Source organism: Trinickia sp. LjRoot230, assembly GCF_964253315.1.
In the GTDB taxonomy this organism is placed as follows: Bacteria; Pseudomonadota; Gammaproteobacteria; order Burkholderiales; family Burkholderiaceae; genus Trinickia.
In genome coordinates this window covers 3,703,127-3,818,469 of record NZ_CAXUQX020000001.1, presented here as the reverse complement: position 1 = coordinate 3,818,469, position 115,343 = coordinate 3,703,127, and the positions used below count along the sequence as shown (strand labels likewise).

The following is a 115,343-nucleotide window of genomic DNA, read 5'->3' as shown; positions in this document are numbered from 1 at the left end:
GCCTCGTGCGACTCGCTGCCGACATGCGCGAGCGCGGTGCGCGCGTGCTGCTCGCGGCACCCGCCGACGTACCCGAGGCCAACCTGCCGCTCGCCACGACGGGGCATGTCGCGCTCGATCCGATTGCGGCAGTGCAGTCGTTCTACATGATGGCTGCGGCGCTTGCCGCGGCGCGCGGGCGCGACCCCGATCAACCGCGCTACTTGAACAAGATCACCGAAACCCACTGAGCGAGAATTCGGATGGAACGTGCTGAGAAGTCCCGATTGATGGGCCCAACCCAGGACCCGGACGCAATCGTCTTGCTGGCGCCGCTGAGCGGCCCGGTTGTGCTGCTTGCCGAGGTGCCGGACCCCGTTTTCTCGAGCGGCATGTTCGGCGACGGCATCGGCATCGACCCGCTCGAGGGCAGGCTCGTTGCCCCGTGCGACGGTGTCGTGACGCACCTTGCACGCACGAGCCATGCGCTGACGCTGCAAACAGCGGGCGGCGCGGAGATTTTGCTTCATATCGGCATCGATACCGTCGAGTTGAACGGCCAGGGTTTTACGGCAAAAGTCGCGCAAGGCGCGCAGGTGAAGGCTGGCGATCTGCTGATCGAATTCGATCAGGACTTCGTCGCGATGCAGGCGCCGAGCCTCGTGTCCGTCATCGCGGTGGCGAACTCGGATGTGTTCGATGTCGTCGAGCGGGCGAGCACCGCAGGCCGTCCGATGATCAAGGTGGGCGACAGGCTGCTCGTCTTGCGCCGCAAAGCCGGTTCGGACGCGAAGACGCCTGCTGCGCACGATAGCGAAACCAAAACCGAAACCGCCGCGACGGCTCAGCCTTCGGCACATGAGGTCTCGCGCGAGATCACGCTGGCACTGGCGGGCGGCTTGCATGCACGACCGGCGGCACGCGCGCGCGAAGCGGCGCGCGGGCTCGACGCTCGCGTCGAGCTGCGGCACGGCGCGCGTCATGCGAGCGTCGACAGTGTCGTCGGGCTGATGGGGCTCGGAGCCGGTGAGGGCGCGACAGTGGAAGTGCGCGGCGTTGGCGCCGATGCGGCGCGGGCAGTCGATGCCGTCGTGCGCGAGTTGCTGCGCGAGGTGCATGGAGAGCTCGAGGAAACGCCAGCACGCGTGGCCTCGCCCGCGCCTCGTCAGCCGGTGCGCGCGGCCGGCGTGCCGCTCGATCCGAACACGCTGGCCGGCGTGTGCGCGGCACCGGGCATCGCGGTCGGCACGCTCGTGCGCTGGGACGATGCGCAAATCGAGCCGCCCGAGTTGCCGAGCGGTACGCCCGCAGCGGAAAGCCGCCTGCTCGACCGCGCGCTGGCCGCTGTCGATGCGCAACTGAACACGACGGTTCGCGATGCGTCGCGGCGCGGCGCGGTCGGCGAAGCCGGCATTTTTGCCGTGCATCGCGTGCTGCTCGAAGACCCGACGCTGATCGATACCGCACGCGATCTGATCAGTCTCGGCAAGAGCGCCGGCTTTGCATGGCGCGAGGCGATTCGCGCACAAATCGGTGTGTTGGCGAACGTCGAAGACCTGCTGCTCGCCGAGCGGGCGGCCGATTTGCGAGATATCGAAAAGCGCGTGCTGCACGAGCTCGGTTATCGGCGCCAAAACGCGCGCGCATTGCCCGCGGAAGCGGTGCTCGCGGCCACCGAATTCACGCCATCGGATCTGTCCTCGCTCGACCGCACCCGCGTGGTGGCGCTCGTGATGGCCGGCGGCGGTGCCACCTCGCATGCGGCCATCATCGCGCGGCAACTCGGCATTCCGGCGCTCGTCGCGGTGGGGGACGCGCTGCACGCCATTCCCGAGGAGACCCAAGTCGTCGTCGATGCGAGCGCGGGCCGTATCGAATTTGCCCCGACGGCGCTTGACGTCGAACGTGCGCGGCACGAGCGCCAGCGCCTGGCCGGTGTGCGGGAGGCGAATCGGCGCGTGTCGCAGGAAGCGGCGACGACGACTGATGGGCGCGCCATCGAAGTGGCGGCCAATATCGCGACGCTCGACGACGCGCGCACAGCCGTCGACAACGGCGCGGATGCCGTTGGCCTGCTGCGCACGGAGCTGCTCTTCATTCACCGTGAGAAGGCGCCGAATGCGCAAGAGCATCGCGCGAGCTATCAATCGATCGTCGATGCGTTGGAAGGCCGCACGGCGATCATCCGCACGCTCGATGTCGGCGCCGACAAGGAAGTGCCCTACCTGACGCTGCCGCCCGAGGTCAACCCGGCGCTCGGCCTGCGCGGCGTGCGGCTGGCGCAGTTGCGCCCCGACTTGCTCGACGATCAGTTGCGCGGCCTCATCGACGTGACACCGCACGGCACGGTACGCATTCTGCTGCCGATGGTGACCGATGCGAACGAGCTGATGCTGCTGCGCCAGCACATCGACGAACTCGCGCGCGCCGCGGGCCGCACGGCGCCGATCGAAGTGGGCGTGATGATCGAAGTGCCGTCGGCCGCATTGCTGGCCGATCAACTCGCGCGCCATGCCGATTTCCTGTCGATCGGCACCAACGACCTCACGCAATACACGCTCGCGATGGACCGTTGCCAGCCCGACCTCGCGGCCCTGGCCGACGGCCTGCATCCGGCCGTGCTGCGGCTGATCGAGGCGACGACGCGCGGTGCCGCGAAGCATGGCAAGTGGGTCGGCGTATGCGGTGCGCTCGCCGGCGACCCGGTGGCCACCCCGCTGCTCGTGGGGCTCGGCGTGACCGAGCTTTCGGTCGATCCGGGCACCGTGCCCGACATCAAGGCGCGTGTGCGCCGCCTCGATTATCAACTGTGCCGGCAGCGCGCGCTGGACGCGCTGGAGCTCGAATCGGCCCAGGCGGTAAGAGCAGTGAGCCGCGAAATCTGGCCGCTCGAATAAGCGCGCAACGCGCTTTTCACAAGCGATCGAAATCGCATCGAAAACAAGCATTACGAAGCGACGATATTGGAGGATTGGATGGACGCTAACCCATTTTTGAGAGTGCAGCGCCTGGGGCGGGCGCTGATGCTGCCGATTGCGGTGCTACCGGTGGCCGGCATTTTGCTGCGGCTCGGCCAGGCGGACGTGCTCAATATCAAGATGATTGCCGACGCAGGCGGCACCATCTTCGACAATCTGCCGTTGCTGTTCGCCATCGGCGTGGCGGTGGGTTTCGCGAAAGATAACAACGGTGTGGCCGCCTTGGCCGGTGCGATCGGCTATCTGATCGAAGTCGCCGTGATGAAGGACATCAACGACAAGCTCAACATGGGCGTGCTGTCGGGGATCATCGCGGGCGTCGTGGCCGGCATGCTCTACAACCGGTACAAGGACATCAAGCTGCCCGATTACCTTGCGTTCTTCGGCGGCAAGCGCTTCGTGCCGATCGTGACCGGGCTCGTATGCGTCGTGCTTGGTATTGTGTTCGGCTATGTCTGGCAACCGGTTCAGGCGGCCATCGATACAATCGGCCATTGGCTTACGACGGCCGGTGCGCTCGGTGTGTTCGTCTACGGCACGCTGAACCGCTTGTTGCTCGTGACGGGCCTGCATCACATCATCAATTCGCTTGCCTGGTTCGTGTTCGGCACGTTCACGCCGCCGGGCGGTGGTGCGGCCGTCACCGGTGATCTGCACCGCTTCTTCGCGGGCGACCCGAGCGCAGGCGGCTTCATGACGGGCTTTTTCCCGATCATGATGTTCGGTCTGCCGGCCGCATGTTTGGCCATGCTGCACGAAGCGCCGAAGGAGCGCCGCGCGATGGTGGGCGGGCTGCTCTTTTCGATGGCGCTGACGTCGTTTTTGACCGGCGTGACCGAGCCGATCGAATTCAGCTTCATGTTCCTCGCGCCCGTGCTGTATGTGATTCACGCGTTGTTGACAGGGTTGTCGCTAGCGATCTGTCAGGCGCTGGGCATTCATCTCGGCTTTACGTTTTCGGCCGGCGCCATCGACTACGTGCTCAACTACGGCTTGTCGACGAAAGGCTGGCTTGCGCTCCCCGTGGGAGCAGTTTATGCCGTCGCCTACTATGGCCTGTTCCGGTTCTTTATCCGCAAGTTCAACATGGCGACGCCGGGCCGTGAGCCCGCCGCACTCGACGCGCAAGTCGAATCATATGCGGCCGGCGGCTATGTCGCGCCCACAGCCGGCGCGGCGGCGCCGCGTGCGATGCGTTACATTGCGGCGCTTGGCGGCGCGTCGAATCTGACGCTCGTCGATGCGTGCACGACGCGGTTGCGCTTGTCCGTGGTGGATGCCGAGAAAATTTCGGAACCGGCACTCAAGGCGATCGGCGCACGTGGCGTGCTCAAGCGCGATGCGCGCAACGTCCAGGTGGTGATTGGCCCCGAGGCTGACATGATCGCCGACGAAATTCGCGCCGCGATGGCGGGTGGATCGGCCGCGGTTGGCGTTGGCGGTGCTGCGTCGGCGCCATCCGGCTCTGCCACGGCCGACGGGGGCAGCGGCCCGCTCGATCCCGACCCGATGCGTTGGCTGGCGGTATTCGGAGGCGCGACGAACGTCGTTTCGCTCGACGCCGTGGCGGCGACGCGGCTACGCGTGGTCGTACGCGATCCGGCATCGGTCGATCGTCAGCGTCTTGCCTCGCTCGATGTCGCGTGGGTGTCGGCCGATACGTTCCACATCGTGTGCGGCCCGGCGGCAGCGCGCTACGCAACGCAACTGGCCATACGCCTGCCCCCCGCGGGCGGGCAGAACCCGCAGCCAGCTTGACGGCGGCCGCGAACGCTGTGCGGTTGGAAGAGGAAAGAAGAAGGAAGGCCGCCCGAGAAAGGGCGACCTAAGAGCGCTACCTAAGAGCGCTACCTAAGCGAGCCGCCGCACCCTTGACGGGGTGCGGCGGCGCATTACGCGTAAGCAGCCAGCGCGCTGCGCATCTTCTTCATTGCGCTGGCTTCGATCTGCCGAATGCGTTCGGCGGAAACGCCGAACTCGTCGGCGAGGTCGTGCAGCGTCGAGCCACCGGAGCCATCGTCGGCCACGTGCAGCCAGCGCGCCTCGATGATGCGGCGGCTGCGCGCATCGAGCGCCTCGAGCGCTTGCGCGATACCGTCCGTTTGCAGCTTATCGCGCTGGCGGGCGGCCAGCACAGCCGTCGGCTCGCTTTGCGCGTCGGCAAGATAGGCGATCGGCGCGTAGGATTCCTCTCCGTCTTCGACATGCCCCTCGAGCGCGATATCGCCGCCCGAAAGACGCGTTTCCATCTCCTTGACCTCTTCGCGCTTCACGTTCAACTCTTGCGCGAGGCCTTCCACTTCTTCCGGCGTAAACGCTTGCACGCCCTGCTTATGGCTGCGCAGATTGAAAAACAGCTTGCGCTGCGCTTTCGTTGTGGCGACCTTCACCATGCGCCAATTGCGCAGAATGTATTCGTGAATCTCGGCCTTGATCCAGTGAATGGCGTACGAGACCAGGCGCACGTTTTGCTCGGGGTCGAAGCGCTTGACCGCCTTCATCAGGCCAATGTTGCCTTCCTGGATCAGGTCGGCGTGCGGCAGGCCATAGCCAAGATAGTTGCGCGCAATGGAAACGACGAGACGCAAGTGCGAAAGCACGAGGCGACGAGCCGAGTCGAGATTGTTCTGCTCGCGGTATTCGGTGGCGAACTGGCGCTCTTCCGCAGCCGAGAGCATTGGAATACGGTTGACTGCCTGAATGTACGCGTCGATATTGCCGAGTTGGCCCGGCAGCATGGACGACGGCGCGAGCGTCAGAGCACCTGCCGAAGCGGCCTTGGCAGGCGCCTGGGCGAGTAGGCTCGGAAGGGTCATTGCATTGCTCACGTAGAAACTCCTCTGAATCAGATTACCGCTAGTCGCAAGTACGGCTTCACCGCGCGATATTAGCACTCCCGAGAGTTGAGTGCTAAATGTTGGAGTCGGTTGAATGCTCCAAGTTCCATTTTTGGCTATCGAAAAATTCAAACGATAGCCAATACTACGCCAAGACGTGGAACCTTGCAGGGCGAAACATCCCGCCATCGGTGGGCGAAGCTGTCGCTTCCCATTTTTTGAGATTCTGTTTTCCGTAACACGGTAGTGCTGGCAAATTCGCCTTATCTTAAGATGTGCGCGCGCCACAAACTGCCGACGAGCGGGGCGCAACGAGCCATTAAAGAGCAGAGCCCTTCGGAGTATGCGAATGAACAAAAAGAACCGGAACCGGCGTCATCCCTTTTCTGCTGCAGCCGCTTCCCTTTTGTCGGCCGGCGCGGTTGCCGCGGCCGCGACGGCCGCCACAACCGCTCATGCCGACACCTTTGGCGTGCAACTGGCAGGGGGCGTGGCCGATCACCACGTCAAAAAAGTCGATCTTGGGCTCGTCTGGGACCCGGGTATCAACTGGTGGGAGGTCGGCGGTTGGCACTTCTCGCTCGTCGGCGAAGCACACGTGGCTTATTGGCATACGAGCGAAGGCACGGCGCGCAATGATATCTACGAGGTCGGCATCTCGCCGATGGTCCGCTTCATCAAGAGCGCGGGCGCTATCCGGCCGTTTATCGAGGCAGGCGCCGGTGTGCGCGGCTTGTCTCACCCGACCATCAACAATGGCTATACGCTCTCGACGGCCTTCCAGTTCGCCGAGACGGTCGGCGTCGGCGCGCAATTCGGCGCCCGTCAGCAGTATCAAGCGGGCTTTCGGTTTCAACATGTGTCGAATGCCGGTATCAAAGAGCCGAATCCTGGTATAAATTTCAGCCAGCTGTATCTGCAATACAACTTCTGACGTGGATGTCCGCGCGGCATCTGGACGCATGGGGGCTGAGCAATGGCGGCACAGATGATCGAGGCGATTCGCGTGCTCGAGCGTGACCGGTTTCGTGCGATGGTCGACGGCGACGTTCCGCTGCTCGACGAATTGCTGTCCGAGAGCGTCACCTTCGTCCACACGAACGGCAAGCGCGAGACGAAGCAGCAGTTCATCGACGCCATTTCCGCCGGGCGCCGCCGTTATCGGCAGATCGAAGTGCAATCGCAAGACGTGCTGCCGGTGGGCAGCGAAACCTGTGTCGTCACGGGGCGCGCGCTGATCGAAATGGAGGCGAATAACGGCGCCTTGCTTTATCCGATCGCTTACACGGCCATTCAGGCGCAGGAATCCGGGCAGTGGCGTCTTGTGGCATGGCACGCGACGCGCTGCGCGATCGAATAACGCTCCCTCGCTCCAACGACGACGCACGCGTAGCGCGTAACACCTAGCTAGCAACGCAGCACGCCTGTCCGGCGCGCCGCTGCGCATCTTGCCCGCTTACGCGGCGCGTTGCCGGCTGTCGTCATCCCATTCGAATCGATTCACGGCGCTGATCAGCGCGTCGGCGGCGGCTGTCGCCGCATTTTCATGGATGCCGACGCCAAAGCGCAGCGGTGCCCCGCCGACGCGGCAACTGACGAACGCAGCCCATTCGTCACGCGCGGTGCGTGTCGTCTCGAAGGAACACACATCGATGGTGCAAGGGGCCACCGCGCTCAGCGCGCGTGCCAGTGCCGCGACGAGTGCTTCGCCGTCGCCGGCCGCTTCACCCTCGCCGATGCGGGCGATTTCCTGCCGGCCCCAGCGCAAGACGGCGGCATCGGTGCGCGCGAGCGGCCCGCGCACGCCCAGGTATTCGCTCGCGAACCGTTCGCAGAGCGCTTGCCCCGTCACTTCGGCCCCCGATTCGTCAGCCAACTGTTGCACCGCGTGGCTGAACTCGATTTGCAACCGGCGCGGCGGCGCAAAGCCGAGGCCGCGTTCGAGCAGAAAAGTGGAGCCGCCTTTGCCCGACTGGCTGTTGACCCGAATGACGGCGTCGTAGCTGCGGCCGAGATCGGCGGGGTCGATCGGCAGATAGGGCACTTCCCACGGTGTGCCGGCGCGCTGTTGCGCGAAGCCCTTGCGAATCGCGTCCTGATGCGAGCCCGAGAACGCGGTGAAGACCAGGTCGCCGGCATACGGGTGGCGCGGATGCACCGCAATCGCGTTGCACCGCTCGACGACACGCCGCACCGCATCGATATCGGAAAAGTCGAGGCCCGGGTCGATGCCTTGCGTATAGAGATTGAGCGCGAGCGTGACGAGATCGACATTGCCGGTGCGCTCGCCGTTGCCAAACAGACACCCTTCGATGCGATCGGCGCCTGCAAGCAGCGCCAGTTCGGCTGCAGCGACGGCCGTGCCGCGATCGTTATGGGGATGCACCGAAAGCACGATGCTGTCGCGATAGGCGAGATTGCCGTCCATCCATTCGATTTGGTCTGCAAACACGTTCGGCGTGGCGGCTTCAATGGTGGCCGGCAGATTGACGATCATTTTGTGCTCGCGCGTGGGGCGCCAGACTTGGGCCACGGCGTCGCAGACCTCGCGCGCGAACGCCAGCTCCGTCATGCTGAACGTCTCGGGCGAATACTCGTAAGTCCAGTGGGTGTCCGGCCGGCGCTCGGCTTGCTCCTTGATCAACCGCGTGCCTTCGACCGCCAGCGCCTTGACGTCGTCTTTCGATGCATTGAAGACGATGCGCCGAAACGACGGGCAGATGGCGTTGTAAAGATGGACGATCGCCCGCGGCACACCTTCAAGTGAGTCGAACGTGCGCGCGATCAGATCCTCGCGCGACTGGACGAGTACTTCGATCGTGACATCGTCGGGGATGCGTTTTTCGTCGATGAGCTTGCGTACGAAATCGAAATCGATCTGCGACGCGGACGGGAAGCCGACTTCGATTTCCTTGACGCCGATTTGTACGAGCATCTCGAAGAATTCGAGCTTTTGCGCGATGCTCATCGGGTCGATCAGGGCTTGATTGCCGTCGCGCAGGTCAGTGCTCATCCAGATCGGCGCGGATGCGATGGTCCTGTTCGGCCATTTTCGGGTGGCAAGACGAATGGGCTGAAACGGTCGGTACTTCTCAGCAGGGTTGCGGAGCATGGCGAACCTCGTTCGTTGGGTCGTCTGCGAAACGCGCGCAAGGCCAAGCGGCTGGCCGGCCGTGCGACGGCGCAAAGCGTCGGCGCTTTTCGCGATTCGTCCGAACGGTCTTCGGCCGAATGCTGACGACTACGGTTGGTAGAAGGAACTACGGTTTGGGTGAAACAGGAACTGCGGGGAACTGCACGAGGACCGCGCGAACAACACGCGGCGCTACGGCTGGCTTACGCTAGTCGTAGCGATAGAGGCCGCGCTAGTCGGCCGGAGGTAATTCGAAGGGTGTTCGGAAGGGAACGCATAGCGAGCACTGTATGTCAGTGTCCGGCGTGGTGTCAATGGGCAGCCATTGTCCAATGGCAAAGGAGTCTGGGCGAGGTGGCGTGATTCCAACGGCAAAGGAGTCTGAGCGGGAGTTTTAGGGGTCGATCATTGGGGGATGGTGATCGACATGAATACGACAAGGCTGGAGACGATCGGGCAAGTCCGAGAGTTCCTGGCAGGGATCTGCGACGTTGAGTTGCACGTCGTTCAGGACGAGGCTGAGCGGCGGCGGTTCGTGGAGCGCACGTTGCGTTGGTTCGGCTATTTTCGGCGGCCTCGCAGTGAGCGCGGGCTGCTGTTCGCCTATGTACAACGGGTCTCGGGCTACTCACGTGCTCACGTCATTCGGCTCATTGCGCAGTATCGTGAGGGCGGTACGCTCGAGCAGCGCGAGCGCGGCGCGCGCACTCAATTCCCACGTCGCTACACGGACGAGGATGTCGCACTGCTGGCCGAATTGGACAGCCTGCACGACACGCTCTCGGGGGCGGCCACGCGAGCGCTGGCGCAGCGTGCCTGGCGTGTCTATGGCGATGCGCGCTATGAACGTCTGGCGCAAATCTCGGTGTCGCATCTGTACAACCTGCGCGCAGGCCAGGCGTACCGTCAGCGGCATAATCCGGGGCGGGAGTTGCCCACCGCCGTGCCGGCCGTGGACAACTCCCGCTTTCCGATAGCGATACAGCGACTCCTGAACCCCACACCACCTATAGGTTCAGACTCCTCTCAGGATTGGAAAATACTTGGGCGGGGCACCGACGCGCTGCTGCTTGTCGTGCTTGCGGTGCTTGTAGATCACCGGGCCCCGCTACGCCACCTTATGCGCTGCGCACAGCACTTACGATCGCATCGACTTGCCGCGCCAGTGTCGGCGGCACGCTCGCGCGGCCGGCCAGCACGGCTTCGATCCACGCTGCCGTCGCCTCGGCCTCGCGCGATTCGGGCAACGCAACAGGCGCGGCGTCGGGCGACGCGCGCTCCGCCGCGACGAGCGTTTGGGCCATGCCATCGTGCAGCCAGTCGATCTGCACCTGCCGGCGCGTATCGGCCACCGCCTCGCCTTCTGTGCCGCGCGCGAGTAGCGCCCCCCCGGCGGCCGCGGACGGATAGCCGGCGAACAGCTCGGCGAGGCTCTCGCGGTATTCCGGATGCGTGTAGTTCACGAGGCGCAGCCCCGCGGGCGAAAACGGCTGCATGATTTTCACGAGCGTATGTGTCGAGTTGCGCACGCCCATGATCCGGCGCAGTGCGAGCAGCCGTGCGAGCTTCGGTGCGAGCACCTCGATTGGCGCGAACGCAAGCTTGCGCTCGGCCAGCGCGGCTTCGATCTGCGCGTGCGTCGTGGCCGGCTCGATGCCGAGCACCGTGAAGATCTCCGCGCTCGTCACGCGGCCGGCATCGGCTGTGACGCCGTGTACGAGCGTGGGCACGCCTTCGCGGGCCAGCAGTAATGCAAGCAGCGGCACCAGATTCGGCTGCTTGCGGGCACCGTTGTAGCTCGGAATGGAGACGGGGCGATACGTACCAGCGGCCACCTTTACCAGCTCGAACGACGCATGCGCCGCCTCGAGCATGGCGGCCAGTTCCGCAGCCGTTTCGCCTTTGAGCCGGTAGGCGAGCAGCACCGCACCCAACTCGACGTCGGACACGCGGCCCTCGAGCATCGCGCTGTAGAGCGCACGCGTGTCCTCCGAGGACAGCGCGCGCGCGCCGTTTGGCCCGCGCCCGATTTCCTTGATGAAGCGAGCGCAGGCAAACGGGGCGGGCGAGGCAGCAGCGGATTCGGTCATAAAATCGAGCGTCAACGGGTGGGCTGCCCGGCAAGGGCGGTCAAACGTTACTGAGTACCCCATTCGGCAGTATCTGGCAAGCCGCGCTGGAGGGCGTCGCCACCCGCCCCGCGTTAAACTCGTGACTTTTATTTCGCATGGGCGGCAGCGGCCGGCTATCGCTATATATTGAGGAGAACGGGATGGACTACGTATTTGCTCCGGCACCTCCGGTCACCGTGCCGATCGCCGAACCCGCAACGGCCGCCGTCAGCCGGCGTTTTCCGGTGCACCGGATCTACTGCGTCGGGCGGAACTACGAAGCCCATGCGCGCGAGATGGGGCACGACCCGGATCGCGAGCCCCCATTTTTCTTTGCCAAGCCCGCTGACGCCGTGCTGAACGTCACCACAGGCGCGACCGGCGAGTTTCCGTATCCGGCGCGTTCGAGCAACGTTCACTACGAAATGGAGCTCGTTGTCGCCATCGGCAAGGGCGGACGGGACATCTCGGCGGCGCTCGCGCTCGAGCACGTTTATGGCTACGCGCTTGGCCTCGACATGACGCGGCGCGATTTACAGGCGGAAGCGAAAAAGCTCGGCCGGCCGTGGGAAACCGCGAAGGGCTTCGATCATTCGGCGCCGCTCGGCCCGATTCACCCGGTCGCCCAAGCGGGCCACATCGAGCATGGCGCCATCTGGCTCAACGTCAATGAGGTCGAAAAGCAGCGTTCCGACGTCTCGCAATTGATCTGGTCGATACCGGAGACCATCGCGTTCTTGTCGACGTTTTTCGAGCTGCAGCCCGGCGATTTGATTTTTACGGGCACCCCTGAGGGCGTGGGCGCGGTAGCACGCGGCGACTTGATGACGGGCGGCATCGACGGCCTAGGTCAATTCAGCGTGCGCGTGGTGTAAGACCTTTAAAGGAGGCTCGATGAAGCTCTACAGCTACTTTCGCAGCTCGGCGGCGTACCGCGTGCGCATCGCGCTCAATCTGAAGAACCTGCCGTACGAGTACGTGCCCGTGCATCTATTGCGCGCGGGCGGTGAGCAGCTCGCACCCGAGTACCGCAAGTTGAATCCCGACGCGCTCGTACCGACACTCGTCGATGGCGAGACGGTGCTTCAGCAATCGCTTGCGATCATCGAGTACCTCGAAGAAACGCATCCCAGCCCGCCGCTTTTGCCGCCCGCGAGCGCCGATCGTGCATACGTGCGAGCCGTCGCATTGCAGGTCGCTTGCGAGATCCACCCGCTCGATAATCTGCGCGTGCTCAGGTATCTCGTGCACGAACTCGGTGTGACCGAGGATGCGAAAAACGGCTGGTACCGCCATTGGATCGAGAACGGCCTTACGTCGCTCGAGACGCGGCTTGCGGCGGACCGTCGCACGGGCATGTTCGTCTTTGGCGATGAACCGACGCTAGCCGATGCATGCCTCGTGCCGCAGATGTTCAACGCCCAGCGCTTTCGCATCGACACCGCGCGTTATCCGACGCTGCAGCGCATCTACGATCAGGCAAGTCAACTTGACGCGTTTGCGCGCGCTGCCCCCGACGCGCAGCCCGACGCCGAACCATGACGATGACGGCGCGCGACGCGACGGGTGCTATCAGCGCCCCAGGGCGCGGGCTTAGCCGAGCAGCGCGTCGGCGAATTCCTCGGCGTCGAATGGCTGAAGATCTTCGACCTTCTCGCCTATGCCGATGAAATAGACGGGCACGGGCCGCTGCCGTGCGATGGCGGCCAGAATGCCGCCCTTAGCTGTGCCGTCGAGCTTGGTGACGATCAACCCAGTCAGCGTCAGCGCATCGTCGAACGCCTTCACCTGGGCGAGCGCGTTTTGGCCCGTGTTGGCATCGATCACGAGCAGCACCTCGTGCGGTGCGCCGTCCATCGCCTTGCCGACGACGCGTTTGACTTTGCGCAACTCTTCCATCAAATGCAGTTGCGTCGGCAGCCGGCCGGCCGTATCGGCCATCACGACATCGATCTTGCGTGCGCGTGCCGCACTGACCGCGTCGAAGATGACGGCGGCCGGGTCGCCGCTTTCCTGCGCGACGACGGTCACGTTGTTGCGCTCGCCCCAAATGGCGAGCTGCTCGCGTGCGGCGGCGCGGAACGTGTCGCCGGCGGCTAGCAGGACCGACTGCTTGAACTGCTGCAAGTGTTTCGCGAGCTTGCCGATGCTCGTGGTCTTGCCGGCGCCGTTGACGCCCGCGATCATCATGACCATCGGCTGAGCACGTCCGAGCACGAGCGATTTTTGCAGCGGCGCAAGCAACTCGACAAGCAGCGTGCGCAGCGCGGTTTTCACTTGTTGGGCCTCGGTGAGGCGTTCGGCGCGGACTTTGTCGCGCAGCGCGCCGAGCAGATATTCGGTCGCCTCGACACCGGCGTCGGACATCAGAAGCGCAGTTTCAAGTTCTTCGTAAAGCGCCTCGTCGAGCTTCGCGCCAACGAAAATGCCGGTCAGGCCCGCGCTGGTCTTCGACAGGCCCGACCTGAGACGGGCCAGCCACGATTGCTTGGCGGCCGGCTCAGGAGCCGGCGGCGGCACGATTTCGACGACCTCGATGGGGGTATCGGCTGTGGGCTCGTCAGCCGATGGCATGGGCGGCTCCGCGGCCGACTTGGTCTGCGGTGTGTCTGGCGCCTCCGGTGCCTCTATTGCCTGTGGCTCAGGCACACGTGAGGATGGCTCGTCGGCCGGTGCAGCCGGTTGCTCGGCCGTTTCAGGCGTATCGGGCGTATCGGGCGTATCGGGCGTATCGGGCGTTTTGGCGCCTTTGAAGCGTTTGAAAAAACTGAACATGATATGGGCGGTGGGTATGGCACGGCGGCCCGTAGCGGCATTCGCTCGCAGGACGAAGCGCAGGTTCGGCGCTTTGCGCGGCACGAAGCACGGGAAGCCGGCCATTTTATCAGGGCTTGTCGGTGCCGCGACGGATAGCCCACGGGGCGGGGCGCGCCAGTGCATGCTGTGGTAACGTGGGCCGTCCGTGGTGCGCTGCCATGACATCGGCGCGCGCACCGTGTTTTTCCGCTTCCCTTAGTTGATTCGATTTTCCGCATGCCTCGTTCCTCATCTCATTCGCGCGCCGGCGCGGCCTCTGCCGGCCGCGGCGAGCCGCATACCGTGCGCATCATCGGGGGTGACTGGAAGCGCACGCCGCTGCCTGTGCTCGAACTCGATGGCCTGCGCCCCACGCCTGATCGCGTGCGCGAAACACTTTTTAACTGGCTCGGCCAGCGTCTGGATGGCCAACGTTGCCTGGACCTTTTCGCCGGCAGCGGCGCACTGGGCTTCGAGGCCGCGTCGCGCGGCGCCGCGCGGGTAGTCATGGTCGAGCGCAACGCGCGTGCGGCCCGGCAACTGCGCGAGAATCAGGCGCGGCTCGCGGCCCGGGCGATCGAAATTGCCGAGGCCGATGGTTTGCGCCTGGCCGCGAGCCTCGCGCCCGGCTCGTTCGACGTCGTTTTTCTGGACCCGCCTTTCGACGAGGAAATACTGCCGCGCGCGCTGGCGCTCGCGATGCCGCTCGTCGCGGCCAACGGCTGGCTTTACGTGGAATCGGGTGCGCCGCTCGATGACGAAAGCGCGGCGCTCGCCGGCTGGTCGATCGCGAGGCACGGCAAGGCCGGCGCGGTCCATTATCATTTGCTGCAGCGCGAAAATGATGAATAATGCGCGTTTCGAAAGTGGCGTCGGGCAGCAGCTACGCCCGGGGCGCATCCCCAACGGGTTCCCGAACGGGTTTCCGAACGGAATGATGAGAGGGAGATGTCCATGGTAGTTGCCGTGTACCCGGGTACGTTCGATCCGCTCACGCGGGGTCATGAGGATCTCGTGCGTCGCGCGTCGAGCATCTTCGACACCCTCGTCGTCGGCGTCGCCGACAGTCGTAACAAGAAACCATTCTTCGCGCTGCAAGAGCGTCTCGACATCGCCCAGGAAGTGTTGGGCCATTACTCGAACGTGCAGGTGATGAGCTTCAAAGGGTTGCTCAAAGACTTCGTGCGCGTGAACAACGCCCGCGTGATCGTGCGGGGCTTGCGCGCTGTATCGGACTTCGAGTACGAATTTCAAATGGCCGGGATGAACCGCTATTTGCTGCCCGATGTCGAGACGATGTTCATGACGCCGTCGGACCAGTACCAGTTCATCTCGGGCACGATCGTGCGCGAAATCGCGCAGTTGGGCGGCGACGTGAGCAAGTTCGTCTTTCCCTCGGTCGAAAAATGGCTGAAGGAAAAAGTCGCCGAAATGCCGTCGAACTCAGGGGCGCTCTAACGGACCCTAACGCGCGCCGCGGGGGCCAGCCGTTCGCTCAGGCGGCAACCGGCAGCGCGGGTTGGAGCATATCGCCGGCGCCTGCGAGTACCTTGCGCATCGTCTGCGCACCGTTTGTCCAGTGCGTTTCGATCTGCGGCCATGAGAAGTCGAAGGTCTTGTAATAGTCGTCGCACGGCTTGTCGTCGTAGACGACATCGAGCACGCGCAGCGAAGGTGCCTGCAGCGCGGCAACGGCTTGGCTGTACGCCTGCGTTTTACGCGCGGTCGCCGGCAGCGTTTCGAGTAGCTCGGCCAGCGATCGCTGTGTACGAGCGGCAGCCTCGAGTGCGGCGCGCACCGGCTTCGTGCGGCTCGTGTACTGAAGGTCCTGCATGACGGAAGCCACGCCGGCCGAATCGACAGGCACCGTGCCGGGGGCTTGCCACAGATCGACTGCGATGGCGAGCATCGGCGCCGCGGGCGGATCGAACATCAGGCACTCGAGCGGCGTATTTGAAATCAGGCCGGCATCCCAATAGTGTTTCCCGTCGATTTCGATCGGCGCAAAGCCGGGCGGCAGCGCGCAGCTCGCGATGATGTGCTCGGGCGTAATGCGCGTGTGCTTATTGTCGAAATAAACGCACTCTCCGCTGCGCACCTCGACGACGCCAAGGGATACACGCATCGAACGGCCGTCGTTGATGCGATCGAAATCCACAAAGCGTTCGAGCGTCTCGCGCAACGGGGAGACGTCGTACCAGCATTCGAATTCCGATCCGTAGTAGCGCTGCATGAAGGGCGGCACGAGCTTCGGCTTGAAAAAGCCGGCGCGTCCGCGCACGAAGGTGCTCCACGCGCGCACGGCGGGCGGGTACGGCAACGCGGGCTGACTGATCGTTTCCCAGAATGCGCGCAGCCGTTCGAGCCGCCGCTCGGGGGCGTTGCCGGCGAGAACGGCCGCATTCAACGCGCCGCTGGAAATGCCGACGATCCACTCCGGCTCGATGGCGGCCTCGCGAAGCGTCTGATAGACGCCGCACTGAAAGCTGGCTAGCGCACCGCCGCCTTGCATCAGCAAGGCAATTCGGGGTTGCACATCGGTGTGTGCGTTGGGGTATCGAGCGGATCGAGGCATGATCGTGACGGGTGGATTTGAGATACGTCACTGTGCCCGACCCGCCGAGGCGACCGTAACCTGAAAATTCGCGGATTGCGGGATGCGTTTCATGTCGACATAACGCATTGGTTTTGTCTTGAGAGCTTACCGGGCGAGGTTAAAATCGTTAATTCAAATAGCTTCCGCCCCCGTAACCATCAGGCATTAATGATGAAAACCGAGCAGCGCGACCACGCCCCAGAACTGACCGACGCACAACGTCTCGAGTTGCTCGTGATCAGCGTGACGGACTACGCGATCTGCATGCTCGACCCCCGGGGCCATGTCGTCAGCTGGAATGCCGACTCGCAAAGGTTCACGGGCGATACGGCCTCGGAGATCGCCGGAAAGCACTTTTCGATGTTCTACACAGATGAAGATCGGGCGAGCGGGCTTCCCGACAGCGCGCTGCGTGCAGCGCTCGACGAGGGCAAATTCGAGGGCGAGGCGTGGCATGTGCGTAAGGACGGCACCCGCTTCTGGGCGTCCGTGGTGATCGACCCGGTTCGTACTGCGTCTGGAGAACTGATCGGGTTTGCGAAAATTACGCGTGATATCTCTGCGCGCAAGGCGGCCGAGCAAGCGCTACGTAGCAGCGAAGAACAGTTTCGCATTCTCGTTCAGGGCGTGACGGACTACGCGATCTACATGCTTTCGCCATCGGGTGTGGTGACCAGTTGGAACGCCGGCGCAAGGCGGATCAAAGGCTATGAGCGCGGTGAGATCGTGGGCCAGCACTTCAGTCGTTTTTACACCGAGGAAGATATCGCGAGCGGTATCCCCGCGCAGATTCTGGCCACTGCGGCCCGCGAGGGCCGGGCCGAGCGGGAGGGCTGGCGGGTGCGCAAAGACGGGAGCCGTTTCTGGGCTCACGTCGTGGTGGATGCGATCCGTGACGAAGCGGGTGCGCTGATCGGATTTGCGAAAGTCACCCGAGACATCACGGAGCGCAAGGAAGCGGCTGAGGCGCTGGATCGCGCCAACGCCGCGCTCGTTCACTCGCAGAAAATGGAAGCCGTCGGACAGCTTACCGGGGGTGTCGCGCACGACTTCAACAATTTGCTATCAGTCATATCGAATGGTTTGCAAGTATTGAGCGCCCAGTCGCAAACGCATTTCGACGCGAAAATGCTGGACATGATGCGGCGTGCCGTTGACCGCGGCGCGTCGCTCGTCCAACAACTGCTCGCGTTTGCCCGGCAGCAACCGCTCAAAAACGAGAGGCACGACCTTAATGCGGTGATCCGCGCGTTTGAACCGATGCTCCGCCGTGCGGGAATCGGTTCGATCCAGCTCGAGGTCGCGCTGGACTCGAAGCAGCCGACGGTGCTGTTGGATATCGCGCGATTTGAGGCGGCGCTGCTGAATCTGGTCGTCAACGCGCGCGACGCGATGCCCGATGGCGGAAAGATTGTCATCCGTACCGAGGACGTTGAGCTTGGAGGGCGCGATGCCGGTACGCTCGCGGCCGGCCCCTATACCAGGGTGTCAGTGACGGACTCGGGAATGGGTATGTCAGCGGCGGTCGCTTCGCGGGCATTGGAACCGTTCTTTACCACCAAGGAGCCGGGTAAGGGCACAGGCCTCGGGCTGAGCCAAGTCTACGGATTCATCACCCAGTCAGGTGGGGACGTACGCATCAAAAGCGTCAAAGGCGAGGGCACGACGATCTACCTTTATTTGCCGCGGGTGGCGGGCGATGCCGAATCGTGACGTGAGTGATGTTGCAAGGGCGCTGCGCTCCCGATGATTGCGAAAAAGCTATAATCTATTGTTTTTTCTAGCAAAGTTGGTGGCGGTATGGCCTTGATGATTACCGATGAATGCATCAATTGCGACGTCTGCGAGCCCGAGTGCCCGAACGACGCGATTTCGATGGGGCCGGAGATTTATGTAATCGACCCATCGAAATGCACGGAATGTGTCGGCCATTTCGACGAGCCGCAGTGTCAGCAGGTTTGCCCTGTCGAGTGCATTCCGCGTGACCCGCAGCACGCTGAAAACGGCGAGCAGCTGCTCGTGAAATACCGCTTGCTGCAAGCGGCGAAGCGCTGCTGAGCGTACCCTATGCGCTGCGATGCAACTGCATCATCGCGCGCTCCAACTCCCCTTTGACGGCATGCGGCATCACAGCCAGCGCGCGCTCCACCGCCGCATCGATCACCTGCTGTTCGTCCTTGCGCGGCGGCTTTAACACATAGTTCGCCACATCGGGCTTCGCTCCCGCCCGTGCAGCGTCGGGAATCACGTCGCGCGGATGGCCGATGCCGATGCGCAGCCGCCAATACTGCTGCGACGAAAGATGTGCCGAAATATCCTTGAGCCCATTGTGCCCGCCGCTGCCGCCGCCGAGCTTGAGCTTGACGGTACCGGGCGGCAGATCGAGTTCGTCGTGCGCGACGAGAATCTGATCAGGCAGAATCTTGAAGAAATGGGCGAGTGCGACGACTGACTGGCCCGAGCGGTTCATATACGCCTGCGGCTCCAGCAGATGCACTTCCTCGCCGAAGAGCCGGGCTTTCGCGTACAAGCCATGAAAGCGGCGCTCATCGCGCAACGTCGTGCCTGCGTCACGCGCAAGCTGGTCGACAAGCCAGAAACCGGCATTGTGGCGCGTCGCAGTATATTCGGCGCCCGGGTTACCGAGCCCGACGATCAGTTTGATCATGGTTCGTATTAGCCTTCAGCCTCTATCCATCAGCCGAACATCAGCCGAAAAAAAACCCGCCGGGCAAGCCGCGGCGGGTGACGTCGTCCGTCCCGGAGAACGGATCGAGAGGATATCGGTCGACGAAATCCTTAAGCGGCGGGCGTTTCGCCTTCTGCGGCAGCTTCGCTCGAGACGGCGCCGGCCGGTATCGTCGCGGACGCGATGACCGGGTTTTCGGCCGCAACGTGCGCGACGAGTGCGACGCCCTTCGGCAGCGGAATGTCCTTCGCGTGCAGCGATTGACCGGCTTCGATCACGGCCAGATCGAGTTCGACGAACTCGGGCAGGTCGCCCGGCAGACATTCGATTTCGATTTCCGTCACGACGTGCGAGATGACCGCACCGCCCAGCTTCACCGCCGGGTTCGTTTCCTGATTCATGAAGTGCAGCGGCACCTTCGTGTGCAGCTTCTTTTTCGCGTCGACGCGCTGAAAGTCCACGTGCAGCACGATCTGGCGGAACGGGTGATATTGCACGTCGCGCAGCAAGACCTGCTGCGTGTTGCCGGCCACTTCAAGTTCCAGGATGGACGAGTGGAAAACTTCCTTCTTCAACGCATGCCACAAGGCATTGTGATCGAGTTCGACCAATTGCGGTTCCGCACCAGCGCCATACACGATTCCGGGCGTCTTGCCGGTATTGCGCAGGCGGCGGCTCGCACCCGTACCTTGCTTGTTGCGCTCGAAAGCGACGACTTTCATGTTCAATCTCCATAACTGCCCGCGACCAGGCAGCGAAACGGGGCTTTCACGCGCTTATCGCGCATCGGCCCCATGATGAAAGGCGCGTTCGGATATCGAACCCGCCCATTAAGCCGAAGGCGCCGCATCGCGCAGCGCCTTCGGTGAATCTTCATTGCCCCGCCGCATGCCAGCGACGTGACGTTCAGCTTTCCGCGAACAGCGACATCACCGAATCGCCGCGACGAATGCGAGAGAACGTTTCGGCCAGCAAGCCCGCGCACGACAGCGAGCGGATGGCCTTGCAGCCGCGCGCTTCATCGCTCAAGGGGATCGTGTCGGTCACGACGAGTTCGTCGAGATCGGAACTCGAAATGCGCTCGCCGGCGCCCCCCGAGAGCACCGGGTGCGTTGCATAAGCGACGACTTGCTTCGCGCCGCGCGCTTTGAGTACTTGCGCCGCTTTGCAGAGCGTGCCGGCGGTATCGACCATGTCGTCCATGATCACGCAGGTCCGGCCTTCCACCTCACCGATGATGTTCATCACCTCGGCCACGTTCGCCTTGGGGCGCCGTTTATCGATAATGGCCAAATCGCAATTGAGCTGCTTCGCGAGCGCCCGCGCCCGGACCACGCCGCCGACGTCGGGCGACACGACGAGCAGGTCCTCGTAGTTCTGCTTGCGCAGATCCCCGAGCAGCACGGGTGTCGCGTAAATGTTGTCGACCGGGATATCGAAGAAGCCTTGAATCTGGTCCGCGTGCAGATCCATCGTGATGATCCGCTCGACGCCCGCGATTTCTAACATGTTCGCTACGACCTTCGCCGAAATCGCGACGCGCGCCGAACGCGGCCGGCGATCCTGACGGGCATAGCCGAAGTACGGAATGGCGGCGGTGATCCGGCCAGCCGAGGCGCGCTTGAGCGCATCGACCATGATCATCAATTCCATCAGGTTGTCGTTCGCCGGCGCGCAGGTCGATTGAAGGACGAAGACGTCCTTGCCACGCACGTTTTCCTGAATCTCAACTTGGATTTCGCCGTCGGAGAAACGGCTGACCATTGCTTTGCCGAGGGGGATGCCGAGGATTTTGACAACTTCCTGCGCAAGGGCCGGATTAGCGTTGCCAGTAAATACCATCAGGCCGTCATGGCTGCTCATCATGCACCTGCTGCTGGAGGCGGGGACTGCGGGAATTTTTTTGGCAGGGGAGGAAGGACTCGAACCCTCGCATGCCGGAATCAAAATCCGGTGCCTTGACCAACTTGGCGACTCCCCTACACTAACTTTGTGCGCCGCCGGACTTCTCGGGAACTGCCCGGCGATGCGAAACCTTTTATGACGCGCTTTATGACGCTAAGGCGTGGAGCGGATGGGTATCCAGACTCCTTGCCACGGCGCTCGTCCAACCGCTTGCTCCGTCGCTCTTTCCATCTTCAAGCAGTTTGGCACGCAGCTTGACTTCCGCGGCTTCTGCTTCGGCGATGCTGCCGAACACTGCGAATACGCTCGACCCCGATCCCGTCATACGCGCCGGTGCAATGCTCTCGAACGACCTCAGCACCTGCGCGACTTCCGCGTATTTTCCCATGACAACGGATTGCATATCATTGCGGCCGAAGCTATCTGGCCACCTTGCGCTGCAACTTTGCTGAGCAAGAAAGTCCGTAATTGTGACCATTTCGGAGTCACGTGTCAACGACTTGTCCGAAAAAATCTCAGCGGTCGGGACATGCGCTTTCGGCGTGACGACAAGAAAACACCGCTCGGGCAACGCGACCGGCTGCAGCGCCTCGCCGACACCTTGTGCGAACGCGTTTCGCCCGAAGATGAAGAAGGGGACATCGGCGCCAAGCTGCAGCCCAAGCATCTGCAGCGTCTCGCGCGGCAGGTCGAGCTGCCAGAGCCGGTTCAGCGCAAGCAGCGTCGTCGCCGCGTCCGAGCTGCCGCCGCCGAGGCCCGCGCCCATCGGCAAGCGTTTGTCGATCTCGATGTCGACGCCGAAGCCCGTACCCGTGTGCGACTTGAGCAACGCGGCGGCCCGCACGACAAGGTCGCTCGCCGCGGGCACGCCGGGCACCGCGGTCTTGCGGCGTACCTCGCCGTCGCGACGCAACGTGAAATGCAGCAGGTCGCCCCAATCGATCAGCTGAAATACCGTCTGTAGCGTGTGATAGCCGTCCGGGCGGCGCCCCGTGATATGCAGGAAAAGATTGAGCTTGGCGGGAGCGGGGCAGTTCCGCAGCGATTCGGTCGTTTCGATCATGCTAGGTGTGGCGCAAACGCGCGCTTATCGATCCAGGACGAGCTTGATGTCGAGCCGCGGTTCGCTGCGCGTCAGATCCACCCGTTTGACGCCCGTCTCGGGTGCCTCGGCGTAGCTGACGTATTGAATCGTCCAGCCGTCCTGGTCGATTTCCTTCAAGCGCGACGGATTTTGCGGGTCGGCAATCGTCTTCGCATGCGAGCTCGGTGCGGGCGACGGCTGCAGCCAATAGCGCAGACCCTCGACCGGCAGCGCAAAGCCGAGCGCATTTTGCATCAGCGTGCCGACGTTATTGGCAACAAGCGGCTGACGGTTCGGCAATTCGAGTGTGGCCGCGGCCGGCGACGATGTCACGATCGCCAGCGTCTGGCCGAGCGGGTTCCGAAGAGCAAGCGTGACGGTGTCGCCTTGTTCTTGCCAGTCGAAGTTACCGTAAGCGTTGCGCGGCTTAGCCGCCGCATCAGCGTAGCTCACCGAGAATCGCCCGTGATAGGCGCGGTTCGTCTGGGTCGATAACGCAGTCGCTGCGTTCGAGGTAGAAGGCCCGCGCGTCGGCGCCACGGAGCAGCCGGCGAGGGTGGCAGCAGCGGCAACGGCAAGCGCCGTCGCGAGCGCGGACATCGTCGCGCGTGCGCGTCGCGGCGTGGGAAAGTACCGAAATGGCATCAGAGATCGTTGGTGTTGACCTGAAAACGTTTGAGCGTTTTCACGAGCGTGTCGTTATCGGGTTCGAGCTTGCGCGCGTTGCGCCAAGCGGCGAGGGCGTTCGATTGATCGCCGTTTTTCCACAGCACTTCGCCCAGATGCGCGCCGATCTCCGCATTCGGCTGCAAGTCATAAGCCTTGCGCAGAATCTTGGCGGCGTCTGTCGTATCGCCGCGGCGATACTTGACCCAGCCTAGGCTGTCCATGATGAAGGCGTCACTCGGCGCCAGTGACGACGCTTTTTCGAGCAGCTTTTCCGCCTCGTCGAGATGCTGATTGCGATCGGCAAGCGAGTAGCCGAGCGCATTGTAGGCTTGCGCGTTATCGGGCTGCGCCTTGATCAGCGCGCGCAACTTTTGCTCCATCGCATCGTAATGGCCGTTCTTTTCGGCGGCCATCGCGTAGTCGTAGAGAATCTCCGGGTCGTCCGGAAACATCTGGTCGGCTTCTCGAAGACGTGTTTCCGCTTCGCCGTAGCGTTTGGCGTCGAAGAGAATCGCCGCATCGGTGCGCGCGATCAGCGCTTGCGCGCGCGGATCAGGGCTTTGTAAATCGGCCAGCAGCTTGCGCGCCTCGTCGGTCTTGCCGTTTTTCGCAAGCAGTTGCGCCCGCGTCACGCGCGCGGAAATATAGCGCGGGCTGTCGGGTTGCACCTTGTCGAGCCACTTTTCGGCCAGCGCTTCGTTTTTCTGCTCGACCGCGAGTTGGGCAAGAAAAATATAAGCCTGACCCGCGTCTGCGCCCGGCGTCTTTTCGGTTAGCTCGGCGTATTGCTTCAGGTATTTCTGTGCGGCGTCGTATTGTTTTTGCTGGATTTTGATCAGGCCGAGCGCCATCAGCGGCGTCGGATCTTTCGAATCGAGGCTGTGCATGGCCTCGAACTGCTTTTGCGCATCGTCGATGCGCTCGGCCGACAGGTAAAGCTGGGCCAGCGCGAGCCGCGCATCGTGCGATTTCGGGTTCTGCTTGACGACCGATTCGAACGAGGCAATCGCCTCGTTGCGGGCATCGGGGCCCATCTGGGCGAGCCCGAGGGCAGCCGGCAGGTAATCGGGTTTCAGCTTGAGCGCACGCCCGAATGACGCGCGCGCGCCCGGCTGGTCGTCGGCAAGCAATTGCTGGCGGCCGAGCGCAACCTGCGCTTCGGGGCGCTGCAGATCGTTTTTCAGCAGATTTTGCAGCACGTGCAGGCCACCGACTCGGTTCGGCCCGCGCGCCAGCAGCGCCTGCAGCGCGAGAATCGAGTTGCCGCGCTCTTCGGCCGGTACCTTGGCCAGTTCGGCGGCAAGCATCGGCTCGGCATCGTCTGGCTTGCCCGAGAGCACGAGCAGCGAGGCATCGAGCTGCGCGGCACGTTCCGAGTTGGGCGCATACTGCCGCCACAACTGCGCCGCCGCAAGCGCATCAGCCGGGCTTTGCGCGGCGATGGCGATCTCGGCCGCACGCTGCGCCATGCGCGGATCGTGCGTGTCGCGCGCGAGCGCAAGGTAGGTTTGATAGGCTGGCGCCGGCTGATCGCGCTGCAACGCGATTTCGGCTGCGAGCACTTGAAAAACGATCTGACTCGACAGTGCGACGGAGGGCAGGCCTTTCGTCTCGTCCGGCAACGAAGACGAGAAAAGGTCTGTGCTGGCCGAAGCGGCATCGTCCGAAGGTGCCGGATTTTGCGCAAAAGCGGGATAAGCCACAAGGGCAAGGGCACAAACGGCGCAACGGGCCGCACCGACGATTCGGCCGATGGGCGCGCTGTTTCGGGCCGGGCGCACGCCGTCTTTGCGCGTCGAGGGCAGCTTTAAGGACAAAATCATGGAAATCCGTTCGAGGGTTTCGGTCGATTGTAACGCGCTCGCTACAATACACGCAGATTCGACCATGCAAGTTACACACCCATTTCGAGCGATTCCCCGCCATTAGACATGCCTGAGCTGCCAGAAGTCGAAGTCACCCGCCGCGGCATCGAGCCCCTCGTGCGCGGGCGCCGCGTCGAGCGGGTCGACGTGCGCACGGGCGCGTTGCGCTGGCCTGTGCCGCCCGAACTCGCGAAGACGCTCGCCCGGCAGCAGGTTCGCGAGGTGGCGAGGCGCGGCAAATATCTGCTTTTCGAGACTGAAGCAGGTTGGTTCATCGTCCATCTCGGCATGACGGGTACGCTGCGCGTGCTGCGGCGCGCAGGGCTCGCAGCGCCTGCCAGGCACGACCACATCGATTGGATTTTCGACGAATTCGTGCTGCGGTATCGCGATCCGCGTCGCTTTGGCGCCGTGCTCTGGCATCCGCGTGCGGCGGGCGATATCAACGCGCATCCGTTGCTTGCGAGCCTCGGCGTCGAGCCGTTCTCGGCCGAATTTTCGGGCGCGCTGCTGCATCGTCGTACACGCGGGCGCAAGGTGTCGATCAAGCAGGCGCTGCTTGCCGGCGACATCGTGGTCGGCGTGGGCAATATCTACGCGTCCGAAAGCCTCTTTCGCGCCGGCATCAGGCCGACCACGGCGGCCGGGCGTCTTTCGGCCGTGCGCTGCGAGCGGCTTGCCGAGGCGGTGCGTGCCACACTCGCGGCGGCGATCGAACGCGGGGGCACCACGCTCAGGGACTTCGTCGGCAGCAACGGCGAAAGCGGCTACTTCCAGCTCGATTGCTTTGCTTACGACCGCGCGGGGCAACCCTGCCGCGTCTGCGGCACGCCGATTCGACACCTCGTGCAGGGCCAGCGCTCCACTTATTTCTGCGCGCGTTGTCAGCGCTAACCGCTTCTTTTTATGTCCGACATCTCGATCGTCCCGCTCCCCGGTAATGTGCTGCCGCAATCCACGCTGCAATCGATCTTCGCCGAGCGTCTGATTGCCTGGCAGCGCCAGCATGGACGGCACGACCTGCCCTGGCAGAACACGCGGGACCCGTACCGCATCTGGCTCTCCGAGATCATGCTGCAGCAGACGCAGGTCACGACAGTGATTCCGTATTATGCGAAGTTCCTGGCGTGCTTTCCCGATGTCGCCGCACTCGCGGCAGCCCCGATAGACGAAGTCATGGCGCTATGGGCGGGGCTCGGCTACTACTCTCGAGCGCGCAATTTGCACCGATGCGCGCAGGCCGTCGTCGAGCAGCACGATGGCCTATTTCCGGCCTCGCCTGAAGCGCTCGCGGAACTGCCCGGCATCGGCCGGTCGACGGCCGCGGCGATCGCGTCGTTCGCCTACGGCTCGCGAGCGACGATCCTCGATGGCAACGTGAAGCGTGTGCTCGCGCGCGTATTCGGCATCGACGGCTTTCCTGGCGAAAAGCGCGTCGAAAGCGCAATGTGGGCGTTGGCCGAGACGCTCGTGCCCGCAGGCGCGAGCGATGCCGATGTGAGCGCCTACACTCAGGGCCTGATGGATTTGGGTGCGACATTGTGCGTGCGCGGCAAACCCGACTGCGGGCGGTGCCCGTTCGGCGACGAGTGCATCGCAAATGCGACGGGGCGTCAGCGCGAGCTGCCTACCGCGCGCCCGAAAAAAACGATTCCGACGCGCCGCACATGGATGCTGGTGCTGCGCGACGCCGATGGCTTGGCGGTGCTGCTCGAGCGGCGCCCGCCGGCTGGCATCTGGGGCGGCCTGTGGAGCTTGCCCGAAGCGGCGGACGAAGCAACGCTGGCCGCGCGTGCCAGCGCGCTCGGTGCGGCCGGCACGCCGCAGCGGCTGGCGCCGCTCACGCACGCGTTCACGCACTTCAAGCTCGACATCGAACCGCGCCTCGCCGCGCTCGATATCGGTGGGCGGCCAACATGCAGCGAGGCGCGCGACGAGGGCAATGCGTGGGTGCCGCTCGAAGCAATCGATTCGTACGGTTTGCCAGCGCCGGTGCGCAAGCTGCTTACCGCACTGAAAGGCTCGTTGCTCTAAAGCAGCCGATGCTGCTGCATGTAGTGATGAACGCAGTCGATACGCGCGCCGGCGTCATTGAGCTCCATCAGCCTTTGACGTGCTCGCAGCGGGATTTGCAGCACTTCGGAAAGACGATTGGAAACCCAGCTCGGGTCGCCGAGTTGCAGCGGCTGCGCGAACGGAATGCTCTCGGGATCTCGCTCGCGGATCGTTTCGATGATGCGCTCGAGCACCTCTGCACACGCACCGAATTTGGCGAGCGCGTCGCTGCCTTCGAGCGGGATATCGGCGGGCAGCGGCTCGGCCATGCCGACCAACAGGCCGCTCGGCTCGGCGCGATGGGAAAGCAGCCGAAAGCGCTGCGTGCCGCGGGCGCGCACGAGCAGCATGCCGAATTCATCGACATCGCACTGTTCGATTTGCGCAAGACAGCCGATTGGCTCGGGGACGGCCTGCTCATCACCTTGCGCCACTTCGGGCCCGCTTTTCAAAAGACAGACGCCGAACGGCGTGTTTTCTCGCAAGCACGTTCGCGCCATATCGAGATAGCGCGCTTCGAAGATCTTGAGCGGTAAGAGGCCGTCGGGAAACAGCACGGCGTGAAGGGGAAAGAGCGGCAGGTCGGCGTAGACGGCAGGATTAGAGGACATGGCGCAACGCTTCGCAGATGTGCCGCGCGGTTCGCGGCGGGTTAAGCCACTAGTCTCGACGAATCGCCGACCTGGACCGGCGCGTCCCGATGCCGCACAATGACAGTTGCTTCGCCGGCAAGACGCGCGGCGAGCGTCTCGGCGATGAATACCGAGCGGTGCTGCCCGCCCGTGCAGCCGATCGCGACCGTGAGATAGCTGCGGTTGTCTTCGCGAAACCGCGGTAGCCACTTGATCACGAACGAATGGATGTCGTCGATCATTTCATGAACGACCGGCAGTGCGTCCAGGTATTCGATCACGGGTTGATCGCGTCCGGTCAGCGGGCGCAGCCGATGATCGTAGTAGGGGTTGGGCAGCGCCCGCACGTCGAAGACGAAATCGGCATCAAGCGGCAAACCGCGCTTGAAACCGAACGATTCGAACATCAGCATGAGTCCTTCGCGCTGCTCTTCGATAAAACGCGTGACCCAGGCCCGCAGCACATTCGCCCGCAAACTGCTGGTGTCGATCTGATGACCGAATTCGGCGAGCGGCGCAACGAGGTCGCGCTCTCGCTCGATGGCTTCCGCGAGCGAGGCGAGCAGCCCGACATCGGCATCGTGTGCCGGCGTGCCCGAAAGCGGATGCCGGCGCCGGGTTTCCGAAAAACGTTGGATCAGCGACTGCGTGCTTGCATTCAGGAACAGCACGCGCACGTCATGCTCGCTTGCGAGGTCGCGGATGATGCCGGGCATGTCGTCGAGCGATGCGCTCGAGCGCGCGTCGATCGCAACGGCTAGCCGCTCTTTGCCTTCGCCGTCGTTCGCAAGGTACCGCGCGAGCGACGGCAAGAAGCGCGGCGGTAGATTGTCGACGCAGTAATACCCCGCGTCCGCGAGCGCGTTCAATGCAACCGATTTACCGGAGCCGGAAATGCCGGTGATCAGAACAATACGCATGTAGGAAGGCCTGTTCGTTTCATCATAGCACCTGACTTCGACGGCGTTTTCGCGGCGTTTAACTCAATTCGCATTGAGTTCGCGCCGGTTCGCATTGCGTTCGCACCAGCCCGGGCAGCGGGTTTCACGCTCGAGCTAGCCCATCTCTTACATCAGTTTGCCGGGCAATTGGCTATCCGGGTCTTGCATTGCCAGGCGCTGCCGGTCCATGAAGTCACGCAGCGTATCGATGCCGCGCAGTTGCAAAATGGTATTGCGCACGGCTGCCTCGACCAGCACCGCCAAGTTGCGGCCGGCAGCCACTTGAATCGTGACCTTGCTGATCGGCAGCCCGAGCACGTCGACGGTTTGGCTTTCGAGCGGTAGGCGCTGGAATTCGCCGTCTGGCCGGCGCACCAACTGAACGATGAGCTTAAGCTTCATTTTCCGGCGTACCGCTGTTTCGCCGAAAATCGTCTTGATGTCGAGCAGGCCGAGGCCGCGCACTTCGAGCAGATTTTGCAGCAACGGCGGGCAGCGGCCTTCGACGAAATCGGGGCCGAGTCGCACGAAATCGACCGCATCGTCGGCCACGAGCCCGTGGCCGCGGCTGATCAGCTCGAGGCCGAGTTCGCTCTTGCCGAGGCCTGAGTCGCCGGTCAGCAGCACGCCCATACCGAGGATGTCGAGAAATACGCCGTGCAACGTCGCTCGCGGCGCTAGGATGCGCGACATATAAAGCCGCAGGTTATCGATGACGGTCGCAGCTGAAATCGGCGTCATGAAGAGCGGCGTCGACGAGCGCGTGCAGCGCAGCACGAGTTCGGGCGGCGCCGCCACCCCGCCGGCCACCACGAGAAACGGCGGCTCCAGCGCGATGAGCTCGGCCATATGGCGTGAGCGATCCTCGTCGGTCTGACGCTGATAGTAGTTGACCTCCGGGTCGCCAAGCACCTGTATCCGGTTCGGATGGATGAGGTTCAAGTGGCCCACGAGATCGGCGCTTGACGTCGCATTCGCGACGGTTTCGGCCGAAAAACCGCGTTCCCAGCCCTCATGCCCCGTCAGCCAACTCAATTTGAGGATGGCGGCGTTGTCGTCGAAGATGCTTTGGGCGTTGATGCTGGAGGTGTCCATGAATCCGTGACTCCTAATGGGCGGCCCGCCGGCCGATGAACTACATCGGAGCTGGGCTGCCGGGCTTCGTTACTGCCATGCCGGCGGCGCCTGGCGCGCCGCACCGCGCGGCCTCGCGCACCAGACGCGAAGCCGTCGCTATTTCAAGGGTGCCACTGGGTGAGCAGCCTGTGCAACGCTTCGGGACTCAACTCGGTGTGCAGACGTTCGCGCGTTTCGCGATCGGAAAGCAATTGTGCGATCTCGGAAAGGATCTCGAGATGCTGCTGGGTGGCTTGCTCGGGCACGAGCAAAAAGATGAGCAGCGAGACGGGCTGGCCGTCGGGGGCTTCGAACGGAATGGCGTGATCGAGCCGCACGAAGGCCGCGAGCGGCTGCTTGAGCCCCTTGATCCGGCCATGCGGAATGGCGACACCTTCGCCGAGCCCGGTCGAGCCGAGACGCTCTCGTGCGAACAGGTTATCGGTGACTGCGCTGCGCGCAATTCCGTTCTGGTTTTCGAAAATCAGCCCCGCTTGCTCGAACACGCGCTTCTTGCTGGTGACGGAAAGCCCGATAACGACGTTTTCGAGAGGAAGAAATTTGGCTAAACGATTCATGTTGGCAGGCTAACGCGTCGCCTGGGCGCTCCTCGCGGCAACTGACTGGTTGTCCATTCTCGACCTTGACGGTCGGACTCGTGGCCCGTGCCGTGAAAGGCGACTGGCCGGCTGCCGTTCAAATAACCGACACATTATAAAGCAGCCCCGTTGAATGTTGCACCGCGCCAAGGTGACCGTGCACGCACTATGCTGCAATTGGCGCGCCGCGCATCGTGCCGGCCGGACCATGAAAAAACCGCCCATGCGGGCGGTTTCGCGGGGAGGCTCGGCGCCTTTACGGCTGCGGCTGTACACCCAGCGGGGCTTCCTGATGCTTGATAGTCTCGTGCTGATGTTCTTGAATGCGGCTTTTGTGACGTACGACCTGTCGATCGAGCCGATCGACCATCAGATCGATCGCAGCGTAGAGGTCGCCGTTGGCGCTTTCGAGGAAGATATCCTTGCCCTTTAGATGAAGGTTGATTTCAACCTTTTGCCGCTTGTCCTTTTCCTTCTGATTGTCGACCGAGAGGACCACGTTGCCATCCATTACCTGATCGAAGTGTCGTAGCACCTTGTCCAGCTTGGTAATCACATATTCGCGCAACGCAGGCGTGACTTCGAGATGGCGTCCACTGATCTTCAGATTCATAGTGCTCTCCAAACGAATGGCCGCCTGACACCCATTGGTGCGGCTCAACCGGTCGGGAGCGGCCCGCTCGAACATCACCCCGCGTGATTGATGAGCGGCGAGTCGTATCGGCCGGCCTTAGCGCCAACAGCATCGCGGCCGGTAAATGCCCCCCGCTTTCAAGCGGTGAGCTACAGAGACTTACGCAAATTCACTGCGGGGATTCTGAGGGCTTCGCGGTATTTGGCGACTGTTCGGCGCGCCACCACGAATCCTTGTTCCGCCAACAGTTCGGCTATGCGGCTGTCTGAAAGAGGCGTTTTCGAGTCTTCTGCTCCTATCAGTTGCTTGATCAGCGCGCGGATCGCCGTGGACGAGGCCGCCCCCCCCGTGTCGGTCGAAACGTGCGAGCCGAAGAAGTACTTGAACTCCAGCGTCCCGAAGGGGGTGAGCATGTACTTGCCCGTGGTTACGCGCGAGACCGTCGATTCGTGTAGGCCCAGCGTATCAGCTATTTCCCGCAAAACCAAGGGGCGCATCGCGATTTCGCCGTGCACGAAGAAGTTCTTCTGGCGCTCGACGATGGCCTGGGCCACACGCAGGATTGTCTCGAAGCGCTGCTGGATGTTCTTGATGAGCCAGCGCGCCTCCTGCAATTGTTGGCGCAACGATCCGCTGCCCGGGTCGCCCCGGTTATTGCGCAGGATATTCGCGTACAGATGGTTGATTCGCAGCCGCGGCATCACCTCGGGGTTCAGTTCGGCAACCCAACCGTGCACCGTTTTTCTCACCATGATGTCGGGCACGACGTAGTCCGCCTCGGTCTTGCCGTACGCGGCGCCCGGGAACGGCTCGAGCGAGCGGATCAGCGCATGCGCCTCGCGCAGCGCGTCGTCGGTCGTGCGCAACTGCTTTTTGAGCCGCGTGAAATCGCGCGCGGCCAGCAACTCGAGATGGTGCGCCACGATTTCGAGCGCGAGCTTGCGCGTGGGCGTGTCTTCCAGCCGCAGCAATTGCAGGCGCAGGCATTCCGACGCCGAGCGCGCGCCCACGCCGGCCGGATCGAAGCTGTGCAGCAACGCAAGCGCGGCGTTCAGTTCGTCCTGATCGACATCGAGCTCTTCCGGCATATCGGCGAGCACTTCATCGAGCGTGGCCGTCAGATAACCGTCGTCATCGAGTGTTTCGATCAGAAACGTGATCAGCGCGCGGTCGCGCGGGCTCGCTTGCGTGACACCGAGCTGCGCCATCAGATGATCGCGCAGCGTCGTGGTCGATTCGTGGATTTGCAGCGGCGGGAGGTCGTCGTCGTCGGATTGTGTCGACGAGCGCCCGTAATCGTCGAGATTCCATTGCGATGCCTCGGAATTATCGGACGATGATGCACCGTTATATTCGTCGACGCCGGCCGGCTCGCCGTTCTCGCTGCGCTCCGACGAACTGCTGGGTGCGACGCCGTTCATTGGCTCGGGTGCGGTCGATGTCGGCACTTGGGCGATCACCGTGCCGTCGCTAGCGACCCGCAACGGGCTCGCAATCCATTCGTCTTCGTTTTCGAGCAGCGGGTTTTGCGCCACCGCCATCGCCACTTCCTGCTGGAGTTCGAGCGTCGACAACTGCAGCAGTCGGATTGACTGCTGCAGTTGTGGGGTCAGCGCAAGATGCTGCGACAGGCGGAGTTGGAGGCTGGCTTTCATGGCAAGTAGGTTTTCATTGTAGAGACTTTGCCACGCGCGCGAAACCTCGCCGCGAGCAGCCCGGCGCTCCGGCGGCCGGCGCTCGATCGATTCGCTGGCGGAAATTAAACGACCCCGTAAAAGCGGCGGCCTCGACGAGGCCAGCCGCATCACAGCCGGATCACATACGGAAATGTTCGCCTAGATAGACGCGGCGTACGTTTTCGTTTTCGATGATGTCGCTGGGCGCGCCGGCGGCAAGCACGCTGCCGTCACTGATGATGTAAGCGTGATCGCAAATACCCAGCGTTTCGCGCACGTTATGGTCGGTGATCAGCACGCCAATGTTGCGCTGCTTGAGGAATTTGACGATTTTCTGGATTTCGAGCACGGCGATCGGGTCGACACCGGCAAACGGCTCGTCAAGCAAGATGAAGCTCGGATTGGTTGCCAGCGCACGAGCGATTTCCACGCGCCGGCGCTCGCCGCCGGACAAGGAAAGCGCCGGGTTTTCCCGTAGATGCGCGATCTGCAATTCGTCGAGCAGCGCTTCGGTGCGCGCTTCGATGGCGGCCTTCGTCAACCGCTTGCCGTGCTCGTCCGACAACAACTCGAGTACGGCCCGAATGTTCTGTTCCACGGTCAGCTTGCGAAATACCGATGCCTCCTGCGGCAAATACGACAGGCCGAGCGCCGCGCGCTTGTGAATGGGCATCAAGCTGATGGAGCGGCCGTCGAGCGTGATTTCGCCCGCATCGAGCGGCACGAGCCCGACGATCATGTAGAACGACGTCGTTTTGCCCGCCCCGTTGGGCCCGAGCAGCCCAACCACCTCGCCGCTTTTCACGTCGAGCGAAACGTCTTTCACGACCGTGCGCGAGCCGTAGCGTTTGCGCAGACTCCGTACGACGAGCGAGCTCGTTTTGCGGGTGGATTCGTGCTCGTGCGCGGCATCGGCCGCTCGTGTGCTGCTGGAGAGCGTATTCACTGCTGCGGAGTCCCTTGAATTCGGGTGGCGGGCGCGAGTGTCGCCGAGCCGCCGTCAAGCGGCGCCGGCGTACCGCTGCGTGGCGCCAGCATTGCGCGGACGCGTCCGCCCGGGTTGCCGGGGCCGGCCACGTCCTGACCGGCGCGGGCCGTGTAGAAATCTTTTTGGCCGTCGTAAGTGATGACGCTGCCATGCACTTGGTCCATTACCGTGGACAGGCTTTGCAAACGGCGCACGGTTGCGTTCGTCGTCAGCGTCGTCAAGTCCTGCTTGCCATCGTAATCGATTCGCTCGGCCGTGCCGTCGATGTATTCGTCGACGCCATCGCGTTTTTGCCGGAAGTAGGCCAGGCCATGGCCTGTCATCGTGCCCTTCGCGTATTGGTAACCTTGCGGATCTTGCCGGACTTCGACACGGTCCGCCTTGATGACGATGGTGCCTTTCGTCGCGACGACGTGCCCCGTGAAAATGTTGAGCTGCTTGAGATCGTCGTAGGTCATGTTGTCCGCCTCGACGTTGAGCGGCTTGTCGCGGTCGGCGCGCTCCGCCTGCGCCGCCGGCGCTACGCCGGCGCACGCAAGCGCAAGCAATACCGCTGCGATGCGAATGCGTCCGCGGTGATACTCGGAAAGGAGGAACGATTCGTTCATGCGCTCACGCTATGTTGGAATCAGCCCGGTTATTTCGACGCGCCGCCCGACAGGGCCGAAGGCGCGATGGCGCCACGCACATTGCCGAACAGCTGCATCACTCGGGTGACGTTGTTGTAGTTCATCGCGCTGGCCGTCATGATCGACTGGCCGCGCCGCAGTTTAACCGGCTTTTCTGTCTCGATCACATCGTCGTCCACGAGCACGCGAAAGTGCGATGAGTCGGCCTGCATCTCCGGGTCGCCGGCGCCGGCCACGCGCAAGATCCGCGCGTTATCGTAGAGATCGACGATCGAAGCATCGGCGTTGACCTTGCCGCGCTCGCCCGTGGCCGTCACCACCGGCTTGCCCGGTTGGAAAGCGCGCATCGCCGGGCGCACGAGATCGCTGTTGTCGTCGTCTTCGTAATGCACCATGCGCGTGGCCGTGAGCCGGTACTGCGTCGTGCCCGACTGATCGAGCTCCGAGATCGAGAAGTTTTCGGCGAAATAGTCAGGCGAATGCGTCTTCGGAGCGGGGATGTTGGCTGCGGCGGGTGGGCGCGTGGCCTGCAGCAGCCAATAGGTGCCGCCCGCAAGCGCGGCCATCGCGGCCAGCGAAAGCAACGAGCTCAGGCGTGATGCGTTCATGTGTTGTGCATCCCGCAAGCGGCTGCGAGCAGCGCCTCGTAGCGGTGCTGAGCGCGCAAAATGGTGTCGCACACTTCGCGCACCGCGCCGTATCCGCCGCGGGCCTCCGATACCCAATGGGCGCGGGCGATCACGTCGGGATGCGCATTGGCTGGAGCCGCCGCGAAGCCGCATCGCGTCAGCACGGCCAGATCGGGCCAATCGTCGCCCATGTAGCCGCAGGCGTCGGCCGAGAGCCCCGTCGCGCGCAACAGTTCGACGAACACGGCGGCTTTGTCGCCGGCGCCTTGATGAAGGTGCGAAATGCGCAATTCCTGCGCACGCCGCTCGACGATGTCGGAGCGCCGGCCGGTGATGATCGCGGTTTCGATGCCCGCCTCGCGCAACAGCTTTAGACCATGGCCGTCCATCGAATTGAACGACTTCATGTGATCGCCCTCGGCGGTAAACATCAAACTGCCGTCGGTCAGCACGCCATCGACATCGAAAATCATCAGCTTCACGCGGCTCGCGCGTTCGGCTCCGGTCAAAGGCGCTGCGGTCATCAAATCACCTTCTTCGAAAAGAGATCGTGCATGTTCAGCGCGCCGATCAGCTTGCCCGCATCGTCGACAACGAGCATCTGGTTGATGCGGTGGCGCTCCATCAGTTCGACCGCCTCCACCGCGAGATGATCGGCGCCGATCGTGCGCGGTGCGCGCGTCATGACCTCGGCGATCGGCAAATCGCGAAAGTCGCCCGTGCGTTCGAGCGCGCGGCGCAAGTCGCCGTCGGTAAAGATGCCGGCGACGCGTGCGCTGTCGTCCACGATGGCCGTCATGCCCATGCGCTTGGCCGTCAATTGGAACAGCGCATCGCGCAAGGTGGCCGTGATGGGCACTTGCGGCATTTGGTCGCCCGTGCGCATGACGTCGCGCACGTAGGTGAGCAAGCGCCGGCCGAGTGCGCCGCCCGGATGCGAGCGCGCGAAATCGTCAGGCCCGAAGCCGCGCGCATCGAGCACCGCGACGGCGAGCGCGTCGCCGAGCGCCAGTGCGGCGGTGGTGCTCGCCGTCGGCGCAAGGTTCAGCGGACATGCTTCTTTTTCGACGCCGGCATTCAAATGCACGTCGGCGAGTTTGGCGAGGCTCGAGTCGGGGCGCCCGGTTATCGCGATCAGTTTCGCGCCGATGCGTTTGACGAGCGGCAAAATGGCGACGAGCTCTTCCGATTCGCCCGAATTCGACATCGCAATGAAGACGTCGTCGGCGGCCACCATGCCGAGGTCGCCGTGATGGGCTTCCGCCGGGTGCACGAAGAACGCCGGCGTGCCTGTGCTGGCAAGCGTCGCAGCCAGTTTGCGCGCAATGTGCCCCGACTTCCCGATGCCCGACACGACCACGCGGCCGCGACAACCGAGCAGCAAATCGATCGCAGCGACGAAGTGTTCGTCGATGCGGTCCTGCAAGGCACGTACGGCATCTGCTTCGATTTCGAGCACGTGCCGGGCGAGCGCCACCGCCCGGTCGCCATTGATTTTCGCTATCATTCGCGGAGTATAACAAAGGCGTTCGCCGCACCCCGTCGCCGCTCGACCTTTCCAGCCGGGCTCGGCGGCGCTCCGCGGCGGCACGTCCATCTTCCAACGCGCGGCGCTCATCCGCAGACCCACGAGGACGCTTCGCACGTGATATCCCCCCTCGAGATGACGCTCCTGCTGCTACTCGCTTCGGTGGTCGGGGTCGTGCTGTTTCGCTATCTGAACATGCCGCCGATGCTCGGTTATCTGTCGGTGGGCATCGTCGTTGGGCCGCATGCGCTTGGGATCGCACCCGACGCCGAGCGGGCGCAGCATTTGGCCGAGTTCGGCGTCGTCTTCCTGATGTTTTCGATCGGGCTCGAGTTCTCGCTCGCCAAGCTGAGGGCGATGAAAACGCTCGTCTTCGGGCTCGGCTTGCTGCAGGTGATTGGCACAGTCGCTGTCGCGGTGCTGCTGGGCCTCGCTTTTCAGCGCTGGATGCACGTGCCCTGGCAAGGGTGCGTCGCGCTGGGCGGTGCATTGGCGATGTCGTCGACGGCCATCGTCAGCAAGATGCTCGCCGAGCGGCTCGAGATCGAGACCGAGCACGGTCGCAACATTTTCGGCGTGTTGCTGTTTCAGGACCTGTCCGTGGTGCCGCTGCTGATCGTCATTGCGGCGCTTGGCGGCGAGACACGCGATCTGGCCGCGACGCTCAGCATGGCCGCGCTCAAGATCGTCGTCGTGCTGACGCTGTTGCTGATTGTCGGGCAGCGGTTCATGACGCGTTGGTTCAACGTCGTCGCGCGGCGTCGCTCGCAGGAACTCTTCGTTTTGAACCTGTTGCTCGTCACGCTCGGTGCGGCGTTTATCACCGATAAATTCGGGCTGTCGCTAGCATTGGGTGCGTTTATCGCCGGCATGCTGATCGCAGAAACACCGTATCGGCATCAAGTGGAAGAAGATATCAAGCCGTTTCGCGACGTCTTGCTCGGCCTCTTTTTCGTGACCACCGGCATGTTGCTGAACCCGCGCGTGCTGATCGATCATCCGTTGCTGGTGCTGGCGTTCCTGGTCGGCCCTGTGCTGTTCAAAGCGGCGATGATCACCGGGCTCACGCGGCTTTTCGGCGCCACGCCGGGCGTCGCAATGCGCACGGGCCTCGGGCTTGCCCAGGCGGGCGAATTCGGCTTCGTTTTGCTCAATCTCGTCGAGGACAAACATCTCGTCGACCCGATCCTGCTGCAAGTCATTCTTGCGTCGATGCTGCTCTCGATGCTCGCGGCGCCGCTCATCATTCAGAACGCCGATCGCATCGTGCTGCGTCTGTCGTCGACGGAATGGATGCAGCAGTCGCTGCAAATGACGCGTATCGCAACGCAAAGCCTGCGTCAGCAGGGGCACGTAATCATCTGTGGATATGGGCGCTCGGGCCAGAATCTTGCGCGGATGCTCGAGCACGAGGGGCTGTCCTATGTCGCGCTCGATCTTGATCCCGATCGCGTGGCGGCCGCCGGCGCGGCCGGCGAGTCCGTGGTGTTCGGCGACGCGGCGCGACGCGAATCGCTGGTGGCGGCCGGCATTCACCGTGCGGCCGCGGTTGCCATCACCTACGCCAATACGCCTTCGGCGCTGCGCGTGCTGCACAACGTGCACGAATTGGAGCCGGCGTTGCCGGCCATCGTGCGCACCGTCGACGATGCCGATCTCGAGAAACTGCTCGCTGCCGGCGCGACCGAGGTCATTCCCGAGATCGTCGAGGGCAGCCTGATGCTCGCGTCGCATGCGCTCGTGCTGATGGGTGTGCCGATGCGGCGCGTGGTGCGGCGGGTCGAAGAGATGCGCGACGCGCGCTACAGCCTGCTGCGCGGCTACTTTCGCGGCGCCGACGATGTCAGCGACGAGGACGGCCACGAGCAGGTGCGGCTACAATCGGTGCCGGTCGACGTCAACGCCGAGGCGGTCGGCCGCACGCTCGAAGAGCTGGGCTTGGCCGAGTTGGGTGTCGAAGTCACGGCAATCCGCCGCCATGGTATTCGCGGCGTCGAGCCGGGGCCGGAAACGAAGTTGCGCGCCGCTGACATCGTTGTGCTGCGCGGACCGCCCGAAGCGCTGTCACTGGCCGAGGAGCGTCTTTCGAAGAACCGCCGTGCCGGCGCCGCGACGGTTTGATGCCGGCTGAGCGTTGGCGCACGCTGTGCGCATGTTGCACGTTGCCTATTCATTGTTGATCGATCGGAACCGCCCGCGAGGCAAGCCGATCGGCGAGCCGATTTTCGTTGCGGAGAAACCCCATGTCTTTTGCGCCCGTGCCGGCCGATACGCCGCTTGATCCGGCTGCGTTCATCAAAAGCCAAGTTCGCACGGTCCCCGATTGGCCCATCCCCGGCGTGCAGTTTCGCGATATCACGCCGCTTTTGCAACGTCCGAAGACGCTGCGCATGTTGATCGACCTCTTCGTCGAGCGTTATGTCGAAGCACGGCTTGACTACGTCGCGGGGCTCGACGCGCGCGGCTTCATCATCGCGCCCATCGTCGCCTATGAGCTCAACGCCGGCTTCGTGCCGATCCGCAAGAGCGGCAAGCTGCCGTATCGCACGATGTCGGAGTCGTACGCGCTCGAATATGGCAGCGCAACGGTTGAAGTTCATGAAGATGCTTGCCAGGCGGGGGACCGCTTCGTTATCGTCGACGACTTGATTGCCACCGGCGGCACCATGATGGCCGGCAAGAGGCTGCTCGATCGGCTTGGCGCCGTCGTGGTCGAAGCCGCGGCGATCATCGATCTGCCTGATCTGGGCGGCTCGAAGCTGCTGCGCGACAATGGCGTGTCGCTTTTTACGATCGCCGAGTTCGCTGGTCACTGACGAAACGCTCGAATCATGACTCATATCGCGCTCTTTCTCGCCGCGTCGATTGCGATTACCGTCGCACCCGGCCCCGATAATCTGCAGGTGATCGCACGCGGCATCTCGCAAGGTCGCACGGCGGGCGTCGTTGCCGCGCTTGGCTTCGCAGCGGGCGTGGCGTTTCATACGACGCTGGCGGCGCTCGGCGTCGCCGCGCTGTTGCGCGAAGCGCCGCTCGCGTTTCATTTCGTCAAGCTCGCGGGCGGGGCCTATCTGATCTGGATCGGCGTGAAAGCGCTGACGAGCCGCGGCTTGAGCGAAGCGCATGCACGGCCGCCGCAGCCGCTTTTGACGGTCTTTCGGCAGAGCGTGATCGGCAACATGCTGAACCCGAAAGTCACGCTCTTTTTCATCGTCTTTTTGCCGCAATTCATCGATTCGGCCAGCTCGAGCAGCGTCGCTGTGCAAATGATTGGCTTCGGACTGTTGTTCATGATGCAAACCGTCGCCGTCTTTTCGCTGTTCGGCTTGGCTGCTGCGGCGATCGGCTCGTCGCTCAGGCGCCGTCCGCGCATCAGCATCTGGCTCGACCGGTTGGCTGGCACCACATTTATCGTGCTAGGCCTGCGCGTCGCGTTGCGCGACTAAGCGCATCGAGCGGACATCAACATGAAACGCACGTGAATACCTTGCTGCCTTGCATCGTCGCCGCGCGCCGTTTCGATGTGCGCGCCCATCGTCCGTTTTGGCTCGCCGGGTGCCAAGTCGGCTGGATTCGCGAGACGGATCTGGCGCACCTCGCGCACTGGCCTGACGTATTTGCCGTCGAGGCGTCGCGCGTCACGCTCGCCGCACGCTTCGATGCGAATGCCGACACGCGTTCGGCAGCGCTTGCCAGCGTCATCGGTGCACTCGCGGCTAACGGTTGCATCCGCGGCTGGCGCGACGAGATCTACGCCGTTCGCAACGCATTCGACGATGCCCCGCTTGCCTATATCGAACGTGCCGCTGCGCGCTTTTTCGGCACCATGACTTACGCGGTGCACTTGAACGGCATCGTAAAATACGCCGATCGCGCGCCGCAGCTTTGGATCGCGCGTCGCAGCGCGAGCAAGGCGACGGACCCCGGCATGCTCGACAACGTCGTGGCGGGCGGCATCGGCTGGGGGCTCGGTATCGAAGCGACGATCGCGAAGGAATGCTGGGAGGAAGCGGGCATCGATGCGGCGCTGTCCGCGTCGGCGGTAAGCGGACGCACCTTTCATGTGCTGCAGTCGCTGCCGGAAGGCACGCAGGCCGAGCAGATCTTCGTCTACGACTTGCCGCTGCCGGCCGAATTTGTCCCGCACAACCAAGACGGCGAAGTCAGCGAGCACCGCCTGGCTCGCATCGACGAAGTCGCACGGTGGATCGAAGAAGGGGCGATGACGGTAGATGCCAGTCTTGCCTCGCTCGATAGCCTGCTGCGGCACCGGTGGATCGACCAGCATGCATGTGCCGGCATCGATGCGCTCTTTGCGCCGCCCTCGGCGACATCGAGCTCACGCGCAATCGAATAAACAAAAGGAGTTTTTAGGTCATGTCGACCGATCACAGCTTTATTCTCAAACTGTCGTGCCCAGACCGGCCCGGTATCGTGCATTCCGTGTCGGGTTTTCTCTATGAGCGTGGCAGCAATATTCTCGACTCGGCGCAGTTCGGCGATAGCCGCACGGGCGAATTCTTCATGCGCGTGCATTTCCAGCAAGTGGGCGGCGATCCGGGCCTCGAGGTACTGCGCGCAGCCTTCGCGCCGCTCGCCGAGCAGTTTGCGATGCGCTGGGAGGTGCACGACGCATTGACCAAGCCGCGCGTGGTCATCATGGTGTCGAAGATTGGCCACTGCTTGAATGATCTGCTGTTTCGTTATCGTACCGGGCAATTGCCGATCGAGATTCCCGCGATCATTTCGAATCACAAGGATTTCTATCAATTAGCCGCGAGCTACGCTATTCCGTTTCATCATTTCGCGTTGACGGAATCGACGGCGGCAGCGAAAGCCGCGCAAGAAGCACGTGTGTATGAAGTGATCGAGCAAAGCGAGGCCGATCTGGTCGTTCTTGCGCGCTATATGCAGGTGTTATCGCCCGCGCTGTGTCAGAAACTCGCGGGCCGCGCGATCAATATTCATCATTCCTTTCTACCGAGTTTCAAAGGTGCGAAGCCTTATTACCAAGCGTTCGATCGCGGTGTGAAGCTGATCGGCGCGACCGCCCATTACGTGACGACCGATCTCGACGAAGGCCCGATCATCGAGCAGGAAGTCGAACGTGTCGATCACAGCATGACGCCCGATCAGTTGACCGCGATCGGACGCGATGTCGAGTGCGTGACGTTGGCGCGCGCCGTGAAGTGGCATGTCGAGCATCGGATCGTGCTCAACGATAAGAAGACGGTGGTGTTTCGGTGATAGAAGTTGAAGACGACGCTCAGGTAATTCGTCGACCGCATAAGCAAGCGCGCGTCGGATGGGACGACGCGAGCAAAGGCGTCGCTGAGGCAGGCGATGATGCGCTCGTAATGGGCGAGTTTGGCAACGCCGGTGGCGCGGAGTTGGCATGGTAGCGCGCGGCGTGTGCTGGTTGCGCGTGCCGCATCAATGAACCGGCCACCAAGTCGATAGCCGTCCGTGCCCTCAAATCAACCGCAAATAAATCAACTCGCGCTTGACGTACGCATAGAAAATGGGCGCGGCAACGAGGCCAGGTATGCCGAACGCCGCTTCCATGATCAGCATCGCAAGCAACAGCTCCCACGCGCGGGCTTCGATCTGCCCGCCGACGATGCGTGCGTTCAGGAAATACTCGAGCTTGTGAATGGCCACGAGAAAGCACAGCGAGGCGAGCGCTGTCGGCAGGCTCACCGAGAGCGAAACGGCCACGATCAGCGTGTTGGAGATCAGGTTGCCGACCACGGGCAACAGGCCGACCAGGAAGGTCACCATCACGAGCGTCTTCGACAGCGGCAGCCGCTGATGGAAGAGCGGCAGTGCGATCAACAAATAAAGCGCCGTGAAAACCGCGTTGATCGCCGAGATTTTGATCTGCGCGAAGACAATGCGACGAAATGCGTCGGCAAAGCGCCCGACCCGCGTAGCGAACGCGCGTGACAGCGGCAAGCGTTGAACGTGGCGCTCGACGGTAATGGCCACCATTGCGCCGATGATCATCCCGAACAGCACGTGTCCGAAGCCGCGCGCGACGTTCTTGCCGCCTTGTTGCAATTGCGCCATGTGCGAATGCACGAGCGAGCCGGCCTTCTCCTTCATTTGCGCGGCGTCGATGGGCAGCATCGCTGAGATCCAATCGGGCGTGCGCGTGCGGGCCTGCTCGACGATCTGCATGACTTGCCCGAGCAGATTCTGGATGTTCGGCACCGTATGCTCGAAGTGCTCGATCATCGCGATGGCAAGACTCGTCAAGCCGCCCACCAGCACGCCCGCGAGGATCACCACGACGAGCCAGCGCGCGCGCTGGCTCGACATATGACGTTCGACGACGGGCGCGATCATATGCACGAGCTGGTAGATCAGCATGCCGGCGAGCAAGGCCGCCAGCAGGCGCAGATGCAAGACGGCCCACATGCCGACGAGCGCGGCCAGATAGCTGCCTATTTCCACCGCGGACAACCTCGGCAGGCTCATATCGCTCGTGAGCCGTACGGGGCGCGGCGACGGTTCCCGTACCGGTAAATCTTGCGGTGCTTCGTTGCGCTTGACCATGACGCCTGTTGTCTCCAGCCAGTTCGGAAGGCGATGCCGTGTTAGCGTCGCTCGAGCAGCGGCGCTAGGTATTTCCCCGTAAAGCTCGCCTTCGATTTCGCGATTTTCTCGGGCGTGCCTTGCGCGATGATCTGTCCGCCGCCCGCGCCGCCTTCGGGACCGAGGTCGATTACCCAGTCGGCGGTTTTGATCACATCGAGATTATGCTCGATGATGACGACGGTATTGCCATGATCGCGTAACCGATGGATCACTTCGAGTAAAAGCGCGATATCGTGAAAGTGCAGGCCCGTCGTCGGTTCGTCAAGGATATAAAGTGTTCGTCCTGTATCGCGCTTCGAAAGTTCAAGCGACAGTTTCACGCGCTGGGCCTCGCCGCCCGACAGCGTCGTGGCCGATTGCCCAAGACGAATATAGCCGAGGCCGACATCGAGCAGCGTTTTGAGCTTGCGCGAAATGACCGGTACCGCGCTGAAGAACTGATGCGCCTGCTCGACGGTCATCTCGAGCACTTCGCTGATGTTCTTGCCCTTGTATTGCACTTCGAGCGTTTCGCGGTTGTAGCGCTTGCCGTGACACACGTCGCAGGGCACGTAGACATCGGGCAAAAAGTGCATTTCGACCTTGAGCACGCCATCGCCCTGGCAGGCTTCGCAGCGGCCTCCTTTCACGTTAAACGAGAACCGTCCCGGATCGTAGCCGCGCTCCTTGGCGGCCGGCACGCCCGCAAAAAGTTCGCGGATCGGTGTGAATAAGCCTGTATAGGTGGCCGGATTCGAGCGAGGCGTGCGTCCGATCGGCGATTGATCGACGTTGATCACCTTGTCGAAATGCTCAAGCCCCTCGATCGATTCGTAGGGCGCCGGTTCGGTCGATGACCCATACAGATGCTGGGCGACCGCGTTATAGAGCGTGTCGTTGATCAGCGTCGATTTACCGGAGCCCGAGACACCCGTCACGCAGGTCAACAGGCCGACCGGCAGATCGAGCGTGACATGCTTGAGGTTGTTGCCGTGCGCCTCGACGATACGCAAGCGCCGTTCGCCCGGGTCCTTGCGTTCGTCCGGAAATTCGATGCGGCGCATGCCGCCCAGATATTGGCCGGTCATCGAAGCGGGGTCTGCCTGCACTTCGTCGGGCGTGCCCTGCGAGACGATCATGCCGCCGTGTTCGCCGGCGCCGGGGCCCATATCGACGACATAGTCGGCCATGCGGATCATGTCTTCGTCGTGTTCGACGACGATCACCGAATTGCCGAGATCGCGCAGATGCTTGAGTGTGGCGATGAGGCGGTCGTTATCGCGCTGATGCAGGCCGATGGAGGGTTCATCGAGCACGTACATCACGCCCGTCAAGCCCGAGCCGATCTGCGAGGCGAGCCGGATGCGCTGTGCTTCGCCGCCCGAGAGGGTATCGGCGCTGCGTTCGAGCGAAAGGTAGTCGAGCCCCACGTTGTTCAGAAACATCAGCCGAGCGACGATTTCAGTGACCACCTTCTCGCCGATCTCGCGTTTCGCACCGTCGAGCGACAGCGTCTGGAAGTAGCCGAGCGCGTCGCGCAGCGGCGAACCGCTGATTTCGTAGATTGCGCGTGCTTGCTCGTTCGTACCGAGCCGCACGAAGCGTGCTTCGCGGCGCAGCCGCGTGCCTTCGCATGAAGGGCAGGGCTGATTATTCTGGTACTTGGCCAGTTCCTCGCGCACCGCGGCCGAATCTGTTTCGCGATAGCGCCGCTCGAGGTTCGGAATGATGCCTTCGAATACGTGCTCGCGCACCGTCGCCCGGCCGCGTTCATTGATATAGGAAAAGGGGATCGTCTCTTTGCCGGAGCCGAGCAGGATCAGCTTCCTGATTTTTTCGGGCAAATCTTCGAACGGCGCGTCGATATCGAATTCGTAATACGCCGCCAGGCTTTGCAGCATCTGGAAGTAGAATTGATTGCGCCGGTCCCAGCCTTTGACCGCGCCAGCCGCGAGCGAAATCGACGGATAAGCGACCACCCGCTTCGGATCAAAAAACGTAATCTGGCCCAGGCCGTCGCAATCGGGGCACGCGCCCATCGGGTTGTTGAACGAAAAGAGCCGCGGCTCGAGTTCGGGCAGCGAATACGAGCACACCGGGCAGGCGAATTTCGAGCTGAACATATGTTCGCGCTCGGTGTCCATTTCGAGCGCAATCGCCCGCCCGTCGGCCAAGCGCAGCGCCGTCTCGAACGATTCGGCCAGGCGCTGCTTGATATCGGGGCGCACCTTGAGGCGGTCGACCACGACATCGATCGTGTGTTTGTCGTTCTTCTTGAGCTTCGGCAGCGAATCGACGTCACAGATGACGGCCGAGCCTTCATTCGCCGTGCCGCCGCCCGAGCGGATGCGAAAGCGGATGAAGCCTTGCGCCTGCATCTGCTCGAAGAGTTCCGCGTGCTCGCCCTTGCGGTTCACGATCACGGGCGCGAGGATCATCAGCTTCGTGTCCTCGGTTAGTGCGAGTGCCGCATCAACCATCTGCGAGACGCTTTGCGCCTCCAGTGCAATGTCGTGATCGGGGCAATAGGGCGTGCCGACGCGCGCGTAGAGCAGGCGCAGGTAATCGTGGATTTCAGTGACCGTGCCGACCGTCGAACGCGGGTTGTGCGACGTCGCTTTCTGCTCGATCGAAATGGCCGGCGAGAGCCCCTCGATCAGATCGACATCGGGTTTTTCCATCAACTGCAAGAACTGACGCGCGTAGGCCGAAAGGCTTTCGACGTAGCGGCGCTGCCCCTCGGCGTAAAGCGTGTCGAACGCGAGCGACGACTTGCCCGAGCCGGACAGGCCCGTGATCACGATGAGCTGATGTCTTGGCAGGTCGAGATTGACGTTTTTCAGGTTGTGGGTGCGGGCTCCACGGATGCGAATCTGTTCCATAACCTGGCAGGCAAGAAGGCCAAACCTGCTACTATAGCGACTTTTCCAGAGCGCCGTAGGTGTGCCCTCAAAGGGTTGTCCTTACAACGGCGTTTTTTCGGCGCCGGCGCGCAGCAGGCGCGAATGGCGCCGCTCTCGAATATTCCCGCAGACCCGGCTCGCTTCCGATGTCGAACGCATCCCTCACTTCCTCACGCATGAGCGCGCCTGAGTTGCGCGCGACCGTGTCGCTCGCCGGTATTTTCGCGCTGCGCATGCTTGGCCTTTTCATGATCATGCCGGTCTTCTCGGTCTACGCGAAGACGATTCCCGGCGGCGAGAACGTGTTGCTCGTCGGCATTGCGCTCGGCGCATACGGCGTGACGCAATCGATGCTCTACATTTTTTATGGCTGGGCCTCGGACAAGCTCGGGCGCAAGCCGGTCATCGTCGCGGGGCTGCTGATTTTCGCGCTGGGCAGCTTCGTTGCCGCGTTGGGCCATTCAATGGCATGGATCATCGTCGGACGGGTGATTCAGGGCATGGGCGCGGTGTCGTCCGCTGTGATCGCGTTCATCGCGGACCTGACGTCCGAACAGCACCGAACCAAGGCCATGGCGATGGTGGGCGGCAGCATTGGCATTTCGTTCGCGATCGCCATCGTCGGTGCGCCTATCGTCTTTCATTTGATCGGCATGAACGGCTTGTTTGCGGTGGTCGGCGTGTTGTCGATCGCGGCCGTGGGCGTCGTCTTGTGGATCGTGCCGGACGCACCGAAGCCCGTGCATGTGCGTGCACCTTTTGCCGAAGTGCTTCACAACGTCGAGTTGCTGCGTTTGAACTTCGGTGTGCTCGCGCTGCACGCCACGCAAACGGCGCTCTTTCTCGTTGTACCGCGCATTCTCGAGGCGGCCGGCTTGCCGGTCGCGTCGCATTGGAAGGTTTATTTGCCGGTGATGGGGCTGTCGTTCGTCATGATGGTGCCGGCGATCATCGCGGCCGAGAAGCGCGGCAAGATGAAACCGGTGTTGCTGGGGGCGATCGCGGCTATCCTGATTGGCCAGTTGTTGTTGGGCACCGCGCCGCATACCATTCTCACGGTGGCGGCGATTCTGTTTGTCTACTTCCTGGGCTTCAATATCCTGGAGGCGTCTCAACCGTCGCTCGTGTCGAAGCTTGCGCCCGGCACGCGCAAGGGTGCGGCGGCCGGCGTCTATAACACGACGCAGTCCATAGGGCTTGCGCTGGGCGGCGTGGTGGGCGGGTGGCTGATGAAAACAGAGGGGCAAAACGCCGTCTTCTTTGCTTGCTCCGGCCTCGTGCTGGGCTGGCTTATAATCGCCGCCAATACGAAGTTGCCACGCAAAGCGTGAGTGGCTTGGCGTTGCAGGCCCGGCGTGACGGTTGCAAAGACGAAACGCAGAGTGCCGCAACGCGCTTCCCGAATCAACTGGAGAAATACATGGCATCCGTGAACAAGGTCATTCTCGTCGGTAACCTCGGCGCCGACCCTGAAGTGCGTTACCTGCCGAGCGGGGACGCCATCGCGAACATCAGGCTTGCGACGACCGATCGCTATAAGGACAAAACGTCCGGCGAGATGAAAGAGAACACCGAGTGGCATCGCGTGGTTTTCTTCGGCCGCTTGGCGGAGATCGTCAACGAGTATTTGAAAAAGGGCTCGGCGGTATATATCGAAGGCCGTATCCGCACGCGTAAATGGCAAGGCCAGGATGGCCAGGACCGCTATTCGACCGAGATTGTTGCCGAGCAAATGCAAATGCTGGGCGGCCGCGGTGGTGCGGGTGGCGGCGGCGGTGGCATGGGCGACGATAACGGCTATAACCGTGAGCCGGCTGAGCGTAGTGGCGGCGGTGGCCGTCAAGCGAGCGGCGGTGGCGCGCGCAGCGGTGGGGGCAGCGGCGCGAGCCGGCCGAGCGCGCCGGCAAGCGGCGGGCTCGATGAGATGGATGACGATATTCCGTTCTAGTTCTGACAGAAGGTCGGTCGTTGATGTATGAGCGGCTCCGGATTCTTTGCCAAATCGATGTTGTGGCGAAGGTTTTCCGGAGCCGCTTGTTTTTTAGCATCGATCAATCGGAATGCCCGTCGTATGACGACAGCAGATCTCGATGCCCCGATTCGCGCATTCGTGGATGACGTGGCGCGCGTGTGCGACGCTCATGGTCAGCCTTGCGGACTGCGCGAAGTGCTGTTCTGTATCCGCGATATTCCATATGGCCGGCCTGCTGCGCCACGCGATCCCCTTTCAGTGCTCGCGGACTGGAAGGGGACGTGTTCGGGCAAGCATTTGTTGGCAAGCCGCGTCCTTGAGTTCATCGGAGCTAACGCACGGCTTCTCTGCCAACCCTATCGACTGGACGATGCGCGCGACACGCTGCCGCGCGACGTTGTGCAGCCCTATTTGGGTCGGGGAATATGGGATGTACACAATTTTCTTGTAGTGGATACAGCGGCTCGGCCGCTGAAAGTGGACCTGACATGGTCCCGGCAACTGGCCGGATTCGGTTTTCCGACCACTCTTGTGTGGGACGGGGCGAGCGATTTCCAGATTGCAGCGCCTCAGGGGCATGCGCTAACCATCGATCATCCCGCTGAACTCAACGACCAAAAAGAGGCGCTTTTGCAGCGCCTGAATTCGCCCGCTGCGCGAGCGCTGCGGGAGCGCTATATCGCGGATCTCGCAGCATTCGCAACTTGTCATTGCCCGCTGCGCAGCCGCGAAGCGAGCATGGCAGGAACGCTGGCCGATATTCGCGAACGTTACCGTGGGGCCGAACGCAAACGTGACTGAGGAGCTCGGCAACGTGCGGCGCGGTGAAAATAACCGCGGTCGTGACCCGAGCGCGGACGCGGCAAATAAGGCGAGTTACGACAAGGGCGGAATGGCTTGGGCAGGCAAACATGTCAACGCCGATTTAAAATCTGCTCCACCACCCCTGCCTGCCGATATGCCGAATACATATACGTATGGGATACATAGCAACCTCACCCCCGTAGAACTGTTTTTTTTGATTGCGGTGGATGAAACCATGGATCAACTGGGAGTTAGCGACGCAGTAGGCGTTGCTATGATCCTCGCGGGTTCGCGGTTTGTCCCCACGCGAAGTAAATTCGCTGGCGCGGTGAAAGGAACCTCGGTTGCGTCGAAGCTCTCTCGCTCACTACTGCCCTTTGAGGTAAAACACCGAATCTTACCTACCTTTACATCGTGGACCAGTGATACAACCGGCGTGTGAAGCAGGAGGACCGACTGTAATGGACGATGCGTGGCACCAACTCCAGCAGTTCATACGCGAAGTACGCGCCCCTGGGGTGCTCGGCATAGACGAAAAATTAACTCGTGACATGGATCTGTATCACGACCTCGATTGGGAGCCACCCAAAATCTTGGACATCATGCGGACGTGGAGCGAGAGGTTTAACGTTGACCTCAGAGACTTCGATGTTGCTTACTACGTTCCATCCGCGAGTATGCGAAAGCGCGACGTGGTCCTGGCTGCGTTGAAATCACCGTTCAGCGCAAAGGCGCGAGAATCGCTAGGGGGACGGTCGCTCACACTCGGGATGCTGGAAGAGGCAATGAAGCGAGGGCGGTGGGAGAGGAGCTAGATTCAGTAACACAGCCGCGGACGCCGGAAATAAGGCGAGTTACGACAAGGGCGGAATGGCTTGGGCGGGCGAACAAGGCGCGCTTGCGCGCGAGCGACCCGATAGCCGCCCGCGTCATGGGCGCAGATACGAGATCAACAACTCCCGCGCTTGCGGCGACTGCCCGACTTTCGCGGCCGCTTGCGCAACGATCTGCGGCACGGCATCTTCATTGATACCCTGGCGAGCCCCGATTTCCTCCGGTGACAGCTTGGCGTATCCGGTTATGCCGAAATAATGCCGGAGGACGAATTGCTCGCGCTCGCCAAGGCCTGCGCTGTCGAGCGCAGCTTTGAGATTGTCGACGAGGGTGGCGTTATCCGGTTCATCTCCTGGAAAGAGCGGGGCCAACGGCTGCGCGGACGCCACAAGGTCATAGAGATTGGCGTGACCGTCGTCGCCCAGGCTGCGATCGAACGAAACCGTACGGTTGATCCGGTCGTACGCGTCGATGAATTCGATGTTCTGTTCGATGCGGCGCAGAAATTCGGGCTTGTATTTGCGCCATCCGGCTCGCAGTTGCGTCGCGCTCGGTTCGGTTTTCAATTGATGCACGAGTCGCGAGCGCAGTAATGGAGCGAGTGCGCTACGCGCGAGCGCTTCTAGTGAGGGCTGCTGTGGCATCCCGCTCGCTGCTGCCTGTTGGAGCAGCTGATTGCGAGCGGCGCGTGTCGAGATGATTTCTTCACCACGTTGGATCCCTACGTTAAATTGCTTGGCGTAGCGAATGGCCGACAGCCTGTAAATCGTCGACCGAATAGCGGAGACTGCATAGGTCGAAAACGCAAACGACATTTGAGGCTTATGTCCCCAGATGGCCCGTTGCAACCCCGAGATCGCATCAACCAGAATTTCGCTCGTTTCCGGCCGGTCAGGGTCGTAGCCGATGCGCTTCGCTGCGAAATACGCGAGCCTGACATTCGCCTCGAGAAACTCGTTGAATGCCTGTTCTCCGTCGTCAACAACCCGCGATAGCCATTGCGCCTCTTCATCGGTGACTCTCAGCGCACGTTCCCGTACTGCATCGAGCGAGGCCGACCGCCGCAAGAATGTGTCGATGTTCGGATCGAAGCCAAAGGTGCGGGTAACGGCCTCCTCGTACCTCAGCGTCGTTTGTCGCCCTTTCATTCCAGATATTCTTTTTCCCTGCAGGGCCGAGGCGCGATGCAACGCCCTGTTGCCTGAAGCATTGACACTTCTCAGCACCATGTCAGCGAACGTCTCATCGTACGTCGCAGGGTCGCGTAGCAAGAGCAGATACTTGGCATATTCGCCGGCATCGATTCGTCTATAGACCAGATCGACTTGCTCGGGTGCCCAATGGAGGTCATCGTTATCTGTGCTATTCATTTCGGTGCTTCCCGTCAGCTTGTGTATCGCACGGCGATACTGCAGCGAGGGCCTGAATTCGCTTATCACGCCTCGCCGCGTGGTCTCGGCAACGAGGAGTTCGGCGGCTGCCAGGCCATGGCGCACCAGGACGGCGTTCAGCTCGTCGTCTGCGAGCACTTCGGCTCGATGGGTCAGCAATGTGGCCAGCCGTTCGAGCGTCGGACGCGCTTCTTCGCTTACATGCCAGGTTATGCCGCTTAACAACTCCGCGTGGGCGATGAGCTCGTCGGACGCAAGGCGAATCAACAGACGGCTGCGAGCGTGAGATTGGATATCGAATTCAGTCGCTACCTGCTCCACCGTATATCGGTGCCGGTATGGCCACACGCCCAAATATGCACGGAGGATCAATTCGACATCCGGAGGCAAACGGGACAAGGCGGCGGGTAGTGCGACATCCGGTGGCCAGGTTGCGCTCCGCTCGCGCCGGAGGGCGGCAATAGCGAGAGCATAGCTTGCCTCCAATTGCGCGCTATCGGGCAGCGCGATTGCAGCGGCTATCTCGTCGCGGGCTCCGTCGCGGCTGTCTTCGGTTGCTTGGTCATCGGCCACGGCCTCGCGCGTTACCGCTGAGGCTACCGGATCGGTGTCGTACTGTGAGCCGCCCGGCAAGGCGTCGGCTTCGATGGTCGTGGACGTGGCCGTCGATTTGCCGTCTTCGGTTGCGCCGCGGATCAGACGCATGACCAGCTCTCGAGACAGTGCACGCCACACCCGAGCGCTGAGCCCCCGATCTCTAAAGACTTTGGCTAATGATGCCGGCCTGTCCTGCTCCAACCCGTACAGTTCCCGAAGCATCGTGAGCAGCACGCGCGAGCCCACGTATCGCTCGGCGTGTGGGTCGCGCAGCAATCTCAGGATTTCGGCGAGATCAGGCAGCGGCTCGCCCGCTTCGATGCTGGCGCGGGCGAGGTTAGCCGCACGCTGAAACGCTGCGCTTGTCGGCAGGCCACTTTCACCCAACAGTTCCCGAATTTTGACTGTGGGATAGCGTTTGTAAGGCGCAAGCCCGTATCGCATCGCGAGACCGATTTGTTCGGTGGGCGTCATGCAGGCGATGACCTGCTTCAACGTCACACCGTGGCTCGATGCTTGCGCTTGAAGCGAGGCGAGGCTCTCTTGCGGTAGCTCAGTGGCAAGCCGCCTCAATAAAGCAGTCATCTTGTCGTATCTGCTCCTGCTATAGACAACGACGCGTTCCTCGCGGTTTTCATCAAGCTGACGCCATTCCTCGCTGGCTTCGTCGGGCAGGTCGGCACTGACATGAAGCCGATAGGCCGGGTCATGCAGATGTTCAAGATGCGGACGCGCGGACCAGAACACCCAAGCGTAATTGCCGCGCCCGGGATCGAACGCAGCGAGGATGTGCTGATCATTGGGGGTCGACCGGATTCTGCTCCATTGCGCCTGTGACAGCGCAGGGGTCACGTAGTTTGTCTGACCGTCTTCGGCTCTGTGCAGCGTATTGGTCAGCCCATACACCCAAACACGCTGTCCGCCCAGTTCGAACACCACCTCACCGGCCGAGCCTTTCGGCAAGATGCGGGCAGGGCCCACTTTCTTGATGAATGCCCACACGATATCGGGCCTTGCTTTGGGCGCGGCGTACAAGGTCGAGTGGTTGAGGATGAGATCAAGCGCACTGGGCGCAAGTATGACCGAGCGGCCCGCACCAGCAACGGCACCGCGCAGCTGCACTTGATACGAGTCGGGCTTTCCATGACGACGTAGTTCGAAGGGTGCCCGTTTACCGATAAAGAGCCATTGGAGCGAGTTGCGGCATGCAGTCTGAACGAGTGCGTCCGAGACGGCTCCCTTATGAACGGCGGCCTGTGTCAGCGCCCATAGGACGTCGAATTGCGCCTGGGCTGGCCATCGTGGTGCTTCGCCCGCTTGCAGCACGGCGCGCAGACCAGCGTGAAGCAGCACGGCGCGTTCGGTATCGTTCTGGCGCAGCCATATTCGAGTGCCTGTTCCCCGCGTGGTTTGTAACGCTCTGCGGATTTCGCTTTGGACGGCGATGACCTTGATGCCGTGCGGTGGCCCCGTGACGACGATCATCTCCTTGGGCACCTCGCGCGTGCCGGTCAGTGCGTCGCGATCGGAAAGGCGCATGGCGCGCTGCAGACGCATGGCCATCTCGGCCAGCGCCTGCGGATCGCTCATATCCAAACGCTCGCGGATCAGGTCGAGGTCCGCCCCGGGCAACGTCCTCAAGCGCAAGTCGAGTGCCCCGAGCAGGTGTTTCCCAGTTGCGAAGATGATGGTTTCTTGGAACTCGCCATGTCGATGCGGACGGGTCATGCGCGCCAAGCCTTGCGAGCGCACCGCTTCGAGGTGATCGCGGGAAACGGTAATCAGGATCTGCGGGGCGTCTTTGATCATCGGACGGACCCTCGGATCAAAGAGAACGTAGACGCCCTTCCACTCGCCCAGCAAAACGGGTTCACGGCCTGCGGCGAAAAGCGAGGTACGTCCTGCGACATTCGCGATAAAAGGTCGAATGGTGATTGCGATGGACCCCAGCCGCGTTTCAGATGCCTGTGCGCGATAGGCAAAGACATCGAGTGATTGCCTGCCACGCGTAGGCAGATCGACGACGATCGGCCAGGGGCGCGTTCGATCTCGCTCCCAATCGGACCATTCGATCGGCTGCAGGTGTTCGCTCAACTGCTGATGGATGTCCGTGTTTCGGCTTCGCCAAATCTTTCGATCATCTTGTTCGCGTGACAGATAGCTTAGGGCAGACGTCAGCGGCCCCGTTTCATACGTGGCTGCGATGGCTTCGCGAAGCGTCACTTGTTGGCGGCCGATATGCACCGCATGCTTGGCCATGCCGGTGCGCGCTGCCTCCTCCACGACGTGTTCGGGGATGCCGAGAGTCAACTCCTTGTACATGGGCTCACCCGCCGCATGGGCCCATAGCACGACGACGTCGTTCTGGGGATCGTGGCCGGCATAGAGCACTATCGCGCCGGAGTCGGACGCGACGAACCGATCGGCGACCGAGAACGGGCGGACATGTGGAGCGGTGTTGCCGCGTAGCAATGGGCCGCACCACTGCACGTGAAAGAGGCGCTCGTCGATCACCATGGTCCATGTATGCGCGTTCAAATGGTTTATCACGTGGGCGTTGCCGCTCAACGCATCGATCATTCGCTGCTTCGGGGGCCTGCGCAGACGTGCTTCGACCAGTTTGTCCAGCCGTTCGAGCGGGGCGGCCAGGACTTCTTCCGCATGTCCCAACGCGAGCTTCTGCCGTAATTGGCCGACGACATCGTTTTTTTGCGTCGCCAAGTGCACCGTCTCCTCGTCGACACGCAGTTCAGGATTCTTGAGCGCAGGATGGCTGGCGGGGTCCCAGGCGACGACGATCGTGGTGTCGCCGTCTTCATAGAGTCCGAGGACGAATGTTGCCATCTCTTCGTGCTGGTAAAAGCTGACGACCAGGCCTTGTTTGTGCCCAGGGAGCAAGGGCCGAGCCGCTAACACGCCAGGCACGCGTTGCGGCATGACGCGATTGACGTAAAGCAGCGCTCGGCGGGGAAGGGGGGCAGGCAAATCGTAGACGGGAAGTGGGTTGACGCCGAACAGCCCGTGCCGCGAGGCGCCCAGGCGCGCGACGATCATGGCTTGCATGTCCCGATGTGTGGTGATGTTGCTCGGGATGCCTTCGGTCTGCGAATGTTGATGCTCGATATATCGTTCGAGTGCCACGGCGACGCTGTCAGGTCGAGCGGCAAACGTGCTTTCCACTGCGAAAATGCCGTTCTCAACGTCTGTCGACACGTCGAGGTGGTAGGCAAGACCGGTGGACTTCGCCTCTTCGAGCAGAGCATGGCCAATGATACGGGGGCGTCCCCAGCGCTTCGTCGCGTACACCCCCCGGCTAGCATCCCAGCCGATCATCACATCGTGTACGTTGGTCGCCTGATCGGCAGGCAGCGGTTCGGGCATTGCATTAACGTAAAATCGCACAGGTGCGCGCGATTTGATGCTCCCGAAATACAATCTGGCCTTTAGGTCCTCGAGCCGGACGACGGCCATGTTTTGTTCGATGGAAAGAACCTGCAGACCACCCGCGCCGCCTTCGATGTCGGACAAAAGGGCCTCCAGTGTGCCGCGCGGTGAGGCGTCGGGCGTGTAAGTGTCATGGCCGTGCGGCGCGATGAATATCCCGTAGCCGCGCACAGGCTTTGCGTCAGGCATTAGAACGAGCGACGAGCCTCGCGGATTCTGGCTGCTGCCCAATCCAAGTGCCCGACGCACTTGGGTCATGATCTCCGGCACCTGCGCCGCATCGCATCCCAAGTGCGAACATAGTTTCGCGATCGAGACGTATTGCCCCATGTGCTCGATCAGCAATGCTCCTGCGTTGAATTCACGGGGCCCCAACGGAATCATCTTGCCGTTGCGCGCGACCAGACACGGCCGTCCGAATTTCGTGATGCTGCGGCTTTCGTAGTCGACGATGAACGGCATGCTCACCGAGGATTGCAGCCGATCAGCCTCTGGCCTGACATCCGATGCTGGCGGGTCGCTCGCGGTATCAGCGCTGGTGAGCGGGTGCCGTTCGTCTCGTTTCAATCCGCTCAGCGGGCCCGCCAATGGTTGTTTTTTGAGGGGCGTTGTTTCTGCTTCGGAACCTGACCGCGACGGGCCATTGAATGGCTCGGGCTCAACGCCGCCGTCGCCGCTAACGTTTGACGAGCGCATTGACTCTCTTGTCGTGGAATGTTCGAGGGCTCGATGTAATAAAGCCTTTGCGAGGCTGCACGCCACGATATGGCAGCGGCTCGCTTTGCCTTGAACGACAGCCGAAGCATCGGCCGTTTTTGCGAAAGAGGTGCCGCGTTCACGACTATCGGCAAGCGGGTTCTATCGGCGTAGATAGGGCATCAACAGCGCCGTTGCTTCCGGCGACTCCCTGATTCGTGCGGCCGCGGCGGCAATGATTTCGACGACGGCATCTTCGCTGATTCCCTCGCGCGCCGCGATCTCCTGCCTTGGCAACTGCGTATAGCCGGCAATGCCGAAATGGTGTCCGAGGATGAACTGTTCGCGCTCGCTCAGGCCGGCGCGCTCGAGAGCGGCTTTGAGATCGTCGGTAAGCGCAGCGCGGTCCGGTTCATCTCCCGGCAAGGCGCCGGCGAGTTGCTGCGTAGACGCCACGACGTTATAGAAGTCGTCATCGCTGTCGTAGACGAGACTCCGATCCAATGAGCCCGCGCGCTTGATTCGGTCGTATGTCGTGACGAATTTGACGTTTTCCTTCATGCGGCGCAGGAATTCCGGCATGTACTTGCGCCATCCGGTTCGCCACTGCGTCGCGCTTGGTTCGGCTTTCGATCGGCTGACGAGCCGCATGCGCAGCAGTGGCGTCAACACCTCCCGGGCAAGCTGCTCGAACGGCAGCTCGTGTTGCCACTCGTTGTCGCCCGCTTGTTCGCGCAATCGGGCAAGTGCAACCCGCGTCATGATGACTTCCTGCGCGCGAGCGAGCGATACATTCAATCGCTGCGCGTATCGCGCAACCGACCGCTTTAATATCATCGAGCGCGTGACTAAAAATGCGTAATTGGAGAAAGCGAACGACATCTTCGGGTTGTATCCCCAGATCGCCCGTTGCAAACCGGAGATCGCGTCGACGAGAATTTCACTCGACTCGGGCCTGCCTTCAGAGTAGCCCGCTCGGATCGCTGCCGAATACGCGAGCCGGATGTTGCCCTGAAGAAACTCGCTATATGCAACGTTTCCATCATCGATAACGCGCTGCAGCCATTGCACTTGCTCATCGGTGATTGCCAGTGCACGTTCGAGTATCGAATCGAGCTTATCCGCCCGTAGCAAAAACGTCTCGATGTCCGGATCGATGCTGACAACCCGGGTGATGACCTCCTCATACTCCAGTGATGTCTGCCGATGCTCCATCGTGTTTCGTCTTCTTCCCTGCATGGCCGACGAGCGATGCGACGCTCTTCGGCCGACAGCGCCGACACTTCTGAGCACCATGTCGGCGAAGGTCTGGTCACGCGTTGCGGGGTCGCAGAGCAAGAGCAGCAACTTCGCATACTCCCCCGCGTCGATTCGTTTGTAGATTTCGTCGATCTGCTCAGGCTGCCAATATGGCACGTTGTCTTCTGCCGGCATCCCGTCAGCGACGCTTCCCGTGAGCTGCTGCAACGCACGGCGGTACTGCACCGAGGGCCTGAATTTGCTTATCGTCCCTTGCCGTGTGGCCTCCGTCACCAGGGGCTGAGTGGCTGCCAGGCCATGGCGAACCAGCACGGCGTTCAGTTCGTCCTCCGCGAGCACATCGCCTCGCTCGATCAGCAAGGTGGCCAGTCGTTCGAGCGTCGTGCGTTCGCTGATTGGCGGCGAAAGCCGGCCGCTCATCAATTCCGCATGCGCGAGCAACTCGTCGGACGCGAGGCTAATGAGCAGCCGGCTACGGGCGAGCGTGTCGATCTTGAATTCCGTCGTTACCTGCTCGGCCGTATATCGATGCCGGTATGGCCATACGCCCAAGTACGCACGCATGACCAGTTCGACATCCGGTGGCAACTCGCACAAAGCGACCGGCAGTGCGACATCGGACGGCCATGTCACGCCGCGTGTTCGCCGCAGCGTGGCTGTGGCAGCGGCGTAGCTTGCTTCCAATTGGTCGCTGTCATGCAAAGCGATGGCGGTGGCGAGTTCGCCGCGCGCCACGCCCGAACCTGGTTCGAGCGCCTGGCGGTTGGCCGCACTGGGCTGAGGTGGGGGTGATGTCGTTGGAGTGAGTTCGACCCGTGCGTCGGCGGTGCCGGCGCCGAACGACGCCCTCGTCGATATGCCCATTCGGTTTGCGCCGCGGATCAGATGCATGATCAGCTCTCGATAAGCGCTGTGCCACACTCGTGTGCTGAGCCCGTAATGGTTAAAGACATGAGCGAACGACGCCGGCTTGGCGTCCGTACCCAAGCCGTACAGTTCTCTCAGCATCGCGAGCAGCACGCGCGAGCCCATGTATTGTTCGGCACGCGGATCGTTCAGCAAGTCGATGATTTCGGCTAGTTCGGGAAGCGGCTCGCCAGCCTCGAGGCTCGCGCGCGCGAGATCGGCAGCATGCTGAAATGCTTGGAATCCTGGTGTCCTTGCGCCCAGCATGTCCTCGATCTCGACAGCCCGATAGCGCCTGCCATATGGGGCGAGCCCGTACTGCATCGCTATGGCGATCTGATCGGCCGGTTTCATCACGCCGAGCAATTGATCCAACGTCAAGCCGCTTTCCGATGCCTGTGCTTCCATCGCGGCAACGCGTTCTTGCGGAAGCTCGGCGGCAAGCCGCTTCAATAACGCCGTGATCCCCGTGCCATACCGGCTCGCGTCATAGACAACGACGCGCTCCTCGCGAGTATCGTCGAGCTGGCGCCATTCCTCGGTAGCCCCGTCGGGCAGGCTGGCACTGACAAAAAGCCGATAGCGCGGATCATGCAGTTGTTCGAGGTGTGGCCGCGAAGACCAGAACACCCAACTGTAATGGCCGCGTTCAGCATCGAACGCGGCCAGGACGTGGTGATCGTTTGGATTCGATCGAATCCTGCTCAATTGCGCCTGCGACAGCGCTGGGGTCACATAGTTGGTCTGGCCGTCTTCGCTTCTGCGCAGGGTATTGGTCAACCCGTACACCCATGTGCGCTGTCCTTGCACTTCAAACACGACGTCGTCGGCGGACCCTTTGGGCACCATGCAGGCAGGACCCACTTTCTTGATGAACGTCCACACGATGTCGGGTCTGGCCTTAGGCGCGGTGTAAAGCCTTGAGTGCTTGAAAGTGAAATTGAGCGTTTTTGGCGCAAGCGTGACCGGGCGTTCGCCGCGCGCAACAGCGTGACGCAATCGAACCTGATACGAGTCGCGTTGTCCGTTGCGATGCAGTACGAATGGCGCGCGCGTGCCGATAAAGAGCCATTGAAGCGAGTTGCGGCATGCCGTCTGAACGAGATCGTCCGAGACGTTTCCGTCATGGGCGGCAGCTTGTATCAGCGCCCACAACACGTCGAATTGCCCGGGCGCCGGCCATCGGGGCGCTTCGCCCGGCTGCAGGATCGCGCGCAGGCCGGCGTGCAGCAGCACCGCACGCTCGGTATCGGCCGATTGCAGCCATAGCAGTTGGGCATCGTCTGCCGTGCGCTTGGTTTGCAATGCGCGGCGTATTTCCTTTTCGGGCCCGATGACCTCGATGCCTTTAGGCGCCCCCGTGATGACGATCATCTTCCGCGGTACGGCGCGCGAGCCGGTCAGCGCGTCGCGCTCGGGAAGCTGCATGGCGTACTGCAAGCGCATGGCCGCGTCGGCCAACGCTTGCGGATCGTCCATATCCACACGCTCTCTGATCCGTTCGAGGTTCACGCGAGCCAACGTTCGCAGGCGCAAATCGAGCGCTTCGATCAGACGTTCGCCGGTCGCGAAGATGATGGTCTCTTCGAACTCGCCCTCTCGATGGGAGCGCCTCATGCGCTTCAAACCACTCTTTCGGATCGCTTGGACGGCATCGGGCGAAACGGTGGCCACGATACGCGTTCCTACGGGAAACGTCGGACGCACCCGCGGATCGAATAGGACATAGATGCCGTCGCACTCGCCGATCAATACCGGTTCGCGGCCAGGGGCGAAAAGCGCGGAGCGCCCATCGATGCTGCGGATGAAAGGTTGAATCGTCATGGCGACGAAGCCTCGCCGCGTCTGCGCCATTTGTGCGCGATAGGCGAAAATATCGAGCGACTGTGCGCCCAGCGTGGGCAGCTCGACCGTGGCCGGCCAGGGGCGTATGCGAGTTTGCTCCCGATCGAATGACTCGAGTAGCATCAGATGTTCGAGCAATTGCTCGGGAAGATCGTCGCTTCTGGTTCGCCACATTTGCCGGTTGTTTGGTTCGTGCGAGAGGTGGCGCAAGGCGGCGCTCAGCGCGCCGGTTTCGTATCTGGCTGCCACGGCCTGTCGAAATGCAATTCTTCGCTGTCCCAACTGTGCGACATGTGCGGCCATACCGCTGCGCGCGGCTTCTTCGATGACGCTGTCCGGGATGCTGAAATCCATATCCGCGTGCATGTATTGGCCAGGAGCATGGCGCCACAGCACGAGCACGTCGTTATTCGGATCATGGCCGGCATAGAGCGCCACCGCGTCCGGGCTAGGGGCCACAAAGCGATTGGCGATATTGAAAGGGAGGATGTGAGGCAGGCTGCCGCCGCGCAGCAACAATCCGCACCACTGTACGTGGAAGCGCTGCCCATCGATCGCCATTGTCCAAGTGTGCGTACCTAGCTGTTCCCTTACGCATGAGTTGCCGCCTAGCGCATCGATCATCCGTTGCCTTGGCGGCACGCGCAGGCGCGCTGCGATCAATTTGTGCAAATGCTCGATCGGGGCGGCCAGGACTTCTTCGGCATGCCCCAGTTCGAGAGCGCGTCGAGATTGGCTGACGAGGTCGTTTCTACCTTTCGCCAAGCGTATTGTCTGTTCTTCGACACTCAGCACTACGCCGTTTCGCATGGGGCTGGTGGCCGGGTCCCAGGCGACGACGAGCGTGGTGTCTTCGTATTCATAGAGCCCGAGCACGAGCGTCGCGATTTCGTCGCTGTGATAGAAGCTCGTTGCGATGCCTCGCTTGCTCCCGGGGAGCATCGGGCGTATCCGCAACTGGCCCGGCCGCCCGTGCGGCAGAATACGATCGACATAGAGCAACGCGCGCGGTGGGAACGGCGCGGGCAAATCGTAAATGGGCAGCGGGTTCACACCTAGCAGCCCGTGCCGCGTGGCACCGAGGCGCTCGACAATCATTGCCTGCGCCTCGCGGTCGTTGGTGAAATTGCTTGGAATGCCCTCGGCCTGCGAGCGCTGATGCTCGAGGTGCTTTCTGAGCGCCGTCGCGAGATGGGTGGGCTCGGCGGCGAAAATGCTTTCGACTGTAAAGACGTTGCGCTCGACATCTGCTGAAGAATCGAGCGTATAGGCGATACCGGAGGCTTCGGCTTTGCCGAGCAACGCATTGCCGATGTAGGTGCTTGGCCCCGTGCGCTTGATGCCATACACTCCGCGGCTGCGGTCCCAGCCGATCAACACATCGTGCATGCCGTCTGCACGCTCGGACGGTAGCGCTTTAGGTGCGACTTTCACGTAGGGATCTGCGGGCCCATTTATTCGGCCGATATGTAGCCTGACGGTTTGCTCTTCAAACCGGACTACGAGTGTGGCTTCGTCAGAGGGCAACTCGATCGGCTCGGCTTCGGCTCCGAGATCGAACAAAAGGGCCGCGCGCGTGCCCCGAGGAGGGTCGCTAGTGTCGTAGTCGTCGGAGCCGTTGGGGTCGATGAATATTCCGTAGCCACGCACAGGCCTTCCGTCGGACATCAGCAGCAGCGACGAACCCCGCCGCTTGTAGGCACTCCCCAGTCCGAGCGCCCGGCGTACCTCTTTCACTATTGCCTGCAAAGCCGCGGGCGCGCATTGCAAGTGCGAACAGAGCGTATCCACCGCTACATACTGCCCCATGTGTGCAATCAACAGCGCTGCCGCGTTGAATTCCTTTGGGGTCAATGGCCGGGATTTGCCTTTCAGCGGGACAAGGCAGGGTTGTCCGAATTGGGTGACGCTGCGAGATTCGTAGTCGACGACGAACGGTGTGACTACCAAGCGCTCCGGCAGGTCGTTGTCTGATAGCGCATTGCTGTCCGGTAGGTCGCGTTTGCCCCGCGGGCTTGAGGGCGGACGGGGTTTGTCGCCGCTCAAGCCGCTCAGCGGGCCCGCCAATGATTGCTTTTGCCGTGCCGCCCCGCCGTCCGAATCCGATCTCGGTAATCCGCCGAATCCATCCGGGCTGACACTCCCCCCTCCGCCGACATTTGACGAACGCATTGACTGTCTCGAAATGGGATGTCTAAGAACTGGGCGTATTAAAGCGGTTGCAAATGGGCACGCCACAATAAAGCTGCGACGCGGTAGGCCAGGCACCGCGGGCGAAGCATTGGCTGTTTTTGCGAAAGCGATGCCGAACCCGGGGCAAGTGCCAAGCGGCAAGCGCGCTATGGGCGTGGATACGGCGTCAACAGCGCCTGATCCTCCGGGGAGTGCCTGATCTTCGCGGCCGCTGACGCAACGATTTCCGGTATGGCATCTTCATTGATACCCTCGCGTGCCGCGATTTCATGCGATATACGGTGAAGCAGCAACCCGTTATCACGCTAGGTCAAGAGCAAAGCTGAAATCAATCGTTCGCGCCAAGCGCGACGTCTCCTAGACTGCTCGTTCCAGCTGTTGATATTCGCAGCTGCACGTCTTCGTATTGCTTCGTACACCTAAATAATTTTCAAAGGCGCGAGCAGGCGCCGGGGAGTCGTCATGCCTTCAAAAAACAATACGCTGCGTGAGCCGGAACGTCGTCGCTGGCTCAAAGCCGCGGCGCTTGCAACGGGCGCGGCGGCAGTCGGATTTGGCGGTGCGGCGCTAGCGCAACGCCCCGCCGCGACCTTGCGCATCGGTTATCAGAAATACGGCACGCTGGTGCTGCTCAAAGCGCGCGGCACACTCGAGAAGCGCCTGGCAAGCGAAAACGTGACGGTTTCCTGGCTCCAGTTTCCGGCCGGCCCGCAATTGCTCGAGGGGCTCAACGCGGGCGCGCTTGACTTCGGCACCGTCGGCGAGACGCCGCCTATCTTCGCGCAGGCCGCGAACGTCGATTTCGTCTATGTCGGTTATGAACCACCTGCGCCGACGTCGGAGGCCATTGTCGTCGCGCGTCATTCGCCGATCAAAACAGTGACTGATTTGCGTGGTAAGCGTGTTGCGCTCAACAAAGGCTCCAACGTGCACTACCTGCTGGTGCGCGCCCTTGCGCGTGCTGGGCTTTCGTATGCGGATATCCAGCCGATCTATCTCGCGCCAGCTGACGCGCGCGCGGCATTTACGCAAGGCAGCGTCGACGCATGGGTGATCTGGGACCCCTATTTCGCGGCCATCGAACGGCAAACCGATGCGCGCGTGCTCGTCGACGGCACCGGGCTCGTCGACAACACGCAGTTCTATCTCGCGTCGAGAAAGTTTGCGTCGACCGAGCCGCGGCTCGTGCATACAGTCCTCGACCAGCTATCAACGCTCGACGCGTGGTGTCGCGCGAACCCGGCCGCTGTCGCGCGCGAATTGGCGCCGAGCGTCGGGCTCGACGCCGCGACCGTGGAAGTAGCCGCACGTCGCGCGGCATACGGAGCCGCCCGCGTCACGCCGGCAGTGCTCGCGTCGCAGCAGACGATTGCCGATACGTTCAGCGGGCTCAAGTTGATTCCGAAACAGATCGCGGTGAAAGATGCCCAGTGGCTTGCGTGACCGAAGAACACCAGAACACCAGGAGAATATTCGATGAAGGTATTTTGGTTTATCCCGACGCATGGCGATTCACGTTATCTCGGCACATCGGAAGGTGCGCGCGCGGCGACGTTCGATTATTTCAGGCAGATTGCCGTGGCGGCGGACACGCTGGGCTACGAGGGCGTCCTGCTGCCGACGGGACGTTCGTGCGAGGACGCCTGGGTGGTCGCATCGAGTTTGATCTCGGCTACACAACGACTCAAGTTTCTTGTTGCCGTGCGCCCGGGCTTGAGTTCGCCTGCGCTATCGGCTCGCATGGCGGCGACATTTGATCGGCTATCGAACGGGCGTCTCTTGATCAATGTGGTGACCGGCGGCGATCAAGCCGAACTCGAAGGCGATGGCGTCTTCCTCGACCATGACGCGCGGTATCAGGTCACCGACGAGTTTTTGTCGATCTGGCGCGAACATCTTAGGACTGCTAACGAAGGCGGCACGGTCAACTACGACGGCGTCCATCTTCGATCGAAGGATGGCAAGCTGCTTTACCCGCCCGTGCAGCGGCCGCATCCGCCGCTTTGGTTCGGCGGCTCGTCATCGGCCGCGCAAGAGATCGCAGCGTCGCATGTCGATACCTATCTGAGCTGGGGCGAGCCGCCCGAAGCGGTAGCGCAAAAGATCGCCGACGTGCGGGCGAAGGCGCACGCGCGAGGACGTGAGATGAAGTTCGGCATCCGGTTGCACGTGATCGTGCGCGAGACGGCTGACGAAGCATGGGCCGCCGCTGAACGGCTTATCAGCCGGGTCGACGACGAGACGGTCGGGCGCGCGCAAGCGGCGTTCTCGCGTATGGATTCGGAAGGCCAGCGACGGATGGCCGCATTGCACGGCGGCAAAGGGCGCACGCGCGCGGAGCTCGAGGTGTCTCCGAATTTATGGGCTGGCGTGGGGCTCGTGCGCGGCGGCGCGGGCACGGCACTCGTGGGCGACCCGCACCAAGTCGTGGCGCGGATGAACGAGTACGCCGAACTCGGCATCGATACGTTCATTCTCTCCGGCTATCCGCATCTGGAAGAAGCGTATCGCTTTGCCGAACTCGTCTTCCCGAAGCTGCCGGGCCGCGTGCGCGAACGTGTTGGCGCGCCGTTGTCGGGCCCGCTTTCGGGGCCGTTTGGTGAAATTGTCGGCAATTCATATCTGCCTCACGCGTCGCAAAGCTGAATTCGCGCCGCCTTACGTCGCATCACATGACGTCTCATCGCCTTGAGGGAGCCACGCATCGTGAAATGGCAAGGAGTCCTAACGAAACGTATCGCATCCAAGGTCACGCCCTGGATCGTGCCTGCACTGATCCTCGCTACTTGGGAGGTGAGCGTGAGAGCCGGCTGGCTTTCGGCGCGGGTTTTGCCCCAGCCGCTCGCTGTGGCCGACGCGGCATGGGCGTTGTCGGCCAGCGGCGCAATGTGGGCTGACGTGAAAGTGAGTGCATGGCGTGCGTTGTCGGGCTTTGTCGTCGGCGGCGGCATCGGATTTTTGCTCGGCCTGGCGGCGGGCGTCTTCACGCTCGCCGAGGCCGTGCTCGATTCCACGGTGCAGATGATTCGCAACATTCCTGCGCTCGCGATGATTCCGCTCGTGATTCTGTGGTTCGGCATCGGAGAAGAGGCGAAGCTGTTTTTGGTGGCGCTAGGCGTGTTCTTTCCTGTCTATCTGAATACGTTTCATGGCATTCGCTCGGTCGACGCGCATCTCGTCGAGATGGCAAAGAGCTATGGCGTGCGCGGCTTCGCGCTTTATCGCGACGTCATCCTGCCCGGTGCGTTGCCGTCGATTCTCGTTGGCGTGCGGTTCGCGCTCGGCCTGATGTGGGTCATGCTGATCGTGGCGGAGACGATTTCAGCGCAATCGGGCATTGGCTACATGACGATGAATGCGCGCGAGTTTATGCAAACCGACGTGGTCGTCGTAGGCATCTTGCTCTACGCATTGCTCGGCAAGCTCGCTGATTTACTTGCACGTGTGCTCGAAAGATTGCTGCTGCCTTGGCAGAACGTGGGCGGCGCGGTGCAAGCGGGTGGTGACCGCGCGCCGCGCCGGAATGCGGCGATTGCACGTGTAAGCGCGAGCCGGCGGCCATCGGGATTCAAAGGAGCCAAGGCATGACGGCAGCAAGCGAGGTAGCCGTGCGGCTGCGATCGGTGACAAAGCGATACGGTGCGCGCACGGTGCTGGATCGGCTCGACCTGTCGATCGACAAGGGCAGCTTCGTGGCGGTCATCGGCCGCAGCGGGTGCGGGAAGTCGACGCTGCTGAGGCTCGTGGCTGGGCTCGAAACGGCCGATGACGGCGAACTCAACATCGGTGGCGGACCGAGCGATGTGGGCGATGTTGGCGCCGAGCCTGGCGCGCCGCGCACGCGGATCATGTATCAAGAGGCGAGGCTATTGCCGTGGAAAAACGTGTTGGGCAATGTGATGCTTGGCCTGCCGCGCACCGCGCGCGACGATGCGCGAGCGGCACTTGATGAAGTGGGGCTAGGCACACGAGCGCGCGATTGGCCGGCGCAATTGTCCGGTGGTCAGCGGCAGCGCGTGGCGCTTGCGCGCGCGCTCGTGCATCGCCCTGATCTGCTACTGCTCGACGAGCCGCTCGGTGCACTCGATGCGTTGACGCGGCTCGAAATGCAAGAATTGATCGAGCGGCTGTGGCGCGAACATCGTTTTACGGCCCTGCTTGTCACGCACGATGTTCACGAGGCAGTGGCATTGGCACAGCGGATTTTGCTGATCGAGCGCGGTAGCATCGCGCTCGATCGCGCCGTCGATCTGCCGAAGCCCAAGACGCGCGGCACGGCTGCGTTTGCCGCAATCGAAGAGGACGTGTTGCAACGCGTGCTGCAACACATCGAGCATGTTTGAAAATTCGTACGTTCACCGCTGATGGTCAACGGCAACGACAGGATTGATTCATGACAGAAAGATTGAAACTCGTAGCGGTTTCCGGCGGGTTGCAACGGCCCTCGCGTACGCTCGTGCTCGTCGAGGAAATCGTCACCGCGCTCAGCATCGCGATGCCGCTCGATGTCCGGCTGATCGAACTGGGTGAACTTGCCCCCGCGCTTGGGCGCACGCTTTATCGTAATCGTCTGCCCGAGTCGGCCGAGATGCAGCTCGAGGCCATCGAGACGGCGGACGTGCTGGTGGTCGCAAGCCCCGTGTTTCGCGGCTCGTTCTCGGGGCTCTTCAAACATTTATTCGATCTCATTGCGCACGACGCGCTCGTCGATAAGCCGATACTGCTGGCCGCGACTGGTGGCAGCGATCGACACGCCCTCGTGATCGAACATCAGTTGCGGCCGCTCTTCGCGTTCTTTCAGGCGCTCACGTTGCCTGTCGGGGTTTATGCAAGCGAACGCGACTTCAATGGCTACGAGATCTCGAGCGCCGCACTGCATGAACGCATCGCGCTTGCAGTTGAACGTGCTTTGCCGCTGCTGAAGGCGCGCCCGGCTCGCCCAGTTCAGGTTGATACTGCGCACGCGTGACTTGTATCGACGAATTAATTTCCAATGCCGGCCGTAACGATGCCGTTGCGGCCGGTCTTGCCTCCTTTGCGAATGAATTGACGGCTCATGATGCAAGCCCTTCGACAGAAGGCAGGCGAGCATTGCACGCCTGCTCGACCTCATCTGGCCACACGGGTTCGCGACAGGTCAGTTGCGCAAGGTAATGCACCGTCGCTTGGATAAGGCTCGGGAGCGCTGTGATGGCAAGAAGCAGCCACAAGAGAGGATGTCCGGAATTCAGGATGTCGGGTACATCCTCAAACTGCATTCGCAGAGAGTTCCGGAAGGAAATTTCAGTTGTCAGTAGCTCCGCTACCGGAGGCACGGACGATGGACCTTCTTCCATGAAACGCCGGTAGTATTCGAAGTCTTGACATAGCTCTTCCATCACTTGCTGGCCGGCCGAGCTGTTCTCGTCAAATGCGAGCACTACACGCTTTCCGATAGAGAACGTATCTATCACCAGGCCCTTGTCGTTCAGGACGAGGCAACGGACGACACGCGGTGCAGTTCCACCGAGGCCGGCTTTGGGTTTTCGCTCAACGTACAAGAAGGCGTTGTCCCACGGAACGGATATAACCCCGCCTGGGCCGTTGTGGCGGAAAGCATATATCGTGCGGTCAGCCCTATTGAACCGTATCGGCTTGCGGGTGTAGTTGAAGCAATCGACCCGAAGCGCTCGCACCGATATCCAAACTCCTCCCGTGGACAAGAGGGAGAAAAAGGCCAGGAGACCGTACACCATGCCGTCCTCGCGCTTTTCTCGAAAACCCGCAGGCATATGCGTAGCCATCCACACAAACATGGCAATCAGACATAAGAAAGCGACACCGGCGGTCGCAAATATAAGCACGCCCCACCCCTTTTCGCGATAAAGCCCATCGCATACCTCAAGGTAGGTATCGGTCGCACTGAATACGGTGCCTACGCTTTTAGCCCCATCTGTGCACGGTTTATCCACTTGCAGCCGTGCCGATGCCTCCGTATCCGTCACTGGTTGATTGAGCTTGTACCAAGAGAGTCCATCAAAAGCCATGCTGGCTCCAATCAAGAGAAAATTGCCGAGAATGCTTTCTGGTCTTGTTCCAGGCGTTCAAATCGTTCGCTACTCGCCTTTATGCCGAAATAGCACTGCTCGAGCCACTCGTTAATTTCTCGGCCCTTGAAATAGTTAATCAACACACCGACGACGGCAGCGAGAAGTAGTAGAGGCAACGCCAGCACACTTCCCACGAATGCAATCGCGACCAGGGTCGCACCGACAACCGCTGACGCGGTGTAGAGCGCCAACATAAGGAAGTTGCTGTGCTTGAATTCGTCCCACGCGTGATAGGCATCGATAGCCGCCGACACGAGCCCGACCACCGCTCCGCCATACTTCCCAGCCAGCTCCAAGCGATGAGCCCAGCGCAGCCAACCACCGGATAACTTCACGCCTCCATTCTCCAGCCCCTTGATCGTGGCTCCGCCATACTGCGCGACACTTGCGGTAAGCCCAGCCACCGCATTGTCGAACTTGATGGCATTCTCGGTCGCGTTAAACCGGTTTGACTTCTTTAGTTCTTCCCGCGCCAACCGCAGGTTAATTGCGTTAAAGATCGCCCCGATGCCCGCAAATGCCGGTTCACCTTTGGCCATCAGCCGAAACTTCGGCATGTAGATATTTTCGACGACATCCGGCGTCAGCATCGACGCGGCCATTTGCTTGGACACGCTAGGCGTGCCCTTGACGCTGGACAGGTTCGCGGCTTCCTGCTCAGCGCTTTGAACAGGCACGAACTGCTTGACCTTCACCTCCCAATCCTTGTCGCCCGCAGGCACGGCCTTCTCGCGCAGCTTCGTTTGCAAATCCCGCACATCGATTTGTTGCCGCCCCGGCATCATTTCCTGCATCTGCCGCGCGATGTAGTTCACCCACTGATTCGGCGAACCCCATAGCGCTTTGAACTCGAATAGCTTTTTAGTCCGCATGCACATCGCGGCGTAGATTATTTTGGCGGCTGTTGCGTCCACGCCGGCGCTCACCGCTTCGACAATCGGGCCGCCCGCCTGTTGCAGAAGACGAGCGACCGAGCCGGCGAGGGCGCCTGACAAGCGAGGGTCCGCCTGTTTCGCAACTTCCTCTATCTGGCTATACGACTCGATGAGTTTTGCCACCGACTCGCGCATCTCGATGTACGGATAGCTCGACGCTTGCTTGACCTTCTCGGCGAGAACGGGATGGTTCAGCACGAGCGCGCGCAGCAGCGGGTTGCGCGTATCCGTCACATCGCCCTTCGCCCATTTGACGAGCACATCGACCGTTTCCTTGCGGTCCGCTGCGCCTTCGATGCAACCGGTGAACGTGTTCGTGTAGTGGACGCCGCTGCGGCAGTTGCCCTGTTCGTAATCGAATTGAAAGACATTCAGCAACGCCGGACTCGTCAACCAGGCCTGATGGTCCTGCGATAGCGGCACGAGCGTGCTCGCCTGCTCGTGCTTGAGCACCTCGGCCATGCGCTCTTTGAAGTCGACGATGGCCTGCTGCCGATAATGCATCGTGTACGGCTTCCACGCTTCGGGGCCCGCGCTGACAAGGTCCGCTTGCTTCATCGCCTCGATGCTTTTGAGCTGCTTGTCGAGCAGCTTGCCGCCGTCGAATATCGCACTGGCGCCCAGCCCCTGGTATGTATTTGCCTGTATCAACCGGACACCACTTTCCACGTCCTCCTTCGCCGACGCAATCACAGCGTCGTGCAGCGCATCGATGGCGCTCGTGGCCCAGATACCGTGTTCGTACGGTTCAAGCGTGGCGCCGAACGCGAGCCGCTGCTCGAAGTTCAACTCTTGCGTAATGCCGACCGGATCCCACAGCGCGAAGATGAGTCCCTTGTCAGGCGTAATGGAATCCATCGCCTGCTTCAGCGCAGGCCCTTGTCCGGTGCGATGGTGGTATGTGAAGCAAGCGCTTGACAATGCCTCGGGCGGGCTGCCTTTGTATTCGCTGAGCAGATCCGCGACGTGCGTGACGGTCTCCGTATGGGGCTGCTGCGTGCTGCCGTTTAACGACCCGGTCGCGTCGAATGTTTGCATTCGCTTGTCGCGACAGCCCATGAAATTGGTCGCGTATAGGTCGCGCACCTTTTTGGTCCAGCGTTCCTCGCTGAAAGCCAAGTAGACGACACCTGCCCTTTGCGCATCTTCAATGGTGATGCACTGCGCCAACTGCGCGTGTTCGGGCTGATGACAGTTGAAGGGCCGCTCGACGCTGCGGTCGATATTCAGGTCAACCGGAAACTCGTACAGGTATCCCTCGGCGGTCACCGCGTAGGCCTGCCATCGTACGGTCTTCGGATAGAACACGTACACGTAACCGTAGCGCAGCGTGCGCAACGTGTACTTGGCCTTCTTGAGCGCAATACTCGTTACGCCCTCGCCGAACGTACTGCCCATCAGCCTCATCGCACCGGACGAACCGTGCGCCTTCGTATCGGCGAAGGCTGAGTATCGGACAGGAAGAATCGGCAGCCCTTTTTTCTGGCACATTGAGCAGCTGCCTGACTCGCGCGTGGACGCCTGCATTGCCGCTATCGTCAGTTGCCTGATAGTCGAGAAGTCGAAGTCGTATGCCATATTCTTGTCTCGTTCAAATCATTGGTATTGGATGCTCTCGCGCGCAATGGCATCCCAGTCGCGTTGGGTCCAATGAGCGACCGTCTCGGCATAAGGGTGCGTCTCTGGCGCCTGCAATACGGTCCGCACGCGCGGGTGACGGTCAAAACAGGGGGAGACAACGGTGCCGTGAAGCCCAAAAGCAAGTAGGTCCGAGCCAGAAAGGCCATAGGTCTCGCCCTTCATCAACTGGGCGTCGAGCAGCGACGGCATGTCGGCCGTGATTGCGACTCCGTTACCACGCAGTGCATCGAGCGCGCGCTCGATGATCTCAACGCGGGTGAGTTGCTTGTACTGTTTGTTCGTCAGTAAAAATTCGTCATTCGGGCTTTGGGCGCCTTGCATGGTCACCCATCCCGCATCCCGGTCGAGATAAGTCCACCGAGCCGCAGGCCCCATCAGCGCGCCCAGTTGTTCGGGTTTGAGTATCCATTGCAGATGCGCAAACACGCGTGGGTCATAAAAACGGAAGATTGCAGTCCCTTCCGTTGGCTTCGGCAATACCAGGCGCTCAGCAAGATGCCGCTGTAGCCGATGGCCTGCTTTGTCACATTCGAGGATGGCGCAGATGACGGGCGGCGCACCCGACGCATGGCGTTGCTCAGCGCGCTCGCGCAATGCCGGCAATTGCTCGTTCGGATGCTCGGCGCAATAGAGCACCGGCGCCGCCCCTGCCAATTCCGGCCGCGCTTCGGGAACGAGCTCACCGACCTCATAGACCGGCGGCACATTGGAAAGCTCAAGCTTGCCATTGAGGGGCTCGACGATAACGCAGTGAATCATGTGCGACCGATACGAGACTCGCCGACAACTCGCTGCGGCAAGCGCGCCTGCGCTCCCAAAGGAGACTCCAGTATCAGCGTTCTGTTTACCTGCTCGATGCCCGCAGCGATTGCGAGCGTATGAGCGAGCTTACCCATATCGATTACCCCTCTTTCAATCGCATCGGCGAATTAAAAGAGCGGCATCATAAGTTAAAAAATGGCGCAATTACAACGACGCGTTAATTTTCAGACTATCTCGAAATTCATTATGAATAAGCTGGGAATTTGTGCCGGAGAAAACGGTTATTTTTTTGAGATAGCGTCGACCGTAAGCAGTTTTTACGGTTATACGCATTCCGTTGACCGCGCTGCGCGCGCCGGCAAGCCGCTTACATCCAATGACTTGTGAGCGGGGCTAGACTCGTGCGCACTACTTTTTTTGCGCAATACGGACGTCATTTGGGAAAGCATTATCACCTTCGTGATCGGCTCCAGTGAGAGTCAGAAGAGCTGTACGGTGTGCCAGCAATTGTGGGCGCGCGAGGTCTAGATCGCGGACGGCCGACAGGGCAAGCTCAAAATTCACTGCGTAGTTGCATATGAAGTTGGAGCGCCCGCTGGGGTCAAGTCGATCGAATGGCGGACTAATCGTGCCGTCGGGACCTCAGAGCACGCTGTCGATCTGATCAATTGAATCGGGCGAGATCGGAAATCAAGATCTATTTCCATGTGTTCAAGAGCGGCTGTCAAGTCGAGCCCCCGCAATTGGCCGCGACCACGCTGTTGATGTTCCGTCGCCTGCGGCTCGAGCAGGACCTGACGCGAAAGCGAAAGTTGTTCGATGAGGTCGGCATCTCGCTATGTAAGCGCGAACTGAAGGAGAACAAAGGCACGCTGCTTGACGCGACGATCATCGAAGCGCCGCCGTCGACCAAGAACGCTGATAAGAGCCGCGCCCCGGAGATGCACCAGAAAAGAAGAACAACGAGCCGATTCGATCATCCACCGTGCGTTCCTTAGCGTTAAACAGCGCGCTGCGATGTAGTTATTCCCACGTGCGGTGGTCACGCTCGAATCGAACGCTCGATTGACTAGCGCGTCTTCCCTTGTTGGCCAAGTCTCATTCGCGTTTCATTCGGATCGCATTTTGTTGCATTGGTCGACGAACTGTTAAGTTCGAGTAAATGACTACATAACAATTTACGATGATAGTTCGTTGTCCTCACTACAGCGGCCATTAATGGCGCCGCTATAATGCGGCACTGTCAATCGTATTTCGCTCCATGCGCCGAATCCTGTTTGCACTGCTGGTGTCGTTTGGACTCGTCACGCATGCGATGGCTGATGAGGCCGAACCCATCCGCGATGCGTCCGCTTCATCGACATCCGCATCGTCGGTGCCGCTTGCAGCGAGCGAGCCGGCGGCACGTATGCATCGGGTTTCGGCATTGCTAGTGCGCAGGTTTGGTCTTGCTCGCGCGAAGGCGGAGCAGATCGCTGAGGCCGTGATGGCGTCGGCGTCGAAATACTCGTTGCCGCCCGCGCTCGTGCTATCGATTATCTCGATCGAATCGCGATTCAAGGAGAACGCGCGCGGTGCGCACGGCGCGACCGGGCTGATGCAGGTGGTGCCAGCCGCGCATCGACGGCTCGTGACGAACGTCGATCTCACGCAACCGGCTGCCAACATCGAAGCAGGCTCGGCAATCCTGCACGGCTATATTGAATCGGCGCAAGGCGATGTCACGACGGCGCTGCGCGCTTACGGCGGATCGACGGCCTATGCCCGCAAAGTCAGTGTGCATGCACGCGATTTCGAATTGAACGCGGCAGCGAGCGACACAGGCACCGCTAGCGCAGCGAGCGGCGCCCGTTGATCGTTCCGACCGCGTTTCGTCACCATTGCTTCATTCTCATGCCAAATGAATTTGCTATATCGCTGCGCGCCGAAGTTGATAGCTCTGTTAGACTCGTTATGCATCGGCAAAGAAAATTGATAAAGCGAATCGAGATGGCCGGGCCAATTTCAATCATTAGGAACGTGCCGTGAAATTGCTCCGCCGACTATTGATTTGCTCGATGCCGCTTACGGCGATGGCCTATGCCGAAGCGACACAATGGACCTTTCTCTCCAGCGCGCGCGACCTCTCCTATGCGGTCGATACCGACAGCGTCGTAACGGGCTCTGAAGGCTACGTGGAATACATCGCAAAGACCACCTGGAAAGCGCCTGCCATGCTGTCCGGCGTTGCGAAGCCGGTGTCTGTTTCTCTCACCCGCTATCAGATCGATTGCTCTCACAAGCAGTGGCGGGCTGTCGATACCCGTTACGAGACCGCCGACGGAGAGCCGGCCGGCAGACTGCAGCCGGCCGCCCCGAAATGGTCGGCGATTGGGCCAGGGACGGTGGTCGACCTGATGTTTCGTAAGGTCTGCTAGCACTAACAGTTAGGTGGGCGAACGGTTAGGAGTGATGACGATTGACTGCTCCCGCGCACGATTGATGGGCATGTTCTAGTATGTGGACGGTCGCCTGGCGGGTGCCCGGGGTACTTATGCCAAACGACATCAACCGGACAGGAGAACACGATGCAAATGATTCGGAAACTGAATGTTGCCGTGCTGCTATGGTCTGTGGCAACGGGCGCTGCGTTCGCCCAAGTCGAGTTCAATGCGAACCTCCAGCCCTCGAGCGAGGTGCCACCTACGACGAGCAAGGGAAGCGGTACCGTGCAGGCGACGTTCGACCCCTCCACCAAGATGCTCAAATGGACGGTGAAATATGAAGGGCTGACGGGGCCGGCCACGGCTGCTCACTTCCATGGCCCGGCCGCCGTTGGCGTGAACGCGGGCGTCCAGGTGCCCGCCCAGGTGCCGGCCGAGCCCAGTGGCCAGGTTACGGGTGAGGCGCCGGTCACCAAGGCGCAGATCGCTGACATAGAAGCAGGCCAGTGGTACTTCAACGTGCATACCGCAAAATACAAGGGCGGCGAAATTCGCGGTCAACTGAAGCCGGCGCATTGACGGTCTGTTGATCCCACGCTGAGCGTGTGCCGCAATGAGCTGGCAAAGCGCCGTCGCCTGCTGGATTCTCAAGCGGACATTTCGGCCCGAAACGGAAAAACCGCATGTCGAAGTGGAGCGTGCGCGCCTGCGTGCGGCGGGCCGTGCATGGTCGCCCAAAGTGCCGGCGGGCTGGCGCCTCGGCGAACGCTATCGATGTGAAGACGCACCGCTTCGCGGCGAATGGCTAGAGCCGATTGCCGACGTTGCGAGCGGTGCGCCGCTGATCACGGTGCTTTATCTGCACGGCGGCGGCTATTACTTTTGTTCGCCGAAATCGCATCGCTCGCTGGTATTTCCATTGACGGCGCACATCGGCGCCCGCACGTTCTCGCTCGATTATCGGCTCGCACCAGAGCATCCGTTTCCGGCGGCGCTCGACGACGCGCGAGCGGCTTATCGTCAATTGCTTGCTGATGGCACGCCAGCCGATTCGATCATCGTCGCAGGCGATTCGGCCGGCGGCGGGCTCGCGCTCGCGCTGCTCGTCGCATTGCGCGACAGCGGCGAGCCGCTGCCGGCCGCCGCGCTGCTGTTCTCGCCCTGGACGGATCTTGCGGCGACGGGCGCCACGCTGGCAAGCAACGACGGTGCCGACCCAATGTTCCGCGGCGCGGCCATTGCGCGCGCGGCCAAGTTCTATCTCGGCGCGACGAGCCCGACTCATCCGTACGTGTCGCCGCTCTATGCCGATTTAGGCGGATTGCCGCCGCTTCTGATTCAGGCGGGCAGCACCGAAGTGCTGCTCGATGACGCGCGGCGGGTCGCCGAGCGCACTCGCGCCGCGCAGGGGGACGTGCAATTCGAAGTGTGGGCGAGGATGCCGCATGTCTGGCAGCTGTTCGCCCCTTTCGTGCCGGAGGCGACGCGTGCGCTCGATGGGGCGGCTGCGTTCGCCAAGCGTCACGCGAAAGCGCGGCGCCCTCACGTTACCGATGCTAGATCGATCGCCCGATAGGCGGCCTCGACAGGCTCCGTGCCGTAGCGCCGCTCAAGCCTGCGCACCGTGAAATGCCCGTGTGCCGTCTGCTGAAAATGATCGATAAAGGCGGTGTTGACGAGCACGCCGAGCACCGCCCCGATGGCCGGAATCGACTTGGCGGCGACCTGTTCGCTAACCTGCACCGAAAACCGGGCGGCGATCGTATTGATCAGCCTTAGCAACGCGGGTGCGCTATGCGACGCGACGCTTTTCGAGGCGAGTTCGGACGATGCCTTCGACACCGCTTGTGCCAACGCCCCGCGTGCGACGAAGTAGCCGAAATCGGCGTCCTCATCGGCGCGTGCGGCGGCGTGACCCAAGCCGCCCGGGCCACTTAGGCCACCTAAGCCGAACACCGACAAGCACTCGAGCCGCGTCTCGGCCGCACGCAGGTCTTCGCCTTCGCTGCGGGCGATGTCGCAAATCGATCGGAACATCAGCGTCGTGGTGACGGGCAATTCGGCGGGCAGCGCAATCAGCCCGAACGCACCGCCGGCTGCGCCGGTCGTGGCGACCGCCAGTTTGTGCCAGATGTCGCGCGATTTGCGCTCGGGCTCGCCCGGCGAGGCGCTCACGCTGGCAAGCGCCGCCTGCAGACATTTGTCCAATGCAACGCGGGTGGCCGACGCAATCGTGTCATGCGCGACAGCGGGCAGCCGCTCCATGAGCCGCTCGATGGGTGCGCCGACCGCACTTGCCAGCTTCATCGCAAGCGGTCGCGTCTCGAGCGCCCGCTTCGCGCGCGCAAGCGCGGCGAGTTCATCGCTGCCAAGCACGCAAGCGATGGATGAGATCGGTTTCATAGTCCGAATACCAGGACATCGCAGATACTCTTTCTCGTATATCCGCGAGCGCCGAACAACCCTGTCCGAATGGAACGCCCGCCGGTCGTTCGCGCGATAGCATTGGCGCCATAGCGGACGCTAGCGAATTTCGCGCATACCGCTAGCGGGTTTCGTGACCATGGAGAACGCGCAGCCGGAGCCGCCGGCGCTACCGCCTGAGGCTGCAGCGCCAGCCCGCTCATACTGCTCGCGCTCGCGCGCCTTGACCGATGCCGAATGCCCATCGGTGTTACGAACCATGGCTAGATCACTCGCATCGCCCCTTTTCAGATTCAGCCACTACGCCTCCACGCGAACCTGTGCCGCCTGCATGCCCTTCTGGCCTTTCTCAGCCACGAAGGAAACCGTCTGGCCTTCCTTCAGGCTTTTGAAACCTTCGCTTTCAATGGCCTTGAAGTGGACGAACAGGTCGTCACCGCCACCTTGAGGCGTGATGAAACCGAAGCCTTTCTCATCGTTGAACCACTTTACGGTGCCGGTCTGTCGATTAGACATAGGGTGTATCTCCAAGAACAATGTTTTCAGCCGCGCTGTGCTGCCCAGGATGGGGCAAAGCCGTCGTTTCGCATAACCCGACTTCGAGAGGCGCGACGCCGTTATTCTAGTCGCCTTTAAGCCGCGCATTCGCTTCGGGATGTTGCCGAAAACCTGGACGTAGGCGCGAATTTGCGCGCCCGATCCGGGGCATTGGTGCGCGGATAGATCGATGCTCGATAGTGAGATCAGCAAACTCGAGAAGCGGCTGGCAACGTGACAGCGCCAGGAAGGGATCCTGTCACGATCTCACTTGGCGCAAATCGCTGCGCAAGTGTCGCATCGGGAACGAAGGGCCATTGCTGACGCGCGGCGATAACTTCGCCGGTTGCGTTGCCAGGGTAGACGGCTGGATTCAGTCATGTGGCGTGGCGCCTGTATATCCAGGCAGGCTCATAGTCCGCCGTCACCACCGACAAAGTCGGAATCAGTCATGCTATCATTTCGAGATATTTGATTGGTCAACGATTGCGTCGACAAAAGATAATGGTCCATACTGCAGCCCATCATTCGAGAGGGCAGGTGCTGCCGTTCCGTGAGTCGCTGCTCGCGATGCTCGGCGTGTCTTTCGTGACGATGCTGGTCGCGCTCGATCAAACGGTCGTCGGCACCGCTTTGCCGACCATCGTCGCCGAATTGAAGGGCTTTGAACTCTACGCATGGGTGGCGACGTCTTATTTGCTGACGTCCGTCATCACCGTGCCGATCTTCGGCCGGCTCGGCGACTACTACGGGCGCAAGCCCTTCGTCATCGTTTCGATCGCGCTTTTCACGGGCGCCTCGGCGCTGTGCGGCGCCGCGCACAGCATGCTTTTTCTGGTGCTGGCCCGCGGGCTGCAGGGCATCGGCGGGGGTATGCTGGTTGGAACCGCCTTTGCCTGCATTGCCGATCTCTTTCCCGATTCGGTCGTGCGCCTGCGATGGCAGGTCATGATGAGTTCGGCGTTCGGCATTGCAAACGCGATCGGTCCGTCGCTCGGTGGGTTTCTGACTCAATACTGCGGGTGGCGATGGGCGTTCTACGTCAATCTCCCTGTCGGTCTGCTTTCGCTCGTATTCGTTTGGCGCTATTTGCCGCACATTCGTCATGTCATGCATCAAGGACGCGTGAAGCTGGATTGGGTCGGCGCATTGCTGATCGCGCTCGCGCTCAGTGCCCTGCAGCTTTTCGTCGAATGGGTCGCGCATGACGGGTTGACGCCAACCGTCGCTGCGCTGCTGGTCGTCAGTATCGCGAGCGCAGCGGCATTGCTGAAATGGGAGCGGACCACGGCGCAGCCGGTGCTGCCGCTCGACATGTTCCGCAATCGCAGTCTCGCCGCGCTTTTTGCGCTGTCGGTGCTGGGCGGCTTCACCATGTTCTCGCTGCTCTTTTATGCGCCATTGCTGCTGCAAGGCGGCTTCGGGCTTTCGCCGCGCGACGCTGGTCTGATCGTCACGCCGCTGGTCGTGTTCATCACCGTCGGCAGTATTGTGAATGGTCGCATCGTTACCCGCGTTCGCAATCCGAACGCGATGCTTTACGTCGGGTTCGTGCTGATGGCCGTGGCATGCTTTGGCGCCGTTCTCGCGACGCGCTCGATGCCGCGCGGGCTCTTGATGATGTTCATGATGTCCGGCGGACTCGGGCTCGGTTTCGTGTTGCCGAATCTGACCGTCTTCGCTCAACAGACGGCGGGCCGCGAGCACCTCGGTATCGCGACGGCGCTGCTGCAATCGTTGCGGATGATCGGCGGCATGGTCGGCACCGCGCTCACGGGCACGCTGATCACCCGCATGTATGCGCACGGCGTGCAGCACGCGCTGCGCTCGGCCGGAGCGGTATCTTGGCTCGAGCCGATGCGCGATCCGCAGATTCTCGTGAACCTCGATGCGCAGCGCGCGCTCGTGCGGCAGCTCGCGCAGGCGGGTTTCGACGGTGCATCGCTGATCGAGGCGGCGCGCGAGGCGCTCGTGGGCGCCATTCATATGGGCATTGCCGTGGCGATGGCCGTGGCGGTGTTTTCGATCTGGCAATGCCGGCGCGTGCCGCAGGTGCAGATCACGCGGGCGGCTGAGCCGGCGTCTACCCCGGCGCGCGCGCCGTAGTAGGGCCTAAATCGAGGCATGGGTGCGATGGAAGAACACGATTACGTTGCGATCGTCCAGCAGTTTGGCCGGACCTACCGGGCGTTCATGTCCGCGTTTGAGGCACACGTCGGCCATCCGATGCCGCGTTGGCGCATTTTGCGCGCGCTGTGCGCACCGCCCGGCGAATGGTCGCAAAAGCGGCTTGTCGAACATCTGCGCATCGACCCGGGCGCGCTCACGCGGCAGTTGAAGGCGCTCGAAGCGTTCGGCTGGATCGTGCGAAGCACCGACGCGCGCGACAATCGCATCACCAATGTCGCGCTGACGGCTGCCGGCGCGGGCGTCGTGGAGGAAAGCCTGCCGCGGCGCAATGCGTTCTTGCGTGAGACGATGGGCTCGCTGCCCGACGACGCGTTGACGGCTTTGTCAGCCGCACTTGGCCGGCTCGAGGCGCGCATCGGCGATGTCGCGCAAGCGGGCGGGCTCGATATGCCGCTGATCGGCGAGAACGACGCGCGCTGACACATTGACACTCGCAGCGCGCCTGCCACGCGCTTAGAACCAGGTCTCGACGACTTCGATGACGCGGTAATCGGCGTCCACCACGAGCACCTGCCGCCATTTGTCGAACGTGAGGCAAGGATGCGAGATGTCGAACGAGAGCATGTCGCCCACTTTCAGATCGGCGCCTGGCCGAATCCGCAAATACGCGTGCTGATCCATCATGCCTGTGACTTCCCAGCCTTCGTCGGCAGCGATATCGCGTGGCGCTGGCGCGCCGGGGCGATAGTGCCGCGCGGGCACGGGCATCCCGGCATCGAAGGCGGCGTCGCGCTTGCCGAAGCCGACGATCGCCCGGTCCGGCTCGGGAATCGATTGCACGTAAGCCCAGAGCTGTAGCGCCGGCAGCAGTGCTTCGCCCATTTTTCGTGCGATCGGATTGCGGGCAAGCACGCCGGCCTGAGCCTTCTTGTAGATACCGACGTCATGCGTCAAATAGCAGCCCGGACGCAGCACGACCTCGATGCTGCCGGTTCTCGATTCATGCGCGAATTCCTCGGCCACGACGTCGTACCAGGCGGAGCCCGCCCCGGACAGGATCGCCGGCGTGCGCGCGAAGCGTCGCTGCGCGGTGAGGGCGCGCGTGGTTTCGACGGCGCGGCGCAAGAACGCGCGCACGTCCGGCTCGTCCGCGAGAATCCCCTCGTACAGCTCGATGCCGGCGAGCTGCAGCGTGCCGGGATACTGCGCGATGGCCGCAAGCACCGCGTCGCGTTCGGCATCGTCGCGCACGCCGGTGCGTCCGCCCGGTACGCCGAGTTCGAGCAAGACTTGCAGCGGCTTGTGCACCGATCGAAAGAACGTGCCGAGTTGCGCCACGCCGTCGACCGAATCGACGAGGCAGAAGAATTCGAAATCGGGGTCGCTCAGCAACTCGGCGACGATCGCCATGTTGCGGCGCCCGACGAGCTGGTTCGCCATCAGCACGCGCTGAATGCCGCCCGCATAGGCGGCGCGCGTCTGGTGGGCCGTCGCGAGCGTGATGCCCCATGCGCCCGCTTGTATCTGCCGGCGAAAGAGCTGCGGCGCCATCGTCGTCTTGCCGTGCGGTGCCAGTTTCACGCCATATTCGTTCACAAAGCGCTGCATCCACATCAGGTTGTGCTCGATTCGCTCGGCGTACAGCACGGCAGCCGGCAGGCTGACGTCCTCGGCAAGCAGGTTCCACTCGAGATTGGCGGCCTCGGCGAGCGGCACGCTGGCGCTCGGCACAGTGCCGAGACCCTTGCCGTACGGGTCGATGGTGGCGGTCTGGTAGATGACTTTCATGGCGATCCTGAAAAGGGAGGCGGCCCGCCCACGATGGTACGAAGGCGCGCGCGCTTGCGCCAGCGGAAAATTGACTTCGCGTGCATCGCGCAAAACGTACGGGTACGATCGATGGCGAAGCGCGCTGCGGTGTTCGCGGCGTTTGTTTAGCGCCGACCGACAGGAGAGGTCATATGCATTCCCATCCCGAAGCTGCCGATACCTTGATTGCCGGTGCGATGCTTTATGACGGCACCGGCGCGCCGCCTGTCGAACGCGACGTCGCGTTGCGCGACGGCAGAATCGCCGCAATCGGCAACCTTTCGAACTGGATCGCGGAAGACCTGATCGAGGCCGATGGACGCGCGCTGGCGCCCGGCTTCATCGACGTCCACACGCACGACGACACGCATGTCGTCCGTTCCCCGCAGATGCTGCCGAAGCTCACGCAGGGGGTGACGACGGTCATCGTCGGCAACTGCGGCATCAGCGCGTCGCCCGTCACGCTCGCGGGCGAGCCGCCCGATCCGATGAACTTGCTCGGCGAGCGCGACGCCTTTCGCTATCCTACTTTTGCGGCGTACGTCGAGGCCGTCAATGCGGCGCAGCCGGCCGTCAACGTCGCGGCGCTGGTTGGCCATACGGCGCTGCGCAACAACCACATGGACCGGCTCGACCGCGCCGCCACGCCGGCCGAGCTCGACGCGATGCGCGCGCAACTCGAAGAAGCGCTCACGCATGGCGCGCTGGGTCTCAGTTCGGGGCTCGCCTATGCATCGGCCTATGCCGCGCCGACCGAAGAGGTGATGGCGCTGGCCGAGCCGCTCGCGGCAGCGGGCGCGCTTTATACGACCCATATGCGCAGCGAATTCGATGCCATCCTCGAAGCATTCGACGAAGCCTGTCGCATCGGCCGCCATGCGCACGTGCCGGTCGTCGTTTCCCATCTGAAATGCGCCGGCGTCAACAATTGGGGCCGCAGCACGGAAGTGCTGGCCGCGTTGGAGCATGCACGGCAGTTGCAGCCGCTCGGCTGCGATTGTTATCCATACGACCGCAGTTCGTCGACGCTCGATCTCAAGCAGGTCACGGGCGACATCGAGATTACCGTCACGTGGTCGACGCCGCACCCTGAGCAGGCCGGCAAGTGCATCTCGGCCATTGCGGCCGAGTGGGGCGTGAGCCAGCGCGAGGCGGCGCAGCGGCTGCTGCCGGCGGGCGTCATTTACCACAACATGTCAGAGGAAGACGTGCGCCGCATCCTTGCTCACCCGGCGACGATGATCGGCTCCGACGGGTTGCCGAACGATCCGTTGCCGCATCCGCGGCTCTGGGGCGCCTTCGCCCGCGTGTTGGGACATTACACGCGCGATGTGCAGCTGCTGCCGCTCGAAGAGGCGATCCGCAAGATGACCAGCCTGTCGGCACGGCGCTTCGGGCTTTACGGGCGGGGCGAAGTGCATCGCGGGTACCACGCGGACCTCGTGCTGTTCGATCCGCAGCGCGTGCGGGATGCAGCCACGTTCGAGCGCCCGCAGCAAGCGGCAGACGGCATCGACGCCGTCTGGGTCAACGGTGTGCTGTCGTATCGCGATGGTGCGTCGACGGGCCGTCGAGCCGGCCGGTTCGTCGCGCGCGAGCGAGGCGGGCCGAGCTCGCCCATTGCGGCAGGCGGCGCGCCGCACGCGTTCTGACCGGGCACGGGCGTCGGCCCGTTCCCCGGTTACCCCCGCTATCCGCTATCCGCTACTGACGTGCCGTGCGCGCGTTATCGGGCATCGGCAGATTGAAGTTCGTTCGAAACGGATTGATGTCGAGCCCGCCGCGGCGCGTGTAGCGCGCATAGACGGCGAGCTTGACCGGGCGGCATTCGCGCATGATATCGACAAAAATCCTCTCGACGCACTGCTCGTGAAACCCGGTGTGATTGCGATACGAGATGATGTAGCGCAACAGGCCAGCGTGATCGATCTGCGGACCGACATAGTGAATCTGCACGCTGCCCCAGTCCGGCTGGCCCGTCACCGGGCAATTCGACTTCAGCAGATTGGAAACCAGTGTCTCCTCGACGGGCGCTTCCTGCTGCGCGGCCGTCAGCAGTTCGGGGTCGGGGTGATAGACCTCGGCGTCGAGATCGAGCCGGTCAAGCGACAGCCCGTCCAGTTCGTCGAATTCGAGCACGTGAAATTCGGCCGGCGTCGCGAGCTTCACCGACACGCTCGCGCCGCAGGCGGCCGAGATGTCGCGCTTGAGCATATCCCGCACGGCGTCGGCTGATTCGATCGGCGTTTGCGCGAACGAGCCGAGATAAAGCTTGAACGACTTTGACTCGACGATGTTCGGCGAGTCGGCCGGCACGAAAAACGTGGCGATGGCCACTTGCGGCTTGCCGCGCGGGTTCAACCACGAGAGCTCGTAGGCATTCCAGATATCGGTGCCGAAGAACGGCAGTTGCGCGCCGATGCCGATCGTCTCGCGTGCATTATTGCGGGCGATCGGAAAGAGCAGCGCTGGTTCATAGTGCTCGATGTAAGCGGCAGGCTTGCCGAGCGGGGATTGTTCAGGCGTCATGGCGGAATTCGCGGCGTCCTCAAGCGAGAAAGAGCGGGTAGACCGGGTTGCGGCTCTCGTCCCAATACGGATAGCCGAGCGTCGAGAGAAAACGTTCGAACGTCGCGTTATCGGCAACGGGCACTTGGATGCCGACCAGAATCGAACTGTAGTCCGCGCCCTGGTTCCGATAGTGAAACAGGCTGATATTCCAGTCCGGCGCCATGGACGACAGAAACCTCATCAGCGCGCCGGGCCGCTCGGGGAACTCGAAGCGGAAGATGCGTTCGTCGTGTGCAAGCGGCGAGCGGCCGCCCACCATATAGCGGATGTGCTGTTTCGCGAGCTCGTCGCCCGTCAGGTCGACGGTGGCAAAGCCATGGCGTTCGAACGCCTGCGCGATGGCCGCCGATTCGTCGCGGCTGCGGATTTGCACGCCGAAAAAGATGTGCGCCGCCGCCGCGTCGGCAATGCGGTAGTTGAACTCGGTGACATTGCGCGCGCCGACCAGCTCGCAAAAGCGCTTGAAGCTGCCGCGTTCCTCCGGAATGGTCACCGCGAACACGGCCTCGCGCGCTTCGCCGACTTCGGCTCGCTCGGCGACGAAGCGCATGCGGTCGAAGTTCATGTTCGCGCCCGACGTGATGGCCACGAGCGTTTCGTTTTCGACGCCCGTGCGCTCGGCGTATAACTTTGCCCCCGCCACCGCGAGCGCGCCGGCCGGTTCCAGCAGGCTGCGAGTGTCCTGAAAGACGTCCTTGATGGCCGCGCACAGCGCGTCGGTATTCACGATCAGCACGTCGTCGAGGTATTCGCGGCACAGCGCGAACGTTTCGCTGCCGACGAACTTGACGGCCGTGCCATCCGAGAAAAGCCCCACGTCGGCCAGCGTGACGCGTTCTCCGGCTTCGATCGACTTGGCCATCGCGCATGAATCGTCGGTCTGCACGCCGATCACCTTGATCTCGGGGCGCACGGCCTTGACGTAGGCGGCGACACCGGAAGCAAGCCCGCCCCCGCCGATCGGCACGAAGATCGCATGGATCGGCGCCTGATGCTGGCTGAGAATTTCCATCGCGACCGTGCCTTGACCCGCAATGACGTACGGATCATCGAACGGATGCACGAAGGTCAGGCCGCGCGCCTCTTGCAGTTCGAGCGCATGCGCATAGGCGTCGCTATACGATTCGCCGATCTGCACGACCTCGACCGTCGGCCCGCCATGGGCGCGCACGGCGTCGACCTTGACCTGCGGCGTGGTCACCGGCACGACGATGACTGCCTTGACCCCAAGACGTGCCGCCGAATAGGCGACGCCCTGCGCATGATTGCCCGCGGACGCGGTAATGACGCCGCGCGAGAGCGAGTCGGCCGGAATGTGAATCATCTTGTTATAGGCGCCGCGCAGCTTGAACGAGAAGACGGGCTGGTTGTCTTCGCGCTTCAAATAGACACGGTTGGCGATGCGCGCCGACAGATTGCGTGCGGGCTCGAGCTCCGTTTCGTGCGCAACGTCGTAGACGCGCGCCGTCAGGATTTTTTTGAGATAGTCGTGGGAGGAGGGCATGAGGTGATGCGCGAAAGGGCGCTTGGCGGGCGCGGGGCCGATGCGGAAAAGGTCAATGATAGCGCCAAGTTGGGGCGTTTTTCGTCCGACGACGTCCATCCGGCCTCCAACGCCCGTTTGGCCGATGCGGTAGAATCCGATTTTGAGACCAGGACCGGAAATGCGCAGGCAACCTCGGACCGCCCGATTGGTACGTTTGGTACCCGCACCGCGAGAAATCCACCCCGCGGCTGAGCGGCACGCTCGTCACGCGCGATCGTGTCCATCCGCATGAGCCTCTGACCGCGAAGGCTCGCTTAGCGCCATGCCATGCGACGGCCCGTCGCTTCCTAAGCCCCGTTTCCAAATTGCGCGTGAGGCGCATCGCCGCGAGCGCCGCCGATAACAAGCCGGCAAGCGCGAGCCGGCCCATCGATCCGTCCGACCATGAACGCACCACTTGCATTCGATCCACACGGCCCCGCCGCCTTGGCCGCCGAACCCGAGCCGCGCCTGCGCGAGATTCCGTACAACTACACTTCGTTTTCCGACCGCGAAATCGTCATCCGGCTGCTCGGCGACGCCGCCTGGTCCGTGCTCGACGAACTGCGCAACGAGCGCCGCACCGGCCGCTCGGCGCGCATGCTCTACGAAGTGCTCGGCGACATTTGGGTCGTGCGCCGCAATCCGTACCTGCAAGACGACCTGCTCGACAATCCGAAGCGTCGCGCACTGCTGATCGAGGCGCTGAATCACCGCCTGAACGAGATCGAGAAGCGCCGTCGCGCCGATCTCGTCGAACATGACGATGACGCGGGCCTGGGGCGCGCTGCGCGGGTCGAAACGCTCGTGAGCGCGGCGCGCCGTGCTGTCGATGCGTTCGCCGGTGAATTCGCGACCATGGGCGATCTGCGGCGCCGTGCGCTCAAGGTGCTGGGCCGCTGCACGCAAAAGGACAACATTCGTTTCGATGGCCTGTCGCGCGTGTCGCACGTGACTGACGCGACGGACTGGCGCGTCGAGTATCCGTTCGTCGTACTGACGCCCGACACCGAAGCCGAAATCGCGCGCCTCGTGAAGGCGTGCTTCGAACTGGGTCTGACGATCATTCCGCGCGGCGGCGGTACGGGCTACACGGGCGGCGCGGTGCCGCTCACGCCGTTTTCCGCCGTCATCAACACGGAGAAGCTCGAGCAACTCGGCGCAGTCGAGCTGACCGAATTGGCCGGTCTGGCCCGCAAGGTGCCGACGATCTTTTCCGGCGCGGGCGTCGTCACGCGGCGTGTGACCGAGGCGGCCGAAGCGGCCGGCTACGTCTTCGCCGTTGATCCGACCTCGCTCGATGCCTCGTGCATCGGCGGCAACATCGCGATGAATGCCGGCGGCAAGAAGGCCGTGCTGTGGGGCACGGCGCTCGATAATCTCGCCTGGTGGCGCATGGTCGATCCGCAAGGCGACTGGCTCGAGGTAACGCGCCTTGGCCACAACCTCGGCAAAATCCACGACGCCGACATGGCCCGGTTCGAACTCAAGTGGTTCGACGGCGAACATGCGCCCGGCGAACGGCTCTTGCGCACGGAAACACTGGCAATCGAAGGCCGGCGTTTTCGCAAGGAAGGGCTCGGCAAGGACGTTACCGACAAATTTCTGTCCGGCTTGCCGGGCGTGCAAAAAGAAGGCTGCGACGGCCTGATCACGTCGGCGCGCTGGGTGCTGCATAAGATGCCGGCGCACACGCGTACGGTATGCCTCGAATTCTTCGGACAGGCGCGCGAAGCCATCCCGAGCATCGTCGAGATCAAGAACTATCTGTTCGAGACGGCCAAACACGGCGGCGCGATTCTCGCCGGTCTCGAGCATCTCGACGAGCGCTATTTGCGCGCGGTAGGCTACGCCACGAAATCGAAGCGCAACGCGTTTCCGAAGATGGTGCTGATCGGCGACATCGTCGGCGACGATGCCGACGCGGTGGCATCCGCCACCTCGGAAGTCGTGCGTATGGCCAACGGCAAAAGCGGCGAGGGGTTTGTCGCGATCAGCGCCGAGGCGCGCAAGCGTTTTTGGCTCGATCGCAGCCGCACCGCCGCCATCGCGAAACACACGAACGCGTTCAAGATCAACGAAGACGTGGTGATTCCGCTCGACCGCATGGGCGAATACACCGACGGCATCGAGCGCATCAACATCGAGTTGTCGATCAAGAACAAGCTGCAGCTCGTTGACGCGCTCGAGGCCTTTTTCAAGGGCGGCAAGCTGCCGCTCGGCAAGACCGACGACGCGAACGAAATTCCAAGCGCGGAGTTGCTCGAAGACCGTGTGCAGCAGGCGCTCGAACTGCTGGCGCGCGTTCGCACGCGCTGGATGTTCCTGCGCGATCACCTCGATATGCCGTTGCACGAGGCGCAGCACACGCTGGTGCAGCTTGGCTACGAGGCACTGGCGGAGAAATTCGCGGACCGCGTGGACGCACAGCCCGACACCGCCGTCTTTCACGTGGCACAGGACCGCACGGTGCGTGTGTCGTGGAAGCAGGAAATTCGCGCCGAACTGCGGCAGATTTTCAACGGCGGCGAGTTCAAGCCGATTCTCGACGAGGCGCAGGCCGTCCACAAGCAGGTGCTGCGAGGCCGCGTGTTCGTCGCGCTGCACATGCACGCCGGCGACGGCAATGTTCACACCAACATTCCGGTGAACTCCGATAACTACGCGATGCTGCAGGATGCGCACGCGGCGGTGGAACGGATCATGAAGCTGGCCCGCTCGCTCGACGGTGTGATTTCGGGCGAACATGGTATCGGCATCACCAAGCTCGAGTTTGTGGCCGACGACGAAATCGCGGAGTTTCGCGCCTATAAGGAGCGCATCGACCCCGAAGGGCGCTTCAACAAGGGCAAGCTGCTGGCGGGCGCGGACTTGCGCAATGCGTACACGCCGAGCTTCGGCCTGATGGGCTATGAATCACTGATCATGCAGCAGTCCGACATCGGCGCGATCGCCGATTCGGTGAAAGACTGCCTGCGCTGCGGCAAGTGCAAGCCCGTATGCTCGACTCACGTGCCGCGCGCGAACCTGCTTTACAGCCCGCGCAACAAGATTCTGGCGACGTCGCTGCTGATCGAAGCGTTTCTCTACGAGGAGCAAACGCGCCGCGGTGTGTCGATCAAGCATTGGGACGAATTCAACGATGTTGCCGACCACTGCACGGTGTGCCACAAGTGCGTGACACCGTGCCCGGTGGAGATCGATTTCGGCGATGTGTCGATGAACATGCGCAACCTGCTGCGCAAGATGGGCAAGAAGAAGTTCAACCCGGGCACCGCGGCGGGCATGTTCTTCCTCAATGCGACGAACCCGCGCACGATCAACCTGACACGCACGGCGATGATGGGCATCGGCTACAAGGCGCAGCGCCTGGGCAGCGATCTGCTCAAGCAGTTCGGCAAAAAGCAGACGGCCCACCCGCCGGCGACGACCGGCAAGGCACCCGTCGTCGAACAGGTGATCCATTTCATCAACAAGAAGATGCCGGGCGATCTGCCGAAGAAGACGGCGCGAGCGCTGCTCGACATCGAAGACAACAAGATCGTGCCGATCATTCGCAACCCGAAGACGACGAGCGTCGATTCGGAAGCGGTCTTTTACTTCCCCGGGTGCGGCTCGGAGCGTCTTTTCTCGCAGGTGGGCTTGGCGACGCAGGCGATGCTATGGCAAGCCGGCGTGCAGACGGTGTTGCCGCCGGGGTATCTGTGCTGCGGATATCCGCAACGCGGCGCGGGCCAATACGACAAAGCCGAGAAGATCGTCACCGATAACCGGGTGCTGTTCCATCGCGTGGCAAACACGCTGAACTATCTCGATATCAAGACGGTAGTCGTGTCGTGCGGCACGTGCTACGACCAGTTGGCCGGCTACGAATTCGAGAAGATTTTCCCTGGCTGCCGGATCATCGACATCCACGAATTTCTGCTCGAAAAGGGCATGAAGCTCGACGGCGTGAAGGGCACGCGCTACATGTACCACGACCCTTGCCACACGCCGATCAAGACGATGGACCCGGTCAAACTCGTGAACGAACTGATGGGCGCAGAGAAGGACGGCTACAAGATCGAGAAGAACGATCGTTGCTGCGGCGAATCGGGCACGTTTGCGGTCTCGCGTCCCGATATCGCCACGCAGGTGCGCTTTCGCAAGGAAGAGGAGATCAAAAAGGGCGCGGCGAAATTGCGCGCGTTGCCGATCGTCGATGCGGGGGGCGAGCGTGCGATGGGGACCATGGAAGGCGCGGCGAACGTGAAGATTCTGACGAGCTGTCCTTCTTGCCTGCAGGGCCTCAAGCGCTATAACGAAGACGCCGACATCGAGGCCGATTACATCGTCGTCGAAATCGCCCGGCAGGTGCTGGGCGAAAACTGGATGGTCGACTACGTGCGGCAGGCTAACGATGGCGGGATCGAGCGCGTGCTGGTCTAATAGCGCCGATTGACCGATGATGCGCTCGGGCCGACGCGCGAAGGAACGACGATGGACTGTGTATTTTGCCGTGAAGAAGGCGGCGTGGTGCTCTGGCAGGACGACGCGATGCGCGTCGTGCTGGTCGACGAGCACGACTACCCGGGCTTGTGCCGGGTGATATGGAATGCGCATATCGCCGAGTTCTCGGACCTCCCGGCCGCTGAGCGCGATCGACTGATGCGTACCGTGTATGCGGTCGAGCGGGCTCAGCGTAGCGTAATGCAGCCGGTGAAGGTCAATCTCGCGAGCCTCGGCAATCAGGTGCCGCACGTCCATTGGCACGTCATCCCGCGGTTTTCGAACGACCCGCACTTTCCGCAGCCGATCTGGGCGCCTCGGCAGCGCTCGGTGTCCGAGGCGCTGCTGTCGGCGCGGCGCGCACAGGCCACGCTGCTCGGCGAGGCGGTGCGCCGCGAAATCCCGGGCGCGTTGGCCTGATCCTTGCGGCCTCTTGCGGCTGTTTGCGCGCCCGGTGCATATTTCGAACGAATCCAACGAATATCGAGGCAGCCATGAGCGGACTCTCTCCCGATACGCCTCGCCCGACGGGCGTGGTCGTCCATGCCAAATCGCGCGTGCTCGAACTTCAGTACGCGGGCGGCGAGCACTATCGCGTCCCGTTCGAGTTGCTGCGCATTTATTCGCCGTCGGCGGAAGTGCGCGGTCACGGGCCGGGGCAGGAGACATTGCAAACGGGCAAGCGCGATGTGACGATCGTCTCGATCGAAGGCGTGGGCAACTATGCGCTGCAGCCGACGTTTTCGGACGGCCATTCGACGGGCATTTATTCCTGGGATCTGCTGTACGAATTGGCCACCCGGCAGGACGCGCTGTGGCGCGAATATCTCGACAAGCTTGCGGCTGCCGGCGTCGATCGCGATACGCCGATGAACGCGCCCGGCGCGCCGCAGGGTCATTGCCATTGAACGGCCCGCGTGGCGCCTCGGCGCTACATACGCTACATATCATTGAAAAAAGCGGAGGACATTCGCGATGAGCAAGACCCATTTCGGCTTCGAGACCGTCGACGAACAAGAGAAGGCCAGTAAGGTTGCCGGCGTATTTCATTCGGTGGCGGGCAATTACGATCTGATGAACGACCTGATGTCGGCCGGCATGCACCGGCTGTGGAAGCGGTTCGCGATCGCGCAGGCGAACGTACGCCCCGGTGCCAAGGTGCTCGACATCGCGGGCGGAACGGGCGACCTGGCCAAATCGTTCGCAAAAAAGGCGGGCTCGACGGGCGAGGTGTGGCTGACCGATATCAACGAATCGATGCTGCGCGTGGGGCGCGACCGGCTGCTCGACAACGGCGTCATTACCCCCGCGCTGCTGTGCGACGCCGAGAAAATCCCGTTTCCCGACAATTATTTCGACGTGGTGACGGTGGCTTTCGGCTTGCGCAACATGACGCGCAAGGAAGTGGCGTTAGCCGAGATGCGCCGCGTGCTCAAGCCCGGCGGCCGCGTGCTCGTGCTCGAATTTTCGAAGGTGTGGGAGCCGCTCAAAAAGGCCTACGATGTGTATTCGTTCAAGGTGCTGCCTTGGCTCGGCAACAAGTTTGCGAACGATGCCGAAAGCTACCGCTATCTGGCCGAGTCGATCCGCATGCATCCGGATCAGGAAACTTTGAAAACAATGATGAAACAAGTGGGCTTCGATGCCGTCAAATATTACAATTTGTCAGCTGGCGTGGTAGCCTTGCATGTGGCGACGAAGTACTAGTTTCGCTAAACAATTGTTTTTATAAAGGATTATACGATGACCGATGCGCCTGCCTTACCTTCCAAATCACTTTCAAGGTCTCTGGCGAAGCGAATCGGGCTTGCCGTGGTGGTCGCCATGGTCGCCGTAAGCACCGTTGCTTCGCTCGATGCGCACGCCAAGCGGCTCGGCGGCGGGCGCACGATCGGGCGGCAGCCGCAAACAACGCAAACCGCGCCATCGGCCACCAATCAGCAATCCACCCAGTCGTCGTCGATGCAATCCACTCAGCCGTCTCGGGCTCAGTCCACGCAGCCGGCTGCGGCTCAGCCGTCCGCGCGTTCGCGCTGGCTTGGGCCGATCGCCGGCCTCGCCGCGGGGCTCGGTATCGCGGCGTTGCTGTCGCACTTCGGCCTCGGCGGCGCGTTTGCCGGCATGATGGCCAATGTCATCGTCATCGCGCTGCTGGCAATGGCCGGCATCTGGATCGTGCGCAAGCTGATGTCGCGCGGCCGACAAGGCGCCACGCCCGCGTACGGTGCGGCTGGCATGCCGGGCTCGGCACGGGTCGACATGCGTCATTACGATGCACCGAGCGATGCACCGCGCATGCAAGCATCGGAGCCGGCCACGTTCGGCGGCGCTTCGGCTAATACCGGCGCATTTGGCGCATCCGCTGGGGCGGCAACTGCGCAAGCTCTGCCCGCCGGTTTCGATGTCGATACGTTCCTGCGCCATGCGAAGGTCAACTTCGTGCGCCTACAGGCCGCTTGGGACGAGGGCAACCTCGCCGACATTCGCGAATTCACCACGCCCGAGATGTTCGCCGAGCTGAAGGTGGACATCGACGCCCGCAAGGATCGCGATCAGACAGACGTCGTCCAGCTAGACGCCGCGTTGCTGGGCGTGGAAGACCGAGGCAGCGAGCATTCGGCGAGCGTACGCTTTAGCGGGCTCATTCGTGAGGCGCCCGGCGCATCGGCGCAACCGTTCAACGAGATCTGGACGCTGTCGAAGCCGGCCAAGCCGGGCGAGGGCTGGGTGCTCGCCGGTATTCAGCAGACCGCGCTTCACTGAGCGCTGCGCGCGATCCGCCGCCGCACGGCGGATGCTTCATCGCGTGCACGTCTGTCGGCGGCGCACGCGCGAACGGACGTTACAATAGTCGCCCGCGCAGGTACCCGCCTGCGCGGGCTTTCTATTTCGAGCTCGATGATTCTCGCAGCCAAGCCCCTCGCCACCGCCGTCAACCATCTGCTCGCTCGCGAAACGTGGGCCCGCGAACGCCTTGCGCCCTACGCCGGCAAGACGGCCAAGCTCGCTTTTTCCTCGCTGGCGTTCACCCTGGTGGTGCTGCCAGAGGGCTACCTGAGCGCAGTCGACGAAATCGAGGTGCCGTGCGCCGACGTTTCGATCTCCGTGCCGGCCGAGGCGCTCGCGGCTTTCATGCAAGGCGGGCAGGCCGCCGTGATGAAGCACGTGAAGATCGATGGCGATGCCGAATTCGCCACGCTGCTCGGCAAGCTCACCGAGCATCTGCGCTGGGAGCCGGAAGAGGATCTCGCCCGCCTGCTTGGCGATGCGCCGGCTCATCGTGTCACGGCGCTCGTGCACACGGTCGGCGCACACGTGGCGCGCACGGGCCGCAACGTGCGCGACTCGGTCGCGGAATATCTGCTCGACGAGAATCCGCAGCTCGTGCGGCGAACATCGCTCGAGCTTTTCAATACCGAACTCGCGCGCGCGCGCGATGCTTTGGCGCGCATCGAAAAGCGTGTCGAGCGTCTCGAAGCCAGAGGCGCTCGCGTTGCGGCAGCGCCGCGCGGCACCCGTTAGGCCACCGGATTTACCATGCGTTTTCTGCGCCTGATCAAGATCGCTTTCACCGTTATCCGGTTCGGTCTCGACGAGATGATGCTGAGTCGCATCACCGACCGCCGCGTGCGGCTGCTGTTGCGAATTGGCACGATCGGCCGCCGCTTCAAGGTGCCGCCCGCGGTGCGGCTGCGGCTCGCGTTGGAGAGCCTCGGGCCCATCTTCGTCAAATTCGGCCAAGTTCTCTCGACGCGGCGCGATCTGCTGTCGGCCGAGGTCGCCATCGAACTCGCCAAGTTGCAGGACCAGGTGCCGCCGTTCGCGTCGGATGTCGCCATCGAGATTATCGAGAAATCGCTCGGTGCCAAGGTCGATGTGCTGTTCGACGAATTCGAGCGCGTGCCGGTGGCCAGCGCATCGATTGCGCAAGTGCATTTCGCGAAGCTGCGCACCGGGCAGCATGCGGGCAGGCCGGTCGCCATCAAGGTGCTGCGCCCGAATATGCTGCCCGTCATCGATTCGGATCTGGCGCTGCTGCGCGACATCGCTGTCTGGGCCGAGCGGCTCTGGGCCGACGGAAAGCGGCTCAAGCCGCGTGAGGTCGTTGGCGAATTCGACAAGTATCTGCACGACGAGCTCGATTTGATGCGCGAGGCCGCCAACGGCAGCCAGTTGCGCCGGAATTTCGCGGGGCTCGATTTGTTGCTCGTGCCCGAAATGTATTGGGAGTTTTGCACGCCGACCGTGCTCGTGATGGAGCGCATGGTCGGCGTGCCGATCAGTCAGATCGAGACGCTGCGCGAGGCGGGCGTCAACATCCCGAAGCTCGCGCAACAGGGCGTGGAGATTTTCTTCACGCAAGTGTTTCGCGACGGGTTCTTCCACGCCGACATGCACCCGGGCAACATCCAGGTGAGCCTCGATCCCGCGCATTTCGGGCGCTATATCGCGCTGGACTTCGGGATCATCGGGGCGCTGTCCGATTTCGACAAGAATTACCTGGCACAGAATTTCCTCGCTTTCTTCAAGCGCGACTATCATCGTGTCGCGACGCTGCATCTGGAGTCGGGCTGGGTGCCGCCGTCCACGCGGGTGGAGGAACTCGAGAGCGCGATCCGGGCGGTGTGCGAGCCCTATTTCGATCGCGCGCTCAAGGACATTTCGTTGGGCCAAGTGCTGCTGCGGCTTTTTTCGACGTCGCGGCGCTTTAACGTCGAAATCCAGCCGCAGCTTGTGCTGCTGCAAAAGACGATGCTCAACGTGGAAGGGCTCGGGCGCTCGCTCGATCCGGAGCTCGACCTTTGGAAGACGGCCAAGCCCTACCTCGAACGCTGGATGAACGAGCAGATCGGCCTGCGCGGCTGGTACGAGCGGCTAAAGTTCGAAGCGCCGCAGTGGAGCAAGACGCTGCCGCAATTGCCGCGCCTCGTGCACAAGGTGCTCTCCGACCGGCATGATGGCAGCCGGGGCGCGCAAGACGCGCTGATGCAGATGCTGCTCGTCGAGCAGCGCCGCACGAACCGGCTGTTGCAGGCGCTGTTGCTGTTCGGAGTGGCGGTGGGCGTCGGCGCCGTTGTGATGCGGTCCTGGCTCGTGCTGGCTTACGGTGGGTAGGCGCGGGCGGTCCCAAAGGAGAGCGACATGACCGAGCCGAAACCCCCGGCCACTGCGCCGTCGTTCGATACGCGCGACCCGGCTAGCCCCGAGTTCTGGGACGAGCGCTTCCACAAACATTTCACGCCTTGGGACCAGGGCGGGGTGCAGCAGTCGTTTCGCGCATTCGCTGCGCGCACGGAGCCTTGCCCTGTTCTGATTCCCGGGTGTGGCAGCGCGCACGAGGCACGCTGGCTCGCCGAAGCGGGCTGGAACGTGCGAGCAATCGACTTTTCGGCCGACGCTGTAGCGGCTGCCCGTGCACTGATGGGCGCGCGGGCACCGCTCATCGAGCAAGCCGATTTCTTTGTCTACGAGCCGCCGTTCCTCCCGGGCTGGATCTATGAACGGGCGTTTTTGTGCGCGCTGCCGCCCGCGCGTCGCGCTGACTACGCCGCGCGCATGGCGCAGCTGCTGGCGCCGCAGGCTATGCTAGCCGGCTACTTTTTCCTCGGCGCAAGCCCCGGCGGGCCACCGTTCGGCATCGAGCGCGCGGAACTCGATGCGCTGCTCGCGTCGCATTTCGAGCTGATCGAAGACCTGCCCGTGGATGACTCACTACCTGTCTTTGCCGGGCGCGAGCGCTGGTTGACGTGGCGCCGCCGCTAAAGCGGCGCGTCGCCGAATGGCGACATTCGCGGCATTGATGCCGGCGACCCTTGAATTCGGCGCTGCCGCCCTCATCTCGACACCGCGCAGGGTCGGCGCCAGTCATTCGGGCGCCGGCCGATTGCGGCTATAATTCAACGCTTTGCAAGCATTGAACCGTTTTTATCGGAATTGCCGGGAAGAGAATCATGCCCATCTACGCTTATCGTTGCGAATCGTGCGGATTTGCGAAAGACGTCCTTCAGAAGATGAGCGATGCCCCGCTCACGCAGTGCCCCGAGTGCCAAGCCGAGGCGTTTCGGAAGCAAGTCACGGCCGCGGGTTTTCAATTGAAGGGCTCGGGATGGTATGTCACGGATTTCCGTGGCGGCAACAGCGGCGCGGCGAGCGGCAAAAAGGATGCGGACGACGCGAAGCCTGCTGCCGCTGCGGGTGCGACCGCCGATACCGCGAATTCGAACGGATCGAACGGTTCGACGGGCGCGACGGGTTCGACGAGCGCAGCCAACTCGTCGACGACGGCGAGCCCCGCGGCGCCAGCTTCCACCGCGGCGGAAACTTAACCGGCCCCGGCTGTTTGGACGAAGCGCGGCCCGTATCGCGGCTGGCGCGGCGTCCGGGCGCCGTCACAGAGCGGCCGCCGACGAAGACGGTGCGCAAGCCGCATCGAATCTCCCCTGCGGTTTTCTGGCGGTATACATGAAAAAGACGACGCTCAAATCCGTATTTCTCACCGGCTTGCTGGTTCTCGTACCCTTGGCCATCACGCTGTGGGTACTGGGCCTCATCATCGGCACGATGGACCAGACGCTGCTGTTGCTGCCGGCCTCGTGGCAGCCCGAAAAGCTGTTCGGCTTTCGCCTGCCCGGCATCGGCGCCCTGCTTACGTTGGCGTTTATCTTCGCCGTCGGGCTCTTCACACAGAACTTCGTCGGGCAAAAGCTTGTCACCTGGTGGGACGCGATCGTCCGACATATTCCGATCGTCGGCCCGCTGTATACGAGCGTGAAGCAAGTGTCCGACACGCTGCTGTCGAGCAGCGGGAATGCCTTTCGCAAAGCGTTGCTGATCGAATATCCGCGTAGCGGTTGCTACACAATCGCTTTTTTGACCGGCGTGCCGGGCGGCGACGTCGTCAACCATCTCCGGGAAGACCACGTGAGCGTCTATGTGCCGACGACGCCGAACCCCACGTCCGGTTTTTTCCTGATGGTGCCGAGAAGCGAAGTGGTCGAACTGGATATGTCGGTCGACGCGGCGCTCAAATACATCGTCTCGATGGGTGTGGTCGCTCCGGCGGCCCCGAACACCGTCGCCGCGCCAGTGCGCCGGCCCGTTGAGCCGCCCCTTTAATGCCGGGCGCGGGCGTTACGCCCGCGTCCCGCTCATTCATACAAACGATAGACGAACACCATGTCGATGAGATCTGAATATTGCGGTCTGGTGACCGAACACTTGCTGGGCCAAACCGTTGCGCTGTGTGGCTGGGTGCATCGCCGGCGCGACCACGGCGGCGTCATTTTCATCGATTTGCGCGATCGCGAAGGGCTGGTTCAAGTCGTCTGCGACCCCGACCGCGCCGAGATGTTTAAAGCGGCCGAGGGCGTGCGCAACGAATTTTGTGTGCGCGTCGTGGGCGTCGTGCGCGATCGTCCCGAAGGGACGGTCAACGCCGGCCTCAAAAGCGGCAAGATCGAAGTGCTTTGCCATGAGTTGACCGTACTCAACGCATCGGTCACGCCGCCGTTTCAGCTTGACGACGACAACCTCTCAGAAACGACGCGTCTGACGCATCGCGTGCTCGATCTGCGTCGTCCGCAGATGCAGCACAACCTGCGCTTGCGTTATCGCGTCGCGATCGAAGTGCGCAAGTATCTGGACGCGCAAGGTTTCATCGACATCGAAACGCCGATGCTCACCAAGAGCACGCCGGAAGGGGCGCGCGATTACCTGGTGCCGTCGCGTGTGAACGCCGGGCAGTTCTTTGCACTGCCGCAATCGCCCCAGCTCTTCAAGCAGCTGTTGATGGTGGCCAACTTCGACCGCTACTACCAGATCGTCAAGTGCTTCCGCGACGAAGATTTGCGTGCCGACCGCCAGCCCGAATTCACCCAGATCGACTGCGAGACGTCGTTCCTATCGGAGCAGGAAATCCGTGATCTGTTCGAGAAGATGATCCGGCACGTGTTCAAGGAAACGATCGACGTCTCGCTCGACGAGCCGTTCCCCGTCATGCAGTACAGCGAGGCGATGGCGCGGTTTGGATCGGACAAGCCGGATTTGCGCGTGAAGCTCGAGTTCACCGAGCTGACCGACGCGATGAAGGACGTCGACTTCAAGGTGTTCAGCGCACCGGCCAACACGAAGGATGGCCGTGTGGCGGCGTTGCGCGTGCCGAAGGGCGCGGAACTCTCGCGTGGCGATATCGACGGGTATACGGAATTCGTGCGTATTTACGGCGCGAAGGGACTGGCGTGGATCAAGGTCAACGAGGTGGCCAAGGGACGCGACGGTCTGCAAAGCCCGATCGTGAAGAACCTGCACGACGCCGCGATTGCCTCGATCCTCGAACGTACCGGTGCGCAGGATGGCGACATCATTTTCTTCGCGGCCGATCGCGCGAAAGTCGTCAACGACAGCCTCGGCGCACTGCGCCTCAAGGTTGGCCATTCCGAATTCGGCAAGGCGAACGGCCTGATCGAGCACGGCTGGAAGCCGCTGTGGGTCGTCGATTTTCCGATGTTCGAGTACGACGAGGAAGAGGCACGCCACGTGGCCGCGCATCACCCGTTCACGAGCCCGAAAGATGAACACCTCGAATATCTCGAAACGGATCCGGGCCGTTGTCTCGCCAAGGCATACGACATGGTGTTGAACGGCTGGGAGATCGGTGGCGGCTCCGTGCGGATTCATCGCGAGGAAGTGCAAAGCAAGGTGTTCCGCGCGCTGAAGATCGACCCGGAAGAGGCCCGCGCCAAGTTCGGCTTCCTGCTCGACGCGTTGCAGTATGGCGCGCCGCCCCATGGCGGGATTGCATTTGGCCTCGATCGGATCGTGACGATGATGGCGGGTGCCGATTCGATTCGCGACGTCATTGCGTTCCCGAAGACGCAGCGTGCGCAGTGTTTGCTCACGCAAGCGCCGAGCCCTGTCGACGAGCGCCAGTTGCGAGAACTTCACATCCGGCTGCGCCAGCCCGACCAGCCGAAGGCGTAATTAACGTAATAAGCAGGCTGTCGCTCCCAGGCGGTATATCGGACAAAAATAGGCGCCCATGCGCCTATTTTTGTCTGGAATCGAAGCCGAAGCGTTGGAAGATCATGCCAAAACCCCCGAAGATTCCGGAGTCTGTTCTCGTTGTTGTCCATACACCCCAGCTCGATGTACTGATCATCGAGCGTGCCGATCGGCCTGGTTTCTGGCAGTCCGTTACCGGCTCGAAGGACCGCATCGACGAGCCGCTCGTCGAGACCGCAGCGCGCGAAGTTGGGGAGGAAACGGGGATCGTCGTGGGCAGCCCCACTCTACCGGTAAGTGCACTCATCGATTGGGGGGAGCACATCGAGTACGAGATCTACCCGATGTGGCGCCATCGTTATGCCGAAGGGGTGAGCCGCAACATCGAGCATTGGTTCGGCCTCGAAGTGCCGCACCGCGTGAAAATCACGCTCGCGCCGCGCGAACATACGGCCTATCTGTGGTTGCCTTACGAGCAGGCGGCGGCGCGCTGTTTTTCGCCGTCCAATCGCGACGCGATTCTGCAACTGCCGCGTCGTGTGCGAGCGCGCGGCGCATGAGCCGGCGCGGCCCGAGCCGTCTCGCGCGCTTTGGTGCCGCGCTCGTTTCCCGCCGGCATTCGATGCGGCTCGCGTTCACGGCCGGTAACGACGTCCGTCTTTTCAGCACGGGCGACGATTACTTCGCCGCGCTTGTCGCGCATATCGACGCCGCCCAATACGAGGTGGCGCTCGAGACCTACATTTATTGCGACGACGCCGCTGGGCGCCCGATCTCGGAAGCGCTGATGCGCGCGGCAAGGCGCGGCGTGCGAGTGCGTGTGATTACCGACGGCATGGGTACCGGTTGGCTGCCCGTTTTTGACGAATGGCGAGCCGCCGGTGTGCAGCACCGAATTTACAATCCGCATCTTTTTGGCCGCTTCGGATTTTCGCGCACGCATCGCAAGATCGCCTTCGTCGACGATCGCGCCGCGTTTTGCGGCGGCATCAACATCGTCGACGATTACGACGCCAACGGACTGCGCCTGCCGTTTGCCCGCTGGGACTTCGCGCTCGAGGTGCGTGGCCCCGTGCTCGCGCAGATCCGCACGGCTTTCGATGCGCAGTGGCGACGGATCATCGCCGCGCACCGGCTTCCCACGCTGAGCGCGTGGCGCGCCAGCGCCAGGGTGCCGCCGGCACCGCGTTCGAGCGATGCCCTTGCTCGTGGTGGCCGCGGTGGCCAGCGCGGCGCGCCGGCCGCACGAGGCGAGCCCGCAATGGCTTTTATCGCTCGAGATAACCTCGTGAACCGGCGCGCGATCGAAAAGGCTTACTTGGTGGCGATAGGCCGTGCGCGCCACGAGATCCTCGTCGCCAACCCGTACTTCATGCCAGGGCGCAAAATGCGCCGGGCGCTGATCCGCGCGGCACGGCGCGGCGTGGTCGTGCACGTGCTGGTCGGCCGTAAGGAATTCGTCGCCCTCGATCACGCCGTGCGCTATCTCCATCGCGCGCTGTTGACGGCCGGCGTGCATATCGCCGAATACGAAAAGACGATGCTGCACGCCAAGGTTGCAGTCGTGGACGCGCAGTGGGCGACGGTCGGCTCCTCGAATCTCGACGCGCTCAGCCTCGTGCTCAACAATGAAGCGAACATCGTGCTCGTCGAGCACCCCGAGATCGGTTTGCTGCGCAGCGCCATGCTGGCCGCGTGCGCCGACGGCCGGCCGATCGACCCCGCCCGCTATGCGGCGCGCCGCTGGCCCGAGCGGCTCGTGAACTGGCTCGCCTACGCAGCCTATCGGACGCTGATGAAGCTCCTCACGAGCGGGGGCTACGATTGAACTGACGGTGCGCCCGGTCACCGGGCAGGGCAATCGGCGAAAGCCCTCTACCCTTGTACTCGCGAATGGGGCAAGAATGGAGGGCCGGTTAGATACGGCTTTCTAATAAAGTCCTTGTTTCCGGTGCGGTCGCGCTCAATAATAGTACGGCCGTTCTATTTTGGTGGTTCGGTCATATAAGAACGGTATAAGGCCATGCGAAAAGGTGAACAGACGCGCGCCGCGATTCTCGATGCAGCGCTGGACTTGGCGAGCCGCGATGGGCTCGAAGGTCTGACGATCGGTCTTCTGGCCGAGCGCATGCAAATGAGCAAGAGCGGCGTATTCGCGCATTTCGGCTCGCGCGAAGATTTGCAGGTGGAAGTGGTGCGTGAGTACCACCGCCGGTTCGAAGAAGAAGTCTTCTTTCCGAGCCTGCGCGAGCCGCGCGGATTACCGCGTTTGCGTGCGATGTTAAGCCGGTGGATCGAGAAGCGCATTCAAGAAGTGAGGACGGGATGCATCTATATCAGCGGGGCCGTCGAATACGACGATCGCGGCGACAACCCGGTGCGCGAGCAGTTGGTGGCGAGCGTCTCCACTTGGCGTGCCGCGTTACTGCGCGCCATTTCGCAGGCTATGGAGGAAGGACATCTGCGCGCGGGCACCGATCCGAACCTGATGCTCTTCGAACTGTATAGCTTCACGCTTGGCCTGCATCATGACGCACGTTTTCTGCATCTTCCCGATGCCGTGCGCCTGACCTGGGCCGCGCTGGAAAAGACGATCGTTTCATATCAAAGCGAAAACCGTTAGCGGGGCGCTGTTGGCACCCGCCCATCAGACGGAAGAGCTTTGTCGCTGCAAACTTTGGGAGGGTAGTCATGGGTCAGTACGCCGCGCCGCTGCGCGACATGCAATTCGTTCTGCACGAGTTGCTCAACGTCGAAGCCGAAATCAAAGGCATGCCGAAGCACGCCGAACTCGACGCCGATACGATCAATCAAGTGCTCGAGGAAGCCGGCAAGTTTTGCGCCGAGGTGCTGTTCCCGCTGAACCAAAGCGGCGACCGCGAGGGCTGCACCTACCAGGGGGATGGCGTCGTCACCACGCCGAAGGGTTTCAAGGAGGCTTACCGGCAATATGTCGAGGCGGGCTGGCCTGCGCTCGGTTGTGACCCGGACTACGGCGGCCAGGGCCTGCCCGCGTTTGTCAACAACGCGCTCTACGAGATGCTGAACTCGGCGAACCAGGCTTGGACGATGTACCCAGGCCTTTCGCACGGCGCTTACGAATGCCTGCACGAGCACGGCACGCCGGAGCAGCAGCAAGTCTACTTGCCGAAGCTCGTCGCCGGCACATGGACCGGCACGATGTGCCTGACCGAGCCCCATTGCGGCACCGATCTCGGCATTTTGCGCACGAAAGCCGAACCTCAGGCCGATGGTTCGTACTCGGTCTCCGGCACGAAGATCTTCATTTCCAGCGGCGAGCATGATCTGGCGGACAACATCGTGCACCTCGTGCTAGCGCGGCTGCCCGATGCGCCGCCCGGCACCAAGGGCATTTCGCTTTTCATCGTGCCGAAGTTCGTGCCGACCGCAGCCGGGGAACCGGGCGAACGCAACGGCGTGAAATGCGGTTCGATCGAACACAAGATGGGCATTCACGGCAACGCCACCTGCGTGATCAATCTCGATAACGCACGCGGTTGGCTCGTGGGTGAGCCGAACCGCGGCTTGCAGGCAATGTTCGTGATGATGAATGCGGCGCGGCTCGGCGTCGGCATGCAAGGCCTCGGGCTCACCGAAGTGGCCTATCAGAACTCGCTGGCCTATGCGAAGGAGCGCTTGCAGATGCGCTCGCTAAAGGGGCCGAAGGCGCCTGACAAGCCGGCCGACCCGATCATCGTGCACCCGGACGTGCGCCGCATGCTGCTGACGCAAAAGGCCTATGCCGAAGGGGCGCGCGCGTTCGCATACTGGTCCGCGCTGCAAATCGACAAAGAACTTTCGCATGCGGACGAAGCCGTACGCAATGAGGCGGCCGAGCTTGTCGCGTTGCTCACGCCGATCCTCAAGGCGTTTTTGACCGACAACGCATTCGAATGCACGAACCATGCGCTGCAAGTGTTCGGCGGACACGGTTTCATCTCCGAATGGGGTATGGAGCAGTACGTGCGCGACGCGCGCATCAACATGATTTACGAAGGCACGAATGCGGTGCAGGCGCTCGACTTGTTGGGCCGTAAGGTGCTCGGCGACATGGGCGCGAAGCTCAAGAAGTTCGGCAAGCTCGTGAGTGACTTTGTCGAGCAAGAAGGCGTGAAGCCGGAGATGCAAGAGTTCGTCAACCCGCTCGCCGACATCGGCGAGAAGGTGCAGAAACTGACGATGGAAATCGGCATGAAGGCGATGCAAAACCCTGATGAAGTGGGCGCCGCAGCAGTGCCTTATCTGCGCACGGTCGGTCATTTGGTGTTTTCGTACTTCTGGGCCCGTATGGCGCGCATTGCGCTCGATAAAGCCGCATCGGGCGATCCGTTTTATCAATCGAAGCTCGCGACAGCACGTTTTTACTTCGCGAAGCTGTTGCCCGAAACGGCTGCGACGATCCGGATGGCCCGCGCCGGTGCGAAGCCGCTGATGGATATCGACGAGGCGTTGTTCTGAATGCTGAACGTCTCGGCTTCGCGAGCCGGATCAAACCACATGAATCGTATGACTCCGAGGGAGAGCTAACGTGAGTAACCTGATCATTCGCAAGGTGGCCGTGCTCGGCGCCGGCCTAATGGGCGCGCAGATCGCGGCGCATCTGATCAACGCCAAAGTGCCGGTGCTGCTGTTCGATCTGCCGGCCAAGGAAGGCCCGAAGAACGCGATCGCGCTCAAGGCCATCGACAATCTGAAAAAGCTGTCACCCGCGCCGTTCGGCATCAAGGACGACGCGCGCTATATCGAGCCTGCCAACTATGAAGACGACATCGCGCGGCTCGGCGAATGCGATCTCGTGATCGAGGCGATCGCGGAGCGCATGGATTGGAAGCACGATCTCTACAAGAAGGTCGCACCGCACCTCGCGCCGCACGCGATCTTCGCGACCAACACCTCGGGCTTGTCGATTACTCAGTTGTCCGAAGGATTTTCCGACGAGCTCAAGGCGCGTTTTTGCGGCGTGCATTTTTTCAATCCGCCGCGCTATATGCATCTCGTCGAGCTGATTCCGACGGCTCACACGCGTGCGCAGATTGTCGACGAACTCGAATCGTTCCTCACGAGCGTCGTCGGCAAGGGCGCCGTGCGAGCGAAGGATACGCCGAACTTCATTGCGAACCGCGTCGGTGTGTTTTCGATTTTGGCCGTCATCGCTGAAGCCGCGAAATACGGGCTGCGCTTCGACGAGGTCGACGATCTGACCGGCGCACGGCTTGGCCGCGCAAAGTCGGCGACGTTTCGCACGGCCGATGTCGTCGGCCTCGACACGCTCGTGCATGTGATCAAAACGATGCAGGATAACCTGCCCGACGATCCATTCCTGCCGGTCTACGAGACCCCGGCGGTGCTGGCCGAACTCGTGAAGAAGGGCGTGCTCGGCCAGAAGACGGGCAGCGGTTTTTATAAGAAAGAAGGCAAGCTCATCAAGATGCTCGATCCGAAGACGGGCGAGTACGTCGAGGGCGGCGGCAAGGCGGACGAGCTCGTTGGCCGCATCCTCAAGCGGGCGCCCGCCGAGCGGCTCAAACTGCTGCGCGAGTCCGAGCACCCGCAGGCACAGTTCCTCTGGTCGATCTTCCGCGACGTCTTCCATTACATCGGTGTGCACCTCGATTCGATCGCCGATAACGCGCGCGAGGTCGACCTCGCGGTCCGCTGGGGCTTCGGCTGGAACGAAGGTCCGTTCGAAGGTTGGCAGGCTGCGGGATGGAAGCAAGTGGCCGAATGGGTGCAGGCCGACATCGCGGCAGGCAAGGCGCTGTCGAGCGCACCGTTGCCGTCGTGGGTGTTTGATGGGCCGGTGGCTGAGCGCGGCGGCGTGCACACGAACGAAGGCTCGTGGTCGCCGGTGGCGGGCAAGTTCGTGCCGCGCTCGACGCTTTCCGTCTACGACAAACAAGTGTTTCGCGCGCCGCTCGTCGGCGAGAACGGAGCCGATCCGTTGACCTACGGCAAGACGCTTTTCGAGACCGATACCGTGCGGGCCTGGGCCGACACGCGCGCGGGCGAGGGCGATGTCGTCATCGTGTCGTTCAAGAGCAAGATGAACACGATCGGGCCGAGCGTGATCGACGGGCTCGTGCAAGCCATCGAGCTGGCCGAGAAGGACTACAAGGCGCTGGTCATTTGGCAGCCCACGTCGCTGAAGCTCGGCACGCCGGGTGGCCCGTTTTCGGCTGGCGCGAATCTCGAAGAGGCGATGCCAGCCTTCATGATGGGCGGCGCGAAAGGCATCGAGCCGTTCGTCAAAAAATTTCAGCAAGGCATGCTGCGCGTGAAGTATGCGAGCGTGCCGGTGGTGGCGGCCGTATCGGGCATCGCACTCGGCGGCGGCTGCGAGCTGATGTTGCACAGTGCCAAGCGGGTTGCGCACATCGAGAGCTATGTCGGGCTCGTCGAAGTGGGCGTCGGTCTCGTGCCGGCCGGCGGCGGCCTCAAAGAGGCGGCGCTGCGGGCGTCCGCGGCCGCGGCGGCTATCGGCGCGCCCGCCGGCGAATGGCTGAAATTCGTCGCCAAGTCGTTCGAAAACGCGGCCATGGCGAAGGTGTCGGGCTCGGCGCTGGAAGCGCAGGCGATGGGCTATCTCAAGCCGTCGGATACGATCGTCTTCAACGTGTTCGAGTTGCTCGACACAGCAAAAAAAGAAGCGCGCGCGCTGGCGGCGGCCGGTTATCGTCCGCCGCTGCCCGCCACGCAGATTCCGGTCGCCGGGCGCTCCGCGATTGCGACGATCAAGGCGCAACTCGTCAACATGCGCGACGGCAATTTCATCAGTGCGCATGACTTTCTGATCGCTTCGCGAATTGCCGAGGTCGTCTGCGGCGGGGATGTCGAGGCGGGCAGTCTCGTCGACGAGGAATGGCTGCTCGCACTCGAGCGCCGTGCGTTCGTCGATCTGCTCGGCACGCAAAAGACGCAGGAGCGGATCATAGGCATGCTGCAGACCGGCAAGCCGGTGCGCAACTAACAGACTCGCATTGAGGAGCTGCAAATGAGCAAACAGTTGCAAGACGCATACATCGTCGCCGCGAGTCGCACGCCGATCGGCAAGGCGCCGCGCGGCGCGTTCAAGAACACGCGCCCGGACGAGTTGCTCGTCCATGCGATCAAGTCGGCGGTGGCGCAGGTGCCGGGGCTCGATACGAAGGTGATCGAAGATGCCATCATCGGCTGCGCGATCCCCGAGGCCGAGCAAGGCCTGAATGTCGCGCGCATTGGCGCGCTGCTGGCGGGCTTGCCACAATCGGTCGGCGGCGTGACCGTCAACCGTTTTTGCGCGTCGGGCGTCACCGCGCTGGCGATGGCGGCCGATCGGATTCGCGTCGGCGAGGCCGATGCGATGATCGCGGGCGGCTGCGAATCGATGAGCATGGTGCCGATGATGGGCAATACGCCGTCGATGTCACCGCATATCTTCGAGCGCGACGAGAACATCGGCATCGCTTACGGCATGGGCCTCACCGCCGAGCGCGTCGCGGAGCGCTGGAAGGTGAGCCGCGAGGATCAGGACCGCTTTTCGCTCGAATCGCATCAACGCGCGCTGGCCGGGCAGCGCGCGGGCGAGTTCAACGACGAGATCGCGCCGCATTCGATCGTCGAGCGCTTTGCCGATCTCGCAACCGGCGAAGTGAAAGTGAGTACGCGCGAGATGGCTCTCGACGAAGGTCCGCGGGTCGACACGTCGCTCGAAGGGCTCGCGAAACTGCGCGCCGTTTTTGCCAACAAGGGCTCGGTCACGGCCGGCAACAGTTCGCAGACCTCCGATGGTGCCGGTGCGCTGATCGTCGTCTCCGAAAAGATCCTCAAGCAATTCAACCTGACGCCGCTTGCGCGTTTCGTCAGCTTTGCCGTGCGCGGTGTGCCGCCCGAAGTCATGGGCATCGGGCCGAAAGAAGCGATTCCGGCCGCGTTGAAGGCTGCTGGTCTCAAGCAGGACGACATCGATTGGATCGAGCTGAACGAGGCATTCGCGGCGCAATCGCTGGCCGTGATTCGCGAACTCGGGCTCGATCCGGCGAAGGTCAATCCGCTCGGCGGTGCAATCGCGCTCGGCCACCCGCTCGGCGCGACCGGTGCGATCCGTTCGGCGACGGTTGTGCACGGCCTGCGCCGCCGTAATCTGAAGTACGGCATGGTGACGATGTGCGTCGGCACCGGCATGGGCGCGGCTGGCATCATCGAGCGTCTGTAAGCGGCCGATGCCGAATATCTCACAACGGTTCGCGGCCCGGTTCCTGGTCCGCGAACCGTTTTTATGGAGAGTCACAGATGACGACAGACATTCTCGTCGAGCGCGCCAGTGGCGTAATGACGATCGCGTTGAACCGGCCAGACAAGAAAAACGCCATCACGAGCGCGATGTACTCGGCAATGGCCGATGCACTCGACGCCGCGCGCGACGACGCAGGCATTCGCGCGATTCTGATTCGCGGCACACCGGGCGCGTTCAGCGCAGGCAACGACCTCGAAGACTTCATGAAGGCCCCCCCGACGAGCGACGACGCACCGGTATTGCGTTTTCTTCGAGCGATCAGTACTGCACAAAAGCCGGTGGTGGCGTCGGTGGCGGGTGTGGCGGTCGGTATCGGCACGACGTTGCTGTTGCACTGCGATGCCGTCTATGCGGCGCAAACGGCGACGTTTTCGTTGCCGTTCGCGCAATTGGCGCTATGCCCGGAGGCGGCCTCCAGCCTGCTGCTGCCGCGCGTTGCGGGCTACACGCTCGCGGCCGAGAAGTTGCTGCTTGGCGAGCCGTTCGATGCCACCGAGGCGCATCGCATGGGCATCGTCAACCGGCTGCTGCCGGCCGACGAGGTCGATGCGTTCGCCTTCGCGCAAGCAGCGAAATTGGCGGCGTTGCCGGCTTCGTCGCTGCGCGTGACGAAAGCATTGATGAAGCGCGCAAGCGACGAGGAAATCGCGCAGCGCATGCGCGAGGAGATCCTGCACTTTGGCAAGTTGCTGCTGGCTCCGGAGGCGCGTGAAGCGATGACCGCGTTCTTTCAAAAGCGCAAGCCCGACTTCAAGCAATTCGATTGAGGTGAACGCTCACGGTTCGTCGTAGGCCACGTAGCCGGCTTCACGGCAAAAGCTGACAAGCCGGATGCCGGCTTGCCGCGCAATCGACACCGCTAGCGACGACGGTGCCGAAATCGTGGCGACCATCGGAATGCCGACGCGCGCCGCTTTGCGCACGAGCTCATAGCTCGCGCGGCTCGAAAGGAAAACGAAGCCGTTGGTCGTATCGGTGCGATCGAGGATGAGCCGGCCAATCAGCTTGTCGAGGGCGTTATGGCGTCCAACATCTTCGAACGCATGCACGATATCGCCTTGTGCATTGCACCATGCCGCCGCGTGCAAACCGCCCGTGAGCTTTGTCAACGCCTGGTGCGCGGGCAGCTCGCGTGCCGCGCGTGCGATAGCGTCGGGAGCCAGACGCGCGATGAACCCGGTTTCGGGCACTCGCTCTGGCGCGAGATCGAGCAAATCGATGCTTTCCACACCGCACACGCCGCAGCCGGTGCGGCCCGCCAACGCGCGACGCCGCTCCTTTAGCGCGACGAACGCTTGCTGCACGACGGTCAGCGCCACTTGCGCGTAGGGAATCGACGCCCCTTCGGCGTGCATCGTCACTTCGATATCGTGGATGTCGCTGCCGCGCTCGACAATGCCCTCGGAAACCGAGAACCCGACGGCGAACGCCTCGAGTTCGCGCGGCGTGCACATCATCACGGCATGCGAAATGCCGTTGAAAACGAGCGCGACGGGCCATTCCTGGCCGATGTGGTCGACGGCGGCTTCCACGTTTGCGCCGCGATGCCGCCGCACCTGCAGCGCAATGGCGCCGACCTGCTCGGCATAGTCCAACGGGTCGTTCAAGTTCGCTCCTTGCGGTGGCGGACGGCACGGGCACGGGGCGAACGTCCCGGCCGTTGCCGATCGAATAAGGTTCTAAAATACCCGAAGCCGGCCGATTCTGCCGTTGCAGGCATTGCCGCACGCACGCAAGGATACCGTCATGGGACTGCACGAATTGCCAAAGCTGTTCGATTTCGAAGTCGTTTCGTCGGAGGATCTCAAATTCATGCCGATGTCGGTTCGATTCAATCTGGACCGGTTCGGCTTGCGCATCTCGCTGGCTCAATGGCAGATGCTGCCGCATGCCGACCGCGTGCTGCTCGCGCGGTTTCCCGTCGACGACGACGCGGCGCTCGAGCCGAATTTCGATCATGCCCTCTTCGAAATGATGCGCACGCACGCCAATCTCGAGCCCGAGTGGTTCACGCCGGACCCGCAGCCCGCGTGGCGCGATACCGCCGCCGTGCCGGACGGCGTGCTCAATCAATGCCGCGTCGCCAAGCTGCCCGCGCTGGACATCGCGCACTGGGCTCAGTTGGAGCCGTTCAAGCGCTATGTATTGACGAAGCTCGCGCGCAAGCCCGAAGGCAATCACGATTTCGTTCCCGCCATGCGCGAGTTCGGTCTGACGGGCTGAACCACGAGACGCCAAAGCATCAAACCCAAAAAACCAAAAGCAAATTGTAAGGATTCCTTTCTTCTTTCGGCCGGCCTCAACTTTTTCGATCGGCTGCCGTTATCCATGGGTTAGCACGTCAAGAAATCTAATTCGGCCGCCGCGCGGGCCGCGCTCGGAACCCATGACCTCCTATTTCTCGAAACGGCTGCTGATCAACTTCGTGGTCGTCGCCGCCGCGGTCGGTGCCAACGCTTTCGTTGCCTATACGCAGATTTACAGCGAACGCGCGATCAACGAGCGAACGCGGCACTCCATGAGCGTGAAGCGCGATATCGATGTGTTGCGCACCACGCTTGGCGCGGGTCTCGCCGCGCTCGGCCGCGTCGAAGTCTCGGGCCAGCCGGTGCCGCGCGAGCTGGCAGCGCAGCAACAGGCCAAGCTCGCCGACATCGAGACACGATTGCGCGACGAACTCGGGAGCGCGCAACTCAGCGCGTTGTTGCCCGACACGCGTTCGATCGAGCAAGACATGAGTATGGCCCTCGAGCAGGCGGCGCTTGCTTCAAGCCCTGATCCGCGTGAGGGCGCGTCTTCGGCTTATGCGCGGCTCGACGCTGCGCTTGCGCGTCTTGATGAAGCGCTGACCCCGCTGCGGCAGCGCGAGGACGCGGCGCTCGAAGCATCGCTTGCGAAAGCGTCACGCGCAACGCGCTTGGCCACGCTCGTGCTGGTGATGACGATCGTCGCAGGATGCGGCTTGTTGATCTATACGTTCGGCGCAAGCGAGAGCGCGGCGCGCGCGAAGCTGCGTATCGCACGGGCGATGCGGCGCCGCGATGAGCGCTTTCGTGAGCTCTTCGACGCGCACCCGGTGCCGATGTGGATCTACGATCGCGACACGCTGCGCTTTCTGGCCGTGAATGCCGCGGCGATGGAGCAGTACGGATACCGCGAGAGTGAATTGCTCTCGATGACGATACGCGAGATTCATTCGCCCGACGAACTGCCGCGGCTCGATACCTATCTGGACCGCAGTTCCACGGTACCGAGACGTGGGCGCGTGATGGCCGGCGTCTGGCACCATCGGCGGCGCGACGGCACGCAATTGAGCGCCGACATTTCGAATCATGCGTTGAGCTTCGCGGGCCGCCCGGCCATGTTCGTGCTGGCCGATGATGTTACCGATCAGATCAAGGCGGAAGCCGAGGCGCAGCACTCGAACCAGATGCTCGAGAGTGTCATCGACAACATTCCGCAGCGCATTTTCTGGAAGGATCGGACATCGCGCTACCTGGGTTGCAATATGGCATTCGCGCGCGACGCAGGGCTTGCCTATACCGAACAGGTGATCGGCAAAACCGACTATGACCTGCCGTGGAAGAACCTGGCCGCTGAACTCCAGCGCGCCGACCAGGAGGTGATCACCACCGGCGTGCCGAAGATGAACCACGAGTTCGAAGTCACGATCGACGGTGCGACGCGCGCCGGCGTGATCAGCAAGATCGCGCTGACGAACGGCGACGGCAACGTGATGGGCGTGCTGGGCTCCTATACGGACGTGACCGAGCGCAAGCGTTCCGATTTGGCGCTGCGTCTGCAAAGCCGGGCACTCGATGCTAGCGTCAACGCGATTCTGATCACGGGCGCGAGCGATGCCGGCCATCTGATCGAATATGTCAATCCGGCTTTCAAACGCATTACCGGTTACGATCCCGCGGACGTGATTGGCCGCGACTGTCGTTTTCTGCAACGCGATGACCGCCAGCAGGAGGCGCTCGTCGCCATTCGGGAAGCGCTTGCGGCGAACCGCGAAGTTAGCGCAGTGCTGCGCAACTATCGCAAGGATGGTGCGCTGTTTTGGAACCAGCTTTTCATCGCGCCGGTGCCGGACCCTGATGGCAAGACGACGCATCACATTGGTGTCGTCAATGACGTGACCGAGCTGATTCGCTATCAGGAACAGCTCGAGTACCAGGCGAATTACGACAGCCTCACGCGGCTGCCCAATCGCGTGTTGCTGCGCGAGCGGCTGGAGCAGGCGATTGCACGCGGCGTGAAGCTTGCCGTGGTATTCGTCGATCTGGACGGGTTCAAGAACGTCAATGACAGCCTCGGGCACAGCATCGGCGACCGCTTGCTCGCCGTCGTGGGCGAGCGTCTCGCACGCTGCGGCCGCGCAGGCGATACGGTCGCGCGGCACGGGGGTGACGAGTTCGTGATCGTGCTGGCGGATCTCGTCGACAAGGACGGCCTGATCAAATGGATGGAACGCGTGCGCGCGGCGATTTCGGAGCCGGTCATGCTGGATGGCACCGAACTCTACGTCGGCTGCAGCATGGGCGCGAGCCTTTATCCGCAAGACGGCGAGGACGTCGAAACCTTGCTGAAGAAGGCCGATCTCGCGATGTATCGCGCGAAGGACATGGGCCGTAACACCTACCAGTTCTATCAGCCGGAAATGAACACGAGCGTCGGCGCCCGGCTCAGTCTCGAACGGCGTTTGCGCCGGGCGCTGCGCGACGGCGAGTTCCTGCTGCACTATCAGCCGCAGGTCGATATCGAAACGGGGCGGATCGTCGGCATGGAAGCGCTCGTGCGCTGGCTTGACCCCGAAGTCGGGCTCGTGCCGCCGTCGGCATTCATTCCGGTGGCCGAAGAAAGCGGCCTGATCGGCCCGCTTTCCGAATGGGTGCTGCGCGAAGCGTGCCGGCAAAACAAGGCTTGGCAGAATGAAGGGCTGCCGCCCGCGAGGGTGTCGGTCAACCTGTCGGCGCGGCAATTTCAGCAACGCGACATCGCCCGGCTCGTCATGTCGATTCTCGAAGAGACGGGGCTCGAGCCGCAGTATCTCGAGCTCGAATTGACCGAGAGCGCCATCATGCGCAACGCCGAAGAAGCGGTGCTCATGCTCAACGAACTGCACGCGCTCGGCATCGGGCTCGCGATTGACGATTTCGGCACAGGCTATTCGAGTCTCAGCTATCTGAAGCGCTTTCCGGTCGATCGGTTGAAGATCGACCGATCATTCGTGTCGGACATCGGCGCATCGAATGATGACGAGACGATCACCTCGGCGATCATCGCGCTCGCGCACTCGCTGCAACTGCAGGTGATTGCCGAGGGCGTGGAGACGGCGGCGCAGCTCGACTTCCTGAAAGAGCGGGCCTGCCACGAAATGCAAGGCTTCTTCTTCTCGCGGCCGATGCCGCACGACGCCATCCCTCATCTGCTGCAGCGCGACCCGGCGAACATGCTGCTGCTGAGCGTTCCGGCGTAAGGCTCGGGCGTAAGCGGGCGTTAATGCTCAGGCCAGATCGGGCAGCTTGCGCGGGCGGCGGTTGTGATCGGTGGCGACGTAGGTGAGCGTTGCCTCGGTGACTTTCACGACTTCCTCCGTCAGGCTCATCCGCTGCGCGAATACCTCGACGTCGACCGTCACCGACGTATTGCCGGTTTTCACGATATCCGCGTAGAAACTGAGCAGATCGCCGACGAACACCGGTTGCTTGAAAACGAACGAGTTGACCGCGATGGTGGCGACGCGGCCGTTCGCGCGCCGGCTCGCCGGAATCGAACCGGCGATGTCCACCTGCGCCATGATCCAGCCGCCAAACACGTCGCCGTGAACATTGGCGTCTGCCGGTTGCGGCACGACACGCAGCGCGCAGGCCTTTTGCGGGAGCAGAGGGGAGGTCATAACGGTACCGTGAAGTGGAAAGCCGCGAAGGCCGGGCCGGCCAACGCGCGCGGCCTGGTTCTGCGACAATAAACGAGTTTTGGGATTGTACGGGCAAATGCCCGGCGCGGTGTGTCGGCCACGGGTTGCCCGAGGCTTGGTCCTCGCCCGATGCACGTTCGCCGCCCGCCGCTTTTTGAACCGCCGTCACCACGGCTTGTCTTTGGCCGAACTCATGCGTCGTTATTCCGCTTCGCGCGAACTTGCTCCTGCCCCGAATGCGCCGGGTGGCGCATCCCGCCGAGGTCGCGATTGGCAGACGATTCTCTCGCTGCTGCCTTATCTCGCCGCTTACAAAGGGCGCGTCGCGCTTGCGCTGACGTGCCTGCTTGGCGCGAAGGTCGCCAATCTCGGCGTGCCTATCGTGATGAAGCATATTGTCGATTCGCTGGTATCGATGCGGCAGTTAACGGCGCTCAGCCGTGCCGCACACGAGCCGGCCATCGTCCTCGCGGGCGGCGTCGGGCTGCTTGTCGTGGCGTATGCGGTCGCCCGGCTTTCGACGTCGCTTTTCACCGAGTTGCGCGAAATCTTCTTTTCGAAGGTGACGGAAAGCGCCGTGCGTGAACTCGCGCTCAAGGTGTTTCGCCATTTGCATGCGCTGTCGCTGCGCTTTCATCTCGAGCGGCAAACGGGCGGCATGTCGCGCGATATCGAGCGCGGCACCCGCGGCATTCAGCAGTTGATTTCGTACTCGCTTTACAGCATTTTGCCGACGCTCGTCGAAGTGGGGCTCGTCCTTGGCTTTTTTATCGTCAAGTACGAGGCGTACTACGCGGTGGTGGCGCTGATCGCGCTCGTTACTTACATCGTCTTCACGGTCAAAGTGACGGAATGGCGTACGCACTTTCGCCGCACGATGAACGAGCTTGATTCGCGCGCAAACTCGCGCGCGGTCGATTCGCTGCTCAACTACGAAACGGTCAAGTATTTCGGTAACGAGGAATGGGAGGCGATGCGCTATGACGAGAATCTCAAGCGCTACCGGGCTGCGGCCATCAAATCGCAAAATTCGCTATCGGTTCTGAATTTCGGCCAACAGACGATCATTGGTGCGGGGCTTGTCTTTATTCTCTGGCGCGCGACTTCGGGAGTGATGGCCGGGCGGCTTACGCTCGGCGATCTGGTGTTGATCAACACGTTCATGCTGCAGCTTTATATTCCGCTGAACTTTCTCGGCGTCGTCTATCGCGAGCTCAAACAGGCGCTCACCGACATGGACCGGATGTTCACGCTGTTGGGCGCCGAGCGCGAGATTCCCGATGTGCCGGGTGCGCCTGCGCTCGCGGTGCGCGGTGCCGAACTGGCGTTCCGAAACGTATCGTTTTCCTACGAGCCGTCGCGGCAGATTTTGTTCGATCTGAACTTTGCGATCGCGGCTGGTACCACGACGGCGGTCGTCGGGGCGAGCGGTGCGGGAAAATCGACGCTCGCGCGGCTGCTGTTTCGCTTTTACGATTTGCAGCGGGACACGGGCGGCGCGATCACGATCGACGCTCAGGACATTCGCGACGTGACACAAGACTCGCTGCGCCAGGCCATCGGCATCGTGCCGCAGGATACGGTGCTGTTTAACGATACGATCTACTACAACATCGCTTACGGCCGCCCGTCGGCGGCGCGCGAGCAAGTCATCGCGGCGGCGCGCGCAGCGCACATTCATGATTTCATCGAAGGTTTGCCGTTGGGCTATGACACACCCGTCGGCGAGCGTGGGCTCAAGCTCTCGGGCGGAGAAAAGCAGCGCGTCGCCATCGCCCGCACGCTGCTCAAAGACCCGCCGATCCTCGTGTTCGACGAAGCCACATCGGCCCTTGATTCACACTCCGAACGAGCGATCCAGGCGGAACTCGATCAGATCGCGCGTGGGCGCACGACGCTTGTGATCGCGCATCGGCTCTCGAGCGTCATTCATGCGCACCAGATCATTGTGATGGACCGCGGGCGTATCGTCGAGCGCGGCACGCATGCGCAACTGCTGGCCGCGGGCGGTGCGTTTGCGCAGATGTGGGCGCTGCAGCAGCGCGCGGCGCACCGGAGCGACGCAACGGCCGAGGCGGCTCAGGCCGACGGTGCCGTTAAAAGCACGCTGAGCTAGGTTGGTTGTCAGCGTCTTGCGGCTGATGCTTGCTTTCGCTGACTATTGATGCGGGTTCAAACCAAACCCGCCTTCGTTAAACGGAGATCCAGCGTACGCAATTGCTCCGGCGTACCGACGTTATCCCACTGCCCTTCATAGAGTTCGCCGCTCGCGCGCCCTGCCGCAATCGTCGCGCGATAAAACGGCTTGAGCGCGCACCGTTCGCCCGGAGCAAGGCTGCGAAACATTCGCGTGTCGTACAACCCGATATTGCCGAACGTATAGCGCGGCGCGCCCTCGATGGCGAGTTGTCCGGCAGCGAGCGCGAAGTCGCCGGTTTGATGAAACGGCGGGTTCGGGACCATGACGAGATGCATGCCGGGCTCGTTCATCGCGGCGAGCCGCGGCGCCTGAGCATGGAGCCGCGCATAGTCGAAACCGCAGTAAATATCGCCGCTCACCGCCGCGAAGATCGAAGCGCGGCCGCCATCTTCGAGCAGCGGCAGTGCCTGCGCGATGCCGCCCGCCGTTTCGAGCGCGGCGCCTTCGGCCGAGTAAGCGATGCGCACGCCCCAGCGCGAGCCGTCGCCAAGCGCGGCCTCGATAGCGTTGCCAAGCCACGCATGATTGATGACGATCGTTCGAAAGCCCGCCGCTGCGAGCCGTTCGATCTGCCAGACGATGAGCGGCTTGCCGCCCGCCGGAAGCAGCGGCTTCGGACAGGTATCGGTGAGCGGGCGCATTCTGTCGCCGCGGCCCGCCGCGAAGATCATCGCGGTCGTGAGAAGTAGAGGCATCGGGTACGGTGTTGTCAAAACGTGTAGCCGACGTCTGCCGCCTGGCCATCGAGTTCGTCGATGAGCCGCGCGAATGGCCCGAGCGGCCGGTAGCGCGCGCTGACCTTGCGTGCGTAACCGATAAAGCGCGGCAGGTCGGCGAGGTAGCGTGATTTGCCGTCGCGGTGATTGAGCCGCGCGAACAGCCCGAGTACCTTGATGTGCCGTTGCAGCCCCATCCATTCGATCTGGCGATAAAACTCGCCGAAATCGGCATCGACGGGCAGCCCCGCTTTTTTCGCATGCTCCCAGTAGTAAGCGAAGCAATCGAGCTCGAATGCCTCGTCCCAGCTGATGAACGCGTCGCGCAACAGCGACGCGACATCGTAGGTGATCGGCCCGTACACGGCGTCCTGGAAGTCGAGC

94 protein-coding genes, 1 tRNA gene and 3 pseudogenes (2 of these 98 running past the window's edge) are annotated in these 115,343 nt (G+C 62.4%); 57 read left to right on the top strand and 41 right to left on the bottom strand.

Translation table 11 applies throughout. The features are described 5' to 3' along the window. The 3 genes from ACSQ20_RS17390 to nagE form a co-directional block, all read left to right on the top strand. Positions 1 to 230, top strand: partial view of an SIS domain-containing protein gene (locus tag ACSQ20_RS17390; protein WP_436022105.1) — the 3' portion only. It extends 787 nt beyond the left edge of the window; only the last 230 of its 1,017 coding nucleotides appear in the window; its start codon lies beyond the left edge, outside the window; its stop codon occupies positions 228 to 230. A 12-nt stretch (positions 231 to 242) separates the two neighbouring features. Then, a complete protein-coding gene (ptsP, locus tag ACSQ20_RS17385) occupies positions 243 to 2,876 on the top strand; it encodes a phosphoenolpyruvate--protein phosphotransferase (RefSeq protein WP_436022103.1) in 2,634 nt (877 codons plus the stop codon). A 78-nt stretch (positions 2,877 to 2,954) separates the two neighbouring features. After that, positions 2,955 to 4,715 carry an N-acetylglucosamine-specific PTS transporter subunit IIBC gene (gene nagE, locus ACSQ20_RS17380; protein WP_436022101.1) on the top strand — a complete coding sequence of 587 codons (1,761 nt, stop codon included), beginning with the start codon at positions 2,955 to 2,957 and terminating at the stop codon, positions 4,713 to 4,715. Positions 4,716 to 4,849: 134 nt separating this feature from the next. Here the strand turns inward: nagE and rpoH are convergent, their stop codons facing one another. Next, the gene (gene rpoH / locus ACSQ20_RS17375) at positions 4,850 to 5,785 is read right to left on the bottom strand and encodes an RNA polymerase sigma factor RpoH (protein ID WP_436022099.1); all 936 of its coding nucleotides are present in this window, start codon (positions 5,783 to 5,785) and stop codon (positions 4,850 to 4,852) included. 358 nt (positions 5,786 to 6,143) lie between these two features. On the opposite strand from rpoH, the gene ACSQ20_RS17370 reads away from it, so the two are divergent. Together ACSQ20_RS17370 and ACSQ20_RS17365 are read left to right on the top strand one after the other, a co-directional pair. After that, positions 6,144 to 6,728 (top strand): acyloxyacyl hydrolase, encoded by a 585-nt coding sequence (locus ACSQ20_RS17370; RefSeq protein ID WP_436022097.1) that lies wholly within the window; start codon positions 6,144 to 6,146, stop codon positions 6,726 to 6,728. Positions 6,729 to 6,770: 42 nt separating this feature from the next. Continuing rightward, on the top strand, positions 6,771 to 7,154 hold the full coding sequence (locus ACSQ20_RS17365; protein ID WP_436022095.1) for a nuclear transport factor 2 family protein: 384 nt from the start codon (positions 6,771 to 6,773) through the stop codon (positions 7,152 to 7,154). Positions 7,155 to 7,250: 96 nt separating this feature from the next. Here ACSQ20_RS17365 and leuA read toward each other — a convergent pair whose 3' ends face one another. The 3 genes from leuA to ybiB form a co-directional block, all read right to left on the bottom strand. Continuing rightward, entirely contained in the window at positions 7,251 to 8,906 is a 1,656-nt protein-coding gene (gene leuA, locus ACSQ20_RS17360; protein ID WP_436022093.1) for a 2-isopropylmalate synthase, read from the bottom strand. A gap of 649 nt (positions 8,907 to 9,555) precedes the next feature. Further along, complete coding sequence (locus ACSQ20_RS17355) at positions 9,556 to 9,801, bottom strand: hypothetical protein (protein WP_436022091.1); 246 nt, start codon at positions 9,799 to 9,801, stop codon at positions 9,556 to 9,558. Between the two features lie 244 nt (positions 9,802 to 10,045). Beyond that, positions 10,046 to 11,017, bottom strand: a complete 972-nt coding sequence (gene ybiB, locus ACSQ20_RS17350) for a DNA-binding protein YbiB (protein WP_436022089.1) — start codon at positions 11,015 to 11,017, stop codon at positions 10,046 to 10,048. Between the two features lie 182 nt (positions 11,018 to 11,199). Here ybiB and ACSQ20_RS17345 point away from each other — a divergent pair, with 182 nt between their 5' ends. Both ACSQ20_RS17345 and maiA read left to right on the top strand, forming a co-directional pair. Then, the gene (locus ACSQ20_RS17345; RefSeq protein WP_436022087.1) at positions 11,200 to 11,913 is read left to right on the top strand and encodes a fumarylacetoacetate hydrolase family protein; all 714 of its coding nucleotides are present in this window, start codon (positions 11,200 to 11,202) and stop codon (positions 11,911 to 11,913) included. Between the two features lie 19 nt (positions 11,914 to 11,932). Further along, the gene (maiA, locus tag ACSQ20_RS17340; protein ID WP_436022085.1) at positions 11,933 to 12,580 is read left to right on the top strand and encodes a maleylacetoacetate isomerase; all 648 of its coding nucleotides are present in this window, start codon (positions 11,933 to 11,935) and stop codon (positions 12,578 to 12,580) included. A gap of 51 nt (positions 12,581 to 12,631) precedes the next feature. On the opposite strand, the gene ftsY is transcribed toward maiA, so the two are convergent. Then, positions 12,632 to 13,813, bottom strand: a complete 1,182-nt coding sequence (gene ftsY, locus ACSQ20_RS17335) for a signal recognition particle-docking protein FtsY (protein ID WP_436022083.1) — start codon at positions 13,811 to 13,813, stop codon at positions 12,632 to 12,634. A gap of 258 nt (positions 13,814 to 14,071) precedes the next feature. On the opposite strand from ftsY, the gene rsmD reads away from it, so the two are divergent. Together rsmD and coaD are read left to right on the top strand one after the other, a co-directional pair. Next, a complete protein-coding gene (rsmD, locus tag ACSQ20_RS17330; protein ID WP_436022081.1) occupies positions 14,072 to 14,686 on the top strand; it encodes a 16S rRNA (guanine(966)-N(2))-methyltransferase RsmD in 615 nt (204 codons plus the stop codon). Between the two features lie 102 nt (positions 14,687 to 14,788). Beyond that, positions 14,789 to 15,292 (top strand): pantetheine-phosphate adenylyltransferase, encoded by a 504-nt coding sequence (coaD, locus tag ACSQ20_RS17325; protein WP_436022079.1) that lies wholly within the window; start codon positions 14,789 to 14,791, stop codon positions 15,290 to 15,292. Positions 15,293 to 15,329: 37 nt separating this feature from the next. On the opposite strand, the gene ACSQ20_RS17320 is transcribed toward coaD, so the two are convergent. Beyond that, positions 15,330 to 16,370, bottom strand: a complete 1,041-nt coding sequence (locus ACSQ20_RS17320; RefSeq protein ID WP_436022077.1) for a patatin-like phospholipase family protein — start codon at positions 16,368 to 16,370, stop codon at positions 15,330 to 15,332. Between the two features lie 231 nt (positions 16,371 to 16,601). Here ACSQ20_RS17320 and ACSQ20_RS17315 point away from each other — a divergent pair. Further along, a pseudogene (locus ACSQ20_RS17315) lies at positions 16,602 to 18,116 on the top strand (PAS domain S-box protein); the annotation flags it as partial. 114 nt (positions 18,117 to 18,230) lie between these two features. Beyond that, positions 18,231 to 18,488: a YfhL family 4Fe-4S dicluster ferredoxin gene (locus ACSQ20_RS17310; RefSeq protein WP_436022075.1), complete on the top strand. Its 258-nt coding sequence runs from the start codon at positions 18,231 to 18,233 to the stop codon at positions 18,486 to 18,488. Between the two features lie 7 nt (positions 18,489 to 18,495). Here the strand turns inward: ACSQ20_RS17310 and pth are convergent, their stop codons facing one another. From pth to ACSQ20_RS17275, 7 genes are all read right to left on the bottom strand, one after another. Beyond that, a complete protein-coding gene (pth, locus tag ACSQ20_RS17305) occupies positions 18,496 to 19,098 on the bottom strand; it encodes an aminoacyl-tRNA hydrolase (protein WP_436022073.1) in 603 nt (200 codons plus the stop codon). Between the two features lie 131 nt (positions 19,099 to 19,229). Beyond that, the gene (locus ACSQ20_RS17300; RefSeq protein WP_436022071.1) at positions 19,230 to 19,841 is read right to left on the bottom strand and encodes a 50S ribosomal protein L25/general stress protein Ctc; all 612 of its coding nucleotides are present in this window, start codon (positions 19,839 to 19,841) and stop codon (positions 19,230 to 19,232) included. Positions 19,842 to 20,025: 184 nt separating this feature from the next. Next, positions 20,026 to 20,982: a ribose-phosphate pyrophosphokinase gene (locus ACSQ20_RS17295; protein ID WP_436023202.1), complete on the bottom strand. Its 957-nt coding sequence runs from the start codon at positions 20,980 to 20,982 to the stop codon at positions 20,026 to 20,028. Positions 20,983 to 21,023: 41 nt separating this feature from the next. Next, positions 21,024 to 21,100 (bottom strand) — tRNA-Gln (locus tag ACSQ20_RS17290). Positions 21,101 to 21,169: 69 nt separating this feature from the next. Continuing rightward, positions 21,170 to 22,087: a 4-(cytidine 5'-diphospho)-2-C-methyl-D-erythritol kinase gene (ispE, locus tag ACSQ20_RS17285; protein WP_436022069.1), complete on the bottom strand. Its 918-nt coding sequence runs from the start codon at positions 22,085 to 22,087 to the stop codon at positions 21,170 to 21,172. Positions 22,088 to 22,111: 24 nt separating this feature from the next. Continuing rightward, positions 22,112 to 22,708 (bottom strand): lipoprotein insertase outer membrane protein LolB, encoded by a 597-nt coding sequence (lolB, locus tag ACSQ20_RS17280; protein ID WP_436023200.1) that lies wholly within the window; start codon positions 22,706 to 22,708, stop codon positions 22,112 to 22,114. Between the two features lie 44 nt (positions 22,709 to 22,752). After that, a complete protein-coding gene (locus ACSQ20_RS17275) occupies positions 22,753 to 24,600 on the bottom strand; it encodes a tetratricopeptide repeat protein (RefSeq protein WP_436022067.1) in 1,848 nt (615 codons plus the stop codon). Positions 24,601 to 24,708: 108 nt separating this feature from the next. Between ACSQ20_RS17275 and mutM the strand changes: the two genes are divergently transcribed. Together mutM and mutY are read left to right on the top strand one after the other, a co-directional pair. Next, positions 24,709 to 25,536, top strand: coding sequence for a bifunctional DNA-formamidopyrimidine glycosylase/DNA-(apurinic or apyrimidinic site) lyase (gene mutM, locus ACSQ20_RS17270; RefSeq protein WP_436022065.1), 828 nt, complete (start codon positions 24,709 to 24,711; stop codon positions 25,534 to 25,536). Between the two features lie 12 nt (positions 25,537 to 25,548). Beyond that, on the top strand, positions 25,549 to 26,676 hold the full coding sequence (gene mutY / locus ACSQ20_RS17265; RefSeq protein ID WP_436022063.1) for an A/G-specific adenine glycosylase: 1,128 nt from the start codon (positions 25,549 to 25,551) through the stop codon (positions 26,674 to 26,676). Here the strand turns inward: mutY and ACSQ20_RS17260 are convergent. The 11 genes from ACSQ20_RS17260 to kdsD form a co-directional block, all read right to left on the bottom strand. Continuing rightward, positions 26,673 to 27,308 (bottom strand): LON peptidase substrate-binding domain-containing protein, encoded by a 636-nt coding sequence (locus ACSQ20_RS17260; RefSeq protein ID WP_436022061.1) that lies wholly within the window; start codon positions 27,306 to 27,308, stop codon positions 26,673 to 26,675. The genes mutY and ACSQ20_RS17260 overlap by 4 nt on opposite strands. A 41-nt stretch (positions 27,309 to 27,349) precedes the next feature. Continuing rightward, on the bottom strand, positions 27,350 to 28,249 hold the full coding sequence (rapZ, locus tag ACSQ20_RS17255; RefSeq protein WP_436022059.1) for an RNase adapter RapZ: 900 nt from the start codon (positions 28,247 to 28,249) through the stop codon (positions 27,350 to 27,352). A gap of 147 nt (positions 28,250 to 28,396) precedes the next feature. Next, positions 28,397 to 29,365, bottom strand: a complete 969-nt coding sequence (gene hprK, locus ACSQ20_RS17250; RefSeq protein WP_436022057.1) for an HPr(Ser) kinase/phosphatase — start codon at positions 29,363 to 29,365, stop codon at positions 28,397 to 28,399. Between the two features lie 143 nt (positions 29,366 to 29,508). Continuing rightward, positions 29,509 to 29,964 (bottom strand): PTS sugar transporter subunit IIA, encoded by a 456-nt coding sequence (locus ACSQ20_RS17245; protein ID WP_436022055.1) that lies wholly within the window; start codon positions 29,962 to 29,964, stop codon positions 29,509 to 29,511. Between the two features lie 277 nt (positions 29,965 to 30,241). Next, a complete protein-coding gene (gene hpf / locus ACSQ20_RS17240; RefSeq protein WP_436022053.1) occupies positions 30,242 to 30,598 on the bottom strand; it encodes a ribosome hibernation-promoting factor, HPF/YfiA family in 357 nt (118 codons plus the stop codon). A 170-nt stretch (positions 30,599 to 30,768) separates the two neighbouring features. After that, positions 30,769 to 32,274, bottom strand: a complete 1,506-nt coding sequence (locus tag ACSQ20_RS17235; protein WP_436022051.1) for an RNA polymerase factor sigma-54 — start codon at positions 32,272 to 32,274, stop codon at positions 30,769 to 30,771. Between the two features lie 160 nt (positions 32,275 to 32,434). Then, a complete protein-coding gene (lptB, locus tag ACSQ20_RS17230; RefSeq protein WP_436022049.1) occupies positions 32,435 to 33,241 on the bottom strand; it encodes an LPS export ABC transporter ATP-binding protein in 807 nt (268 codons plus the stop codon). Beyond that, the gene (gene lptA / locus ACSQ20_RS17225) at positions 33,238 to 33,891 is read right to left on the bottom strand and encodes a lipopolysaccharide transport periplasmic protein LptA (protein ID WP_436022047.1); all 654 of its coding nucleotides are present in this window, start codon (positions 33,889 to 33,891) and stop codon (positions 33,238 to 33,240) included. The genes lptB and lptA overlap by 4 nt, the downstream gene beginning before the upstream one ends. 29 nt (positions 33,892 to 33,920) lie before the next feature. After that, a complete protein-coding gene (gene lptC / locus ACSQ20_RS17220; protein ID WP_436022045.1) occupies positions 33,921 to 34,520 on the bottom strand; it encodes an LPS export ABC transporter periplasmic protein LptC in 600 nt (199 codons plus the stop codon). Beyond that, positions 34,517 to 35,065 (bottom strand): KdsC family phosphatase, encoded by a 549-nt coding sequence (locus tag ACSQ20_RS17215; RefSeq protein ID WP_436022043.1) that lies wholly within the window; start codon positions 35,063 to 35,065, stop codon positions 34,517 to 34,519. The genes lptC and ACSQ20_RS17215 overlap by 4 nt, the downstream gene beginning before the upstream one ends. Beyond that, complete coding sequence (gene kdsD / locus ACSQ20_RS17210; protein WP_436022041.1) at positions 35,065 to 36,048, bottom strand: arabinose 5-phosphate isomerase KdsD; 984 nt, start codon at positions 36,046 to 36,048, stop codon at positions 35,065 to 35,067. The genes ACSQ20_RS17215 and kdsD overlap by 1 nt, the downstream gene beginning before the upstream one ends. A 138-nt stretch (positions 36,049 to 36,186) precedes the next feature. On the opposite strand from kdsD, the gene ACSQ20_RS17205 reads away from it, so the two are divergent. From ACSQ20_RS17205 to purU, 5 genes are all read left to right on the top strand, one after another. After that, positions 36,187 to 38,190 carry a cation:proton antiporter domain-containing protein gene (locus tag ACSQ20_RS17205; RefSeq protein ID WP_436022039.1) on the top strand — a complete coding sequence of 668 codons (2,004 nt, stop codon included), beginning with the start codon at positions 36,187 to 36,189 and terminating at the stop codon, positions 38,188 to 38,190. 122 nt (positions 38,191 to 38,312) lie between these two features. Next, positions 38,313 to 38,885 carry an adenine phosphoribosyltransferase gene (locus tag ACSQ20_RS17200; protein ID WP_436022037.1) on the top strand — a complete coding sequence of 191 codons (573 nt, stop codon included), beginning with the start codon at positions 38,313 to 38,315 and terminating at the stop codon, positions 38,883 to 38,885. Between the two features lie 15 nt (positions 38,886 to 38,900). Next, a complete protein-coding gene (locus ACSQ20_RS17195) occupies positions 38,901 to 39,515 on the top strand; it encodes a LysE family translocator (RefSeq protein ID WP_436022035.1) in 615 nt (204 codons plus the stop codon). Between the two features lie 32 nt (positions 39,516 to 39,547). Then, positions 39,548 to 40,426: an NUDIX hydrolase gene (locus ACSQ20_RS17190; protein ID WP_436022033.1), complete on the top strand. Its 879-nt coding sequence runs from the start codon at positions 39,548 to 39,550 to the stop codon at positions 40,424 to 40,426. Positions 40,427 to 40,446: 20 nt separating this feature from the next. Next, positions 40,447 to 41,316, top strand: a complete 870-nt coding sequence (gene purU, locus ACSQ20_RS17185; RefSeq protein ID WP_436022031.1) for a formyltetrahydrofolate deformylase — start codon at positions 40,447 to 40,449, stop codon at positions 41,314 to 41,316. A gap of 225 nt (positions 41,317 to 41,541) precedes the next feature. Here purU and ACSQ20_RS17180 read toward each other — a convergent pair whose 3' ends face one another. Beyond that, positions 41,542 to 42,627 (bottom strand): AI-2E family transporter, encoded by a 1,086-nt coding sequence (locus ACSQ20_RS17180; RefSeq protein ID WP_436022029.1) that lies wholly within the window; start codon positions 42,625 to 42,627, stop codon positions 41,542 to 41,544. Between the two features lie 41 nt (positions 42,628 to 42,668). Next, complete coding sequence (uvrA, locus tag ACSQ20_RS17175; protein WP_436022027.1) at positions 42,669 to 45,530, bottom strand: excinuclease ABC subunit UvrA; 2,862 nt, start codon at positions 45,528 to 45,530, stop codon at positions 42,669 to 42,671. A gap of 167 nt (positions 45,531 to 45,697) precedes the next feature. On the opposite strand from uvrA, the gene ACSQ20_RS17170 reads away from it, so the two are divergent. The 5 genes and pseudogenes from ACSQ20_RS17170 (at position 45,698) to ACSQ20_RS17150 (ending at position 49,142) form a co-directional block, all read left to right on the top strand. Continuing rightward, entirely contained in the window at positions 45,698 to 46,882 is a 1,185-nt protein-coding gene (locus tag ACSQ20_RS17170; protein WP_436022025.1) for an MFS transporter, read from the top strand. 89 nt (positions 46,883 to 46,971) lie between these two features. After that, entirely contained in the window at positions 46,972 to 47,499 is a 528-nt protein-coding gene (locus ACSQ20_RS17165) for a single-stranded DNA-binding protein (RefSeq protein WP_436022023.1), read from the top strand. Between the two features lie 123 nt (positions 47,500 to 47,622). Then, the gene (locus tag ACSQ20_RS17160; RefSeq protein ID WP_436022021.1) at positions 47,623 to 48,324 is read left to right on the top strand and encodes a hypothetical protein; all 702 of its coding nucleotides are present in this window, start codon (positions 47,623 to 47,625) and stop codon (positions 48,322 to 48,324) included. A 157-nt stretch (positions 48,325 to 48,481) separates the two neighbouring features. After that, positions 48,482 to 48,751 (top strand): annotated as a pseudogene (locus ACSQ20_RS17155) (STM2901 family protein); the annotation flags it as partial. Positions 48,752 to 48,788: 37 nt separating this feature from the next. Then, positions 48,789 to 49,142, top strand: a complete 354-nt coding sequence (locus ACSQ20_RS17150; protein WP_436022019.1) for a DUF1493 family protein — start codon at positions 48,789 to 48,791, stop codon at positions 49,140 to 49,142. 114 nt (positions 49,143 to 49,256) lie between these two features. Here ACSQ20_RS17150 and ACSQ20_RS17145 read toward each other — a convergent pair whose 3' ends face one another. Both ACSQ20_RS17145 and ACSQ20_RS17140 read right to left on the bottom strand, forming a co-directional pair. Beyond that, entirely contained in the window at positions 49,257 to 55,055 is a 5,799-nt protein-coding gene (locus ACSQ20_RS17145; protein ID WP_436023198.1) for a sigma-70 family RNA polymerase sigma factor, read from the bottom strand. 396 nt (positions 55,056 to 55,451) lie between these two features. Beyond that, complete coding sequence (locus ACSQ20_RS17140; RefSeq protein ID WP_436022017.1) at positions 55,452 to 61,472, bottom strand: hypothetical protein; 6,021 nt, start codon at positions 61,470 to 61,472, stop codon at positions 55,452 to 55,454. 483 nt (positions 61,473 to 61,955) lie between these two features. Here ACSQ20_RS17140 and ACSQ20_RS17135 point away from each other — a divergent pair, with 483 nt between their 5' ends. Genes ACSQ20_RS17135 through msuE form a run of 5 tightly spaced genes read left to right on the top strand, consistent with a single transcriptional unit; the run spans position 61,956 to position 66,462 of the window. Further along, on the top strand, positions 61,956 to 62,936 hold the full coding sequence (locus ACSQ20_RS17135) for a sulfonate ABC transporter substrate-binding protein (RefSeq protein WP_436022015.1): 981 nt from the start codon (positions 61,956 to 61,958) through the stop codon (positions 62,934 to 62,936). Positions 62,937 to 62,969: 33 nt separating this feature from the next. Further along, on the top strand, positions 62,970 to 64,139 hold the full coding sequence (ssuD, locus tag ACSQ20_RS17130) for an FMNH2-dependent alkanesulfonate monooxygenase (RefSeq protein WP_436022013.1): 1,170 nt from the start codon (positions 62,970 to 62,972) through the stop codon (positions 64,137 to 64,139). A 57-nt stretch (positions 64,140 to 64,196) separates the two neighbouring features. Beyond that, the gene (gene ssuC, locus ACSQ20_RS17125; protein ID WP_436023196.1) at positions 64,197 to 65,081 is read left to right on the top strand and encodes an aliphatic sulfonate ABC transporter permease SsuC; all 885 of its coding nucleotides are present in this window, start codon (positions 64,197 to 64,199) and stop codon (positions 65,079 to 65,081) included. Further along, a complete protein-coding gene (locus ACSQ20_RS17120) occupies positions 65,078 to 65,836 on the top strand; it encodes an ATP-binding cassette domain-containing protein (RefSeq protein ID WP_436022011.1) in 759 nt (252 codons plus the stop codon). The genes ssuC and ACSQ20_RS17120 overlap by 4 nt, the downstream gene beginning before the upstream one ends. 50 nt (positions 65,837 to 65,886) lie before the next feature. Continuing rightward, positions 65,887 to 66,462: an FMN reductase gene (gene msuE, locus ACSQ20_RS17115; RefSeq protein ID WP_436022009.1), complete on the top strand. Its 576-nt coding sequence runs from the start codon at positions 65,887 to 65,889 to the stop codon at positions 66,460 to 66,462. Positions 66,463 to 66,547: 85 nt separating this feature from the next. On the opposite strand, the gene ACSQ20_RS17110 is transcribed toward msuE, so the two are convergent. From ACSQ20_RS17110 to ACSQ20_RS17100, 3 genes are read right to left on the bottom strand one after another with little or no spacing between them, the layout of a single operon-like run. Continuing rightward, positions 66,548 to 67,519, bottom strand: a complete 972-nt coding sequence (locus ACSQ20_RS17110; protein WP_436022007.1) for a DUF6708 domain-containing protein — start codon at positions 67,517 to 67,519, stop codon at positions 66,548 to 66,550. A gap of 11 nt (positions 67,520 to 67,530) precedes the next feature. Then, a complete protein-coding gene (locus ACSQ20_RS17105; RefSeq protein WP_436022005.1) occupies positions 67,531 to 70,095 on the bottom strand; it encodes a T6SS effector BTH_I2691 family protein in 2,565 nt (854 codons plus the stop codon). Positions 70,096 to 70,113: 18 nt separating this feature from the next. Beyond that, on the bottom strand, positions 70,114 to 70,917 hold the full coding sequence (locus ACSQ20_RS17100; protein WP_436022003.1) for a DUF4123 domain-containing protein: 804 nt from the start codon (positions 70,915 to 70,917) through the stop codon (positions 70,114 to 70,116). A 752-nt stretch (positions 70,918 to 71,669) separates the two neighbouring features. Here ACSQ20_RS17100 and ACSQ20_RS17095 point away from each other — a divergent pair. From ACSQ20_RS17095 to ACSQ20_RS17075, 5 genes and pseudogenes are all read left to right on the top strand, one after another. Then, positions 71,670 to 71,879, top strand: a pseudogene (locus tag ACSQ20_RS17095) (IS5/IS1182 family transposase); the annotation flags it as partial. A gap of 302 nt (positions 71,880 to 72,181) precedes the next feature. Next, positions 72,182 to 72,775, top strand: coding sequence for a transglycosylase SLT domain-containing protein (locus tag ACSQ20_RS17090; protein ID WP_436022001.1), 594 nt, complete (start codon positions 72,182 to 72,184; stop codon positions 72,773 to 72,775). A 169-nt stretch (positions 72,776 to 72,944) separates the two neighbouring features. Next, entirely contained in the window at positions 72,945 to 73,337 is a 393-nt protein-coding gene (locus ACSQ20_RS17085) for a surface-adhesin E family protein (protein ID WP_436021999.1), read from the top strand. A gap of 150 nt (positions 73,338 to 73,487) precedes the next feature. Further along, positions 73,488 to 73,922 carry a CHRD domain-containing protein gene (locus ACSQ20_RS17080; RefSeq protein WP_436021997.1) on the top strand — a complete coding sequence of 145 codons (435 nt, stop codon included), beginning with the start codon at positions 73,488 to 73,490 and terminating at the stop codon, positions 73,920 to 73,922. Positions 73,923 to 73,956: 34 nt separating this feature from the next. Next, a complete protein-coding gene (locus ACSQ20_RS17075) occupies positions 73,957 to 74,919 on the top strand; it encodes an alpha/beta hydrolase (RefSeq protein WP_436021995.1) in 963 nt (320 codons plus the stop codon). On the opposite strand, the gene ACSQ20_RS17070 is transcribed toward ACSQ20_RS17075, so the two are convergent. The 3 genes from ACSQ20_RS17070 to ACSQ20_RS17060 all read right to left on the bottom strand — a co-directional run bounded on the left by ACSQ20_RS17070 (position 74,886) and on the right by ACSQ20_RS17060 (position 76,283). Then, positions 74,886 to 75,746 carry an EcsC family protein gene (locus tag ACSQ20_RS17070; protein ID WP_436021993.1) on the bottom strand — a complete coding sequence of 287 codons (861 nt, stop codon included), beginning with the start codon at positions 75,744 to 75,746 and terminating at the stop codon, positions 74,886 to 74,888. The two genes, ACSQ20_RS17075 and ACSQ20_RS17070, sit on opposite strands and share 34 nt — an antisense overlap. A 120-nt stretch (positions 75,747 to 75,866) precedes the next feature. Further along, complete coding sequence (locus ACSQ20_RS17065) at positions 75,867 to 76,028, bottom strand: hypothetical protein (protein ID WP_436021991.1); 162 nt, start codon at positions 76,026 to 76,028, stop codon at positions 75,867 to 75,869. 39 nt (positions 76,029 to 76,067) lie between these two features. After that, the gene (locus ACSQ20_RS17060; protein ID WP_436021989.1) at positions 76,068 to 76,283 is read right to left on the bottom strand and encodes a cold-shock protein; all 216 of its coding nucleotides are present in this window, start codon (positions 76,281 to 76,283) and stop codon (positions 76,068 to 76,070) included. Between the two features lie 522 nt (positions 76,284 to 76,805). Between ACSQ20_RS17060 and ACSQ20_RS17055 the strand changes: the two genes are divergently transcribed. Both ACSQ20_RS17055 and ACSQ20_RS17050 read left to right on the top strand, forming a co-directional pair. Further along, on the top strand, positions 76,806 to 78,410 hold the full coding sequence (locus ACSQ20_RS17055) for an MDR family MFS transporter (protein WP_436023194.1): 1,605 nt from the start codon (positions 76,806 to 76,808) through the stop codon (positions 78,408 to 78,410). Between the two features lie 27 nt (positions 78,411 to 78,437). Beyond that, entirely contained in the window at positions 78,438 to 78,914 is a 477-nt protein-coding gene (locus ACSQ20_RS17050; RefSeq protein ID WP_436021987.1) for a MarR family winged helix-turn-helix transcriptional regulator, read from the top strand. A 33-nt stretch (positions 78,915 to 78,947) separates the two neighbouring features. Here the strand turns inward: ACSQ20_RS17050 and ACSQ20_RS17045 are convergent, their stop codons facing one another. Further along, on the bottom strand, positions 78,948 to 80,222 hold the full coding sequence (locus ACSQ20_RS17045; protein ID WP_436021985.1) for an amino acid deaminase: 1,275 nt from the start codon (positions 80,220 to 80,222) through the stop codon (positions 78,948 to 78,950). Positions 80,223 to 80,395: 173 nt separating this feature from the next. Between ACSQ20_RS17045 and ACSQ20_RS17040 the strand changes: the two genes are divergently transcribed. Continuing rightward, the gene (locus tag ACSQ20_RS17040) at positions 80,396 to 81,895 is read left to right on the top strand and encodes an N-acyl-D-amino-acid deacylase family protein (protein ID WP_436021983.1); all 1,500 of its coding nucleotides are present in this window, start codon (positions 80,396 to 80,398) and stop codon (positions 81,893 to 81,895) included. Positions 81,896 to 81,947: 52 nt separating this feature from the next. Here ACSQ20_RS17040 and queF read toward each other — a convergent pair whose 3' ends face one another. Next, positions 81,948 to 82,772, bottom strand: a complete 825-nt coding sequence (gene queF, locus ACSQ20_RS17035) for an NADPH-dependent 7-cyano-7-deazaguanine reductase QueF (protein WP_436021981.1) — start codon at positions 82,770 to 82,772, stop codon at positions 81,948 to 81,950. A gap of 19 nt (positions 82,773 to 82,791) precedes the next feature. After that, the gene (gene ilvA, locus ACSQ20_RS17030; RefSeq protein ID WP_436021979.1) at positions 82,792 to 84,318 is read right to left on the bottom strand and encodes a threonine ammonia-lyase, biosynthetic; all 1,527 of its coding nucleotides are present in this window, start codon (positions 84,316 to 84,318) and stop codon (positions 82,792 to 82,794) included. A gap of 426 nt (positions 84,319 to 84,744) precedes the next feature. Here ilvA and ACSQ20_RS17025 point away from each other — a divergent pair, with 426 nt between their 5' ends. From ACSQ20_RS17025 to ACSQ20_RS16940, 18 genes are all read left to right on the top strand, one after another. Continuing rightward, entirely contained in the window at positions 84,745 to 88,767 is a 4,023-nt protein-coding gene (locus ACSQ20_RS17025; protein WP_436021977.1) for a DUF3683 domain-containing protein, read from the top strand. A 51-nt stretch (positions 88,768 to 88,818) separates the two neighbouring features. Next, positions 88,819 to 89,247, top strand: coding sequence for an HIT family protein (locus tag ACSQ20_RS17020; RefSeq protein ID WP_436021975.1), 429 nt, complete (start codon positions 88,819 to 88,821; stop codon positions 89,245 to 89,247). A gap of 74 nt (positions 89,248 to 89,321) precedes the next feature. Next, on the top strand, positions 89,322 to 89,735 hold the full coding sequence (locus ACSQ20_RS17015; RefSeq protein WP_436021973.1) for a gamma-butyrobetaine hydroxylase-like domain-containing protein: 414 nt from the start codon (positions 89,322 to 89,324) through the stop codon (positions 89,733 to 89,735). A gap of 67 nt (positions 89,736 to 89,802) precedes the next feature. Further along, complete coding sequence (gene ubiE, locus ACSQ20_RS17010; RefSeq protein ID WP_436021971.1) at positions 89,803 to 90,534, top strand: bifunctional demethylmenaquinone methyltransferase/2-methoxy-6-polyprenyl-1,4-benzoquinol methylase UbiE; 732 nt, start codon at positions 89,803 to 89,805, stop codon at positions 90,532 to 90,534. Between the two features lie 36 nt (positions 90,535 to 90,570). Continuing rightward, positions 90,571 to 91,590 carry a TIM44-like domain-containing protein gene (locus ACSQ20_RS17005; RefSeq protein WP_436021969.1) on the top strand — a complete coding sequence of 340 codons (1,020 nt, stop codon included), beginning with the start codon at positions 90,571 to 90,573 and terminating at the stop codon, positions 91,588 to 91,590. Positions 91,591 to 91,725: 135 nt separating this feature from the next. Beyond that, positions 91,726 to 92,349: a ubiquinone biosynthesis accessory factor UbiJ gene (locus ACSQ20_RS17000; protein ID WP_436021967.1), complete on the top strand. Its 624-nt coding sequence runs from the start codon at positions 91,726 to 91,728 to the stop codon at positions 92,347 to 92,349. 15 nt (positions 92,350 to 92,364) lie between these two features. After that, entirely contained in the window at positions 92,365 to 93,942 is a 1,578-nt protein-coding gene (ubiB, locus tag ACSQ20_RS16995; protein WP_436021965.1) for a ubiquinone biosynthesis regulatory protein kinase UbiB, read from the top strand. A gap of 27 nt (positions 93,943 to 93,969) precedes the next feature. Further along, a complete protein-coding gene (locus ACSQ20_RS16990; protein ID WP_436021963.1) occupies positions 93,970 to 94,590 on the top strand; it encodes a methyltransferase domain-containing protein in 621 nt (206 codons plus the stop codon). 188 nt (positions 94,591 to 94,778) lie between these two features. Then, positions 94,779 to 95,153 (top strand): FmdB family zinc ribbon protein, encoded by a 375-nt coding sequence (locus ACSQ20_RS16985; RefSeq protein ID WP_436021961.1) that lies wholly within the window; start codon positions 94,779 to 94,781, stop codon positions 95,151 to 95,153. 136 nt (positions 95,154 to 95,289) lie between these two features. Beyond that, positions 95,290 to 95,943 (top strand): DUF502 domain-containing protein, encoded by a 654-nt coding sequence (locus ACSQ20_RS16980; RefSeq protein ID WP_436021959.1) that lies wholly within the window; start codon positions 95,290 to 95,292, stop codon positions 95,941 to 95,943. Between the two features lie 60 nt (positions 95,944 to 96,003). Next, positions 96,004 to 97,806 (top strand): aspartate--tRNA ligase, encoded by a 1,803-nt coding sequence (gene aspS / locus ACSQ20_RS16975; protein WP_436021957.1) that lies wholly within the window; start codon positions 96,004 to 96,006, stop codon positions 97,804 to 97,806. A gap of 104 nt (positions 97,807 to 97,910) precedes the next feature. Then, positions 97,911 to 98,387, top strand: coding sequence for a dihydroneopterin triphosphate diphosphatase (gene nudB, locus ACSQ20_RS16970; protein ID WP_436021955.1), 477 nt, complete (start codon positions 97,911 to 97,913; stop codon positions 98,385 to 98,387). Then, on the top strand, positions 98,384 to 99,655 hold the full coding sequence (locus tag ACSQ20_RS16965) for a phospholipase D-like domain-containing protein (RefSeq protein ID WP_436021953.1): 1,272 nt from the start codon (positions 98,384 to 98,386) through the stop codon (positions 99,653 to 99,655). The genes nudB and ACSQ20_RS16965 overlap by 4 nt, the downstream gene beginning before the upstream one ends. A gap of 195 nt (positions 99,656 to 99,850) precedes the next feature. Further along, positions 99,851 to 100,450, top strand: a complete 600-nt coding sequence (locus ACSQ20_RS16960) for a TetR/AcrR family transcriptional regulator (RefSeq protein ID WP_436021951.1) — start codon at positions 99,851 to 99,853, stop codon at positions 100,448 to 100,450. 68 nt (positions 100,451 to 100,518) lie between these two features. Then, positions 100,519 to 102,306, top strand: coding sequence for an acyl-CoA dehydrogenase C-terminal domain-containing protein (locus ACSQ20_RS16955; protein WP_436021949.1), 1,788 nt, complete (start codon positions 100,519 to 100,521; stop codon positions 102,304 to 102,306). 70 nt (positions 102,307 to 102,376) lie between these two features. Beyond that, complete coding sequence (locus ACSQ20_RS16950) at positions 102,377 to 104,815, top strand: 3-hydroxyacyl-CoA dehydrogenase/enoyl-CoA hydratase family protein (protein WP_436021947.1); 2,439 nt, start codon at positions 102,377 to 102,379, stop codon at positions 104,813 to 104,815. A gap of 24 nt (positions 104,816 to 104,839) precedes the next feature. After that, positions 104,840 to 106,039 carry an acetyl-CoA C-acyltransferase gene (locus tag ACSQ20_RS16945; RefSeq protein ID WP_436021945.1) on the top strand — a complete coding sequence of 400 codons (1,200 nt, stop codon included), beginning with the start codon at positions 104,840 to 104,842 and terminating at the stop codon, positions 106,037 to 106,039. A 77-nt stretch (positions 106,040 to 106,116) separates the two neighbouring features. Further along, positions 106,117 to 106,887 carry an enoyl-CoA hydratase gene (locus ACSQ20_RS16940; RefSeq protein WP_436021943.1) on the top strand — a complete coding sequence of 257 codons (771 nt, stop codon included), beginning with the start codon at positions 106,117 to 106,119 and terminating at the stop codon, positions 106,885 to 106,887. A 9-nt stretch (positions 106,888 to 106,896) separates the two neighbouring features. Here ACSQ20_RS16940 and fdhD read toward each other — a convergent pair whose 3' ends face one another. Beyond that, complete coding sequence (gene fdhD, locus ACSQ20_RS16935) at positions 106,897 to 107,715, bottom strand: formate dehydrogenase accessory sulfurtransferase FdhD (RefSeq protein ID WP_436023192.1); 819 nt, start codon at positions 107,713 to 107,715, stop codon at positions 106,897 to 106,899. A gap of 151 nt (positions 107,716 to 107,866) precedes the next feature. Between fdhD and ACSQ20_RS16930 the strand changes: the two genes are divergently transcribed. Both ACSQ20_RS16930 and ACSQ20_RS16925 read left to right on the top strand, forming a co-directional pair. Then, entirely contained in the window at positions 107,867 to 108,343 is a 477-nt protein-coding gene (locus tag ACSQ20_RS16930; protein WP_436021941.1) for a nitrate reductase associated protein, read from the top strand. 163 nt (positions 108,344 to 108,506) lie between these two features. Beyond that, a complete protein-coding gene (locus tag ACSQ20_RS16925; protein ID WP_436021939.1) occupies positions 108,507 to 111,602 on the top strand; it encodes a sensor domain-containing protein in 3,096 nt (1,031 codons plus the stop codon). 27 nt (positions 111,603 to 111,629) lie between these two features. On the opposite strand, the gene ACSQ20_RS16920 is transcribed toward ACSQ20_RS16925, so the two are convergent. After that, a complete protein-coding gene (locus ACSQ20_RS16920) occupies positions 111,630 to 112,022 on the bottom strand; it encodes an acyl-CoA thioesterase (protein ID WP_436021937.1) in 393 nt (130 codons plus the stop codon). A 214-nt stretch (positions 112,023 to 112,236) separates the two neighbouring features. On the opposite strand from ACSQ20_RS16920, the gene ACSQ20_RS16915 reads away from it, so the two are divergent. After that, on the top strand, positions 112,237 to 114,159 hold the full coding sequence (locus ACSQ20_RS16915) for an ABCB family ABC transporter ATP-binding protein/permease (protein WP_436021935.1): 1,923 nt from the start codon (positions 112,237 to 112,239) through the stop codon (positions 114,157 to 114,159). Between the two features lie 56 nt (positions 114,160 to 114,215). Here ACSQ20_RS16915 and murU read toward each other — a convergent pair whose 3' ends face one another. Beyond that, on the bottom strand, positions 114,216 to 114,938 hold the full coding sequence (gene murU / locus ACSQ20_RS16910; protein WP_436021933.1) for an N-acetylmuramate alpha-1-phosphate uridylyltransferase MurU: 723 nt from the start codon (positions 114,936 to 114,938) through the stop codon (positions 114,216 to 114,218). Between the two features lie 14 nt (positions 114,939 to 114,952). Continuing rightward, positions 114,953 to 115,343 carry the final stretch of an aminoglycoside phosphotransferase family protein gene (locus ACSQ20_RS16905; RefSeq protein ID WP_436021931.1) on the bottom strand. 647 nt of this gene lie beyond the right edge of the window, so 391 of the gene's 1,038 nt are visible here — the last part of the coding sequence; the start codon falls outside the window, past its right edge — the gene reads right to left on this strand; the stop codon is at positions 114,953 to 114,955.

Bases quoted from the DNA above. Each gene is read 5' to 3' on its own strand.
- ftsY (WP_436022083.1), bottom strand. From the start codon at position 13,813: ATGTTCAGTTTTTTCAAACGCTTCAAAGGCGCCAAAACGCCCGATACG.
- pth (WP_436022073.1), bottom strand. From the start codon at position 19,098: ATGATCAAACTGATCGTCGGGCTCGGTAACCCGGGCGCCGAATATACT.
- ACSQ20_RS17260 (WP_436022061.1), bottom strand. From the start codon at position 27,308: ATGTCCTCTAATCCTGCCGTCTACGCCGACCTGCCGCTCTTTCCCCTT.
- ACSQ20_RS16990 (WP_436021963.1), top strand. From the start codon at position 93,970: ATGACCGAGCCGAAACCCCCGGCCACTGCGCCGTCGTTCGATACGCGC.
- ACSQ20_RS17105 (WP_436022005.1), bottom strand. From the start codon at position 70,095: ATGGCATACGACTTCGACTTCTCGACTATCAGGCAACTGACGATAGCG.
- uvrA (WP_436022027.1), bottom strand. From the start codon at position 45,530: ATGGAACAGATTCGCATCCGTGGAGCCCGCACCCACAACCTGAAAAAC.
- maiA (WP_436022085.1), top strand. From the start codon at position 11,933: ATGAAGCTCTACAGCTACTTTCGCAGCTCGGCGGCGTACCGCGTGCGC.
- purU (WP_436022031.1), top strand. From the start codon at position 40,447: ATGTCGACCGATCACAGCTTTATTCTCAAACTGTCGTGCCCAGACCGG.
- ACSQ20_RS17065 (WP_436021991.1), bottom strand. From the start codon at position 76,028: ATGGTTCGTAACACCGATGGGCATTCGGCATCGGTCAAGGCGCGCGAG.
- ACSQ20_RS17310 (WP_436022075.1), top strand. From the start codon at position 18,231: ATGGCCTTGATGATTACCGATGAATGCATCAATTGCGACGTCTGCGAG.
- ACSQ20_RS17120 (WP_436022011.1), top strand. From the start codon at position 65,078: ATGACGGCAGCAAGCGAGGTAGCCGTGCGGCTGCGATCGGTGACAAAG.
- ACSQ20_RS17150 (WP_436022019.1), top strand. From the start codon at position 48,789: ATGGACGATGCGTGGCACCAACTCCAGCAGTTCATACGCGAAGTACGC.
- nagE (WP_436022101.1), top strand. From the start codon at position 2,955: ATGGACGCTAACCCATTTTTGAGAGTGCAGCGCCTGGGGCGGGCGCTG.
- ACSQ20_RS17025 (WP_436021977.1), top strand. From the start codon at position 84,745: ATGAACGCACCACTTGCATTCGATCCACACGGCCCCGCCGCCTTGGCC.
- ssuD (WP_436022013.1), top strand. From the start codon at position 62,970: ATGAAGGTATTTTGGTTTATCCCGACGCATGGCGATTCACGTTATCTC.
- ACSQ20_RS17195 (WP_436022035.1), top strand. From the start codon at position 38,901: ATGACTCATATCGCGCTCTTTCTCGCCGCGTCGATTGCGATTACCGTC.
- ACSQ20_RS16925 (WP_436021939.1), top strand. From the start codon at position 108,507: ATGACCTCCTATTTCTCGAAACGGCTGCTGATCAACTTCGTGGTCGTC.
- ACSQ20_RS17020 (WP_436021975.1), top strand. From the start codon at position 88,819: ATGGACTGTGTATTTTGCCGTGAAGAAGGCGGCGTGGTGCTCTGGCAG.
- ispE (WP_436022069.1), bottom strand. From the start codon at position 22,087: ATGATCGAAACGACCGAATCGCTGCGGAACTGCCCCGCTCCCGCCAAG.
- ACSQ20_RS17275 (WP_436022067.1), bottom strand. From the start codon at position 24,600: ATGATTTTGTCCTTAAAGCTGCCCTCGACGCGCAAAGACGGCGTGCGC.
- ACSQ20_RS17215 (WP_436022043.1), bottom strand. From the start codon at position 35,065: ATGACCGCAGCGCCTTTGACCGGAGCCGAACGCGCGAGCCGCGTGAAG.
- ACSQ20_RS16960 (WP_436021951.1), top strand. From the start codon at position 99,851: ATGCGAAAAGGTGAACAGACGCGCGCCGCGATTCTCGATGCAGCGCTG.
- lptA (WP_436022047.1), bottom strand. From the start codon at position 33,891: ATGAACGAATCGTTCCTCCTTTCCGAGTATCACCGCGGACGCATTCGC.
- ACSQ20_RS17110 (WP_436022007.1), bottom strand. From the start codon at position 67,519: ATGGCTTTTGATGGACTCTCTTGGTACAAGCTCAATCAACCAGTGACG.
- ACSQ20_RS17140 (WP_436022017.1), bottom strand. From the start codon at position 61,472: ATGCGTTCGTCAAATGTCGGCGGAGGGGGGAGTGTCAGCCCGGATGGA.
- ACSQ20_RS16965 (WP_436021953.1), top strand. From the start codon at position 98,384: ATGAGCCGGCGCGGCCCGAGCCGTCTCGCGCGCTTTGGTGCCGCGCTC.
- ACSQ20_RS16945 (WP_436021945.1), top strand. From the start codon at position 104,840: ATGAGCAAACAGTTGCAAGACGCATACATCGTCGCCGCGAGTCGCACG.
- murU (WP_436021933.1), bottom strand. From the start codon at position 114,938: ATGCCTCTACTTCTCACGACCGCGATGATCTTCGCGGCGGGCCGCGGC.
- mutM (WP_436022065.1), top strand. From the start codon at position 24,709: ATGCCTGAGCTGCCAGAAGTCGAAGTCACCCGCCGCGGCATCGAGCCC.
- ACSQ20_RS17355 (WP_436022091.1), bottom strand. From the start codon at position 9,801: ATGCGACACCGAGATTTGCGCCAGACGTTCATAGCGCGCATCGCCATA.
- lptC (WP_436022045.1), bottom strand. From the start codon at position 34,520: ATGAACGCATCACGCCTGAGCTCGTTGCTTTCGCTGGCCGCGATGGCC.
- ACSQ20_RS17245 (WP_436022055.1), bottom strand. From the start codon at position 29,964: ATGAATCGTTTAGCCAAATTTCTTCCTCTCGAAAACGTCGTTATCGGG.
- msuE (WP_436022009.1), top strand. From the start codon at position 65,887: ATGACAGAAAGATTGAAACTCGTAGCGGTTTCCGGCGGGTTGCAACGG.
- ACSQ20_RS17300 (WP_436022071.1), bottom strand. From the start codon at position 19,841: ATGAAAGTCGTCGCTTTCGAGCGCAACAAGCAAGGTACGGGTGCGAGC.
- ACSQ20_RS17040 (WP_436021983.1), top strand. From the start codon at position 80,396: ATGCATTCCCATCCCGAAGCTGCCGATACCTTGATTGCCGGTGCGATG.
- ilvA (WP_436021979.1), bottom strand. From the start codon at position 84,318: ATGCCCTCCTCCCACGACTATCTCAAAAAAATCCTGACGGCGCGCGTC.
- rapZ (WP_436022059.1), bottom strand. From the start codon at position 28,249: ATGCGTATTGTTCTGATCACCGGCATTTCCGGCTCCGGTAAATCGGTT.
- queF (WP_436021981.1), bottom strand. From the start codon at position 82,772: ATGACGCCTGAACAATCCCCGCTCGGCAAGCCTGCCGCTTACATCGAG.
- ACSQ20_RS17165 (WP_436022023.1), top strand. From the start codon at position 46,972: ATGGCATCCGTGAACAAGGTCATTCTCGTCGGTAACCTCGGCGCCGAC.
- ubiB (WP_436021965.1), top strand. From the start codon at position 92,365: ATGCGTTTTCTGCGCCTGATCAAGATCGCTTTCACCGTTATCCGGTTC.
- ACSQ20_RS17100 (WP_436022003.1), bottom strand. From the start codon at position 70,917: ATGATTCACTGCGTTATCGTCGAGCCCCTCAATGGCAAGCTTGAGCTT.
- ACSQ20_RS17080 (WP_436021997.1), top strand. From the start codon at position 73,488: ATGCAAATGATTCGGAAACTGAATGTTGCCGTGCTGCTATGGTCTGTG.
- ptsP (WP_436022103.1), top strand. From the start codon at position 243: ATGGAACGTGCTGAGAAGTCCCGATTGATGGGCCCAACCCAGGACCCG.
- ACSQ20_RS17370 (WP_436022097.1), top strand. From the start codon at position 6,144: ATGAACAAAAAGAACCGGAACCGGCGTCATCCCTTTTCTGCTGCAGCC.
- rsmD (WP_436022081.1), top strand. From the start codon at position 14,072: ATGCCTCGTTCCTCATCTCATTCGCGCGCCGGCGCGGCCTCTGCCGGC.
- ACSQ20_RS17075 (WP_436021995.1), top strand. From the start codon at position 73,957: ATGAGCTGGCAAAGCGCCGTCGCCTGCTGGATTCTCAAGCGGACATTT.
- ACSQ20_RS16930 (WP_436021941.1), top strand. From the start codon at position 107,867: ATGGGACTGCACGAATTGCCAAAGCTGTTCGATTTCGAAGTCGTTTCG.
- ACSQ20_RS17090 (WP_436022001.1), top strand. From the start codon at position 72,182: ATGCGCCGAATCCTGTTTGCACTGCTGGTGTCGTTTGGACTCGTCACG.
- coaD (WP_436022079.1), top strand. From the start codon at position 14,789: ATGGTAGTTGCCGTGTACCCGGGTACGTTCGATCCGCTCACGCGGGGT.
- ACSQ20_RS17145 (WP_436023198.1), bottom strand. From the start codon at position 55,055: ATGCCGTTCATCGTCGACTACGAAAGCCGCAGCATCACGAAATTCGGA.
- ACSQ20_RS17235 (WP_436022051.1), bottom strand. From the start codon at position 32,274: ATGAAAGCCAGCCTCCAACTCCGCCTGTCGCAGCATCTTGCGCTGACC.
- ACSQ20_RS17365 (WP_436022095.1), top strand. From the start codon at position 6,771: ATGGCGGCACAGATGATCGAGGCGATTCGCGTGCTCGAGCGTGACCGG.
- ACSQ20_RS17135 (WP_436022015.1), top strand. From the start codon at position 61,956: ATGCCTTCAAAAAACAATACGCTGCGTGAGCCGGAACGTCGTCGCTGG.
- ACSQ20_RS16955 (WP_436021949.1), top strand. From the start codon at position 100,519: ATGGGTCAGTACGCCGCGCCGCTGCGCGACATGCAATTCGTTCTGCAC.
- hpf (WP_436022053.1), bottom strand. From the start codon at position 30,598: ATGAATCTGAAGATCAGTGGACGCCATCTCGAAGTCACGCCTGCGTTG.
- ACSQ20_RS17060 (WP_436021989.1), bottom strand. From the start codon at position 76,283: ATGTCTAATCGACAGACCGGCACCGTAAAGTGGTTCAACGATGAGAAA.
- ACSQ20_RS16920 (WP_436021937.1), bottom strand. From the start codon at position 112,022: ATGACCTCCCCTCTGCTCCCGCAAAAGGCCTGCGCGCTGCGTGTCGTG.
- lolB (WP_436023200.1), bottom strand. From the start codon at position 22,708: ATGTCCGCGCTCGCGACGGCGCTTGCCGTTGCCGCTGCTGCCACCCTC.
- ACSQ20_RS17015 (WP_436021973.1), top strand. From the start codon at position 89,322: ATGAGCGGACTCTCTCCCGATACGCCTCGCCCGACGGGCGTGGTCGTC.
- ACSQ20_RS17180 (WP_436022029.1), bottom strand. From the start codon at position 42,627: ATGGTCAAGCGCAACGAAGCACCGCAAGATTTACCGGTACGGGAACCG.
- ACSQ20_RS17000 (WP_436021967.1), top strand. From the start codon at position 91,726: ATGATTCTCGCAGCCAAGCCCCTCGCCACCGCCGTCAACCATCTGCTC.
- ACSQ20_RS17170 (WP_436022025.1), top strand. From the start codon at position 45,698: ATGTCGAACGCATCCCTCACTTCCTCACGCATGAGCGCGCCTGAGTTG.
- ACSQ20_RS17070 (WP_436021993.1), bottom strand. From the start codon at position 75,746: ATGAAACCGATCTCATCCATCGCTTGCGTGCTTGGCAGCGATGAACTC.
- aspS (WP_436021957.1), top strand. From the start codon at position 96,004: ATGTCGATGAGATCTGAATATTGCGGTCTGGTGACCGAACACTTGCTG.
- nudB (WP_436021955.1), top strand. From the start codon at position 97,911: ATGCCAAAACCCCCGAAGATTCCGGAGTCTGTTCTCGTTGTTGTCCAT.
- hprK (WP_436022057.1), bottom strand. From the start codon at position 29,365: ATGGACACCTCCAGCATCAACGCCCAAAGCATCTTCGACGACAACGCC.
- ACSQ20_RS17005 (WP_436021969.1), top strand. From the start codon at position 90,571: ATGACCGATGCGCCTGCCTTACCTTCCAAATCACTTTCAAGGTCTCTG.
- ACSQ20_RS17345 (WP_436022087.1), top strand. From the start codon at position 11,200: ATGGACTACGTATTTGCTCCGGCACCTCCGGTCACCGTGCCGATCGCC.
- ACSQ20_RS16915 (WP_436021935.1), top strand. From the start codon at position 112,237: ATGCGTCGTTATTCCGCTTCGCGCGAACTTGCTCCTGCCCCGAATGCG.
- ACSQ20_RS17295 (WP_436023202.1), bottom strand. From the start codon at position 20,982: ATGAGCAGCCATGACGGCCTGATGGTATTTACTGGCAACGCTAATCCG.
- leuA (WP_436022093.1), bottom strand. From the start codon at position 8,906: ATGCTCCGCAACCCTGCTGAGAAGTACCGACCGTTTCAGCCCATTCGT.
- ACSQ20_RS16980 (WP_436021959.1), top strand. From the start codon at position 95,290: ATGAAAAAGACGACGCTCAAATCCGTATTTCTCACCGGCTTGCTGGTT.
- ubiE (WP_436021971.1), top strand. From the start codon at position 89,803: ATGAGCAAGACCCATTTCGGCTTCGAGACCGTCGACGAACAAGAGAAG.
- ybiB (WP_436022089.1), bottom strand. From the start codon at position 11,017: ATGACCGAATCCGCTGCTGCCTCGCCCGCCCCGTTTGCCTGCGCTCGC.
- ACSQ20_RS17045 (WP_436021985.1), bottom strand. From the start codon at position 80,222: ATGAAAGTCATCTACCAGACCGCCACCATCGACCCGTACGGCAAGGGT.
- ACSQ20_RS17160 (WP_436022021.1), top strand. From the start codon at position 47,623: ATGACGACAGCAGATCTCGATGCCCCGATTCGCGCATTCGTGGATGAC.
- ACSQ20_RS16985 (WP_436021961.1), top strand. From the start codon at position 94,779: ATGCCCATCTACGCTTATCGTTGCGAATCGTGCGGATTTGCGAAAGAC.
- ACSQ20_RS17050 (WP_436021987.1), top strand. From the start codon at position 78,438: ATGGAAGAACACGATTACGTTGCGATCGTCCAGCAGTTTGGCCGGACC.
- kdsD (WP_436022041.1), bottom strand. From the start codon at position 36,048: ATGATAGCGAAAATCAATGGCGACCGGGCGGTGGCGCTCGCCCGGCAC.
- ACSQ20_RS17200 (WP_436022037.1), top strand. From the start codon at position 38,313: ATGTCTTTTGCGCCCGTGCCGGCCGATACGCCGCTTGATCCGGCTGCG.
- mutY (WP_436022063.1), top strand. From the start codon at position 25,549: ATGTCCGACATCTCGATCGTCCCGCTCCCCGGTAATGTGCTGCCGCAA.
- ACSQ20_RS16940 (WP_436021943.1), top strand. From the start codon at position 106,117: ATGACGACAGACATTCTCGTCGAGCGCGCCAGTGGCGTAATGACGATC.